The sequence below is a fragment of the Chitinophaga sp. 22620 genome, from assembly GCF_052044405.1.
Lineage (GTDB): Bacteria > Bacteroidota > Bacteroidia > Chitinophagales > Chitinophagaceae > Chitinophaga.
In genome coordinates this window covers 1-115343 of record NZ_JBQEMV010000005.1, presented here as the reverse complement: position 1 = coordinate 115343, position 115343 = coordinate 1, and the positions used below count along the sequence as shown (strand labels likewise).

The following is a 115343-nucleotide window of genomic DNA, read 5'->3' as shown; positions in this document are numbered from 1 at the left end:
GATCGCCATACAAAGCAACCAGGCCAGCATCCAGGTGGACCCGCTGCCCTGCATCCCCGTTATCCCCACCATGATCCGCCAGGTATTCAACAACCTCATCAGCAACGCCATCAAGTTCAGGAAAAAGAACGTGATGCCGGTGGTGCACATCTATGCGCGCAAAGCGCCGGAACTGAACCCCACGCCTTTCTACCAGATATTCGTGGCGGACAACGGCATCGGGATAGACAACCGTTACCTGGAAGATATTTTCGCGGTGTTCAAGCGGCTGCACAGCTACCATGAAATTGAAGGAACGGGCATAGGGCTTTCCATCTGCAAAAAGATCATGGAACATCACAACGGCACCATCACCGCCACCAGCGAGGTAGACCATGGCACTACCTTCATCATCGGTATTCCGGAAAAACAATCCTGATCATTTTACGGCAACAAAAAATCCCTACCGCCCGTGAGCGGTAAGGACCTTGTTTATTTTCATAAGCAGTATTAATGTTTCGCGATCCAGTCCGCCACATACTTCGCATCGCCTTCCCAGCCGGGCTGGCCGAGCACGAAGTGATTGCGGCCGGGGAATTCTTTGTATTCCAGCACTGAGCCGTTCTGCTTGTACCGCTTGAAGTTCCGCCGGTTGAGGTGCGCAGGAATAATAGTGTCTTCGCTGCCAGCGGTGAGCAGCAGCGGGGGATGCGGTTTATCGTAATCCACTTTGGCCGCGCTGGTGAGGCCGCCGCGGGCAACGGTTTTGGATTCGGGGATGGTGAACTGTTCCCAGGCTTTCTGCTGCTGGTCCAGCGGCATGCCGTTTACAAAAGCATACTGCCAGTCTTTGAAAGACATGAGGTAGGTCTTTTTCAGCGAGGTGAACAGCCCCAGGCTTTTCCAGCCTGCTTTCAGGAAAGAGAACTCGTAGGGGAACACGCCCAGCGTGGGCACGGAGTGGATAGCCACAGCCGCCCTTGCCAGCCCCCGGTTGGTGAGCACCTGCGTCATCATCCCGCCCAGCGAATGCCCGATGATGTAAGGCTTTTCAGGAAAACTGGCCGCGATCTTCGCGTAATGGTCTATCACTTCTGTAAGCGTAAGCGTTGCCAGATCGATATCGTGGGGCTGGCGGGCGCGCAGTTCCGCCGCATTACCGTCTTTAAACGGCCAGGCGGGGGCTACGGTTTTGTAACCGAGGTTTTCAAAATAGACCTTCCATTCGTCCCAGCAATGATGGGTCACGAAAGCGCCTGTCACGAACAGGATCGTTTTGTTATTGTTTGTTTCCATAGTCTGATTTTCAGTGATTTATAGCAAATAAAGCCGGTTAGGGGATCAGGGCCGGGGCTGAAGATTCAGTGTACTGTAAGTTACGGACATCAGCGGGGATTACTGTTGTTCCGTTCATGGTTTCTAATGCATGATTCGCGGAGCGGATAAACGCGAAAATTATTACTATTCAGGCGGGGCCGGTCTTTGAAAGTGGCTTGATTTGCGTTACTTTAGCATTTGAAAACGCCCGTATTGAGAATGATGATCAACCCAAAGAATTTTTTGTTGGCAGACGACGATCCGGAGGACCAGGAAATGCTGGAAGAGGCGATATTGGACGCTGATCCTTCGATAAAACTGCACATGGCAAGAAACGGGCAACAGGCTTTGGAGTACCTGCAAAGCTGTACTGACAGCGAATTGCCCTGTTTTATCATTCTTGATTACAAGATGCCGGTGTTCAATGCAGTGGAAGTCCTGGAACGCATATGCGTTCAGCCGAGACTGGTCGTTATCCCTAAAGTAGTGTGGAGCACATCCAACCAGCCGGAGCATGTGAAACAATGCCTTCAGAAAGGCGCCCTGGAATATTTTGTGAAACCCTCGCAGATCGGCGAGCTGAAAAGCATTGTAGACCGTATGCTCGATCTCTGTGAAAAGACGCTCGAAAAGCGGCGTCAGTAACCCGCGCCGGGAATGTACACCGCAAACTCCGCGCCCTGGTGAGGCAGGCTGCTGGCCCTGATAAATCCCTGGTGGTTCTGTACGATCTTTTTACAAATAGCCAGCCCGATGCCCGTTCCCGAATAATTCGGATCGTCGTGCAGGCGCTGGAACAGGTCGAATATCTTTCCCGAATACGAAGTATCGAACCCGATCCCGTTGTCTGTTACCGTGATCTTATGATAGGTTCCATCCACTTCCTTGATCTCCTTTAATTCCGAGCCAGGCACAAGGCTGGCGGCGATCCTGATACGCGGCTCACGGTCCGGGTGCTGGTATTTGAGCGAATTGCTGATCAGGTTTTCGAACAGCTGGTTGAACTGGTATGGCATGGCCTTGATCACGGGCAGCTGCCCGCATTCGATCACGGCGCCGGTTCTTTCAATGGAATCGTGATGCGTCAGCAGCACGGTGCTTACGATATCGTTCAGGTTCACCAGCGTCAGGTCCTGGGAGAAAGAGGATGCCTTTGAATAGGTAAGCAGGTCGTCTATCAGCCGCTGCATGCGGGCGGCGGCGGTGGTGGAGCGATACAGGAAGTCCCGCATCTTTTCAGGCAGCTGTGCTGTGTTTTCGGTGATATAATTGTTATAGAACTGGATCTTCCGCAGCGGCTCCTTCATATCGTGGGCGGCTGCGTAAGCGAACTGCTCCAGCTCCCTGTTCTGGAACTCCAGCTCCGCGGCGTATTTCCTGATCTTGTCCTCTGCCGCTTTTTTCTCTGTCAGGTCGCGCGTTACTTTCGAAAAACCGATAACGTCCCCGGCATCGTTATGCAGGGCGGTGATCACGATGCTGCCCCAGAAGCGGGTGCCGTTTTTCCTCACGCGCCAGCCTTCCTGCATGGCCTTGCCATAGTTTTCCGCGGCGGCCAGCAGCTTCCATGGCAGCCGCTGCTCTCGGTCTTCGGGAAGATAAAATATACTGAAGTGCTTGCCGATGATCTCGTCTTCGCGGTAACCCTTGATCTTTTCCGCGCCTTTGTTCCAGTTCTGGACAAACCCTTCCCTGCTCATCAGCAGGATGGCGTAATCCTCCACTTCCTCGATCATCTTATGATAGCGTTCTTCGCTTTTTTTCAATTCGATGTTCCTGCGGAGCAGCTCTTCGGCCTGCTGCTCAGCGTTTTTCTCCAGCGAGGCCACGAGCAGGCGGGAGTTTTCTTCCTTTTTCCGCAGCTCTGCCTCGGCTTCACGGAGGTCCGTTATATCCACCAGCATATTTACAGCGCCGGTCAAAATTCCAGTTTCGTCAAAAACGGGGCGTGGAAAAGGTGCCACATTCCGGCGGCTGCCGTCGGGGCGTTCCACAATGATCTCCACACCCTTCACCTCACGTCCTTCCCGGAGCGCGATGGCCATAGGGCAACTGTCCAGCGGCAACACCTCCCCTCTGGTATCGAATATTTTCCAGGAACCGCACCAGAGATCTTTCCCGATCTCGGGCTCGCGCCCCCAAAGCTCCGCTGCCGCCTTGTTGTAGTAGGTGATCAGTCCGTTGGCATCCGTGGAATAGACGGCTGCATATAATTTCTGGATAATTTCTCCGTATGCTGAATTTTCCGAAAACGGTTGATCTGTGTATTGGCTGTTCATGTTAGTTCCCATGGGCGAGAAATGGTCTATTGCTGAATTATCCTGTTTCGCCCAAATGCTGTGCCAGTTAATGTTGTTACGGTTGTTCCTAATCGTAATGCCCCATCGCCCGGAACACTTTTCCCTCCTCATTCAGCTCAAAAAACTCGGCCGCCTTTTTCCCGGCGATGCTGTTGTAATAAATGATAATGGTATGGATGCAGGACAATACTTCCTTCAGCTCAAAATGAAGATCGGGGTATTTGACCATGGCCCTGCTCCAGTAATCCGCCACGGCATCCTTCCCTTTGAGCGTGCCGGAAGCCGCTATGCCCATCTGTTTGATGAAAGGGCTGCTCATTTCAAAATCGTCTGTATAGTGCGAAAGCACCTCTTCCAGGTTGTGGCTGTTCCATGCGTTCACCCAGGCATGGGCAAATTCAAGCGCCTGTTCTCTTGTGATCATATTTTTCTTTTCCTGCAAAGATAGGCGCGGCACGGCGGCGGGAGTATGACAAAAAGCTCAATTCCTGAAGCTGCCCGGGGTAACGCCGAAGCGCTCCCTGAACTGCCGGATAAAATAAGAAACATCCTGGAACCCGCTCTCATGGCAGGCCTGCGACACGGGCAACCGTTTATGCTCCAGCAGGTAATACGCCCTTTCGAGCCTCCGCTGGATGATCCATTGGTGCAGGCTGCCGCCGGTATTGCGCAGCGCCCAGCGTTTGAGGGTGCTCAGGCTCATATGATGCAGCCGCGCCAGCAGGGCCAGCGGCTGCGGATGGTTTAGCGTAGCGGCAATGGCGCCGAGGATCGCAGCGGGATCATTGCCGGGCAGCGCTTCGTCGCGGATCACGGTGTTGAGGCTGAGGAAAGGCTGGTCCTTCACCCGGATGTCTGAATAAATAACGGCGTGTTTGGGAATGTACAGGATGTCCCCTTCTTTCATTTCATGTTTTTTCCCGTCCAGGTACACCGTTTTGCGGCCCTGCCTTACACAGGTAAGCGCGGCATGAGGCATGAAAAATTCATCTTCGGACGGGCGTTCATAGCCGCACAGGGCCATGTCCATCACAGGGTTGGTATACAACCGCTGCACACGGGCCTTCCGCTCGTTGAAATTTGAAAAGGGAGTGATCATGCGGGGGTAAATTACAAACTTTCGGGTTTACGTCGTAATGGCGGCCGGTTCCTTCGGCAGCAGGAAATAAAAAGTACTGCCCTGCCCGGGAATGCTGTTGATCCGCAGCTCTCCCCCGTTGTTGGCCACAAATTCCTTGCAGAGCCAGAGCCCCAGGCCGGTGCCTTTTTCGTTGGCGGTACCGTCTGTCGAATATAGTTTGCTGCCGTAAAGTATTTTATAAACGGATTCGCTGTTCAGGCCATTGCCGCTGTCCGTCACATACAGCTCTATCCTGCTGCCGGCATCGCGGCCGCCGAGGGCAATGGAACCGCTGCGTGGCGTGAATTTGATGGCATTGTCCAGCAGGTTGCGGATCACCAGCTCCAGCTGGTGGTCGTCCGCATACACCGTGGCGCCCGGCGGCACGGATATTTCCAGCCTGATGCTTTTCTGGGCGGCCGCAAAGCGGTAAGTATCGGCGATCAGCTGGAAAAGCGGCGCCAGCTCCACCTTTACCGCCCTCGTTTCGATCCGGTTCATCTGCGACAGCGACCAGTTGAGCATATTGTGCATGGTGGAATTGATGTGCTTGATATGCTGCCGCGCCACCTGTGCAAATTCTTTGATCTCCCGCGGCGAAAGGGCTTTCATCTCCAGCAGCTCCACCAGGCCGGAAAGGGTGCCCAGCGGCGTGCGCAGGTCGTGGGAAATAATACCCAGCAGCTTATCCTTTACGGTATTGCTTTCGCGCAGGTCCTGCATCATTTTGGCCAGCTCCTCCGTACGGAGCTTTACCTTTTTCTCCAGCACATCTTTCTGGCCTTCGATATAATTCAAATGCGCCTCCTGCACTTCGATCTTTTCTTTTTTCAGCAATGCATACCGGTGGCCTAAAGCGAGCGACAGCAGGATCATTTCAACCGCCGAGCCGATAGGCAGTATCTGGAACGACCAGGTGCCATAATGCAGTATCCCGAGATTGGTCATCACAAAAAGCACGATCGAAACCAGCAGAAAGATCCAGGCGACCAGGAAATACAAAGCGGGCTTATACCCTCTTACGTAGGCCCTTACCGCCATCCAGATGAACAGGATGGGAATGCAGAAGCTGCACAGCTCGTTGATCCTGATGGCGGGCTCGCGCCAGCCGGCCGCCACGGCAATGACGGGCAATATCAGCACCCAGAAGATGATGCGGAGGATGCGCGTTTGCAGCGGCGCATATAAGTGGCTCTGCAGGAACAAGGTGGAAAACCGGATGGTGAACATATAGCTCACCGCCGCCAGGCCAATGCCGTACTGGTTGAAGAACAATGCGGCGGAAGGGCCCAGGCTGTAGTGAAAGCCCCGCAGGTAAAGCAGGTTGAAGGCCGCCAGCGCAACGAGGTAACCAAGGTACCAGAAATAAGCCCGGTCTTTTATCCAGAAAAAAAGCAGCAGATTATAGCAGAACAGTGCGATCACAACGCCCAGGTACAGCAGTTCCACCACGTACATGCCGCTCAGCGCGGAAGGCAACCCTTCTCCCGTGGCCACAGCCAGCGGGATGATCAGCGCGTTGCCCGTGCGGGCGCGCAGCCAGAAGTCCACCGGCTGCCCGTCCGCCGCCGGCAGTTCGAAAGTGAACCCATGGTAATGGAAGTTGTTGGGCCGGTATTGCATGCTGCCGGACTGCACGGTATGTAATTCGCCCTGGTATTCGTAATAAAGCGTGAGACTGTCTATGTTGGAAAACTCCACCAGCAGGTGGGTAACATTTGTTTCCGGGTTACTCACCCGCCCGTGTATCCACACGGCCGCCTTCGTGATCCCGAAAGCCCCGATATCATGCTGGATGGGCTGAAACAATGCGCTGTAGGCCTGCTGCTTCACATCCTGGTAGGTAAGCCGGGCTGCCGGGTCCACCAGCCAGCCGGTGGTTTTGCCGATGCGCACATAGGGTTCGTCGCTGCTCAGTAAGTTCAGAGACTGGGCGGGCAGCAACCGTGGAGAAAGTAAAAGGATTAAACAAATAATAAATTTTCTCAATACACCGGGTTATACATAAGTAATCATCGTACATAATATATACATAAGTAATCATCGTACATAATATAGGACAAAATAAGAAGACAAAAGGGTGAAAGCCAGGTGAATAATTTCATATTTTGTTCACCCCGTACGGCAAAACCTCCCCTTTCAGCCCGGCAATAACATTCTCCGCCGCCATTCTCGCCATACCGTTGCGGGCCTCCACCGTGGCGGATCCGATATGCGGCAGCACGGCCACATTGGGCATTTCCAGCAGGGGATTGTTTTTATCCATCGGTTCGGGATTGGTAACGTCCAGCCCGGCGCCCCAGATAATGTTCTGCTGCAGGGCGGCCAGCAGGTCCTGCTCATTGTGCATCGCGCCCCTGGCGGTGTTGATGAAAATGGCACCGGGTTTCATTTGCGCGAATGCGGCGGCGTTGAACTGCCCGGCGGTTTCGGGGGTAAGGGCGGCGTGAAGGCTGAGCACATCGCTCTCCCGCAGCAGCGTCTCGAAACTTACATACCGGGCGCCCAGCAGCTGTTCCGCTTCTTCGTTGCGGCTGCGGTTGTGGTAGATCACCGGCATATCGAAAGCGCCGCGGCACTTTTTGGCCAGCGCCATGCCGATCTTCCCCAAGCCGAACACGCCCAGGGTTCTGCCATTCAGTTCCATGCCCAGGTTAGCGGTCGGTTCAAAAAAGCCCCATTGCCCGCGGGCGATAGTCTTGTGCATATGAAACGCCTTCCTTGCGGTGGCCAGCATTAAAAGAAAAGCGGTATCGGCCGTGGCATTGCTCAGTACCCCGGGCGTGTTGCCGATAGGGATCTTCAGCGCAGTGGCCGCCGCAACATCCACGTTATCGTAACCTACCGCCATGAGCGACACGACCTTCAGGTGTTTGCAGGCCTGCAAAAAAGCCGCGTCTATCTTGTTGCCGCCCACGCTCAGCAGCGCATCGTGCTCCCGGCAGGCGGCTATCAGCTCTTCGGGGCTGAGGTGCCGCTTCTCCCGGTGTTCTGTGTATTGAATGCCCGCTTCGCGCAGCAATTCCAGTCCTGTGTCAGGAATGATCCTTGTAATAAAAACTTTCATGATAATGACAATGCCGGTTACAGGAATAAAGATCAGGCTATTTTGTTAGATTAGTGCCCTTAAAATCATCACAATTATGGAAACCAGGACGCTTGGAAATACAGGATTCCGGATCGCGCCGCTCATGTTCGGCGGCAACGTATTCGGATGGACGGCCGACGAATCAACTTCATTCCGCCTGCTGGACGCTTTTACCGACGCGGGCTTCAATGCGGTGGATACTGCGGACACCTACACCCGCTGGGTGCCCGGCAATACGGGCGGAGACTCTGAAAGGGTGATCGGGAAGTGGCTTTCCAAAACAGGGAAACGCGATAAGATCATGCTCGCCACCAAAGTGGGCGGCGTGTTCAGCGAGGAAAAACGGGGACTGAAAAAGGATTACATCCTCCGGTCCATAGATGATTCCCTGCAAAGGCTGCAAACCGATCACATCGACCTTTACCAGACGCATTACGACGATGCAGAAACGCCCATCGAAGAAACGCTGGAAACATATGCTGAAATAGTGAAGTCCGGGAAAGTACGCGCCATCGGCACTTCCAACATGAGCCTGGAGCGTATCATCACCTCCGCCGCGATAAGCAGCGCCAAAGGATTTCCTTCCTACCAAACCCTTCAGCCGGAATACAACCTGTTCGACCGCGAAAAGTTCGAGACGGAATACGGCCCGTATGCCATTGAGCATAACCTTGGCGTGATCCCATATTTTGCGCTGGCCAGCGGCTTTCTTACGGGCAAATACAGGAAGGAAGAAGATCTTGCCAACAGCAGCCGCGCCAAGTATCTCGGCAAATACATGACGGAAAGGGGGTTCCGCATTCTCGCCGCGCTGGACGAAGTGGCGGCGCGCTACAATGCCAAACCCGGCATGGTGGCTATTGCCTGGCTCATGAACCGCCCGGGCATCACTGCGCCCATCGCCAGCGCCACCAGCCTGCAGCAGCTGGACGAACTGATCCGCGCCGTGAACCTTAAACTGGATACGGACGCCATGCAGTTGCTGAACGATGCAAGCAATTATGAGAAAGCCTGATCTTTGGAAAGGCCGTCATTGCGAGGAGCAGCGGGACTTTGTAAACATGTGGATCACGCTTTTATTTCCTCGTCTTCCCCGCTTCTTTCAGCTTCTCCAGCATCGCTGCCATTTCTTTCACTTTCTCCGGGTGCTCCGCCGCAATGTTCTGCTTTTCCCCCAGGTCGTTTTTTAGATCATACAGCTGCGGCGCGGGGTCGTTGCCGGTTTCGATATTCACTTCTTTGGCCAGCTTCTGCCCGTTGGAAGGTGAAATATATTTCAGGTCGCCCTGCACCAGCGAAAGCGCGCCGCCCTGTAAAATAAGCCAGTCGCGGCCTTTCTGGGTTTTGCCCAGCAGCGGGTTCAGCATATCGAAACTATCCGGCGCATCGGTTTCGCCCAGCGGCTGGCCGGTCATTTTTGCGAAGGAAGCAAACAGGTCCACCTGGCTGATGAGCGCCCCTGAAGTTTGGCCGCCTTTGATGTTGCCGGGCCAGCTCACGATCCAGGGTACGCGGGTGCCGCCCTCGAAGGCGCTGTATTTGCCGCCTCTCAGCGGCCCCAGCGGCTGGTGGCCGTTTTGCATGGTCACCGCCTCGTCGTGGTAACCATCATCCAGCACGGGACCGTTATCGCTGGAAAAGATCACCAGGGTGTTTTTCTCCAGGCCCAGCGCTTTCAGCTTATCCATGATGCGCCCTACCATCCAGTCCATTTCCAGGATGGCATCGCCACGGTACCCCAGCCCGCTTTTTCCTTTGAACACGGTGGCCGGCATGCGCGGCACGTGAATGTCGCTCAGTGCGAAAAACAGGAAGAACGGGCGCTGGCGGTTCTCTTCCAGGAATTGTTCAGCTTTGCCCGTAAACGCGTAAGCCAGCTCTTCGTCCGTCCAGCGGGCCTTCTGGCCGCCTTTCATATAACCGATGCGGCCGATGCCGTTCACAATGGTATTATTATGCCCGTGGGAAGCCTGCATTTTGAGCAGTTCGGGATGATCTTTGCCGGTGGGCTCATCCCCTACTTTTTCCTTGTAGTTCACTTCGATCGGATCATTTTTATCCAGCCCCTGTACCCTGCCGTTCTCCACGAAAACGGTCGGCACCCTGTCTGCCGTGGCGGGGAAAAAAAATGAATAATCGAATCCCACCTGGTTGGGCCCGGGCTTAATATCTTCATTCCAGTTTATCTCCTTTCCATCGCCCAGTCCAAGGTGCCATTTGCCGACCAGCGCGGTTTTGTATCCTGCTTTCTGCATCATGGAAGGAAGGGTGGGCTGGCCAACGGGAACGATCATGGCCGCGTTGCCCGGCAGCACGCCGGTGCCGGTCTTGCGCCAGGGATAACGCCCGGTGATCAGCGCAAAACGCGAAGGGGTACAGGTGGCAGAGGTGGCGTGCCCGTTGGTGAAACGGATGCCGCTTTTGGCCAGCCGGTCCAGGTGGGGCGTTCGCACCTTGGTGGCGCCGTAGCAGCTCAGGTCCCCATACCCCGCATCGTCCGCGTAAATAATGATCACATTGGGTTTCTGCTGGGCAAATACGCCGGGCGCCGCAAGGCCCGCCAACAACATAAAGAGTAACTTTTTCATTGGATGTGTGTTAATTAAACATCGGGTTACAATCTTACTCATTAAATACATTTTTTTTCAACTTAAATTCATTAAATTAACAGTAACACGTTTGCCCGTCCCTTAATGTATATGAATATTTTTCAATGTAAGACTGAGGCCAATTGATTGTTCGGAGTTTAAATATTTTAATCCCAGCACCGTATGACGACAAATATACCCACCATTCTACTGATCGATGATGATATTGATGACCAGGAGATGTTCCTGTCTGCCCTGGAGTTCATAGACGAATCCATTGTATGCAACACGGCGCCGAACGGCTACGAGGCGATTATGCAGCTGAACAGCGCGGATGCGCTACCCGATCTTATCTTTCTTGATCTCAACATGCCGGTGATGAACGGCGTGCAGTTCCTGCGGGAAGTGAAAGCTGCGCACAAAGCCAAGGACGTGCCTGTGATCATTTATTCCACTGCGTCGGATATACAGACCATCAACGAAGCGAAGCAGCTGGGCGCTTTCCAGTTCATTACCAAACCCGAGAAATTTTCCGAACTGGTAGGTCTGCTGCACGGGCTGCTTTATCCCGCTACCCGGTAAAACCCGGTTGCTTATATTTACAATATACCATTCCAACCTAACATTTGCAGGCACGAGCAACCGGTGCGTGAGCGTTTACGTATACCTGGTCAGATTAATTACATCTGCATGAAGCACATTCTGCTGCTCATTTTTCTGGGATATTCCCTACCCCTTAAAGCCGATCATATCACCGGCGGGGAGATGTATTACGTTCTTACCGGTTCTTCCGGCAGCTCCAATACCTACCACGTTACGCTGAAACAATTCAGAAGCTGCTTTACCCCGAACAGGAATTTTTACAATCCTATCTATATCGGTGTTTTTAACCGCATTACCGGAGAGCGCATCCGCGACGAACAGGTGCCGCTTTCGCGGGAAGAAGAGCTGAGCGCCACCAGCACCGATCCCTGCATCACGCGGCCGCCGCTGATCTGCTTTTATGTGGGTTACTGGGAATTTGATATCACCCTGCCGTTGTCTGCCGACGGCTACCTGCTTACTTCACAGGTAACGAACAGGGTGGATGCGATCAATAATCTCGAACCAGGTTACGGGCGCATTGGCGCTACCTACACCGCCGAGATCCCCGGTACGAGTCCCCTCCGCACCGCGGCCAACAACAGCAGCGCACATTTCACCGGCAGCGACCTGGTGACCATCTGCGCGGAAAACTCTTTCAACTACAGCTTCGCCGCGCAGGATCCCGACGGCGACGAATTGAGATATTATTTCTGCGAGGCCTACCAGACCGTCGGTTATGCCGGCGGCGGCGGTGGCGGCGGAGGAGGCGGTGGCGGAGGGCAGACAAGCCAGCCTGTTGCAGGCCCGCCTTATTATTCCGTGCCGTATGGTTCCAATTTCAGCGGCAGCAGCCCGCTTGGCGACCGCGTAACGATCAATCCGGCAACAGGCATGATCTCCGGCATTGCGCCCGGCGTGGGCATCTACGTGGTCACCGTTTGCGTGCAGGAGATCAGGAACGGCGTGGCTATTGCCGTGCAGCGGAAAGACCTCCAGCTGAACATCACCGGCTGCACCGTGGCCGCAGCATCGTTGCTGCCGGAGTACATGCTCTGCGGCAATACCCAGCGCCTTACCGTTGCCAACCAGAGCAACAGCCCGCTGATATCTTCCTGGCACTGGGAGTTTACAAACAGCGCGGGCGCCGTGGTATACAATTCCAACACGCAAACCGCGGATTATAACTTCACTACGCCCGGCACTTACACCGTAAAGCTCACTACCAACCGCGGCATGCAATGCCCCGATTCCACCGAAGCACAAGCTTTCGTATACCCCGGCTTCGAACCGCGCTTTTCATCTGCGGGCGCCTGCATCAGCAAACCCGTTCTTTTCCGCGACGAAACCACCACCCGGTTCGGAACGGTCAATTTCTGGGACTGGGATTTTGGCGACGTTGCCACACAAACCGATTTCTCCGTCCTCCAGCATCCTTCCTGGACCTACGCCTCCCAGGGCGCCAAAGGCGTAAGGCTCATCGTGCACAACACCGTTGGGTGTAAGGACACATTGTTCCAACAGGTCACGATACTGGACAAACCGCCTATCAACCTGGCTTTCCGCGACACCCTTATTTGCCCGCCCGATCCTTTGCAGCTGCAGGCTACCGGGCTGGGTGTTTACACCTGGAGCCCCAATATCAACATGACCGGCGCCAACACCCCCAATCCACGGGTGAATGTGACCAGCGATACCAAATATTATGTAGACCTCGATTACGATGGCTGCCTGAACCGCGATTCCGTGATGATACGCGCCGTGAACCAGGTCAGCCTTACCCTGCCGGCGGATACGGTGATCTGCCTGGGAGACGCCATCACGCTGCGCCCCGCCTCCGACGGCCTGCGTTACAACTGGGCGCCCGCAGCCAGCCTGGATGACGCTGGCACAAAGAACCCGCTTGCCACGCCAACCGGCAGCACACATTATACCGTAACCGCCAGCATCAGTAACTGCACCGCCACCGCAGACATCAACGTGAGCACCGTGCCCTATCCCCGCGCCAATGCCGGGCCAGATACCACTATCTGCTTCGGTACCGCCGCCGCCCTTCACGCCGCCACAGACGGCAGCGCCTTCACCTGGACGCCCCTGCTGCCCAATACCCTCCATCCCATAGTACAGCCGGCCGCCACTACCGCATACATACTAACGGCTACGGACACACGCGGATGCCCCAAGCCAACATTGGATACCGTGCTTGTGACCGTGCTGCCGAAAGTGAACGCAACAGCGGGCGGCGACACTGCCGTGGTGCTGGGCCAGCCATTGCAGCTGAATGCAGGCGGAGGGCTGAGCTACACATGGTTCCCCGCAGCGGGGCTGTCCAGCCCTTTTATCCAGAACCCGGTCATCACCTTCAACACCCCCACCCGCGCCATACGGTATAAAGTGCTCGTGCAGGACGAAGCCGGCTGCGCCGATTCCGCATTTATAACCGTGAAAGTGTATAACACGCTGCCGCAGGTATTTGTGCCTACGGCCTTTACGCCCAATGGCGACGGCGCCAACGATTACCTCAGGCCCATCGGCGCGGGCATTAAAGAGATCCGGTATTTTTCCGTGTACAACCGCTGGGGACAAATGGTGTTCACCGGAACGGCCAATGGTATTGGCTGGGACGGGCGCATCAACGGCGCGCCGCAATCCACCGGCGTGTATGTGTGGCAGGTAAAGGCGGTGGACTACCTGGGCTACGATTTCTTCCTGACCGGTACCGCCACCCTCCTCCGCTGAGTGCGCTGTGTATTCATGGCTGCGCATATTATTGATTAATACCCCGTTACATCGCTTACTCTCCACACTAACGTGTATGCATCCCCTGAGAAAATGATCCAATGGCTGTTTCTTATAGAGAACAAACAAATTGGTATAGAAATTCTCATTTTGCGAGCATTGTTGTTATCCGTATTTTTATAACCGTTACAACCTGAAATGAATTAAGATAGCCCCACGACCATTCCTTGACACAAGAGCAGAAACACCAAAACATGAAAATACTTTCATTGATATTTTCTTTCATTGCTCCTGTCATTGCTCCCGTTATTGCAACAGGCACCGAAGGTCTTACGAATGAGCAACAGCAAAGAATACGGATCAACAACGCGTTATGCCTCACCACGGGTGTACTGGCCATTCTTATGGGCTTCATCTTCTGGCTGATCACTGGTAAGCTGCAGATACTGATACCTGCCACACTCGAAGGATTGGGATTCTTTTTCATCATCTATCTCAATCATCTCAAAAAACATGAAACCGCAGGCATCTGCATGATCAGCTATCATTCCATCTGCGTCATGTACTTCGGGGCATTGCTGGGCACGAAGGCAGAAATAGCCCTGGCGCTGCTGTTCATGATCAGCGCTACCTACCTTGTGTTCGACAAGCGGAAGTCTATCCTGATATGTTTTTGCATTACGCTGGCCGCATTGTTCGTGACCGAGTTCTTTTATTACACCAACTACTTCAAACCGCTTGAGTTTTCCCGCAACGTCACCTTCCTCATCCGCTGGGTGGCCATTGGCTTTATTCTTACCATCAACACCGTGTGCATCCTTTTTTACAAGAGCACGGCCAACCGCCTGATGAAGGCGCTCAAAGAAAGAAGCGAAGAGCTCAAAGAAAGAAGTGAAGAGCTCGAAAAAAGAACTGAAGAGCTCGAAAAAAGAACTGAGGAGCTCGAAATATCCAACAGGTCGAGAAGGGTATTCCTGAAGGAAACGAACCACGAGATCCGGAATCCGCTGAACGCGATATGCGGCATCGCGCAACTCATGCGGCTGGACCTGAAGAATGGCAGAACCGGGGAATCCCTGTCCACCCTTGTAGACCACCTGAATATAGCCAGTTTCAACGCGAAAGATATTCTCAACAACGTACAGGAATTGTCCAAGATCGAAGCCGGCCAGCTGGATGCAGTGGCACGTAAGCATGTGAATATCCGCCACCTGTTACAGGGCACCGGCGTTTACGAACACATGGCCAGCAGCAAGAACGTGGATATCGAGCTCACCTTTACCAATATGCCTGACTTTGTGTTCACCGACGATACCAAGCTTTCACAGATCGTGAACAACCTGCTGCTGAACGCCATTAAGCACACGCGCAACCAGACCGTCATTGCCATTGATTGCGGCGTGCGGGCAGATAAATGGTATATCAGCGTCACCGACCAGGGCGGCGGGCTTGAATGCAATAAGCTCAGGGAGATCTATCATTCTTTTGAAGCCGACAGGGATTCTTTTACAGGCCTGGGGCTCCGCATTTCGAAACATTTTACGGAACTGCTGGGCGGCAGCATCATGGTGGATTCACTGGAAGGCATCAGCACCACTTTTACTGTTCTGTTCCCGGAAAAAGACGTGGTAAGACAGCACGTACCCGAGCCTCCGCGCGGAGTGCCCACGCCGCGGCAGTTTGCAGGAAAAACCGTCCTGGTGGTGGAAGACGATAGAATGAACCAGACCATCATGCGGAACTTCCTCCAAAACAACGGCGTGACGGTGCTGCTGGCAGGCAACGGCCTCGAAGGGCTCGAGCTCGCCCGGCAGGAAAACCCTGATCTTATCATTCTCGATTCAGACATGCCGAAGATGAACGGCCGTGAAATGCTTTATCATCTCAAACAGGACGAAGCGCTCAGGGACATCCCTGTCGTCATCGCCTCCGGCGACGCCTTCACAGAAACCGTTGAACGTTTCCTCAGCGAAGGCGCAGACGATTATGTGATCAAACCCATAGAATTTACCGCCCTCCGCCAGATACTTGAAAAACATTTCAACGGCGGCGGCATGCCGGTAATAATTCCTTTCCCATAACCCGGGCTTTTTACATAATTCCTGCCATTTGTTATACAATTCCGCCAAAACCCTTATTTGGTAAGGATTTTGAACATTTTTGCGCTGAAACCTGTTTCATTTTTTTACACCTGAAAGCAACGCAAAATGGATCACTCTCACGGCCATCACCACACGGAACCAACAACAGCGCATCAGCACGCAACTCATGCCGCACCTCCGGCTGCCGACGGTCATAACAGCCATGCCGCGCACGGCCACGATCATCATGCCATGGTCGGCGATTTCAAAAAACGGTTTTACGCCACCCTCGCGCTCACCATACCGGTGCTGCTCCTCAGCCCGATGATACAACATTGGCTGGGGGTGGACTGGAGTTTCCCCGGATCCAAATGGCTGCTCTTTGTTTTATCCTCCGTCATTTTTGTTTACGGCGGCTGGCCTTTCCTGAAAGGGCTGGCAGAGGAACTGAAAAACCGCAACCCCGGCATGATGACACTGATCGGTTTTGCCATTTCGGTAGCCTACATCTACAGCGCGGCCACTGTATTCGGTTTGGAAGGCATGGACTTTTTCTGGGAACTCGCTACATTGATCCTTATTATGCTGCTTGGCCACTGGATCGAGATGACCTCCGTGGCCGGGGCTTCCAGGGAACTGGAACTGCTGGTAAAGCTGATGCCTTCTACCGCCCACCTTGTACATGGCGATCATATCATGGAGGTGGGAACAGGTTCACTTAAAAAAGACGACGTCATTCTCATAAAGCCCGGCGAAAAGGTCGCGGCAGACGGCCTGGTGACCGAAGGGGAAAGCGCGGTGAACGAATCCATGCTCACCGGCGAATCGCGGCCGGTGGAAAAACACGGCGGCGATAAGGTGATCGCCGGTTCCATCAACGGCAACGGCGCATTGCATGTGCAGGTAACGCACAACAGCGCGGAGTCATATCTTTCGCAGGTGATACAGCTCGTGAACGACGCACAACGGTCCAAATCGCGCACACAGCTGCTGGCGGACAAAGCGGCGCGCTGGCTCACGCTCATTGCCATCGTGGCGGGGCTGGTCACTTTTGCAGCCTGGTATTTTTCCGGCAGCACGCTTGCCTTTGCCATCGAGCGGATGGTAACGGTGATCGTGATCTGCTGCCCGCATGCGCTGGGCCTCGCCATTCCGCTGGTTGTGGCCAAATCCACCGCGCTGGCGGCAAGGCATGGCCTGCTGATCAGGAACCGTACGGCTTTCGAAAACGCCCGCAAGATCACCACCCTGGTGTTCGACAAAACCGGCACGCTCACCGTTGGCCAGTTTACAGTGGCGCGGTACGGCGCTTTGGACAAAAATTTCAGCGACGACGATATTCTCCGCCTCGCATATTCGCTGGAGCAAAGCTCCGAGCACCCCATCGCCACCGGCATTGTGCAGAAAGTGAAAGAAATGGGGCTGACGGCGGAAAAGGCCGCGAACGTAACGGCCATCACCGGTAAAGGCATTACCGCCACCGTGAACGGCCAGGCCATTTCCGTGGTAAGTCCCAATGCGCTGCCATCGCAGCCGGTGGAGATCCGTGCCGGGGAAACGCTGGTGTATGTTCAGCAGAACGATGCGGTGATAGGCTACATCGCCCTGTCTGACCAGTTGCGTCCCGAATCCGCGGACGCGGTGCGCACCCTCCGCGAACAACATATCAAAACCGTGCTGCTCACCGGCGACAATAAGATCGTGGGTGAAAGCGTGAGTAAAACCCTGGGCATGGACCAGTATTTCGCTGAAGTGCTCCCCCATCAGAAACTCGAAAAAATAGCCGAACTGCAAAAGGCCGGGGAATACGTGGCCATGACCGGCGACGGCGTGAACGACGCCCCCGCGCTGGCCAAGGCAGACGTAGGCATAGCCGTAGGTTCCGGCAGCGATGTGGCGGCGGAAACGGCGGATATTGTGCTGGTGAACAGCAATCCAAAAGATGTGGTGAACCTGGTGCTGTTCGGCAAGGCCACTTACCGGAAAATGATACAGAACCTTGCCTGGGCCACCGGCTACAACATCGTGGCCCTGCCGCTGGCAGCGGGCGTTCTGAGCGGCATGGGCATACTGCTGAGCCCCGCCGCCGGCGCGGTGCTGATGAGCGTGAGCACCGTCGTAGTGGCCATTAATGCAGGCATGCTGAAGATCAGGGACTGATGCGGATCCCGCGAACAACATTAAAAGCCGGTCCTGCAAACCGGCTTTTCTTATTCATTAATCCCGGCGGGATTTATTAAATTTAAAACCTAATCTTAACCAGTTATGAAACTTAAAGCTGCTATCCTTTGTCTTTCATGCGCAGCCCTTCCACTGCTGCGTGTTTCAGCCCAAACGGCCACCCTGGAGAAAAAATGGACCTCCGACACCACGCTCCGCGTGCCTGAGTCCGTTTATCTCGACGCCAAAAGCAATGTATTGTATATCGCCAACATCGACGGTTCGCCCTGGGCCAACGACGGCAAAGGCTTCATTTCCAAAATGAGCCCTGACGGCAGGATCAGCAACCTCCACTGGGTGAACGGCCTGAATTCTCCCAAAGGCATGGGCATACACGGCAACCGCCTGTATGTGGCGGACATGAGCGAAGTGGTGGAAATAGACATCGCGAAAGGCTCCATCGTTACCAAACACGCCATTCCTGACGCGCTCAACCTGAACGATCTCAGCATAGATCCCAAAGGCGTGGTGTATGTAACAGACTCCAAAAAGAAAAAAGTGCATACCCTCATCAACGGCAAATCGGCCGTGCTGCTGGACAGTGCAAACAATGGCGTAAAAGGCCCCAACGGCGTTCTCTGGCGCCCTGACGGGCTGCTGCTGCTGGATGCGGGCGCCGTTTACCGCGCGGGTAAAGATGGCAAGCTCACCAAGCTGGTAGACGTAACCCGCGGCACAGACGGCATTGAGCATGTACAGGGCGACGAATACATCGTTTCCTGCTGGCAGGGCGAAGTGTTTTACGTGAACCTAAAAACCGGTACTGCCAGCAAGATACTGGACACGCAGGCAGACAAGCTGCAGACTGCGGACATCGGGTACGACGCGAAAAAGAAGATCGTATATGTGCCCACGTTCTTCGGAAACAATGTTTCCGCTTACCAGTTGAACGTAACAAAGTAACTTTATGCCTTCCGGGCGGGTAAATCCGCCTGCCTGGAAGATTCTTGTACCTGAATGAGAGTTATACATCTGCTGGCAGCCATATTTCTGGGATTAAGCGCCTACGCGCAGCAGCCCGGGCACGCCTATACCTTCTCCCATCTCAACATGGAAGACGGTTTGGCCGGCAACCACGTTTCCGCCATTCTCCAGGATAAAAAAGGTTTCATCTGGATCGCCGGCACCGCGCTTCAGCGCTTCGACGGCGAAAATTTCCTCACTGTTTCCAACTTCGACCGGCTGCCCGGTTCCATTTATTACGAAGACATCGCTTTGTTCGAAGACCGCCAGGGCCGCATCTGGATGGGCACCCCGGACAATATCCGTGTATACGACCCACTCACCTCCAAAGTATCCGCAGTACCGCTGGAGCCCGGCATCATGAACCCCGGCGACCTCCGCTGCCACGCATTTTTGCAGGACCGCAACGGCGTGCTCTGGCTCACCACCGGCGCCGGCCTGCTACAGCTGGACACTCAGCGTCGCCTCTTCCGCAAAGCCCCCGGCATACCGGACAGCCTCCGCGGCAAAATGCGGAGCGCCATCCTGGAAGACGCATCCGGCCGGCTGTGGGTGAGCGGCGTATTTGAGATGTACATGATCACAAAAGACCGGAAGGAAGTGTACTCCCAGTATAACAATCCCCTGAAACTGGAAGCGCTCAACATTCCCACCAGCGCGAAAAAAATATTCGAAGACCACCACAAGCGGCTGTGGATCGCAACCCGGGGCGCCAACGAGCTGTATCGCTGGCATCCGGATACCAATCGCCTGGAGACGTTCGTATTCCCTTACAAAAAAGGCGGGAACGACCAGGTGTACGATATCACGGAAGACATCCACAACGAAATATGGATCGCCATGGAACATGGCGGCCTGCACCGCTACAACGAAAAAGAAGGCTTCAACCTCCAACTGCCCGGCAATAACAACGACGCGCTTGGCCTTCATTACGATTATGAGACCAATTGCATGCTCATCGACCGCGACGGCCACCTTTGGGTAGGCACAGACCGCGGCGTGAACATCATGAGCCTGCACAACCAGTCCTTCACCCGGCTCGATCACCGCAATCATTCCCTTCCCCAATCGGAGGTAACGGGCATTTACTCCGCCCGCAACGGCGATGTGTTCATCGGTTACTGGGGGCAGGGGTTCGCCTGGCTGGGGCCCGACCTGCGGGTGAAAGGGTTTTACACCTACCGGCCCGATGGCACCGGTATTCCCGAAGAACGTGCGCAGGTATGGAGCTTTGCAGAGCTAGCCAGCGGCGCCATCCTGATCGGGCAGGAAAACGGGTACCTCTCCGAATTCGACCCGGAAACCAGGCGCTTCAAACACTATCGTCCCCCCGGTTTCCGCGATCAGACTGTGCTGTGCATGTTCCCGGAAAATGATTCCATCATCTGGGTAGGTTTATATAAACACGGCATTGCGCGCTGGAATAGGCGCTCCGGCGAAGTGACCAACTACCCCCAGATAACTGAATTCATTCACCGCAACACGTCCGTGTCCGGCATTATACCGTATAACGATCACTACCTCTGGCTGGCTACCAGCAGCGGCGGCGTGATCAGGTTCAACAAGCGCTCCGGGAAAGCTGACCAGCAGGTCATGTTCCGCCGGGGAACAGATACCGTCCGGAATGTCACGGCCCTACTGCCTTATTCGGACAGCGTGCTGCTGGCGGGTACAGACCATGGTATCTTTTTCTACAACCACCGCAGCAACACCTGGCAGGCCCAAACCATCAACGGCCAGCTGTTCGATGAATGGATACTGAGCATGCAGCATGCCGGCAAAGGCGACGCCTGGTTCACCACGCCGTTCGGGTTCTACCGCTTCAATGGCGAAACACGCACCCTCTCAGCCTTTGTACAGAACGATGATATTATCGACAACCCGCGCAAAGTGCGCCGTAACATCGCGGTGTTGCAGGACGGTCGGCTGCTGGTAGGCGCATCCGATCATGCGATGGCCTTTTCAGCATTCCGGCTGGAAGTAAAACCGCCCCCGCCGGACGTTACCATCCTGGATTTCAGGGTGCTCAACCACCCCGTTATCGCGGATTCGGCGATGAACCCGAAAACGCCGCTGAAGCTGAATCACGACCAGAATTACATCGGCATCGAATTCAAATCCCTGCAATACCATGCTGAAAAAACGCGGTATTACTACAAGCTGGAAGGGATGGACAAAGACTGGATACATGCGGAGAACCTGCTGGTGGCGCGTTACACCAACCTGCCGCCGGGTGATTATATTTTCAGGGTGAAGAGCATGAACATGGCGGGCGTATTTTCACGCAACGTCACTTCGCTGTACATCCAGGTGCAGCCAGCGTTCTGGCAAACCTGGTGGTTCCGGCTGCTGCTCGGCCTGCTGATCCTGTCGCTGGTATACGGGTACTTCAGGGTGAGGCTCTACCTGGTGAGAAAAGAAGCCAAGAGCCGCGCGGCTTTCCGGGAAGAGCTGGCGCAGCTTGAAATGAAAGCCCTGCGGGCGCAGATGAACCCGCATTTCATCTTCAACGCCCTCAATTCCATCCAGACGTTCATGATGAAAAATGAAACGGAACAGGCGCTGGCCTATCTCAGCCGCTTCGCAAGGCTCATCCGCAATGTGCTGGACCATTCGCAGCTCAACAGCATTACAATCGCCCGCGAAACGGATATGCTGGAAAATTACCTGGAGCTGGAACGCCTCCGCCTGTCTGAGCGCTTCGATTACCGCATTATGATAGATCCCAAGCTGGATAAGGATTTCCTGGAAATTCCCGCCATGGTGATCCAACCCTTTGTGGAAAATGCCATCTGGCACGGCCTCCAGCATAAAAGTGAAAAAGGTTTGCTCACCATAGAGTTCATCCGGCGGGGCAACCAGATACTTTGCGTCATAGAAGACAACGGCATTGGCCGCGACGCCGCCACCACGCTCAAACAGCAAAGCCACCCCACGCACATTTCGAGGGGTGTGCAGATAACAAAAGACCGGCTGCAGATCTACAACAGCCGGTTTAATATGGATGCTTCCTTTGATATCGAGGACATGAAGGATGCGAACGGGAATGCCTGTGGAACGAGGGTGAACCTGTGGTTCCCGTTGCTGGAAGATTAGCCGAGGCCTGCTTCAGAATGTCTTTCAGGGATCTCCACATCCGCAAATCCCTTCTTCACCAGCCAGTCTTTAAAAACAGTCTGCACTTCATATTCGCCGTGAACGAGGAACAGCTTCTTCACTTGCTGCGGATCCTGGCAGGCCAGCCACTGGCTCATATCTTCATAGTCGCCATGCGCGCTCATGGAGCGGATCACGCCCACTTCAGCCTTCACTTCATGGCGCTCCCCGTAAATGGACACTTCTTTGGCGCCGCGCATCAGCCGCCCGCCGAGGGATTGCGGCTCGCAATAGCCTACAATGAGAATGGTATTCCGCTGCTGGTCTATGTTATTGGCGATGTGATGCTTCACCCTGCCCGCTTCTGCCATGCCTGATGCGGAGATGATCACGCAGGGCTCCTTGCGGAAGTTCAGCATTTTGGATTCATCCACGGTCCTGATGTATTTCATGCCGGGGAAGCTGAACGGGTCATCGTCCACTTCGAGTATCTTCTGTACTTTTTTATTAAAACATTCGGGATGCGCGCGGGTCACTTCCGTAGCTTCCAGCGACAGCGGACTGTCTACAAACAGGTCCACATGCGGCAGCTTGCCCGCCAGCTGGGCGCGGTTGAGCGCGAACAGCAGCTCCTGCGTGCGGCCCACGCTGAACGCGGGGATGATCAGCTTTCCTTTTTTCCCGATGCAGGTGTCGTGGATGTATTTCAGCAGGATGTCATCCGTGGGCGCAATATCCTCATGCAGGCTGCTGCCGTAGGTGGATTCCATGATGATGTAATCGGCCTGCGGGAATACTTCCGGCGATTTGAGGATGGGGTCGCCATAACGCCCGATGTCCCCGCTGAAAGTGATCTGCCGCGATTTCCCGTCTTCCATGATACGGAGGTGCACGCAGGCGCTGCCGATGATGTGCCCCGCGTCTGTAAACATCACTTCCACGTCTTTATCTATCCTGTGCCAATTACCGTAAGGCACGGGAGTAAGCTGGTCCACGGCGCGTTTGGCGTCTTCGATCCGGTACAGCGGCTCGATGTAGGGCTTACCTTCGCGGGCGTTCTTTTTGTTCACGTACTTGATATCATCTTCCTGTATCTCGGCGGAATCCAGCAGCAATATTTCCGTAAGGTCACGGGAGGCGGGAGTGCAGTATATTTTCCCGCGGTAACCGAGTTTTGAAAGGCGCGGCACCAGGCCGGAATGGTCTATGTGCGCATGAGAGAGGATCATCAGGTCCACTTCATTCGGATCGAACCCGAAATCGAGGTTCAGCGGAACCGTATCCTTACCCATACCCTGGTACATACCGCAATCCAGTAAAATCTTCTTTCCGTTCTTCAGGGTGATCAGGTGCTTGGAACCCGTCACCGTACGCGCTGCGCCGTGAAATGTAATCTTCATGTTGTAATCTTTTTAAAGCTCCAGGTGATCATAAAACGGGCTATCTCGGTTCCGTCCGCGGCTTTGCCGGCCACTTTGATGGTCAGCGCCGAAGCCTCGCCGGTCTGCACCGTTTGATGGATCGCGTTCAGAATATCGTTGCCTGCATCGCAGGTGAAATAAGTTTTGTTTTTGGCCTTTTTGAGAAAGATCGCTTCCATGCCCGTTACCAGCATAGACACTTTGGCCGGCGCCGCATCCGTATGGGCCATGGCCAGTACGCCGCTGCTCATTTCCGCCGCCATGGCCAGGCAGGCAAAATAAGTGGAGCGGAACGGGTTCTGGGAAAGCCAGCGGTAAGGCACCACGGTGGTGCAGCTTTCGGCGGACATTGTATGCACGCGCACACCGGCCAGCCAGGCGCTGGGCAGTTTGTAGAGCAGGAACAGGGAAAATTTGAATCGGTTGTTCACCAGTGATACAAACCTCTCGGTAGAAGCAGGTGTTGCCATATGCAGACATTAACGTTGATGTACATACGCGTAAATACCTCTCTGCGCATTTACGGCCGTTTCCCCTTCTTTCCTTTCGATGGGAATATTCCGGATTTGCGCATCCAATATTACGGCATTTGTGTTATCCGCGAGCTGGATATCAATAATATCCTTCACCTGCTGCCGGTAAACGGGGTCGTATATGGGGAAACAGACCTCTATGCGCCGGTGCAGGTTCCGGTTCATCCAGTCCGCCGAGCCCATATATACTTCTTCTTCACCGTTGTTGTGGAAAATGAACACCCGCGCATGTTCCAGGTAACGGTCCACGATCCGGCGCAGCCTGAGGCCTTTCCGGGGCACAATGCAGCAGATGCTCCGCACGATCAGGTCTATCTCCACCCCGGCGTCCGCGGCGTCGTACAACGCTGCGATCATCTGCTTTTCCTGGAGGTTGTTCAGCTTGATCACGATCCGCGCGGGCAGGCCCTTACGGGCGTTTTCCGCCTCGCGGCGGATCATGGCGGTGAAACGGTCTACCAGGTTGAACTGCGCTACCAGCAGGTCCTCAAAATGCATGAAGTTGTACCGCGTGGGCGTGATGCCGGTCTGCATGTATACGAACAGCAGTTCCAGCTCCTGGGTGATCCCTTTATGGGCGGTCAGCAATATATGGTCTGTATAAAAACGGGCGGTGCTTTCGTTGAAGTTGCCGGTGGCCAGCAGGCCGATATGATCCCACTGGAAGCCGCGCTTGCGCTTTACCAGCGCTATTTTGGCGTGCACTTTCAGTCCGGGGATGCTGTACAGAATCTTCACCCCGGCTTCTTTCATGCGTTTGGCCCAGCGGATGTTATTCGCCTCGTCGAACCGGGCTTTCAGCTCCACCATTACCGTTACCTGCTTGCCGTTCCTGGCCGCGCTGATAAGCGCATGCACGATCTGCGAGCCCGATGCCACGCGGTACAGCGTTACATAGATCTCCTTCACATCAGGGTCTGTAGCGGCTTCGTTGAAGTAACGGAGGATGTAATCATATTTCTGGTAAGGCACATGCAGCAGCACGTCCTTTTCTTTAATCGTATCCAGCAGGCTGCCTTCTCCTTCCAGCGCGGCTACGGGCGCAGCGGGCATGGGCGGGTAAGCGCAGGCCGCATTGGCGGACTGCATGGGCAGATCCGCAAGGTCTTTGAGGTTGTGATACCTTCCGCCCGCCGCCAGCTCCACATTCGCGATGCGGAAATACCTGGCGAGGCCATCGCGCAGCCCGTCGGGCATGCGCGCATCGTAGAGGAAACGCGTGGGCACGCCCAGCTGCCGTTGCACGAGCATGCTCTCCACTTTTTCCAGCAGGTGGCCGCTGAATTCATCCACGTCGATCTCTGCGTCCCTGGTCAGTTTGATGCTGTAGCAGCCGGTAACTTTTTGATGCGGGAAAAGAAAACCCAGGTGCTCCCGGATCACATCGTCCAGGAAAATGATCTGTTTATCGGGCAGCCGCAGGAAGCGGGGGAGGTTGGAAGACGGGATGTTCACAATGCCGTGCCTGCCGTCTTCGAGGCATACAACGAGGTACAGCGCATTGTTCTCCAGGAACATTTCCTCGGGTTCGTCCAGCTTTATGATCACCGGCTGCAGGAAACCCAGCACGGTATTGAAGAAATAATCCTTTACCGGCTTGCAGTGCGCCGCGTCTATTGTTTCGCCGTAATAAAGATGAACGCCTTCAGCTTTCAGCGCCGGCAGTAATTGTTGGGTAAGCGTTTGCCCGAATTCCTGCAATTGCTTTTTGATGGCTTCCTGCACAGTGGGCAGCACGGCCGTGTCCGCCTCTTCAATATCATGCAGCGCCATCAGCGCGGGCATTCTCACCCTGAAAAATTCATCGAGGTTGGAGGAGAAGATGGACAGGAAACGCACGCGCTCGAAAAGCGGTACCTGGGGATCCGCCGCCATGCCCAGCACGCGGTGGTTAAAAGAAAGCCAGCTCAGGTCCCGGTCGTTCAGTGGTATATCATTCTTTTGCAAAGCCTATCCTTTTACCGGGAAAAATATGGCAGCTATAATAAAGGCCAGTACAGAGGCCACGATGCCGTACATAAAAGTATTGTAAGCCAGGCGCAGCAGGCGGTATTTACGGCCCAGCACCACGCCCAGGTTGTAAATGTCGTGGATCATATTGCTGTACAGGTATTCGCCGTTCTTCATAATGGTTTCCATGCCTTCCTCGTATTCCTGGTAGGTCATCTGGTGGAAGTTGCCGAAAAAGAGGAGGTTGGCTTTTTTGCTCCGGATGTCCAGGTCTGTAAACCGGCCGCTGGTAACGTTCGGGCGCGTGGCCAGCACTGAAAACACGATGGTGGTAACGCTCGTGGCCAGGAATATGATGGCGGGGAGAATGAAGTTGGGATAATCTTCCAGCTTGCGCAGCAGCACGGAGAGCAATACGGAAATGATGATGGCGTTCACGGAGATCATGATATTGGCCTTGCTGTCCGCCATCGAGCTGAGCCGGATGTGATTGGTGGAAGTGGTCCTGAACATGGTTTCCACGCCTCTCTCCGGTTTTTTTTCCTTTTCTTTTTCTTTCTTTTCTTCTGTTTTCACTTCTTTTTTTTCCTCTTTCTCTCCTTTACCTTTTTTTTCTTCCAGGGCCTCGGCCAGCTTCTGCTCCAGCTTGCTGCGGAGCTTTTCGAGGTTTTCTTCTTTCTGCTGCTTCAGCAGGGTGCGGCAGTAAGCGGTATGATAAGTATGCGATTCGAGGAACTGGATGCTGGATTTTGACCAGTCCGCCCCGGAGATCTTTTGTTCTGTCGCCAGCTCCATTTCCGTGCGCAGCAGTTTGTTCCGTTTGGAAAAGTCCTTGCTGCCCAGGTGAAACAGGTCCGCATCGCAAACGATCTGTTCCAGCAGGTTGCGGGGGTGTTGCGGGATGCGGGTGGCCATGATGCAGTCTTCCACGGCCTGCCCTACACTTTCCGGCAGCTGTTGCTGGGCCACGAAAGATTTTGCGGAGGCGGCGCCGGCGGATTCGTGCTGGGTGCGGTCGCCCAGTAAATAACCCATATCATGGAACCAGGCTGCCAGCAGCACTACCAGCTGGTCTGCCTCCGTAAGCCGGTAATATGCGGATATCTGCTCGGCGGCCTGAACCACCTGCAACGTATGTGCGAGATTGTGATACACCAGCACCGGGTCTGCATGTTGCTCGTACTGCCGGGTAACATAGGATTGTGCAGCTGAAATCACTGAACTTATTTCCATCTGATCTTGTATTTACTGAGAAAGAATTTCTATTTCCAAATTACGGCATTTTTTGCGTTAATTTTATTGTATAAAGACTGGCGTATGAAGATGTTATTGCAAGCCCTGATTGTCATGACCCTCATTTCCTGTGATGCCCTGGGGATAAAGCGGAAAAAAACGCAGACCTCCCCGGCAGGCTACAACCTTGCGCAGTACGAGCGTTTCAAGGTCAGGGAATCGTTGCAGGAGATATCCAGCCTCGTGTTCTACCGCGATGAAGACCACTTCATGGCCAATAACGACGAGCAGGGAAAAGTGTTCCAGGTGGGCCTTCGCACCAAAACCGCCTACCCGTCCTGGAAATTCGGCAAAGGCGGGGACTATGAAGAACTGGTGTATACCGGTAAAGACTGGCTGGTGCTCAAAAGCAACGGCACCATCTTCCGCATCGATTATCTTTTCACAGACACTACCGAATCCACACAATATGACTTCCCCCGTTCCGGCAAGCGGGATATGGAAGCCGCGTATTACGACATCCAGCGCAACCAGATGATGGTGATCTGCAAATCCTGCGAAGAAGACAAAGGGCAGGGCCTCACCAGCGTATACGCCTTCCGCCTCGATTCCATGGCTTACCTGCCCGACACCGCTTTCAGGATCAGGAGCAAAGATATTCCCGGCCTCGCGGAATCGCCTTCCAAACACTTCCGCCCTTCCGGCGCAGCTGTACATCCTATTGAAAAACGTGTATATATAGTGGCTTCCGTCAACGAGCTGCTGGTGATTACCGACCTTCAGGGCAACGTGCAGGAAGCGCACCACCTCCCGAGAAAACACTTTTCACAACCGGAAGGCATTAGTTTTGCCGCTAACGGCGATATGTACATCTCCAACGAAGGCGACGATGAATACACAGCAGACATTCTAAAATTTAAATACCACCCGAAAAATTGAAATACCTAGCTATCCTCCTCCTCAGCTGTTTCGCTACCGGCGCACTTGCGCAGGAAGACAGCGTGCAGCAACGCATCATCCTCATCGGCGACGCCGGCGAGATGCATAACGGCAAAAACGCCGTGGTAGACGCTGTACGCCGCAACATGAACCTCAACCAGGGAAAAAACACCGTGCTTTTCCTGGGCGACAACGTATATCCGCTCGGGTTACCCGACGCTCTCGCCAAAAACTACGACGAAGCCCGCTCCATCCTGGACTACCAGGTAAGCCTCGTGAAAGACACGAAGGCGGATGGCATATTTGTGCCCGGTAACCACGACTGGAGCAAGCACCGCCCGGACGGATGGCGGCAGATCCGCAACCAGCAGCGTTATATCGATTCGCTGCTGCTGCCGAATGTGAACTTCCTTCCGAAAGACGGCTGCCCCGGCCCGGAAACCGTGCCCCTCGGCAACGATGTGCTGCTCGTGATCATGGACACCGAATGGTGGCTGTATCCCGGCCTCAAGCCCGGCCTGGAATCCAGCTGCGATCAGAAAACCGAAGACGAAGTGCTGAGCGAGCTGGCGGACATTGCTGCCCGCAACCCCGGTAAGCTGCTGGTGTTCGCAGCCCACCATCCATTGCGGAGCCACGGTATCCATGGAGGATATTACAAGCTCAAACAGCATATTTTCCCTTTAACGGATGCGAGGCCCTATCTCTACCTGCCTTTGCCCGTGATCGGCTCCGTGTACCCGCTGGTGCGCGGCGTGTTCGGCACGCGCGAAGACCTGCCGCACCCGCTGTATAAAAGGATGATAGCCGGCATCGAAGAAGCCATGCCGCGGGATGCCGCCGTAGTATTCGTTTCCGGCCACGATCACAGCCTCCAGCTGATCCGCGAGCGCGACAGGAATTACATCGTCAGCGGTTCCGGCGCGAAAGACAACAGGGCGAAGAAAGGGAAGAACTCCCTTTTTGCCACCGATATGAACGGGTACAGCGTTATCAGCGTAATGAAGAACGGCGCCGTGCGCGTGGACTTCTATAATGATACCGATGCAGCGCCCGTCTACAGCCAGCCCCTGCTGAACCTGCAGGACTACAAGCAACGCCTGGCCGTGCAGGCCGCCCAGGAGCATCCCGCCACCGTTACCCTGCCTGCGGACCCGCAGTATGCAGATGTGAATGGCTTCCACAAATGGTTCCTCGGCGACAATTACCGCGAAGTATGGGCCACGCCCCTCACCTTCCCGGTGATCGACCTCGATACCGCCAAAGGCGGGCTGAAAATTCTGAAACGCGGTGGCGGCAAACAGACCCGTTCGCTCCGCCTCGAAGACAGTACCGGCCAGGAATGGGTGCTGCGCTCGCTGGAAAAATGGCCCGTTGCGGCCATGCCGGAGATCTTGAGAGAGACCTTCGCGAAAGAGATCGTGCAGGACCAGATATCCGCCGCAAACCCCTATGCCCCGCTGGCCGTTTCGCCGCTGGCAAAAGTCGCCGGCATTCCGCATACCACACCTGCTTTTGTTTATCTCCCTGATGATACCGCCCTTGGCATCTACCGGAAAGATTTTGCGAACAAACTTTATCTTTTTGAAGAGCGCGAGCCCGTAACCGCCAGTAAGACCTACAACACCATGAAGCTGCTGGAAGAACTGCTGGCAGATAATGACAATAGCGTTCATCAGCCATCTGTACTCTACGCGAGGCTTTTTGATACCTATATTTCAGACTGGGACCGCCACGATGACCAATGGCGCTGGTATGCAGAAAAAGAAAAAAAACAAAAGGTCTTTTACCCCATCCCGCGCGACAGGGATCAGGCGTTTTTTGTCAACCAGGGCGTTCTTCCTAGGATACTGAGCCAGCCATACCTGTTGCCATTTGCCCAGGGCTTCCGTAAAAAGATCCCGAATGTAAACGGCCTTGCCTGGAATAACCGCTATTTTGACCACACCTTCCTGACCGGCCTCGGCGAAGAAGTATGGAGGGAAAAAGTAAACGAACTGACAGGCAAAATGACGGACAGCGCAATTAAAGCCGCCGTTGCAAAGTTCCCGGATACTATCCGCAAACAGACGGAGGACATGATGGTGAGCACGCTGATAGCCAGAAGGGGGATCATGGAAAAAGAAGCCATGAAATATTACCGTTTCCTCGCCAAAGCCGTGGATGTGCCCGGCTCGCAAAAGAACGAGCTGTTCACCGTGAACCGCCTGCCGGGCGGCCATGTGCAGGTCACTTCGCAAAAGATCAGCAAAAAAGGCGAGCTGGAGCAAACGTTGTATGACCGCACTTTCAACCCGGCGCATACCAAAGAGGTGATCGTTTACGGCCTCGGCGGCGAAGACCGGTTCGTTATACGCGGGAACAATAGATCATCCATCCGCATACGCCTCGTTGGCGGCAGAAATAAGGATACTTATATAGACAGCAGCACATCCGGCGGCGGCAAACGCGCAGTTATTTACGATCTAAAAGCAAAAGACGACAGCTTCGCCATCACCCGCCGTGAGAAGCTGAAACTCTCCAGCAGCCCGGAAGTGATCCGTTACAACCGTTTCGCGTTTAAATACAATAAGCTCATGCCCCTGGTAGCAGGCGGCTACAACCTGGACGACGGCCTGCTGATCGGCCTGGGCCTGCAATACACCGGGCATGGATTCAGGAAAGATTCCTTTGCCGTGAAACATACGTTCACCGGCGTGCATGCCGTAGCCACGGAAGCTTACCAGTTCAAATATGAAGGGCAGTTCAACGATGTGATCGGGGAATCAGACATTCTGCTGTATGGCATTGCAAAAGCGCCGCATAATACGGCTAACTTCTTCGGCTTCGGCAACGAAACCGTGTACGACAAAAATATAACTGACCCGCCTATACGCTATTACCGCAGCCGGTTCAACCTCTATTCCGTGGAAGGGCTCCTGCGCACGAATCTCGCGCAGCAGATCAGCTTCGGCATCGGCCCTTCGCTGACGGCCGTTACGCTGGAACAGGAAGACAACGAAGGGCGCTTCCTCACCAACTACGACGCGCATAAGCTGGATTCCGCTGCATTGTTCAAGAACAAATATTTCGCCGGCCTTCGCGGTACATTCAATATAGACACCAGGGACAATTACATCGTAGCTACCCGCGGCCTGCTCTGGAATACGAGCCTCACCGGCAATAAAGGGCTGAACGGATTCAGCAACGATTTCCTGCAGCTGCGGTCGGATATGAGCATTTACGCTTCCCTGGGCCTGCCCCCCAGCGTTGTATTCGTAGCACGGGTAGGCGGCGGGTATACATGGGGCAAGCCGGAGTTCTTCCAGGCGCTGTCTCTCGGCGGAACGGCCAACCTGCGCGGCTTCCGGAACAACCGCTTTACCGGCACCGGCATCTTTTATAACAACCTGGAAGTGCGCGTGAAGCTGTTCGACTTCGCGTCGTATATCGTACCCGGCTCTGTAGGGATCTTCGCATTCAATGACCTGGGGAGGGTTTGGCAGGAAGGAGAAAACTCCGGCCAGTGGCACGACGGCTTCGGCGGAGGGCTCTACTTCTCTCCCGTGAACATGTTCGTGATCACGGCGGCAGTAGGCCACTCCACAGAAGATACTTTACCCTATGTAACGTTCGGGTTTAAGTTTTAGGAAGATTCACCGTCAGGCGGATGGCCTTCAGGCCGCTGATGCCCTGCACCTCTTCCAGGTCCAGCATTTCAATGTCCGGCAGCAGCACATCCTTGTTTTGCAGGAACTCGATGTATTTGCGGTATTCGTCCGCCTCGCGGGCGTACGAATACACGATCGCGATCTTCCCGGGCTGGGTAAGCCTTTCGTTCGTGTTCCGGATGCGCACCTTGTCTATCCGCTTTTTCATGATCTCGTAACGGATATTGTACGCGCCTTCCACATCAAACCGCCTTTCATCTTTCCGGAAACTGATAGCGATAGGGTTGCTGTGCGCCAGGATCAGCTGGGTGGTCTGCAAAGGCAGCTTCAGCCGCGGTTCCAGCTCATGCGTGATCTTCGCGATCGCCGCCATGGACGAGATCTGCCACAGGCGCAGGTTGCGCAGGTACAGCCTGTCGAACTTCCGTTCCGGCGCAATGCTTTGCCCGATGTAGATGTTATACTCCACCCCGTCCGTCCGGTACTTTTCGAAGTAACAGGGGTATGAGCGCTGCAGTTCGTCCTTTTCCTTTTCGAGGTATTGGTTGATGGCCATGTTGATGTCGCGCAGGCTTTCTTCATATTCCCTGCGGTGGTGGTAAACGTGGCCGCTGGCTTTGTCTATTTTCTCGAAATACTGGTTCAGCAAGGGTTTCAGTTCTTCCTCGCTTTCATAGAGATGCCTGAAGGTGGGGGCGATCTCGTGGTCCAGGAATTCGTTGATCTTCACTTCATCTTCCGCGAACAGCGTATCGTGCATGCTGTTCAGCATGCGGTTGTTCTTGAACTGCAATTCTTCCAGCAATGGAAGGTGCAGGTCGCCATTGATGCGCTTGAACGTTTGCTGGATGAGCTGCAATTGCTCCTTGAGGTCGTCGCGGATAGCGGAACCGCGCTCTACGGAAGAATTGCGGATATCTACCGCGCCATACAGCGGGTATACATCTTCGAAGAGGATGTTGCCGATATCTTTCTGCTGCGCTTTGGGCGTATGCAGGTATTCCCAGGCGGCATCGGTAAACTTCCATTCCACGGCGGGTTGCAGCGCGGTGAACTGTTCTTTGATCACTTCGTTGATACGTTCGTTCGCCAGTTCCACGCTCCTGCGCAGCAGCAGCGAACCCACGGCATAAGTGGGCTGCAGCTGGCCGAGTATTTCCCAATCCACCGCCTCATCGCCGGTGGAGGCTATTTCGAGCATACCGAGCAGGTTGTTTTCATGCTGGATGGGAAACAGCAGGAAACTTTTCACACCGTGCAATGGCAGGTATTTCAGGAAAGGGTACAGCTCCACGGTTTGCCGGTTCACTTCGGGCAGTACGAGCGGCTGTGGGTTGTTGGCCAGGAATTCCTGCAGCTGTTCGTTGATGGTTTGCCTTTCCACGTCGTTGCGGGCGCTCGAAAAAATGATGCTCTGGGTTATGTAAGTGGTTTCCAGCACGCTTTTGTTGTTCACCTTCAGGAACGGAACAAGATGGATGTTCAGGTCGCTGCGGCCGGTGAGCGTTTTCAGGTAATCCCTGGCCTGGGTGTATGTTTTCAGCTCATTGTCTTTCCGGATGTTGAGCACCAGGTTCTTCATGCCATTCACCACATGGTCTCTCGTCACGTCCTGGATGGTCCAGATCACGAAACCCTCCAGCTCGAAGTTCTTCAGCGGCACCAGTTTTTCCAGCTCGGTAATGTCCTGGAACTTGAAATCTCCCGCGCAGATCTCCCCGCACTCCAGCTTCGGCAGCTCGCCTACGAGCTTCACATCGGTAAAGCGCGGGTCTATATGCACCTTGATGTATTTGGAGAGGCCGGTTTCCGGGTTCACGATGTGATGGATCAGTTCCTGGTCGTAGTTGATGGTCATGTTGTACCAGCGTTCGAGGATCATCTTGTACAGCCAGTACAATTTGTCCCTCCGCACTTTATCCACGGAAATGCCCTTAGGCACGGCCATCAGCTCCTTCCCGTCTTCCGAGAATATCTGCCGGAACCGGTCTGAGTAATAGAATATCGCGAAGCGGAACGGCACGCCGATGCCGTAGATGTCCCGGTCGTCGTCCATGGTGATGGGGAACACGGTGGCGGTGATCAGGTCCAGGTATTCCTGGTATTTGGAAATGTCAGTGTCTTCGCGAAGCGGCTGCTGCAATTCGGGATTGCTCTCGAAGTGGCGGACAATCTCTTTAAAATAAGCGGCTCTTGCACCCTGGGCTTGTTCAGCCTTATCTTTCATAAACCGTACGAAAGGCACAAACGAGATGTGACTATCGATCAGGTGATTATCCTTAAATAAGCCGGGGTGCGCTGTGAGTATCTTCATATGCAATACATAAATCCTTTGTGCTTACAGTCACAGTGTGCAGGAAAACAGAATTGGTTGCGTGGGATAGTTCCTGCAAAGTTACGGGTTTTCCGATTCCAAACCGGGGAGGGCGTAAAAATAGGTGACGTTTTGATCTGCATCGTCGAAGCTGAGTGGCTGGCGGTGGCGGAGCCGGTAGAGGTAGGCGCAGAGCCCGAAATCGCCCACGCAGCAAAGCGTATGGAACACCAGGGCGCCCAGCAAAAGCGCCTTTGCCGGGGTGCCGCTTACCAACAGGAAAGTGGCTATCAAAAGCAGGGAAATGACCACGAACGGGGCCAGGGCAATGTAGCGGAACTGCTTGTAATTCACTGCAAAACCATGCGCTACGGCATAGAACATCAGCTTTTTCCAGACCACCCCGTACCGTACGTCCTTTGCGCCGTACCAGCGGAACAGCCAGCCGTGGATCAGCTCGTGCAGCGGCACCAGCAGCAGGGTGGCCGGTATGCTGCGCAGCAGCCAGTCCATGAGGCGGAGACCGCTCAGGCTATCCGTTAAAAGAACATGGGCTATGAAGGCGCCGATGCCTCCAAAGCCCAGTATTACAAAAATGAAGAAGGTGATGGCGTAGATATTGCCGGTTTTCAGCCCCTGCTGCAAAGGAACGAGCATGTCACTGAAACTGAAACGGGCATATTCGGTGTAGCCTTGCTCCCGGAGCGATTCAACCAGCTTGTCCATCATTACATCGGTATTTCCACCTGGTTCTTCAGCAGGTCGTCTATCGTATCTCGCTTGCGGATCAGGCTTGCTTTACCGTCCTTCACCAGCACCTCTGCGGGTTTCAGGCGGCTGTTGAAGTTGCTGGACATCTCGAAGCCGTAGGCGCCCGCGTTGTAGAACACGAGGTAATCGCCTTCGCGCACTTCGTTGATCTTGCGGTCCCAGCCGAAAGTGTCCGTTTCGCAGATATTCCCCACCACGGTGTAGATCCTGTCCGTTCCTTTCGGATTGGAAATATTCTTGATCAGGTGGAAAGAATCGTAGAACATGGGGCGGATAAGGTGGTTGAAACCGGAGTTGACCCCTACAAATACCGTTGCAGTTGTTTGTTTGATCACATTGGCTTTCACTACGAAGTAACCGCATTGGCTCACCAGGAATTTTCCCGGCTCGAACCACAGCTGTAAAGGCCTTGCGTATTGTTTGGCAAATTTGTTGAAAGCGTCCGTGAGCTTTTTGCCCAGCAGGTCGATGTCCGTTTCCGGATCACCTTGCTGGTAGGCTACTTTGAAGCCGCTGCCCAGGTCAATGAACTCCAGGTCGGGGAAGTGCTCGGTCATTTCGAACATGATCTCCACGCCGCGCAGGAACACGTCCACATCCTTGATCTCGGAGCCGGTGTGCATGTGCAGCCCGGTCACCTTCAGCTTGGTGGATTTCACGATGCGCTCGATGTGGCGCAGCTGGTGGATGGAAATGCCGAACTTGCTGTCCACATGCCCGGTGGATATTTTAAAGTTTCCCCCGGCCATGATGTGCGGGTTCAGGCGGATGCAGATGGGATAGCTGCCGCCGAACTGGTTGCCGAACTGTTCCAGGATGGAAATGTTGTCGATATTGATGTTCACGCCCAGTTCCTTGGCCGCGATGATCTCCTGGAGATCCACGCAGTTGGGGGTGAAGATGATGTTCTTCGGCTCGAAGCCCGCCTTGAGGCCCAGCTGTACTTCCTGGATGGAAACCGTATCCAGCCCGCAACCCAGGGAATTGATGTAGCGGAGCACATTGATATTGGTAAGGGCTTTACAGGCGTAAAAAAAGCGCGCATCCGCCTTGCTGAAGGCGGTCTTTAACTTCTCATACTGTGTTTTGATCTTTTCCGCATGGTAAATGTATACCGGGGTGCCGAATTCCTGCGCGGTTTTCACCAGGAACTCAGCGCTGAGAACATCGCTTTGTTTAGCCATTGTATCTAGTAAATTGAATGTGCGAAAATAATAAGAATATTAATCTTCCTGCATAAAATCGTCCAGGTCGCGGCGTTCCTTCTTGGTAGGCCGCCCGATCTTGCTCTGGCGTTTGCCGGTATCGAAGCTGGATGCGACGCGCTGGTTATACAGCTTGTCTTCTTCGGGCGTGATATCCAGGTAGTATTTAATGGCTTCGGAATATTGCAAACGGTTGGCCAGCAGCCCGGTCACTTCTATCTTCCAGCGTTTGGCTTCGGTGCGCACATCGTACTGATCGCCAATGGCCACGGCCCTGGCGGCTTTCACCGCTGTCCCGCGAAGCTTCACCTTCCCGCTGTCGCAGGCCGCTGCGGCCTGGGTGCGGGTCTTGAATATCCTGATAGCCCAGAGGTATTTATCCAGGCGTATTTTTTCCGCGTTCATGGGCGCAAAATTACGCAAAATGTCGTATCCGACCCTTAATATGTCAGGATCACAACCCCTGCAAACAAAACGCATCGGCTACTTTTGTTTCACTGTTTCACCCTGCAAAAACACACTTTTTATGAAAAAGACTAAAATCTTCTACTGGATCGTGACCGGCCTCATGGCCGCCCTACTGGGCCTCGGCGCTTTCTTCGACGCCATCTCCGCTCCTGAAGCCGTTGCTTCTGTAACCAAGCTGGGTTATCCCGCGTATATCATTCCTTTCCTTGGCGTGGCCAAACTGCTCGGCATCATCGCCATTCTCATCCCCGGTTATCCGCGTATAAAGGAATGGGCTTATGCCGGTCTTATATTCGACCTCACCGGCGCCACTTATTCCGGGATCGCCATCGGCGAAGAACCTCCCCTGATACTCTTCATGATCATTCCATTTGCGCTGGTGATCGGCTCTTACCTGCTGTACCATAAGCTGCGCAGGCAAAAAATGGCAGTAGCGGGCCTCCGGCCGGAGTTCATTTAATAATACGGAGTTCGTATATTTCGGTGGATTATACCTGTAAAAATGAAAAGGAGCCATCTGCTTTACCCCTTGATCATCGGTGCTTTCGCGCTGCTCACCTGGCTGATCATTGCCCGGGGCGAGAAGTTACCTGAACGTGCCGGCACCCCGCTTACCAATGCCGTAATACAACCCGCGCCCGCTGCGCCTGCCGCCGTGGATAGCAACGTGTTCACCGGCTTGCTGCAGCACGCCCGGCATCCGCTGAGCATCCTGCTCATGCAGATCATCGTGGTGCTTTGCGCCACCCGCGTTTTCGGGTTCCTCGCGCGAAAGATCAAACAGCCCGCCGTAGTAGGCGAGATCGCAGCGGGTATCATACTCGGCCCTTCGCTGCTCGGCTGGCTGTCTCCCGCCGCCATGCAGGCCATTTTCCCGGCGGGCTCCCTGCCTAACCTGCAGTTCCTCAGCCAGATCGGGCTGGCATTCTTCATGTTCATCGTAGGCATGGAACTGGATATCTCCAAAGTGCGCCAAAAAGCGCACGACGCGGTAATGATCAGCCATGCGAGCATTATCATACCGTTTTTTCTCGGCGTGTGCCTGGCGTATTTCACATACCAGCGATATGCGCCGCTGCATGTAAATTTCCTGTCGTTCGCATTGTTCATGGGCATTGCCATGAGCGTAACCGCCTTCCCCGTGCTGGCGCGCATTGTGCAGGAGCGCGGGCTTACCGGCACGCAGCTGGGCTCCATGGCTATCACCTGCGCCGCGGCAGACGATATCACTGCCTGGGGCATCCTGGCGGTAGTAGTGGCGATCGTAAAATCCACCGGGTTGCTGAGCGCCGTGGCGACCATCGGGCTGGCGCTGGTATTTGTACTGGCTATGCTGCTGGTGGTGCGTCCCTGGCTGCAGCGCAGGATGAGCAGGCTGACGGATACCAAAACCAAGGTGGCGCTGGGTTTCTTTGTATTGCTGATCGCAGGGTATCTTGCCGAAGTGATAGGCATCCACCTGCTGTTCGGCGCATTCCTGGCCGGGGTGATCATGCCCGCAGAGGCGAATATCAAACAAGTGCTGCAGGACAAGCTGGAAGACGTGAGCGTGGTGATCCTGCTTCCTATATTCTTTGCTTTCACCGGCCTGCGCACGCAGATCGGGCTGTTGAATGAAGGGCATCTCTGGCTGGTGTTCGCCGCTATTATGCTGGTGGCGGTTGCCGGGAAATTCGCCGGTTCTGCGCTCACCGCCCGCGTAGTGGGCCAGCCCTGGCCGGAAGCATTGTCTATCGGCGCGCTGATGAACACCCGCGGTTTAATGGAACTGGTGGTGCTGAACATCGGTTACGACCTCGGCATCCTTACTCCGCAGGTTTTCGCCATGCTGGTGCTGATGGCGCTGCTTACCACGTTTATGACCGGGCCGCTGCTGGATATTATCAATTTCAGCTACGCTGCGGGAAAACAGAAGGCTTTGCCTTGAAGCCGAAGTCCCCAGCGCGCCGTACGTAACATTCTGCAAATACGAAAGGCCTGTTGCCAGGCCGGTATCCAATAAAAAAAGGCCGCTGATGAAGCGGCCTTTTTGTGTATGTCTGAACTGACTATTTTCTTCTGCTGGTAGTTTTTTTACGGGTAGTGGTCTTTTTAGCCACAACTTTCTTTTTCGGGTTGGAATTCACTTCCGGCCTCTTAACGGGCGCCGGGAAGCGGGATTTATCAACCGTTGATGCTTTATCGTCCAGGGTGAGCTGGAGGGATTCTTTCAGGATCTCCTCTTTTTCTGCCTGGAAGAGCTTCATTTTTTCTTTCGGGATACGCAGGTCGTAGCTGTTGGTTTCGCTGGCCAGGGCTTGCGTGAAGCCGGGGTTCAGACGTTCCAGTTCAGCGGGTTCCATGGCCAGTTTTTTGGCGATGGCTTCGAGCCTGTATTTGCCGGAGATATTGAACTCTACGGTGTTAAACATATCGTCTTCGGTGAGCGGCGCCGCTTTGCGGAACTCCGCGGCGGTGGTCATACGGGCTGCGGGAGCAGCGGCGTAGTTGTCGCCCACACCGAAGAAGGTGTTGAAACGGTCCAGGATGTAGCCGGTGGCGATGAATTTGTATACATGCCCGCGGGACTCAGCCGGGAGGAAGTACTGGATGCCCCAGAAATCGCTCCTGCCACTGATCCTTTGCGCGCGCTGCACACCACCTGCGCCGCAGTTGTAAGCGGCTACCACCAGCAACCAGTCGTCGAACTGCTCGTACAGTTCGTTCAGGTATTTGGCGGCGGCTACGGTGGATTTATAGAAATCTTTCCTTTCGTCCACTTTTTTACCAACGCTCAGTCCGAAGATGCGGGCCGTACCGCTCATGAACTGCCACATGCCTACTGCGCCAACGCGTGAACGGGCATTGTAGGACATCCCGGATTCTATCACCGCGAGGTATTTCATTTCCGCGGGAATGCCGTGGTCTGAGAATACTTTTTCTATCATGGTGAAATACGGGGCCGAGCGCTCTACCATCACTGCAAGGTGACGGCTGTAGCGGGTCGCGTAGTCGTTGATATAACCTTTTACGAAGTGATTACCCAATTGTTCATACACCTTGGGGGTGCGAACCACCACGGGCATCGATTGTGCAGCCTGCTTCACCGCCTGGGAGGCGGGAGCGCCGCGCACGATCGTGTCTTTCGGCAGATGGGCGGATTTTTTTAAGGTAACGGAGGTATCGGCGTGTGCGTCCTGAACCGGAAGCACCATCTCCTTAGGGCTCCCATTGCTGGCGGCTACCGCACTGGTACTCCCCGCTAATGCCGGCAATAAGAGTAATAAAAAGACTTTCGTCATACGCTGTTGTTTGTTTTTAAATGTGTACTTGCTGCTCTTGCAATATGTTATGCGCTATCTGTAACAAGTTCCTTTCGTCAAACTCCTTCGTGATGATCTGCAGGCCGTAAGGCATTCCGTTTGAATGCCGGTGCAAAGGTACGGAAATCGCCGGAACCCCGGTCAGATTGGCCAATACCGTGTAAATGTCAGCCAGGTACATGGCTATGGGATCGTCCATTTTTTCGCCGATCTTAAAGGCCGTGCTGGGTACGGTAGGCAGCAGGATGGCGTCGTATTCTGACAAAATCTGCTGCATTTTCTCCATCACCAGTCTTCTTACCTGCTGTGCCTTCGTGAAATAAGCGTCGTAGTAACCGGCGCTCAGCACAAAGGTGCCCAGTAAGATACGGCGTTTCACCTCTTTTCCAAACCCTTCAGACCGGCTTTTCTTGTAGAAATCCGCCAGGTCCAGGTTCGTTCCGGGCGTACGGTAACCGTACTTTACCCCGTCGAACCGGCTGAGGTTGCTGGAGGCTTCCGCGGTGGTGAGCACATAATATGCGGCCACTACGTAATCCAGGTAATCGAAGTTCACCCCTTCTACGGTGTGCCCTTCTGCCTTTAATTGTTCAAAGAAACTTTCAAATCCCCCCCGCATTTCGGTATCCAGACCTTCATGGTGCAGGGCATCTTTCAAATACGCAAATTTCCGGCTTTTATTGTGCCGGAGATCAGCCTGGTAATCAGGAACTTCACTTTGAGAGGCTGTGCTATCATAGGCATCAGGCCCGGAAATGACTTGCAGAACCACAGCCACGTCTGCAATATTCGAGCCAAAAATGCCTATCTGGTCAAAGGAAGAGGCGTATGCAATCAGTCCGTGCCGCGATATTCTGCCATAAGTGGGCTTTAACCCCACGATACCACAGAAATCCGCCGGCTGGCGTACGGAACCGCCGGTATCGCTGCCCAGGCTTACCTGGCAGAGACGGGCCTGTACAGCTACTGCGGAACCGCCGGATGAGCCGCCCGGAACCCGGGTTTCGTCCAGCGCATTCAGCACTTTGCCATAGGCGGAGTTTTCGTTGGTACTGCCCATGGCAAACTCATCGCAGTTCAGGCGCCCGATGATAATGGCGCCTTCAGCCAGCAGCCTTTCGACCGCCGTTGCGGAATAAAGGGAGGTAAAGCCCTCCAATATCCTGGATGCGGCGGAAACCTTATGGCCTTTGTAGCAGATCACATCCTTGATGCCGACCACTACACCCGCCAAAAGGCCCGGGCGCTCTCCCTTCCGGATCTTCTCATCCAGGGAACGCGCCTGCGCCAATGCATCTTCTGTAAATACTTCTAAATAAGCATTGAGGTGCCGGGCCTGCTCAATCCTGTCAAGGTACATGCGCACCATGGACTCGCAGGTCGTTTTTCCGGCATACAACGCCTCGTGAAAAGACGATATACTGCTGAATTCAGTCAAACCCAAACCAGTTTAAATCTTACAATGGAGATTTCAAATGAAACGGGAAACCGCTGTGGCAGCCGCTCCCGGAGTTGGATTAGGCGTTTTTCTTAACTTCGCTTTCTTTCATGCCTTCTTCCATTTCACGACGCACATTGTCTTTGGCATCTTTGAATTCGCGGATACCTTTACCAAGACCACGCATGAGCTCAGGGATTTTTTTACCGCCGAAAAGGAGCAATACAACGGCAGCAATAAGGATAAGTTCGGTCATGCCTAATTCTTGAAAAAGTAATAATGGTGATTTAGCGAAAATAGCAGTCATTTCTCAGTTTTTAAAAGTTCAGCTAACAAAGGTAGGGTTTATTTCGGGCTTTTTCAATGTGCCAGGGCGTACTTTAATGAACTTTTAAGGTCCGCTAAAACAGCCATGGCGCGGTTCCGCAACGTCCTCCTCTTCCCTTGCCGGCACACACATATACCACAGGTAAGATACACTAATTTCCGGCCCGGCGGGCGCATTGCTGCAAAAAAATGACATTTCCCGGTGGAACCGGCTTCCCATTGCTGTTTCCGCCCCGTCATGTATTCTTTGGGGCATAAAAAAAGCGGAAGCCCGTCCGGACTCCCGCATACTAATTTCCCTGTATAAATACTAAACCCTTTTCTCTTTAATACGTGCAGCTTTACCCTGGCGTTCGCGCAGGTAATACAGCCTGGCCCTTCTCACTTTACCAACCTTGTTCACCACAATGGAATCAATGTTAGGAGAATACAGGGGGAACAGCCTTTCAACGCCCACACCGTCAGATATCTTACGAACGGTGAAAGAAGCGGTGAAACCATTGCCCTGGAGCTTCACTACGTCGCCTTTGAAGGATTGGATACGCTCCTTGTTCCCTTCTACGATCTTATAGTTAACGGTAACATTGTCACCGGCTTTGAATTTCGGAATTTGCTTGTTAGCAGTCAACTGCTCGTGAACAAAAGAAATCGCGTTCATCTTTCAATTATTTATAGGACGGCAAAGGTAAGGAACTATCTCCAAATACCAACACCTTTTCCCGGTTTTTATAAAAATAATGTTCTAATCGTGTTTCAGCAGGTCAGGCCGGCGCTCTTTTGTGCGTTTTACCGCCTCATCGTGCCGCCATTCCTCAATTTTCCGGTGATCGCCGCTCATCAGCACCGCAGGCACCTTCCAGTCGCGGAAGGTTTCCGGGCGGGTATATACCGGGGGCGCCAGCAGGTTATCCTGGAAGGAGTCGAACAGTGCCGAGGTCTCATCGTTCAGCACCCCGGGCAGCAGCCGCCCGATGGCGTCCACCACTACGGCCGCGGCCAGCTCCCCGCCGGACAAAACGAAGTCGCCGATAGAGATCTCCATGGTCACGAAATGCTCCCTCACCCGCTCGTCTATCCCCTTGTAATGACCGCAGATCAGCAGCAGGTTACCCTTGAGGCTCAGGCGGTTGGCCATTTTCTGGTTAAAGGTCTGTCCGTCCGGTGTAAGGTAGATGATCTCGTCGTAGACCGTTTCCTTCTGCAGGGCCTCGATCGCGTTCACCAGCGGCTCTATCATCATCACCATACCGGCGCCGCCGCCAAATTGGTAATCGTCCACCTGGTTCTGGCGGAAGTTAGAGTATTTACGCAGGTGATGCACATTTACTTCCAGTAAACCCTTGTCCCTGGCCCGTTTCATGATAGAATGGGCAAAAGGGCTTTCCAGCAGCTCTGGCAATACCGTGATGATGTCTATCCGCATGCTATGTTGATTGATCAGCCTAAATATATATCCAGCAAGCCTTCCGGCAGCTCAAGCCGTACCAGCTGCTGCTTTTTGTCCACTTTCAGCAGCGTTTGCTCATTCAGCGGCAGCAGCATTTCCTTTTCGCGGTAGGTAACCTTGGCCAGCACCTGGTGGGGCATTTCGATGATCTCTTCTATCTGTCCCAACGGGCCGTGCACGCTGTCTTCCACCTGGTAGCCCAGCAGCGACAGCGGGGCGGAGCCCGAAGCCTGCGCCTTGAAGTCCGCCTCTTCCAGGTATACGCCCTTTTGCAGCATGTTCCTGGCGGCTTCGCGGGTATCGATGCCTTCCAGCTTGACGTATACGTGCTCGGCGTCCTTGGCTTTGGCTTTCTGGAGGAAATACGGCAGGAAGCTGTCTTTCCGCTCTTCGATAAAAACAGCGGTAACGTCTTTCAGGGCGGTGCGTTTGCCGAGGCTGTGGCGGAGAATGAATTCCCCTTCCGTGCCGTAGGTGGCGCTCAGCTTGCCGATATTGAAATAATTAGCCATTGAACAGGTACCTTGTAAAAGCAGAAAGGGAATCTTTGCGAACAAATATTCCCTTTCTGAATGATGTTATGTTCCGGATTATGCTTCAGGTGCTTCGCCTTCAGCAGCAGGAGCGCTGGGAGCTACGTCCTCAACTTTCCTTACAACCGGTGTAACAGCGCGTACAGCCCTTTTCTGGCTTTCGCGGCGTGCAGATACTTTCTCTTCGTGGTCAGCCTGCCATTGCTCAAACTTGGTGTAAGCGGTAGGCTCGTCGAACAGACCGAGTTTAACCCCTCTGAGAAGGTGTTTCAAATACAGTACGCCTTTGAAGGACAGGATACGCCTAACAGTATCGGTCGGCTGTGCGCCTTTCTGCAGCCAGCGGAGCGCTTTCTGCGTATCGATATTGATAGATGCGGGTACTGTCAAAGGATTGTAAGTACCGATTTTCTGGATGAATTTACCATCCCTGGGCGCGCGGGCATCAGCCACAACAATAAAGTAAAAAGGTCTCTTTTTCGCGCCGTGTCTCTGTAATCTGATCTTTACTGGCATAAATAAGTCGAATTATTTTTTGCGAGTTGTTAAAAAATATTGTTTCTAATTCGGGCAGCAAATGTAGCGCTAAAAATGAAATTCTCAAAACAAAAATTAACTACATAATTTACTGCCATATCTTATTATCTCATCTTTAGTCCTTTAGCCCCACCTGGCATCTTATTCATCATTTTCATCATCTGGCGCATCTGCTCAAATTGTTTCATGAACTGGTTCACGTCCTGGATCTCCTTCCCGGCCCCTTTTGCGATCCTCCTGCGGCGGCTGCCGTCTATCAGGTCGGGGTTCCCGCGCTCGGCGGGGGTCATGGAATTGATCATCGCTTCAATGCCTTTGAAGGAATCGTCGCTGATGTCCAGGTCCTTCACGGCTTTGCCCACGCCGGGGATCATGCCCAGCAGGTCCTTGATGCTGCCCATCTTTTTGATCTGCTGCAGCTGCTCCTTGAAGTCGTCGAAGTCGAACTGGTTCTGGCGGATCTTCTTTTCCAGCTTTTTGGCCTGTTCTTCGTTGAACTGCTCCTGCGCTCTTTCCACGAGGGTGGTGATGTCTCCCATCCCCAGGATACGCTGGGCCATACGCTCGGGGTAAAATACGTCCAGCGTGTCCAGCTTTTCGCCCATGCTCACGAACTTGATGGGCTTCTGTACCGTGTAGGTGATGGTGAGGGCCGCACCGCCGCGGGTATCGCCGTCCAGCTTGGTGAGCACGATGCCGGAGAAGTCCAGCCGCTCGTTGAACGCCTTGGCGGTGTTCACGGCGTCCTGGCCGGTCATGGAATCCACCACGAACAGGATCTCGTGCGGGTTCACCGCTTTTTTCACATTGGTCACCTCGGTCATCATCACTTCGTCTACCGCCAGGCGGCCGGCGGTATCGATGATCACGACGTTGCTCCCCTGGGCTTTCGCGTGTTTGATGGCGTTTTCGGCGATCTGCACGGCGTTTTTGTTCTCAGGTTCGCTGTATACTTCCACCCCTATCTGCCCGCCCAGCACTTTCAGCTGGTCGATCGCCGCGGGACGGTAAATATCCGCCGCCACCAGCAAGGGTTTCTTGTTTTTCTTCGTTTTGAGGAAATTGGCCAGTTTGCCGGAGAAGGTGGTCTTACCCGAACCCTGCAGGCCTGCAATGAGGATCACGACGGGATTGGCCTTGAGGTCCAGCTCGGATTCCGTGCTGCCCATCAGTTCCACCAGCTCGTCTTTCACGATCTTCACCATCAGCTGGCCGGGAGAAATGGCGGTGAGTACCTTTTCGCCCATGGCCTTGTCTTTCACCTTATCGGTAAAATCCTTGGCTATTTTATAGTTCACGTCCGCATCCACGAGGGCCCGGCGGATCTCTTTCACCGTGGTGGCAATGTTGATCTCCGAGATGCGGCCTTCCCCTTTTAGTTGTTTGAAGGCCCCTTCGAGCCGCTCTGATAATGATTCAAACATAAATTATGCTGGTAAAAATTTTGGACTGCAAAAATACGGTTTCTATAAACTAAAAAAGTAAAAAAGATGGCTGGCATTGCGTCCGAACCTTCTTTTTTACTTTTTCAGCTTGTTTTCTTTATCAACCGGCTCAGCCTCCCAGGTAGTTGCGCAGCAGTTTGCTGCGGCTGGTGGTGCGGAGCTTGGTGATGGCTTTATCTTTGATCTGGCGCACCCTTTCGCGGGTAAGGCCGAATTTTTCGCCGATGTCTTCGAGGCTCATGGGATGTTCCACGCCGATGCCGAAATACAGCATGATCACGTCTTTCTGCCGGTCGGTGAGGGTGCTGAGGGAACGTTCGATCTCGCGGCGGAGGGAATCGTGGTGATCCAGCTCTTCGTCTGCGCTAACGGCGTTCGGGTTTTCGAGCACATCCAGCAGGGAGTTGTCTTCCCCGTCTATAAAAGGCGCGTCCATGGACACGTGGCGGGCGGCAACGCCCAGGGTGGCTTCTACCTCTTCCGTATTGATCTCGAGGATGGTGGCCAGCTCGTCGGGAGAGGGCTCACGCTCGAATTCCTGTTCCAGTTGTGAATATGCCTTGCTGATCTTGTTGGACAGGCCCACTTTGTTCAGCGGGAGGCGAACGATGCGGGATTGTTCGGCCAGGGCCTGGAGGATGGATTGACGGATCCACCATACAGCATAGGAAATGAACTTAAAACCGCGGGTTTCATCGAAGCGCTGTGCGGCTTTGATGAGGCCGAGGTTGCCTTCATTGATAAGATCAGAAAGGGATAAGCCCTGGTTCTGGTACTGCTTTGCAACAGATACCACGAAACGCAGATTGGCTTTGGTCAGCTTCTCTAAAGCCCTTTGGTCCCCTTGTTTAATGCGGATTGCCAGATTCACTTCTTCTTCCGGCGTAATGAGATCCACTTTGCCGATCTCCTGCAAATACTTTTCTAGCGACTGTGATTCACGATTCGTGATGGACTTCGTGATTTTTAGTTGGCGCATTGACATAGCATGGGAACAGTTACAGGTTATTAATAAGTTAATTTAGAAGAATGCTAGACAAAAATAACTTTTTTTAGATACCACCCAAAAAAAATTAGGCCCCGTTGAATCATGTTCAAGCTAAATCGATTGTTGGCTGTAGATATTCGTGTTATATGGAATTACCATATATTGATGCAGAATTCACCCTGAGTCTTAAAAAACGGGCCGGAAAGCCTGAATAATAAGGTAAAGGACTGTCCCATACATAATCGGAAAACTACATATTTCAAATTATGCTCAGGTTTGAGAATGAAATAGTTAATATATCGAAAATTTTCTAAAATTTATTTTGATAGGATGAAAAAATTTCTATAATTGCAGGCAGATGATTTTGATTTATTAATAATACTGTGCGATGTCAAAGAAAGTGCAATATGAGTTAGAATATCCGGTTCGGTGCTCTCCAAGTATCCTATATGAATTTCTTTCCACCCCGGCAGGCTTGCAGGAATGGTTTGCAGATAAAGTAGATTTCCGTGATAATGTTTTTTCTTTTTCCTGGAATGGATCAACAGAAGAGGCAGAAGTAATGGAACAGGAGGAAGATGAGTTCATCCGTTTACACTGGCTACACGCTCCCAAAAATGAATTCTTCGAATTCAGGATCCAGATTTCCGAAGTTACCAATATGACCATACTGGTGATCAGAGATTTCGCCGAAAAGAAAGAAGTGGCAGATCAGAGCCAGCTGTGGGATTACCAGATCAAAGACCTTTTCCACCGCATCGGCAATTAGCCCCTTTCCCCGTTCAATAATTCCAGCAGGGCTGCATATTCATCCGCTGCAGCGGGTACTATCCTACCCCACTCCTCTAAGTCATACTGTTTTGCGAGCTTCACGAAAGGCTTTTGCACCAGCGATCCCCATTGCGCAGGTGTGAACGAACCCGCCGTGCGGAAATTATCCTGGCCGAAATGATGCTGCCACGGATCGTCCTGCACGCAGGCGTACCAGCCCGCATCCGCCAGCCGGTCCTGTAAAACGTGCAGCCGTTCCCGGTACCCGCCCAGCGCTTCGCCGGCCAGGTGCAGCGTGATGCTGAAGAACCGGCCCCACCAGAAAAAGGTGCGGCAGGCGAAAATGCTTTCACGGCTGAACGCCCGCGGGTAGTCCAGCATCACATAAGGCAGCCCCTGGTACTGCTCTCCCCTGCTGATCTTCGGCGGCTGCAAGGTTTCCTCCGCCACCGCGCGGATCACCGGCGCCGCGGCCATCGTTTCCTGCAGCGCCCCGAAAAGCCCGTACACCTTGTCGATGATCCGGTTCTTCGTAAGAAGCCAGTCCGCATCCCGGACCATCTCCATTTCCCTGTTGTTCAGCTCAAATGTGCCCATGGAAATAAATTAACGGTTTTTTGATTTACCGCCGCATCCAGCTTCAGGGAATCGTGTTAACTTTGTGCGGCTGGTTTACAAAAGTATATTGAAACCCAGCCAGTTTCACATTTTTCAATTTTAATTTCCGTTGAGCGGTTGTGAAGAAACTCGATAAACTCATCATCAAGACCTTTGTGGGGCCGTTTGTGGCCACCTTTTTCGTGACGCTCTTTGTGCTCATCATGCAATTTGTATGGAAGTACATAGACGACCTGGTGGGCAAAGGACTGGATACGCCGGTGATCGTGGAGCTGCTGGTCTACACCAGCGCCAGCCTGGTGCCGCTCGCCATGCCGCTGGCCGTGCTGCTTTCTTCCATCATGACCTTCGGCAACCTCGGTGAAAGTTTCGAGCTGGTAGCCATCAAATCCGCCGGCATTTCGCTGCTGCGCTTCATCAGGCCGCTGTTTTTCCTTTCCGCCGTCATCGGCACGGGCGCGTTCCTCTTTGCCAATTACGTGATACCCGTTGCCAACCTGCGCGCCAAATCACTGCTGTACGACATCACACAGTCCAAACCCGCCTTCAACATCAAGCAGGGCGTGTTCTACAACGATATTCCCGGCTATTCCATCAAAGTGGCCAAAAAAGACCCGGACAACAAGACCATCCACCAGGTGATGATCTACGACCGTAGCCCTTCCGGCGGCAACAGCGGCGACGAGCGGCTGATACTCGCAGAGAAAGGCACCATGGAGCTCACGCCGGACAAACGGTATCTCAACTTCACCCTGGAAAACGGCTGGCGCTTCGAAGAAAGGAGCAGCAACCGCGGCTCCGGCAGCAACAACGAGCTGATCCGCCTCGGCTTCAAAACATATAAAAAACCCTTCGACCTGAAAGTGCTCGCGTTCGACCGCCTGCCACTGGATGCCTTCGCTTCCAACCAACAGATGCTGAACGTGCGCCAGCTGAACGAGGGCATCGATTCCCTCCGCCGCATCGATTCTTCGTATATCCGTACCGTTCATGCCTACGTAACCACCCGTTACCCTTTCTACAAATGGAAAGATACCGGCTGGCTGGCTTCTGCGCCGCCACTGAAAACGGATAACTTCTACGAAGTGATCCCCGAAAAATCGCGGCGCCTGGTGCTGGAGCGCGTGGAATCCAATCTCCGCGAAACGGAAACCTCGCTTACCGTCAGCGCAAAAGATTATACGGACAACAGGAGCAAGATCGCGCTCTTTAAAGTGGAATGGCAGCGGAAATTCTCCCTCGCCGCGGCATGCATCGTGATGTTCCTCATCGGCGCGCCGCTGGGCTCCATTATCCGGAAAGGCGGTTTGGGCACCCCGCTGGTATTTGCAGTGATATTCTTCGTGATATTCAACATATTCTTCATGACGGGCGAAAAGATGGCGAGGAAAGACGTAATGACGTCCTGGAGCGGCATGTGGCTGGCCAACATCGTCCTTTTACCGATAGCGGGCTTCCTCGTGTATAAAGCGATGAACGATTCGAACCTGTTTAACAAAGAAGCCTACTACAGAGCATTTCAGACACTGAAAAAATACATACAGCGGCGGCGTAGCCAGCATGAGATAAGCGCTTAGCCGTTACTGACCACATTGCGGACCTACAACTATTACTATGTTCTACACCCTGGTAACACTGGTGCAGAAGAACCGTTATTTTTTTATTCCATTCCTGCTATGGATAATCTTTGGCGGTATCCTGCTATCCCTGTGCTCTAAAGAAGCCTTATTTCTCGCGGTCAATGGCCTGCACAATCCCGTTTCAGACGTTCTTGCCACTATCGCCACTTACCTCGGCGACGGCCAGACCTACGCCGTTCTCCTCCTCATCCTGCTGATCAGGCGCCAGTGGCGGCCTTTCCTGATCAGCGCTTCCATCCTTGCTTTGGTGACCCTGCTGGTTTGCACGGCCAAAAATGTTTTCGACGAGCCCCGCCCTATCACCTATTTTGCCGACACTTCGATACTGCATACCGTGGCCTGGATGCCGCCCCATGCATGGAACAGCTTCCCTTCCGGCCATACTTCCACCGCCTTCGGGCTGTGCTGCTTCCTGGCCATCTGGTGGGAAAAGAAAGAGATGGGCCTCCTGCTTTTCGCCCTGGGCCTGGCTGCGGCACATTCGCGGATGTACCTCTGCCAGCATTTTTTCGAGGATGTGTATACCGGCAGCATGATCGGCGCTTTCAGCGGTATTTTCATCTATGGACTGTTTGAGCTCAGAAAGACGGGCACGCCGGGTACTACATGTCCCCGCGGAACCGTTATTACACCGACTGCAGGCGTAGCCTGAAACAGCCGGTTCATTATTCCATTTCTTACGAACCAAACGCTTACCTGCCCGGCACGCAGTGAAGCAACAAACCGTACATCCTGATGAAATATCTGTTGATAGCTCTTGCAGCCGCCCTGTTATTTATTCCTTTCCTCGGCGCCGTTCACCTTTTCGACTGGGACGAGATCAATTTCGCGGAAGCCGCGCGGGAGATGATCGTGACCGGTAATTATTCACAGGTGCAGATAGACTTCTCCCCTTTCTGGGAAAAGCCGCCGCTGTTCATCTGGTTCCAGGCGCTGAGCATGAAACTCTTTGGCATCAACGATTTTGCCGCGCGTTTCCCCAATGCCGTTATCGGCATCGCCACGCTGCTCACCTTTTATCATATCGGGAAAAAACAGGTGGATGAAAAGTTCGGCCTGTGGTGGGCTTTGGTGTACGCGGGCAGCTGGCTGCCGCATTTTTATTTCAAGTCCGGCATCATCGATCCCGCTTTCAACTATTTTATATTCCTCGCCGTTTATTTCGCCTACCGCGTTGGTTTTGCCGAAAAAGCCCTCAGAATGGCGGCTTTCAGCGGTATATTCCTTGGCCTGGCGGTGCTCACAAAAGGGCCGGCGGCCATTCTGATCTCAGGGCTCACGCTCGTGGCGTATTGGGTTTACAACAAGTTCCGCATCCACCTCCGCTGGACGCACCTGCTGGTCATTGCCGGCTGCGCAATGGCTACCACCCTGCTGTGGTTCGGTTACGAGATAGCCAGCCATGGCATGTGGTTCGTGGAAGAGTTCGTAAAATACCAGTGGCGCCTGTTCTCCACCCCGGATGCGGGGCACGACCAGCCATTCTTTTATCACCCGCTGGTGCTGCTGATCGGCTGCTTCCCGGCGAGCCTGTTCCTTTTCAGCTATTTCACCACGGCGCGCACACGGTCCATTTACCTGTCGCAACCCGCCGAAGATAAGGATCTGCGGGTATGGATGTGGGTGCTGTTCTGGGTGGTGCTGATACTATTCAGCATTGTAAAAACCAAGATCGTGCATTATTCCTCCCTTTGTTATTTCCCGCTCAGCTACCTCGCGGCCTTGCAGGTGTACCGTTTGCTGGAAGGGAAGTTCACCCTCAAAGCCTGGAACATTTCCCTGATCCTGGTTATCGGCCTCGTGCTGGGGCTGGCCATAGGGCTGCTGCCGCTGGTGGGTATTTACCGGCAGGAGCTGATCCCGCACATCGGCGACCGCTTTGCCAGGGCGAACCTCCAGGCGGATATTCCTTTCAGTTTCGGCGAAATGGCTTACGGCCTTATATATATGGTGTTGGTGATCGTGAGCTGCGTGCTGCTGTTCCGTAAAAAGATGCAGCAGGGCCTGCTGTGCCTTTTCATCAGCAGCGTGGTGATGATCCAGGTGACCGTGCTGCATTTCGTGCCGAAGGTGGAAGGCTTCAGCCAGCGCGCCGCCATTGAATATTATCAATCCTTTATCGGGAAGGACGTGTATGTGAAGCCGTTGAGCTATCACAGCTATGCACACCTCTATTATACAAGGAAGCAACCCAGTACGAACAAAGCGTATTACACCGATAAACAAAGCCGTGAAAAATGGCTGCTGGAGGGAGATATAGACAAACCCGCCTATTTCATCTGCCGCATCACCGATGCGGAACCCTGGCGGCAGCATCCCAACCTGGAAGTGACCGGCGAAAAGAACGGGTTCGTGTTCTTCAAAAGAAAGTAAGCTTACTTGTTGACCCGGGAAAGCCCGCTAACGCTAAAAGCCCGTCATTGCGAGAAGCAGCGGAGCCAGAATGGGTGGGGCGACGAAGCAATCTCTTGCATTGAATTNAATATATGGAGGAGATTGCTTCGTCGCGCTCCCGCACAAATCCTCCGCTGCTTCTCGCAATGACGGTGCGCTATTTTTTCAGTGCTTCCGTATACAGCTCATTCACCGTATTCCAGTTCACCACTTTCCAGAAGGCCGCGATGTAATCCGGGCGCTTGTTCTGGTGTTTCAGGTAATAGGCGTGCTCCCATACGTCGAGGCCGAGGATGGGGGTGCCGGGCTCTTTGGCCAGGTTGGTCATCAGCGGATTGTCCTGGTTGGGGGTGGAAGTAATGGCGAGCTTGCCGCCGTTCTGCACAGTGAGCCATGCCCAGCCGCTGCCGAAAACGCCTTTGGCGGCGTCGGCGAATTTGGTCTGGAAAGCGTCCTGTGAGCCGAAAGCGCTGTTGATAGCCTGCTGGAGCTCCGCTGAAGGGGATGATTTTCCCGGGGCCAGCAGCGTCCAGAAGAGGCTGTGGTTGTAGTGGCCGCCGGCGTTGTTGCGCACGGCTGCGTCCGCAGCGGTCACCTTGCCGAAGATCTCGCCCAGGCTGAGGCCGGCGAAAGCGCCTTCTTTCACTGCGTTGTTCAGATTGGTAACGTAGGTAGCATGATGTTTTCCGTGGTGGATCTCCATGGTGAGCTTGTCGATATTAGGCTCCAGGGCATCCGTGGCGTATGGCAGCGGCGGCAGTACGAAGGGGGGCTTGAGGGCGAGGAGACTTTTATTGTCTGCGGGCCCTCCGGCGGCCCAGGTGGCGGAGGGGTTTGCAAGAGCGGCAATCCCTGCCATTCCGGCCAGTTTTATGAATTCTCTTTTATTCATATGAAAATATTAATGTTACAAATCTATAATTTAACAGAACAAAGGGAAGCAAATTTTACACCAATGTGAAGGTGGTTGAAAGGAAAACTGACATAATATTATCGTTATTTTTGCTAACTGATTAAAATAAAGTAGGAGATTATAGTTTAATTTGAAATTAATTGCTATTTTACTTTTATATTCATGTGTTGTTGTAGTAGTATTTTAATCATTTTCGAAAGATGAAGCTATTTATCCCTGGAATAAGGCTTTACCCTTCCCCGGACCGGATTTCGACGAAGGGAAACCTGTACTTCCTTGACCGGCGGCAGCCGTCACTCGTCCATCCCCCGCAAATGTTGAATGTAGTTCTTGATTTTTCTTCAGTTCATTATTTATAATTATAACCGCTTTTCCTGCAAGGGGAAAGTTTTGACACAGATATTTACATAACCCGGCCAAAGGGTCCGGAAGCCATTTGTATTTTAGACTTTAATCTAATATTCACTTATTGCTTGTTTATAAGCCTGGGAGAGGATGTGAATTTGAAATATCCCCTTCCCCGGAAGAAAAAGATTTTTGGTGAATGATCCTTATACCTTTGAAGTAAAAAAATAACCTAACGAAGCTAGAAGGAGCACCAGGCAAAGCAGAATTGATCACCAGTTAAATGAGAGTGGAGGCAGCATGACAATCCAGGAACGAATACAGCAGACACAACAGCATGAGCGCTTAACCTATACGCCAGTATTTTTTGAGACCATCCGGAAAGAGGATAAGGAGGCACTGCTGCGTTTACTGCGGGACAATCCGCAGATCAGCGTGTTTGACGAGCTTCACAGCCAGCTGAAGGAGCTGGTCAAGATCAGCCATCCTACCCGCAGCCTCACAGCGGCTGAAACAGCCGGGGCCATTGAGGCGCATCTCGGCGGGGTTCAGCCGGAAGATTATGGCGTTTGGGTATATTATCCCTGGTCCGGCAAGGTCGTTCACCTGCTGGGCAGGGAAGAGTTCATCGCGCTGCGTACGTCCCGCAACATGCATAAGATCACCGCCGAAGAAAGGGATCAGCTGGCTCAGAAGAAGATCGGCGTTATAGGCCTGAGCGTGGGGCAGACCATTGCGCTTACGCTGGCCATGGAAAGGGTTTGCGGCGAACTGAGGTTGGCGGATTTTGACGCGGTGGAGCTGACCAATATGAACCGCCTGCGCACGGATGTTTCCAGCCTGGGTATGCCCAAAGTGATCGTGGCCGCCCGCGAAATTGCCCAAATGGATCCTTTCCTCACCGTGAAATGTTACACAGACGGTGCTACCGAAAATAACCTGGACAGCTTCCTGACCGAAGGCGGCAAGCTGGATATACTCGTGGAAGAATGCGACGGCATAGACGTGAAGATACTCAGCCGCCAGAAGGCCAAAGCCCTGCAGATACCCGTGGTGATGGACACCAATGACCGCGGGATGCTGGATATTGAGCGGTACGACCTGGACCCGGATTACCCGATGCTCCATGGCCTTATCCCGAAAATAGACGACCTTGGTTCGCTCCGCCACCTCACCAACGAGGAAAAAGTGCCCATTCTTGGCCCTATGGCGGGCTTCGCCGATATGAGCCAGCGGATGAAATATTCCGTGGGGCAGATCGGCAAAACAATTACGACCTGGCCGCAGCTGGCATCGTCTGTGATGCTTGGAGGTGCAATGGTAACTGATACATGCAGGCGCATACTGCTGGATCAGCTGAGGGTCTCGGGCCGGTATTATGTGGATTTTGATCAACTTATTCAATAATGCCCCTGTAAATAAAAGAAGCAACCAATGAGCGCACCGATTAACGTAAGGGCTTTTTTCGCACCGGATGATCCGGAGGCGGCTATGCGGTTCTACGAAGGCCACAGTAAATTGTTGCAGATATACTTTGGTATTACCAAGATCACGTCCGGCAATGTGGACTGGATCAACCATAGAAATACCGTAGTAGTGATCGTGGAAGACGATACCGGCACCAAAACCTACGGCGGGGCGCGGGTGCAGATGGCAGACGGCGTGCTGCCCCTGCCCATCGAAACGGCAATCGGGAAATACGATCCTAAAATATATTCAGATGTAAAGATCGGCAGTGCGGAGATCTGCGGCTTGTGGAACTCGAAGGAAGTGGCCGGCATGGGCATCGGGAGCCTCATCCTCAGCAGGGTGTGCGTAGCGCTGATGACCCAGCTGCCTGTGGACAATGTGCACGTACTCTGCGCCCCCGTTACCACCCGCGGGGCCAAGCGCGTGGGCGCCGTGATAGATACCTCCCTCGGCAACGAAGGCGTGTTCTATTACCCGAAAGACGACCTGGTGGCTACCGCGATGATCATCAGGGACATTCACGAAGTGTCCAGCGCCGACCCCGGCGAGCGGGAGCTGATCCGGAACCTGCGCAGCAACCCCAACCAGGTGAGAACCGAAACAGGGCCCAAGGGAACTTTTGAAGTGAATTACCTGCTCGGCCTGCCGCAAATGGTGCAATAATCTGTTATGTTTGCATAATACAATCCCGTTTTGAGATGCCTATACGTTTTTTTGTTCTGTTTTTCCTGGCCCTCCTCGGGCATGGGAGCATTTTTGCATCGGAACCGGTAGTATTCAGAGACAGCTCTAAGCTCATGCAGATCGGGCAATCTCTGGACCTTTACCGGGACAGTACCAACCTGCTTACCATCGATCAAATCCGTAAACAGCATTTCGCCCCCACCGGCCAGGAGGTGCCCAACCTCCAGATCTCCCCGTTTTCCAACTGGGCCCGTTTTTATATCAAAAATGAAACAACCCTTGCCCGGCTGCTGCTGGAAGTGGAATACCCGACCATAGACGAGGTAACCCTTTACGAGGTGCTGCCCTCGGGCGGCTACCGCATCCTGAGCCTGGGCCAGTTCCAGCCCTACCACAACCGCCCGTACGATCACCAGAACTACATCTACCCGCTGGATATCCCGCATGGCGAAACCCGCGAATTTTACCTGAAAGTACGCGCCGGCGAACAGGCCCAGCTGCCCGTTTACCTCGGCGCCGAAACCACTCTCAACGTAAAGAACACGGAAAGGAACTTCATATTCGGGTTGTACATCGGCATTATTCTCGTAATGGCCCTTTACAACTTCTTCATATTCCTGACCACCAAAGACAGGAGCTACCTTATCTACGTAACCTACATCATCTGCGTTGGCCTCACCCAGGCTTCCCAGCAGGGTTATACCTTCCGGTTCCTCTGGCCGGAAAGCACCTGGCTGGCACAGCACGATACACTGATCATCCCCGTGCTGAACGGTATTACCGCGGCGCTCTTTATACAATCGTTCCTCCATACCAAAGAACGGTACAAGCTGGGCCATAAAATACTTACCGGCGTCGTGATCGCCTATTCGCTCGTATTCATACCCACCTTCCTGGATATGCAGTTCGTGGCCAATATGATGACGCAGATCACAGCCATGACCGCTTCGCTCGCCGCCATGTTCATCGGCGTGGTGGTGGCCCGTACAGGTTTTATCCCCGCGCGTTATTTCCTGCTGGCCTGGGGCATCTTCCTCACCAGCGTGTGTATCTTCGTGATGCGGAACTTCAATATCCTGCCATACAACGACTTTACCTATTACGCGCTCCAGGTGGGCTCCGCCGCAGAAGTGACCCTGCTGTCGTTCGCGCTGGCCAACAAGATCAACATCTACCGCAAGGAAAAAGAAGAATCGCAGGCCATGGCCCTCCGCATATCGCAGGAAAACGAGCAGCTCGTACGCGAACAGAACGTTGTGCTGGAAAACAAGGTGGCGGAACGGACCGAAGCCCTCCAGCAATCCAATAAAGAGCTCAACCGCGTGCTCAACAACCTCAAAGAAGCGCAGACGCAGCTGGTGGAATCTGAAAAAATGGCTTCCCTCGGTCAGCTTACCGCAGGTATCGCCCACGAGATCAACAATCCCATCAACTTCGTGACCAGCAATATCAAGCCGCTGAAGCTCGATTTCGAGGACCTCAAAGCCCTGCTGCGCAAATATGAGTCCATCAGCCCCGAAAATAACGTGCAGCAGCAGCTTAGCGAGATAGAGCAGTTCAAGCAGCAGATAGATATCGATTATGTGCACACCGAGATAGAAACGCTCATCAAAGGCATCGAAGACGGGGCCAACCGTACCGCTGAGATCGTGAAAGGATTGCGCACCTTCAGCCGGCTGGACGAGAGCGACCTGAAGTTCGTGGACATCCACGAAGGCCTCAACTCCACCATGGTACTGCTGCGCAACAACATTCCCAAGAACGTGACCGTGTATTACAACTACGGGGAACTGCCCAAGATCGAGTGTTTCGCCGGCAAGCTGAACCAGGTGTTCCTCAACATCATCAACAATGCCCTGAACGCCATCAAAATGAAACCCGTGCAGGGCGAGGAGAGCCTTACCATCAGCACCAGGCTGGAAGACAACAAGATGGTGAGCATCAGCATCAGGGATTCCGGCATCGGCATGACCGAAAAGGTGAAAGAGAAGATATTCGAGCCGTTCTTCACCACCAAAGACGTTGGGGAAGGAACCGGCCTTGGATTATCCATCGTATTTAGTATCATTGAGAAGCATCATGGAAAGATAGTGGTTGAATCGGAGCCGGGTAAAGGAGCGGAATTTATTATATATTTACCCCAGAATGTGCCGATTGCCCAAAGTCAAGCGTCCTAATACAAGACCCTCATGAAAAATAACCGTATCAGAATTCTGTACATCGACGACGAAGTGCATAACCTCAATGCGTTCCGCGCCAATTTCCGGCGGAGCTACGAGATATATACTGCCAACTCGGCTGCTGAAGGCCTGCAGGTACTAAAGGGGATTGAAGTACACATCATCATAGCGGACCAGAAGATGCCCACCACCACGGGCGTGGAGTTTTTTCACCAGATCAAGGAAGTGCTGCCGGACCCCATCAGGATACTGCTGACCGGTTATACCGATGTGGAAGACATCATAGACGCCATCAACAAAGGGCACATCTTCTCGTACATCAAAAAACCCTGGGACGAACACGAGCTTTTCAAAACCATCAATAACGCCTACGAGATCTATTCCGCCCGCAAGCAGCTGAAAGAAAAGGTACTGGAGCTGGAAAAGACCAACGACGAGCTGAACCGCTTTATCTATTCCACCTCCCACGACCTCCGCGCGCCGCTTATGAGCGTGCAGGGGATCATCAACCTCAGCCGGCTGGATAATACGATGACGGACCCGCAGGGATATATGGGCATGATCGAAGTGTGCATCACCCGGCTGGACAGCTTCATCCAGAAGATCATCGAATACTACCGCAATTCCCGCCTCGACCTTGAATACGAGAAGATCGACTTCAACCTGTTGATCAACGACTGCATCGACACGTTCAAGCACCAGAACACCTCGATCAATTTCAATGTAAAAGTGGACCAGCTGGTGCCTTTTAAAGGTGATTTTTTCAGGATCAGCGTTATTTTGAACAATCTCATTTCCAATGCCGTTAAATATCAGAAGCCTGACGAATCAAGTCCGCAGGTAAATCTGTCTGTCAAAGTGGAGCCGCATAAAGCCACCATCCGCATCGAGGACAATGGTATCGGCATTTTAAGCGAGCATTTAAGCAATATTTTCAAGATGTTCTTCCGCTCCAAGAACAATAACAAGCCGGGCAGCGGCATAGGTCTGTATATTGTAAAAGAAGCCCTGAGCAAGATCGGCGGCACCATTGGTGTTGATTCCCGCTATGGTGAAGGCACCCAATTTGAAATTTCGATTCCAAACAGAAATGAATTCGATACCTGATCTTCGCGTAATATTGATAGACGATAACGACATCGATCTGCTGTTGCATGAGCGGCTGATATCTATTCAGCAGCTCAGCCATACCATTCTTTCGTTCAGCAATGCCAACAAAGCGCTGGAGTTCCTTTCCAGCAACATCACCCTGCCGCACATCCCGCCCACGGTCATTCTCCTGGACATACAAATGCCCGAGATGGACGGCTTCGAATTCCTCCGCTCCTTCGATTCGTACCCGCAAAAGATCAAGAACCAGTGCTACATTATTATGGTGTCTTCTTCGCTGGATTTCGGGGATATTTCCCGCACCAACGCCAACCCGATGGTGATCAGGCTGCTTAAAAAGCCGCTCCAGCCCAAGGAGCTGAAAGAAGTGATCGAGAATATCTTCAGGGAACAATAAACCTTCTTGCATAAAAAAGGCTTCTTCATAAAGATGAAGAAGCCCTCCCATTTATATATAGTTAACCCCCAGTTATAAAAGATGCGTTTATCAGTAGTCGTTGATACCGTAGAAATAAATTCTGCCGCTGCCCGGGTAGGTGCCTTCCAGCTGGAAGTTGCCGCTTTGCCTGCTCAGCGCCGCTTTCAGCTCTTCCACCGTTCTCACGGGAATGCCGCCTGCTTTGGTGATCACGAAGCCGGGTTTCATATTCGTCTGGTCGCCCAGCACGCCGTCTTCGCTGATGTCCGTCACTTTCACACCGCCGGCAATGCCCATGCGGGTTGCTTCCTGCCTGGAAAGATCTTCGAACTGGCCGCCCAGTGATTCGATGATGGCGCTGCCGGAGCGGGTGCCTGCAATGGCGCCCATCTTGCCTTTCAGCGTGGCGTTCACCGTGCTTTCGCTGCCGTTCCTGCTATAGGTCAGGCTTACTTTATCGCCGGGTTTCAGCGTGGCGATCTTCTCGGAGAGCTGTGAGCCGGAGCTTACCACCGCATTGTTCACCCTGGTGATCACATCGCCCTGCTTGATGCCTGCCGCTGCGGCTGCGCCGCTGGGATCGGTGCCGGCTACGAATACGCCGTCCACATCGTCTTTAATGCCCAGTTCTTTTTTCTGCGCATCGTCCAGGTTCTCAGGCGCCATGCTGATGCCGAGATAACCGCGCTGCACGCTGCCGAACTGCTTGATGTCGTTGATCACTTTTTTCATCAGGTTGGCGGGAATGGAATAGGCATACCCTGCGTAAGAACCTGTGGGTGAGGCGATCGCCGCGTTGATGCCGATCAGCTCGCCATTGGTGTTCACCAGTGCGCCGCCGCTGCTGCCGGGGTTCACCGCGGCGTCCGTTTGCAGGAAAGCCTCCACGGGAGCCGTTCCCTGGCGGTTGATCCCGATGTTGCGGGATTTGGCGGAAATGATGCCCTGGGTCACGGTCACATCCAGGTTCAGCGGGAAGCCGATGGCCAGCACCCACTGCCCCAGCTTTACATCGTCTGAGTTGCCGATGGCAACGGCGGGGAGGTTCCTGCCGTCTATCTTGATCAGCGCCAGATCTGTATTCGGATCTGTGCCGATCACTTTGGCCTTGTAATTCTTGTGGTCGCTCAGGGTCACGGTGATGTCCGTCGCATTGTCTACCACGTGGTTATTGGTAACGATGTACCCGTCTTCGCTGATGATCACGCCGGAACCGGAGGCCCGCTGTTCAGGGCGGCTGAACTGCCGGCGGCCGCCGCCGTCGCCAAAGAAGTGGCGGAAAATATCGTCTTCCCCGTCGCCGAAGGGGTTTTGATTCCCCGCGGTCTGTTTGTATTGAACGAGGGTTTTAATATGTACAACAGAAGGCACTGCCGCGCCTGCCGCTCTTTCAAAATCTACTGGCTGGGCCGCCGGCGCGCCGGTGTAGGCCGTTTTGATCAGGGGCTGGGTGGAGTCTTGTGCGATACTGTCGTAAAGATCACCGGTCTTTCCGCTGAAAGCGAAAGCGCCGGCTGTAAAAGCCGCGGCCATGAGGCCGCCTGCAAGAAGATTTCTTTTATTCATAGTATCCAGTTTAGATGGTGTAAAAATCACCGCCCATTCTGAATACATTCTGAATACCGGCAGGCTGCCGGGAAGAATTAACTTTTCATTTGCACTGTGAAGGAATGGTATTGATTTTCATAGGCGTAACGGATGCTGAAGCCGTAGAGGGCGCATATTTTGTTCACGATCTCCAGCCCAAGGCCCATGCTGTCCGCATCCGCGCTGCTTTTCGCGAAGCGTTCGAATATCCGGTCTTCCGGCAGGGCGTAGGGCTGCCCGGTATTGCGCACGCTGAAGGCGCCGTTGGCGGTCTTCACGATGATCCTGCCGCCGGGGATATTGTGACGGATGGCATTAGAGAGCAGGTTGCCCAGCAATACTTCCAGCAGGGTGGGGTTAATGGTTACGGTGATGTCGTCGAGCCAGTCTTTTTCCAGCCGCAGGTCTTTTTGTTCAATCTGGGGCTGGTATTGGCGGAGCAGGTGTCCGGCGGTCTTTTTCACGGCGATCTCTTCTGTTTCGGGGAACTGCCCGTTCTGGATGCGGGTAAGGAGGATGAGCCCTTTGTTCAGCCGGGCCATGCGCTGGCTGGCGGTGGCGAGGTCCGTGATCAGTTCAGCCTGTTCTTCCGTGAGCGGGTCCGTTTGCATGAGCAGTTCCAGCTTCCCCTGGAAAATGGCCAGGGGCGTACGCATTTCGTGAGAAGCGTTCTCCGCGAATTCCTTTTGCGCCACGTATGCTTTGCGGCTGCGCTCCGCCAGCTGTTCCACGGCGGTGTTCAGCTCCCTGAATTCAGCCACGGCGGAACCACCAAGGTGCAGGGGGGCCGCGTCGTCCACTTTATAGGCCCGCAGCTTGCGGAGGGTTTGGTAGAAAGGTTTCCAGATGCGCCGGGAAAGCCCCTGGTTCACCAGCAGCAAGCCTGCCAGCAATAATATGAGCAGCACGCACTGCAGCACAATGATGCTGCCGATCAGTTTCTGGTGGTTGGCCAGGGAGGATTTGATCTGCAGGCGATAAGTTTCCTGGTTGATCACCAGGTGGGAGGAAAGCAGGCGGTGCGATTCGGAGGTATAAAGGGAATCCGGCGCCTTTCCGCCCTGTGATTTTTCCAGCGTCACATCGTTGTTGAGCAGGGGATTGGGGGCGCCCGGCTTTATTTCCATCACCTGTAGCCGCGGTATCAGCTGGGTTTTGGTGGCCACGAGGCTTGCGTCGATATTGGCGATCACGATCCTTCGCAGCACCAGGTAAAATACAGGTACAGCCACCAGCAGCAGCACCATGCTGAGGATGAAATAATACTGTATGGTTTTGTTTAATAGTTTCATCAGTAATTATTTGTCTTTTTCAGCAACCTGATGGACCTCCGGTTCATTACACCTCCATTTTATAGCCCATGCCGTATACCGCTTTGATACGGTCCTGCCAGCCGGCGCCGGCCAGCTTGCGGCGGAGGTTTTTCATATGGGCGTAAATGAAATCGTAGTTATCGAACAGCCCCTCCCCGTCCGCACTGAGGTGCTCTGCGATCGCATGTTTGCTCACCACGCGGTTGCGGTTGGTGAGCAGGTACAACAGCAGGTCATATTCCGTGCGGGTAAGCTCCACGGGCTGGCCGTTCACCTGCACGGTGCGGGCCTGTGTGTTGAGGGTAAGTTCTTCCGCTTCCAGCAGGCTGTTGCCGGAAAAGCGGCGGCGGCGGATCACCGCGGCTATGCGCGCGCTCAGCTCCGAAAGGTGGAAGGGTTTGACGAGATAATCGTCCGCCCCCAGCTGCAGCCCTTTGATACGGTCGTCTATGGAATCGCGGGCGGAAATGATGATCACACCGTCTGTTTTATGATTTTCCTTGAGAGCCTGCAGAACATACAGGCCATTGCCGTCCGGCAGGGAGATATCCAGCAGGATGCAGTCGTAGTCGAAACTCTCGATCTTGTCCAGCGCCGTTTTACGGTCGGGCGCCAGCTCGCAGGTGTAATTTTCCGCCTGGAGATAAGCGGCAATGCTCTTGCCCAGGGCCAGTTCGTCTTCGATGATCAGGATCTTCATTTTTTCCCGTTGGATGATGAATATACTAAAAAAAACAGTCCGCGGAATTGCTTCTGCGGACTGTAAGGATCCATCATTATTAACAAATTGGCAGGCCTTGTGTTTGCGGGAAGGCCGGAGCGGCGCCATAGCTTCAATTATGGCGCCGTGGCCTTTAAAAACTGAAAATGGTTGGTTTTGGATTTTACAGGATAGTGTCAGGCGGTTGCGGGATCGGCGGCGCCGGATAATTTACCACCAAGTAATACAAGGCGCTACTTCCCCCGCAGCCTGACAAAGGCTTTATGATTAGGTTCAATGATGTTTCCGGGTTTTACATTCGCGTGCAACACGAACAGGAGCGGGAGCACACCACAAAACGCAAATGACTATTCATGAGCTGATGCATTTAAGAGTTAAAAGCTGCCGCCGTTGCCGGCAGAGCTTGTGAATGTTTGTGGTGGTAAATTATATACTCTATTATTTCTGTAGAATATGTAGGCAAATATACAACTTGAATGAATACTTCCAAATTTTGCAGGGGGAAAATTTCGGGGGAAAGGATAAGTAGGGTTTGTCACCCGCGGAATGCGGCCCCGCTGGCCGAAAGGGCCTGCTGCGGCCGAAACGGCTGTGTTTCAATATTTTTTTTTGTTTATTCGAAAAAGCGGCTAAATTTGCACTCCGTTCCGGGGGGTTAGCTCAGTTGGTAGAGCGCTTGCATGGCATGCAAGAGGTCAGGGGTTCGACTCCCCTATCCTCCACCAGAATAAAAAGCCTTTGAGATTCAAAGGCTTTTTTACCTAAAGTATTTAGAGCTTTGGAAGAGCGTCCCGAAAACAAATTTTCCCGGCCTTGCTGCCCGGCTGTCAGTCCCGCCCGTGTAACATCCTCCGCCCGTTCACCGTTTAATAAAAAAACTTTCCCCGATGCGGTCCCTCGTCTGCCTGATCTTACTCATTCTCCTGCTGCCGGCCTGTAAAAAAGAAAAAAGCGATCACCCGGTTTTCAGCGGCTACTACAGCGGCGTGCTGTATACCGAACAATCCGGCATCCGGGTAGACATCTACGAAGTGTCCTTCTGGTTCCACGGGAATAAATTTGACGGCACTTTTAAAAAAGCAGGCCTGGATGACGAAGATAAGTTTGATAACGAGGAATATATTATCCGCGGGTCAGACAGTGTCATCCTCCGCGGTGTGTTTCCTTATTCCTCCCAGTATCCCACGCCCTACGGCTACAAGTTCGACGGCGACTCGCTGGTCCTGAAAAAAGCGATCCCGACGGACCGTTTTCATGTGATCAGGCTGAAGCGTAGCTGAGCGGGAGTTCCCTGATGATAACCTTAAATACAACGGCCCGTGGTTTAAGCACCGCGGGCCGCCATATTCAACAGAGCTTTATTGTATTGCCGGGTAATGTATTACGGCATAGCCGTCCGCAACGATGCCCATTCTCCCCCCTCCCTTAAACCGCAGGCCTTCCATCATTTTCATTACCTGGTTATAGGGATAAGGCCCGCATACCGAAGGATCTTTAAGTATCATAACGGGCACAGTAACCCACAATGCTGTACCGTATTTGATCCCGGGATAGGCCTGCCAGTTGAACCGCATATCCCGCAAAGGTCTGAGAAATCCTTCGTGAACAGGTCCCATGTTGGTTGAATACTCCACGGAATCCATTTTGCCAATATCATTTATATGAAACCGGACGCTGAACAGCATAGGTTCACATGTATTCCTGAATTCCTCAGGCAGTGCCGAAAAGTCCAGGGAACGGTAGACCTTTTCACCCAACCCGCTGCCGGCCAGTTGGGCGAAACCCTGGCAGGAAATTATAACCAGGAAGGCTATAGCGCCGAATATTCTCATAATAATCCGGTTTATCAATTAGCGCATGGTTCTCCGGCAACGCCGGTCTTGTGTAAATGATTGGTGTTCTGAATCTCGGTTGCACGTGCGGGCTCAGCTGCTGCTTTTAAGGTCCAGGGCGTTGTTCCAAACAATCCGCCCCATGCTAGCGCTTCCGCTTGAAGCGGGGTGAGAGTCGGGTACATTTCCAGCATGGCATTCTGCATCTTGGTGATATAGGTTGCAGCCATGGTCGTATGGTCAAAGGAGCCGGAAGTGCCGTTCAACCTGAGTATGGCATGGACCGCTTCATGAAATATAGTGGCGGAAGTATACTCTTTGCTGGCATATGGCAAAACATTTGCATTGAGCCTTATCACAACAGTAGTGACCGTACCGGACTTAAATCCGGAAGCATCGCCTGCCACGTCATTTGACATGGTGTAGCTTTGCGTAAATTCCAGGTTGATCGCATCGGTGGAGCCGAACAGTTGGTTAATGGTTTTGGAGATAGTATTGTTCATATCGTGACCAATGGCAAACTGGATATTGCTGCTGAGACAGGGGTTCATGCTCTCATCCAGCGCGATGGTATCCACCTGTTGCTGCTGGCTGGTCTCTTCACGGGGGTAATCCGGAGGAAATCCACCACCGGTTCCAGCACCGCCGCCGCCGCCAGTGCCACCGGTACCATCGTCAATCCAGTCGATCTCCTCATCTTCACCAGGCACTTCCGTACAGGTGGTCCAGCTTCTTGAATACAGGTACTTCCAATCACTGCAATAAACGCCTACACAGGTCTTCTGATAATAATCAATGGTGAAGGTAACACATTCGAGGCGTGCCAGGCTGCTGTTGCTCACCGGCCGCAACCGTTGCAAACGGCGCCCGTTTTTATAATGATAACCACTTATAAAAGCGCCATCCCAGTTTTGGAAGAGGACCATACCCGAGAAACCCTGATCCACTTTCAGGAAATTGTTGTGCTTTTGTTTCCGGAGGGCATAATCGTCGTCCGCGATAATACTCATTACACGGTATGAAAAATTGCCCTTGTTATCGCGATGTATTACCAGGGTTGAATACCTGTAAATATCAGCTTGTTTGTCCGGGGCAAGCCTTGCACTTTTCCCCGGCCGTGCGATACCCGCCAATGGTTGCGCGGTATTGATCGGTATTTCGACTGCTGATCCGTTTTCCAATAGATATTCCTTCGCGCCCGCCCAATCCAGCTTTCGTGAAGGATCTGTCATATGAAGAGGTACTTTCTCTGTAAGCCAGGCTCTTGCTGCTTCTTTCAAGGGTAGGTCATTTGCAAGGGGGCCGTCTTTTGTGTCTTTACGACAGGCTATTAAACAAACGAGGCATAAAAAAAACAATGAACTGATTCTTTTCATAATGAAGAGGGTTTAGGGCATGGACAATAATGTATCCTTTAAATATAGTTTTTTTTGATGATAAACGAAAAGGGTGGCATTTCAGCTCCTCCCCGATTTTTCCTATTTTTAAATTTTGGCCAACCACCAACAAAATCTGAACGATGAGGGTAAAAAATATTTCCAGGAACCTGATATTTGCCATTAGTATGACTACAGCCAGTGCCCTGCCTGCCCAGACGCCGGCAGACAACAACCCGTTATTGCAGCCTTACGGCACCGCTTTCAAAGTGCCGCCGTTTGCAGATATCAAACCCGCTCACTTCATGCCCGCATTCGAAGCAGGCATGCAGCTGCAGCAGGAAAAAATAAAAGCGCTTACCATGCAGAAAAGCGCGCCGGCCTTCGGGAATACCATTGAGGCGCTTGAACAGAGCGGCAAGCAGCTGCAACAGGTAAGCACAGTATTCTTCAACCTCACCTCCGCCAATACCAATCCGGAGCTGGAAGCGCTCAGCCGCCAGATAGCGCCGCGTATGGCCCAGCACGCCGACGATATTTACCTGAACCCGCAGCTGTTCAACCGCGTGAAAAGCGTATACAACCAGCGCGCTTCACTGAAGCTCACACCGGAACAACAGCGCCTGCTGGAAAAAACCTACAAAGCCTTCGTGCGGAGCGGCGCCCAATTGAACGAAGCGCAGCAGTCGCAGATGCGCGGGATCAATAAAGAACTGTCGCTCCTCACCGTGAAATTCGGGCAGAACCTGCTGGCTGAAACAAATGGTTTCGAAATGATCGTGGACAAACAGGAAGACCTGGCGGGGCTCCCCGCCTCCGTGGTGGCGGCCGCGGCAGCGTCTGCCAAAGAAGCCGGCAACGAAGGCAAATGGCGCTTCACCCTGCACAACGCCAGCGTAATGCCCTTCCTTCAATATGCGCAAAACCGCGCCCTCCGCGAAAAAATGTATAAAGCCTACACCAACCGCTGCAATAACAACGACGAGCGCGACAACAAAGCCATCGTGGCCCAGCTGGCGGCCCTGCGCGCAGAAAAAGCCGCACTACTCGGGTACGCTTCGCATGCGGATTTTGTGCTGGAAGAAAACATGGCCAAAACGCCCGCCCAGGCCAACGAACTGCTGAACAAGCTCTGGGCCGCCGCCCTGCCCGTTGCAAAGAACGAAGCGGCGGAAATGCAGAAAGTAATGGACCGCGAAGGAAAAAATGAACAGCTCGAAGCCTGGGACTGGTTCTATTACGCGGACAAAGTGAGAAAAGAAAAATACAATTACGACGCCGAAGAGCTGCGCCCCTATTTCAAGCTGGAGAATGTGCGTGAAGGCATTTTCGCCACCGCCCAAAAATTGTATGGCATCACCTTCACGCAGCTGAAAGACATTCCTGTGTACCAGGAAGACGTGACGGCTTACGAAGTAAAAGAAGCTAACGGCCAGCATATCGGCGTGATCTATATGGATTTTTTCCCGCGCAGCTCCAAGCGCGGCGGCGCGTGGATGACCTCCTACCGCAAGCAGTCCACCGAAAAAGGCGTGCGCACCGCGCCCGTCGTATCCATCGTATGCAACTTCACCAAGCCCAACGGCAACCAGCCCGCGCTGCTTACGCCCGATGAAGTGGAAACCTTCTTCCACGAGTTCGGCCATGCGCTGCACGGCCTGCTGTCTGACGTACGCTACGAAACGCTCTCCGGCACCTCCGTTCCCCGCGACTTCGTGGAGCTGCCTTCCCAGATCATGGAGCACTGGGCGTTTGAGCCGGAAGTGCTGAAGATGTATGCCAGGCACTATGAAACCGGCGAACTGGCGCCCGACACGCTGGTGGCCAAAATGAAGGAGGCTTCCAAATTCAACCAGGGTTTCGCTACGGTGGAATACCTGGCGGCTTCCCTGCTGGATATGAATTACCATACCCTGCCCGCCGGTACGAAGGTGGACGCGCCCGCTTTTGAGAAGCAGCAGATGGACAAGCTGGGTCTCATCCCGCAGATCGCGCCGCGTTACAGGAGCACTTATTTCCAGCATATTTTCTCCGGCGGTTATTCCGCGGGGTATTACAGCTACATCTGGTCTGAAGTGCTGGACAACGATGCTTTTGCCGCATTCAAGGAAACCGGTAACATTTTCGATCCGGCAACCGCCGGATCCTTCCGCACGAATGTGCTCGAAAAAGGCGGCACCGTAGAACCCATGGACCTCTATAAAGCATTCCGCCGGCGCGCGCCGGAAGTGAAGTTCCTGCTGAAGAGCAGGGGATTGGAGAATTAAAAGCTCACCTCGCCGTGAACGGCTCCATCAATTCCACCCTTGTGCCATCCGCATCAAAGAGGTTCAGCAGCCAGCGGTTGTTGCGGCCGATGCGGGGCGAAGGCACATTGCCGGCTCGGAAACGCAGGGCGTCCACTGCTTTCTGCATATCGGGCACCATCAGGGCAATGTGGTGTGCGGAGCCAAGCTGGCGGCGGCTGGCAGGCGGTTTCACCAGCATGTATTCTATGTAATCGGTGCTTTCGGGCAGGCGCATGTTGATCCAGCTGGTAACACTGTCTGTAGCGCCGCCGCGCCAGGTTTCGGAAAACCCCAGGATGGCGGCGTAGAACGAGTCCGCCCGCACCGGGTCCGCAATGGTAATGCCTGCGTGCAGGATGCGGTCTGAAATGGCTGGAGTGCTTACCGGTTTGCCTGCCGGGAACTGCACGAACAATATCCGGTGGCCGTCAGGGTCTTTTACGGCGATGGCAGACTGATCCGGCCCGGGTTGAACATCAATGCCTTTCCGGGTGAGATATGCCTTCATGGCGCTTATATCGGCGGTTTGAAAGGCCAGCCCCAGCAGGCGGTCGTCCTGCGAAGGCGGCAGGCCGTCCTTTACGTGTATCCATTGCCGTGCGTTTACCTGCGCGGTAACACGGTGCGCCGCCCGCTGGAGCGGGTAACCCAGGTAATCCCCATAAAATTTTACAGCTGAATCCAGGTGGCTCACCTGTATCTCCACGTAAGCGATACCGGTGATCTCCGGTCGTTGTACCTGCTGCGCGCCCGCCTTCCCCGCGGCGAAACCCATCAACAGGCAAAGGAAAAGTTGTTTCATAACAAATGGAATTCCTCCTAAAATACAAATTTCAACCCTGTATTTTCCATACTTCCAGCCCTTTATCCTCCGGGCCCCTACCCGTCCCGAAAGCCGCCCGGAAACAAAAAATATAGCCGGTATTGTGCGCCGGTCTATATTATTATTTTTTTCTTTTCGTTATCTTTACATACCTAAAAAAGACTGTTCTATCCAAATGAAGCACAAACTCAGCTGCCTGTTGATTGATGATGATAGGGACGACCAGGAGATATTCAGACTCGCTTTACAGGATGTAAACGAGGAGGTATTTTGCCTGACTGCAGATGACGGTATCAAAGGTTTGCAAATGCTGAAACCGGAAGAGAACTTCGTTCCCACCTATATTTTCCTGGACCTGAACATGCCGCGCATGACCGGCAGGGATTGCCTGAACGCCCTCAAGTCCGATCCTTTGCTGGCGGATATCCCGGTGGTGATCTACTCCACTTCTTCGGACCCGAAAGACATACAGGATACCAAAGAACTGGGCGCCGCGGGTTACGTGGTGAAACAATACAGCCTCGCTTCGCTGAAAGACATCCTCAGGCGTTATTTCAACTAAAAAACATAAGGGGAACAACACCTATCACCGTGCTGTTCCCCGTCACATATCCAGTCTCTGATTCGTTACTTTTTAGGCGTCACTGCTGATCCGTTCCGTACTTCATCATTGGCCTTTTCCATAAGCATATCTCCGGGCTGTAAATCCCCGAATATTTCCGTTTTTCCGTCTGCTTCGCGTCCTTTCCGTACATCTACCCATTCCGCTTTGCCGTTCTTCACCCGGATGACGAATATTTTTTCCGTGCTGTTGGCCACGGCGGTGGTGGGCACTACAAACACGCTGTCTGCCGTATTGAGCGGGATGCTCACTTCCGCCACCATGCCTGGCAGCAGTCTTTTATCGTTGTTGGTCACGTCCATTTCCACGCGCTGGCTTCTCAGCCTGCTGTCCAGCGTACCGGAGAGGCGGTTCACGATCGCTTTGAATTCCTGGCCGGGCAGCGACTTCACGGTGAATTTCACTTCGCTCTTCCCGCTCAGGTAAGCGGTATACGCTTCCGGTATGGCCAGCACCAGGCGCAGCTTCTTTTGTTCCTGTAAAGTGAACAGCGGCATTTCCGAGCCTTTGCCGGAAGGGCCCACATAGGCGCCGGCGCTCACGTTGCGGCTGCTGATCACGCCTGCAAAGGGAGCGCGGATCTCCAGGTAATTGCGGGTATCTGACACTTCGCGGTAAGCGGCGCGGGCTGCTTCCTGCTGCGCGAAATCTGATTTCTGTTTGGCCAGCGCCAGGTCCAGGTCGTTTTGCGACACGGTGCCGGGCGTAAGGCTGGTTTGATACAGGCGGTCGTAATTGGCCTTGCTGGCCAGGTATACGGCCTCCTGGCTGCGCAGCCGCGATTCCGCGCCTGCCAGCTGGCTGCTCAGCTCGGGCGCTTCCATAGTGGCCAGCACCTGGCCCGCGCTTACATTAGAGCCCACATCCACGTAGAGTTTTTTTACAAAGCTGTTCACCTTCGCGTAAAGGTCTACCTGCTGAAATGCCACCAGCTCGCCGGGCATTCTGAGGGAAGCGGAGAATATCTGTTTTTCCAGCGCAAAGGTGCTCACTGCCGCAGGCAGCGCCTCTTCGGATTTTTTATTATCCGGTTTGCTTTGCGAAACGCCGCATCCGGCCAGCAGCACTGCCGCCATCAGTACGCGCGCCGGCGTTCTATTGATGATTGTGATCATACAGGGAGGGTATATAATGTTTACTGTCTTTGTTTTCAGGATTGAGGGAAACGGAAGCAATGGACGCTTTTTTCTGCACCATGGCAAACACCAGCGGCAGTATGAGCAACGCTGCCGCAGTGGAGGCCACCAGCCCGCCGATCACCGCGCGGCCGAGGGGAGACACCTGGTCGCCGCCTTCTCCGTGGCCGATCGCCATCGGTATCATACCGGCCACCATCGCGAGGCTCGTCATCAGGATAGGCCTGAGCCTCAGCGCAGCCGCTTCCCTGGCGCTCGCGATCGAATCGCCGTTATGCCTCCGCAGGTGCTCCGCATTCGTGATCAGCAGCACCGCGTTGGAAATGGATACGCCTACGGACATGATAATGCCCATATACGATTGCAGGTTGAGCGTGCTGCCCGTGATGTTCAGCAATACCAGCGAACCGAGTATTACCGCGGGCACAGTGGTAAGCACCACGAAAGACACGCTGAAGCTCTGGAAGTTCGCGGCCAGCATAAGGAAGATCACTACTACCGCCACCAGCAGCCCGCTTTGCAGGTTGTCCAGTGTTTCGGTGAGGGTGTTGGTCATGCCCACCGGCTCCACGCTCAGGCCGCGGGGCAGCTCGCCCAGCGATGCGATCGCTTTCCGCACATCTGTTGAGGCAGTGCCAAGGTCTTTATCGTTCAGGTTGGCGGTAACAGATAGCATGGGCATGGCGCCAAGGTTGTCGTTCTCGCCGTAAGTGGTTTCCTGCCGGATGGTGGCTACATCGCCCAGCACGGGGCGTGCGGAATTCTTCTGCAAAGGTATCTCCGCAATTTCATCCAGGCTGTTCATCTTGTTTTCCGGTATCTGCACCTGCACGCTGTACATCAGGCCCGCCTTTTCATCCACCCACACATTCTTTTCCGTAAGGCGCGAGGAGGAAGTGGAGGCTATCAGGGAGCGGGTTACGTCCGTCATATCCACGTTCAGCTGCGCGAGGCGCGTACGGTCCACTTCAATGTTGATAGACGGATATTTGGTGCTCTGCATCAGCTGCACATCGCGCATGTAGGGCACCTGCTTCAGTTTATCGATTATTTTATTCGCATATTCTTCATTCACTTTTTTGTTCCTGCCAGAAATGCGCACCTCTACCGGCGTGGGCGAGCCCTGGCTGAGGATCTTGTCCGTCAGCTCTATCGGCTCGAAAGACAGCTGCAGGTCCGGCGCGGTTTCTTTCAGCTTCGCGCGGATCTGTTCTTTTACTTCGTCCAGCTCAAAATGTTTTTCTTTATTCAGGCTCACCTGTATCACCGCTTCGTGCGGGCCGGGCATGAAGAGGTAGATCGGGCTCACGGAGAACAGCGAGGGGTGCTGGCCTACATAGGCGGAGGTGATGGCAATATTTTCTTTCCCCACCACCTCTTCGATGGCCTTCAGCGCGGTGAGCGTTTTGGCTTCGGTGCGTTCCATACGCGTGCCTTCTTCGGCCCTGATCCTTACCTGGAACTGGCCGCCGTTGGTGCGGGGCAATACGTCGCGCCCGATGCCGGAGAGCATCCATACGGCCAGCCCGCTGATGATCACGAGGTACGCGATCACGATGGGCACGCGGTAGGGCATCATCCTGTCAATAAAGCGCATGAAACGGGCGCGGAACTTTTCGAAGCGGGAAACTTTCCCGTCCGAATTGCTGTCCGCACGTTCCACCAGCATTTTTTTCTGCTCCCAGGTATCGTTCTCATTCGCGGGCACATGGGTTTTCTTATGGCCTTTCATGATCCAGTTGGCCATTACGGGCACAAAGGTCTGTGAAAGGAAATAAGACGTGACCATGGAGAAGCCGATCGCCAGAGCAAGCGGCAGGAAGAGGGAGCCGGGAATGCCGCTCATGGTGAACGCGGGCGCAAACACGGCGAGGATACAAAAGAGGATCAGCAGCTTGGGGAACGCGATCTCCTTACACGCATCCCAGATAGCCAGTGCTTTTGGCTTGCCCATGTCCAAGTGCTGGTGGATATTTTCTATCGTTACCGTACTCTCATCCACCAGGATGCCGATGGCCAGCGCAAGGCCGCTCAGCGTCATGATATTGATGGTTTGCCCGAAGAGGCTGAGGAACAGCACGCCGGAGATGATGGATACGGGAATGGTCATGATCACGATGAGCGCGCCGCGGAGGTCGCCCAGGAAAAGCACCACCATGAGGCCGGTGAGTATAGCGCCGATAACGCCTTCGGTGATGAGGCTTTTTACGGCGTTCATCACATAAGTGCTCTGGTCGAACTCATAGGTGAGCGACACGTCTTCCGGCAGCTGCGCCTGCAGCTTGGGGATGGCCTTCTTCAGGTTCTGCACCACTTCCCAGGTGGAAGCGTCCGCGGACTTGGCCACGTTGAGGTATACAGAACGTTTACCGTTCACCAGGGCATATCCGGCGGCAATGTCCGCACCATCCTCAACCGTGGCCACATCACGCAGGTAAAGGTTTTGCACGCCGCCTTTGAAAAGCGGGATGTTCTCAAAATCCTTGATATTACGGATGATCGTATTCGTAGGTGTGATATAGTTCTTGTCGCCGATGCGCACGTTGCCGGAAGGGGCTGTCTGGTTGTTCAGGCGCAGGGCTTCCACCAGCTGGTCCGGCGTAAGCTGGTGCGCGCGCAGCAGCTCAGGGTCGGCCTTGATCACCACGGTGCGGATGTTGCCGCCGAAAGGAGGCGGCGCCACCAGGCCGGGAATGGAGGTGAAGGAAGCGCGCACGTATACGTTCGCCAGGTCCATCAGCTCGTTGTTCGTACGTTTTTCGCTGCTCAGCACCAGCTCACCCACGGGAAGCGTGGACACGTCGAAGCGGACGATGAACGGAGGCTGGGAGCCCGGCGGGAAAATGGCCTGGGCGCGGTTGGAAAATGCGGACACTTCCGCCGCGGCCTGGCTCATATTGGTACCCGGGTAGAAGCTGAGCTTCATGAGCATCAACCCCTGCACGTTCTTGGTCTCTATGGATTTCAGGCCGTTCACGAACAACAGGATGTTCACGTAGTTCTTCGCGAAAAACGCTTCCATCTGGTTGGGCGTATAACCGCCGAAAGGGTGGGCAATGTAAAGCACCGGCAGCTCCAGCTTGGGGAAGATGTCCACCTTCACGTCCCGCACTGCCTTGATGCCGAAGAAAAACAGCCCCGCCACCAGTACGAGTACGGTGATCGGTTTTTCCAGTGCGCTTCTGATAAGTCCCATTATATTGTATAATTAGAATTCATTGATAAATAACCCGAAATTACCTACAGCCGCGGCTTTCAGCAGCAGCGCCTGCCAAACGTTGCTGTACGCCACCTCGCGGTCGGTCTCGGCGCGGTTGAGGGTGTACAGCGCCTGCGTTACGTCTACCAGCGTGCTGAGCCCGTTGCGGTACATCACTGTTTTTTGCAGGTAAGCCTGCGATGCGCTGTTGATCTGGATGCCGGCTTCGCGGTAGTTGTCCAGCGCGTTCTTCATCTTCGCATCCGCCAGCACCATTTGCGCTTTCAGCTGCTGGTCCACCACGGTCATTTCGTCTTCCAGCGCTTGCGAGGTAAATCGTTGCGCGGCGCTTTGTTGCTTCACGCGCAGCGGGCTGGTCAGGTTCCAGGTTACGCCCACGCCCAGCAAATAGTTGCTGCGGTTGGGCTTGATGCCTTCCCAATAGTCGTGGGTAAAGGCCGTCTGGTCCTGCGCATAAGCGGAGCTAAAGCCCGAGGCCCTGGTTTGCATCACGCTGAAAAAGCTAAAGGCCGGGAAGTTGAGCGTGCGGATATATTTTTCCTGCTCGCGGCTGAGCGCGATGCGGCTTTGGTAGAATTGCAGCACGGGATGTGTTTCGCCACGGAAGCTGAGGGTATCTGTGATCACTGCGGGCAGGCGGGTGAGGAACAGGCTGTCCAGCGAAAACTCCTGCGGGGCCACGCCCATCAGCTGTGCCAGCTGGTTGCCCTGTTCCTGCTCCAGGTCTATGGCGCGGGTAAGGGCGATGCGGGCGCTGGCCACTTCGGCATTGGCAAGCGATGAATCCACCCCGGCAATGAGGCCGTTGCTGGCGCGGCGGGTCACTACGGAGCGGAAGGTATCGGCCCTTTCGAGGTTCCTCCTCCAGCTCTGGGTGAGGCGTTGCGCGGCCAGCAGGTTCAGGTAGGCGGCGGCCACTTTCACTTCATGGCGGAACTGTTCCTGCTGCCAGTCGGATTCGTCGCGGCGGGCAAGTGTTTCGGCCGTTTTCACCCTTTCCTTCATGCGCCCGAAAGCGAAGAATTCCCAGTTGATGTTGGCAAGGTAAAGTGCGCCGAAAGCGGCGTTCCAGTTCTGTTCGGGCAGGGGAAGACCGGAGGATGCAACCCCCAGGCCGCCGAAGCCGTACAAAGGCCCGTTCTGTCCGTTCACTGTACCATAGTCCTGCTGGGCTGAGATATTCAGGTTGGGAAGATAGTCCCGTTTCACTTGTTGTACGGTTGCCCTGGAGGCGTTCACATAGTTAGCTTTGGCCTTGATCGTGCCATAATTGTTCAACGCTGTTTGTACCGCATCTTTCATGGTCAGCACCTGTGCTTTTGCGCTCCAGGTACTACTGAGAAGGATAACAGACAACAGCAGGCGAACAGCGGAGCGTTGTGTCATCTTGATTAAATGAGCGATTTAAAAAGCATGGGCAGCTTTAAAGCTGGATTTTCTCATGCAAATAGCGCTCATCATTTTGAAGCAATTTTGAAGAATTGGAAACGCCGGGGAAGGCGATGGTGATCACATGCAGGCCAGCGGCAAACTGGTAGCGGATCTGGAAGGAATTTATGTCGCAGATCTGTTTCACGATCGACAGACCTATGCCGATGGAATGGTTGCATTGCGTGCCCTTTTTGAAGCGCTGGAACATTTCCTCCGGGTTGCCCGTAGGGGGCAGGCCGGTGTTCGTGATACGCAGGCAATCCCTGTCCAGCACCACTTCTATGCGGCCGTTGGGGATGTTGTGGCGGATGGCGTTGCTGATGAGGTTGTTCAGCAAAATGTCCACCAGCGCGGCATGCAGCTTCACGTCCACATCGTCCGCGATCCGGCAGTCCAGCCGCAGGCCTTTCAGCGTGATCAGGTCTTCGAAGGTGCCCATGGCCTCTTTGGCGTATTTACTGAAGGATACTTCTTCTTTGGATTCGTATTCGTTGTTCTCCAGGCGAGACAGCAGTACGAGCGAACGGTTGATGTGCGTGAGCTTGTCCACCGAGTTCTGCATGTCCGAGATCAGCACGGCCTGCTCGCCCCGGATATCCGACTCGGAAAGCAGTTCCAGCTTGCTGCGGATGATGGCCAGCGGCGTTTGCAGCTCATGGCTGGCGTTCTCGGCGAATTCTTTGAGGGAAATATAATCGTCCACCGCTTTGTCCGTCATTTTGCCGACGTAGTTGTTCAGCTCGCTGAATTCCTTGGTGCGGGTGGGGCGGAGCACAAGTTTCTTTTTGGCTTTGAGGTTGAAGTGCTGGAGCTTTTTGAGCGTGTTGTAAAACGGGGCCAGCACGATGCGCGAAGCCAGGCGCGCGGTAAGCACCACCAGCGCAATGAGGATGATCAGCTTGGCGCCGATGCTGATGCGCAGGCCGGCCAGGATCTGCTCGGAGCGCGTCACGTAATCGCCCGAGGTGATCTTGAAATGCTGCCCGTTCACGGTATGCCAGCTGGTTACGGTTATCTTGCGGTCGTTGTCTTTCAGGTCGGGGTCATGGGTCACGTCGCGGTCGGTGATCTCGTAGTAGTCCGCAGGTTTGGTGTCTGCCACGGGCACCACTTTGATGCGGCAGCCCTGGGTGTATTCACCGGGTTCTTCTCCCCTTTCCAGCACTTCGCCCACACGCTGGTTCACATGCTTCAGCCTCTCCACCGCAGCTTTGTCTATCTCACTTTTGATGCTCATGTAAGTGATGAAGCTGTTGATGGGGATGATCAGGAGCGTGACGCCCAGGAACCATAAGGTGAATCTGTCTACAAGTTTCATTCGTTATTGTTCGTCTTTTTTAGAGGTCGAATGGAATTACATTTCATTCGTTATTGTTCGTCTTTTTTAGAGGTCGAATGGAATTACATTTCATTCGTTATTGTTCGTCTTTTTTAGAGGTCGAATGGAATTACATTTCATTTACCCGTCATTGCGAGGAGCAGCCGGGCTTTTCCATGTACCGCTATAACAAATCTATTGTTTAGAGGTATTGAATTTATATCCCAGCCCATATACTGTCCCGATGTAGTCCGTTCCGTTGGCTGCGCTGATCTTCTTCCTGATATTCTTTACATGCTGGTATACGAAGTCAAAATTAGCGAGATTATCTGTATAATCACCCCAAAGATGCGCGGCAATGCTCTGGCGGGAGAGCACCCGGTTCTTGTTCACGATGAAATAAAGCAGGAGGTCGAACTCCTTGCGGGTCATATCCAGCAGTACGTCGTTCACCCTGGCCTCCAGGGTGTCTATATTGAGGCTGATCTCGTTGAAAGCGATGATGTTGCTGCCGTTGAGCTTTTTGCGCCGGTAAATGGCCCGCAGGCGGGCGTGCAGCTCGGGCAGGTGGAAAGGTTTGGTGAGATAGTCGTCCGCCCCTTCTTCCAGCCCGATCACTTTATCGTCCAGGGAATTTTTGGCGGAGAGAATGAGAATGCTGCTCTGGATGCGCTCGGTGCGCATAAATGAAAGTATCCCCAGGCCATTGCCGTCAGGCAGCATGATGTCCAGCAGCACACAGTCGTACTGGAAGGATATCAGCCGGTCCTGCGCGTCCCGGATGTTGTAGCTTACCTCACAGATATAGCCCTCCCTGGCCAGGAATTCGGAGATACTGCTGGCCAGCTCCACGTTATCTTCAATCAGCAACACTTTCATATGACCATGCAAATTACACAGAAATTTGAAGCAATCTTGAAGCCACGCAACCTTCCGGCTCCTTTTTGCGTTATTGAAATGAACCCAACTCATTGAAATACAGCTGTTCCGCATTCTGGCAGGCGATTTGCATAACAACAGCCGTAAAACCTATAATATGAAACCATATTCTATTCTGATCCTGTTGGCCATGTGCTTCGCAGCGTGCGCAGGGCCATCGTCCGAGAAAAAAGCAGAGGAGAGCGAAGCTGCCACCGATGAACTGTCCGGCGCCATTTCCACCATCAGCAACTACGCTACCAGTATAGACGTAAAAGGTTCCAGCGGCAATAAGATCATGGTCGTGCATAATTTTAACCGGGGCGACAATACCTCCGGCGTTACCGGCGTGTTCTCAGAAAAGGATACGCCCATCCGCCTCTACATCTATCCGGAAGGCCCGCAGCCGGACACTTCCGCCGAAACCTGGTTCTACCTCGATACCGTAACCGTGAAAGTGAAGCTGATGCGCGAGGTGATCACCACGGCCTCCGGTGTGATAGAGAACAGTTTTTATTTCAACGACGATACGCTGCTGCAGTCCGAAACCCGTAAAGCGGCCGACCTGGCTTCGCTGGAAAACGCGGAGATCGTTCCTTATAAATCACCCTACGGCGAAAAAGATTTCCGCTTCAGCCCGCAGGAAGTGAACGACCTGGCGCAGCGCGCTTCCATCGCGCTCACCGTTACCCGACGCGACCTGAGCCCTGCCGCCAACGAGGCCCGCAAGCAGGGCGCCTCCCACTGGGCTACGGGCAACGAACCCGGCTGGTCGCTGGCCATCATTCCCTACAAAAAGATACTCTACACCGGCAACTACGGCGAGCAGAAAATAGAATTCCCGGCGGCGCAGGCGCAGAAAGGCGACAACGACGCTACCGAATTCAAAACCTCTGCAGACGGCCATACGCTGGAAATAAAATTCGAGAATAAAGTATGTACAGACGATGCGGGCAAAAAAAATCCCAGCACCGTTACCCTGAAGCTCGACGGGAAGGTGCTTCACGGCTGCGGGCAGTCGCTGTTCTAAAACGATTTTATAAACGGAAACCTCCGTTCTGAATACGCTTACCTGAAAAAAGAAAGGCCACCGCAATGGTGGCCTTTCGCATTATCTGGAACCGCTTATTTCTTTTTCACTTTCTCCCAGCCTTCCAGCCCGGCTTTCAGCCAGTCCGCATACTTCTGTATGTTCGGCTCGTAGGCCACGGGGAAGGTGAGCAGCTGCTCGTCCGGCGTGATGAGCGCGTACAGCGGCTGGCTCTGGTTGATGAAGTTCACCGTTTGCATGGTGGCGAACTTGTCGCCGATGGTCACGATGTTCTTGGATTTGCCTTCGGGAGATACATATTTGAACTGCTGGTCTTCCGGCAATTTCTTGCGGTCGTCCGTATACAGCGATACCAGCAGGTAATTTTTCTTGATCAGGTCGTGCACCTCGGGGTCCGTCCATACGTTCTCTTCCATGTTGCGGCAGTTCACGCAGGCCCAGCCGGTAAAGTCGATCAGGATGGGCTTGTTCTGCGCTTTGGCGAGCTGAAGCGCCTTTTCGTAATCGTTGATCACGTCCGGCTCCACGGAGCCTCTTTCATGGGCGGTGTTGCCGTACCAGCTGTAGCTCATCGGGGGCGCAAAGCCGCTCATCAGCTTCAGGCGGGCGTATTTGGTGTTGGTCACGCCGGGCAGCAGGTACAGGGTGAACAGGCCGAAAAGCAGGCCGAAAATGATGCGCACGGGGCCGAGCTTTTTCACGGGGCTGTCGTGCGGGAAACGGATCAGGCCAAACAGGTACAGCGTGGTGAGTATGCCGATGATGATCCAGATGAGGAAGAAGGTTTCCCTGTGCAGGATACCCCAGTGCGTCACGAGGTCCGCATTCGAAAGGAATTTCACCGCCAGCGCCAGCTCCACGAAGCCCAGCACTACTTTCACGGAAGTGAGCCAGCCGCCTGATTTCGGGAGGGAACTGAGCCAGTTGGGGAACATGGCGAACAATGCGAACGGCAATGCCAGCGATACGCCGAAGCCGGCCATACCGGCCGTGAGCAGCCATGCGCCTCCGTCGGAGTTCAGTGAACCCGCCAGCAGCGAACCCAGGATGGGGCCGGTGCAGGAGAACGACACCACTACCAGCGTGAGCGCCATAAAGAAGATGCCCACCAGCGTGCCTTTATTGGCCTTGGAATCCGCTTTGCTGGCCAGGCCGCTCGGCAGGGTGATGTCGAACAGGCCAAAGAAAGACAAAGCGAATACGAGGAATATGGTGAAGAAGATGACGTTCAGCCAGACGTTGGTGGAAATGTTGTTGAAGATCTCCGGCTCTGCAAGCCCCGCCACGTGGAAGGGCACGCTGAACAGCACGTAGATCAGGAAGATGAAGAAGCCGTACATCGTGGCGTTGAAGATGCCTTTCTTTTTATCCTGCGAAGATTTGGTGAAGAAGGAAACCGTGAGCGGGATCATCGGGAACACGCAGGGCGTAACCAGGGCCACCAGGCCGCCGAGGAAGCCCAGCAGGAAGATGAACCAGGGATTGGTCTGCCCTTCCGTGCCAATACCGCCTACTTTCATCACCGGGTTGTTCAGGTCGATGGCTGGGCGCTTGAGGCCGGCAGCCGCGTCCGCATTCACTTTCAGGCCGCCCTGCTCGCCGGTGAGATTACCGGAAGCGTCCGCGGAGAAAGTGAACAATGCTTCTTCAGGCAGCACTTCTTCGCCTTTGAGAATGAAATAGGTAACGGTACCGCGCAGGTCTTTCACGGAGTCGCTGAACTGCACGGTGGCCAGCACTTCGGCGCCATTCTCGTGGTATTTGATCTCCATATCGTCCAGCAGCGGCTCCTTCGCCGTTTTGGGCGCGGCGGCCTCTGCAAGGGCGGTTATTTTTGCGCGGGTGTCGCTCAGGCTGTCGAACACGATGCGCGTATTCGGATCATCGTTGCCCATAGCGGCGGAAAACAGCTTCCACCCCGCGTCTATTTTGGCTGTAAAATGTAAAACAAATTCCTTCTCTCCTTTTTTCTCCGCTTTAAACTCCCATTTCACATGCTTCGGGATGGAATCCGCCTCCTGGGCCTGGGCCTTTGGCTGGAACAGCAGGACCATGGCGGCTATCAACGTTAAAAGATTCTTCATATGTATGATAGACTTAACAGATTGAATTAAAGATAAATGCAAAAACGAGTTCTTCCGGGTGAAAGAACTCGTTCCGATATGCTGAAAAATATTGGAATTATTTCAGGTCGAAGGCAAATTCCACTTCAGTTGGCGGCAGGCACTGGTGGTCGTCGCAGACCATGAACTCTACGGAGCCTTTGAGTTTGGTAGCGGCTTTACCTTTCACGGTCACGCGCTGAACGAAATTAACGGTGTTCTCGTAGTATTTCAGTTCGGAGTCGAAGTTCTTGTCGAAGGCTTTTTTCAGTTTGCCGTCTTCCTTTACTTTACCGGTAGTGGCTACCAGCGGGTTTTTGGCAAATTTGAAGGAGGTAGGGATCGGGCCTTCGCCTGCGTCCTGCGCGTACAGGTGCCAGCCTTTTTCGATGGTGGCGGTGGCGATTACATCATAATTTTTGGCGTCGATCTTCTTGGTCTTGAATGTCCATTTAACCGGGTCGGCCAGCTGTGCGCTTGCCAGCGCGGGCAGTGCGAAGAGGCACAATGCAACGAGTAATTTCTTCATAGCTTCTTTTTTTCTGGTTGGTTGGTGGTTTTGACTGAACCAGGTACTTTCTCCCTAGTTATTATTGATCAGGCTCTGGAATATCAGCTGCCCGTCGCGGTTACCGAGCACTTCGCTGGTAGCCCTTTCAGGGTGCGGCATCATTCCAAATACGTTCCTTTCTTTATTACAAATGCCGGCGATATTCCGGATAGCGCCGTTCGGGTTAGCAGAATCAACAATGTTGCCAAATTCGTCGCAATAGCGGAAAAGAACCTGGTTGTTGGCAAACAGCCCGTCCAGCGTAGCTTCGTCTGCATAATACCTGCCTTCGCCATGGGCTACAGGGATCATCAGCGGGCGGCCGGTCACTTCTTTGGTGATGGAAGTATGGGTGTTTTCGCTTTTCATGAAGATGTTCTTGCACACGAACTGCTGGTTTTCATTCTTCAGCAGCGCGCCGGGCAGCAGGCCCGCTTCGCACAGGATCTGGAAGCCGTTGCAAACGCCGATCACGCGGCCGCCTTTTTTGGCGAATTCCACCACGCTCTGCATCATGGGGCTGAACTTGGCAATCGCCCCGCAACGCAGGTAATCGCCGTAGGAAAATCCGCCCGGCAACAGGATGCAGTCCTCAGTGGAAAACATGCTCAGGTCTTTATCCTTATGCCAAAGGTCAATCACATCCTGGTTCAGGTCGTAACGCAGTGCATCGATCATATCCTGGTCGCAGTTTGAACCGGGAAAAGTAACAACTCCAAATTTCATCAGTTATTATTAATTTTTTTAAAGGTCTGATGGGATTTCCATCTCATTTGATCTATATAGTTTTTTCGAGGCTACTTCCATGGCTGTTGGGCCATTTTCATATTAACACCTCTGTTAATTTATCTCGGAAAAGAACAAAATTACTGCGCATTGGCCAATATACAATAACCGCTCATAGATTTATGATTCCGCTAACACCATCGGCTTAGTGGGAAAAGTACTGCATCACAATCACATAAGCCAAAATAATAACGTGTATTACATTCGCTATCGTGTTGTTGGTTACCGTCCAGAACACATTCCCTGCAAAAAGGGAAATGGGCAGCACCGCCAGCACCCAGTAATTAGGACTGAAATGGCCGCTGAAAAGCGGGATCAGCATGGCTACCAGCACATAGATCACTACCGTGGCCCAGATCTTCCGCCCCTGTATCAGCATCTTTTTAAAGGTCCGCTGCAGCATCAGCCAGCCGATCACGAAAAACAGCACGCTGGTGATGAGGGCGCCCCAGACCTTGTAATCGGTGATCATCGGCAGGTGAAAGCTGATGCGGGGCATGGCCAGTATCAGTTCCGTGCGGTCGGTGAGGAACAGCCAGGTGCCCAGCAGGTAAAACGGGCAGACGATGCCCAGCAGGCCGATGATCCACTCCGCCGGCCTGAAGGCCCGCATAATGAGCAGGCTCAGCAGCAGCAGGGCCAGGAACAGTACGGAAGGGAAATAGACCAGCCCGCAGAGCCCCAGGGCAAAACCCATGTTGAAGGCCACATCGCGGGCGGAAGTACGCATATAGAGGTCGGAAATGCTGGAAAATATCCAGAGCATCACAGTATTAACGATCAGGGCGGGAGAAAACACGTTCCAGCCTTCCAGCAGCGAGGTGAACAGCAGGAAACACATGGCAGGCAGGTAGGTGTCCCTGGAAAAAAGCCGGTGGTTGTTGATGATGCGGGTGAACAGCAGGGCTTGCAGGAACTGCAGCAGCAGCGCCAGGCAGGTGAAAAATACGGCGCTTTTGCCGGCTATACCTTCCAGCCAGCCGGTTATTTCCGTGTACAGCAGGCCTTCAGAACCGTCTGCCTGGTAAACGGCGGGATGGATAAGGTAGTAGAACTTGACAAACAGCAAATAGATAAACAGCAACAATACCGTCAGCGGATTGCCTGATCTGAAAAATTTTATCACGATGCAAAGATGTGATTAAAAGTCAATTTTAGCAAAGCAGATGTAATTCCGGTAAATGCAGGGTATCAGCACGCTCCGGGAGCTGATCTGTTTGCCGTAGCGGGGCATCCAGGTGAAACCTTTGTCCAGGTTGCGGAGGGTGGGGCTGCGGTCCACCTTGCCGTCCGGCCCGATCGTGTTTTCGGTGAGCACATACTGCCGGCGGTCCAGCGTGTTGAACAGGAAGCGCAGCTCGCTGCCCACGTTCACCAGCATATAGCTCAGGTAAAGGTCCGCCCCGTCGTCGAACTGGCTTTTGTGCACGAAGTTGCTGTATTGCAGGTCGCCCTTGTCGTCGTAGCTGAGGATGGCCACATTGTCGTAGTGGTAACGGGTGCCCTGGCCGTCGTTCCAGCCGTAGGGATTGTAGTAATAGGGCGAATAAGGTGAATAGTAGTAAGGATTATACCCGCCGAAGCCGCCGTACATATAGTTCCAGCGGTTCCAGGGCTGGCTGCGCGAAGTGGTGTAATAAGACTCCGCGGTAAGCAGGAAGCCGCCGTTGGCGGTATTCACGATCTTGCGTATGAAGTAGTCGTTGAAGGCGGCGGAGGTGGACGCGTCGCCGCGGGCGCTCTGTTTCAGCTCGGGACTAAAGGGGGATATTTTTTCAAACATGCGTTCCCGTTTGTCATAATCCAGCCTCAGCAGGTAGAGCCCTTCTACGTTGCCGCGCTTCTGTTTGTAAAAGAACGCGGTTACCAGCAGCTGCTTGTCCTGGTTGTCCAGCTTCAGCTTCACCTCGTCCAGCAGCAGGTTCTTGGTTTCGAAACGCGCGGTCTCGAAAGAATCCACCACCGCCCGTTTGATCACCACTTCGCCATTCACGATGTAATCTCGGTTGGAGGTACGTTCCAGCCGGGTGAACATCAGGTCGCCATCGTTGTTCAGCTGGAAATTGCTGAGGAACTGGCGTTTCCCTTCCATGGGCAGGGATACGCGGCTGTTGTTCAGCAGGTTGAAGGAGCTGTCGTACAGGAAGGTGTAGAACACATTGTCGTTCTCCTTGTCCTGGTTGATCTTGTATACCAGGATGCGGCTCTTGTCTTCAGACACTTCCACGGAATATATCTTGTTCTCTTTCGAAAAGTTGCCGATGCGGGTGGAATCCACCATCACGGCGGTGGTAGTGAAAACCCCGTCAGGGTTTACCTGTGCGGCAAAGCTGTACACCGCGTCTTTCCGCTGGAACTGGTAGATCATAAAAGCCTTATCCGCATACGCCACGAAATCCACGCTGATGAGCTTTTTCGGGAGGAATTCCAGCTTCACGCGGTCTTTCAGCTGCATGGCATTGTCGTATATGGAAATGTGATATTCCCCGCGGTCCGCCTTATAAACCAGGATGTTCCCTCCCATTCTGCCGATGATCTCGAATTCGGTGGTTTTATAATCGTCCCGTTCCGGTTCTGAATAGGTGATCTTCTGGGCGTTGGCTACCGTACTGCACAGGGCGAGCACACAAATTTGCACGATGTAACGAATGCGCATGGACAAGTAATATTTAAGGTTAGATACAGGATAAACGTTGAATGTACCAGTTTTATGCATGTTCTGCTTTCAAACCTACACGAAAATTACGTTATTGCAAAGCGCTAAGAACAGCGCGGGATTTATTGCGTAATTTTACAGGCAAAACGTTGGTGTTATCATGATGGACACGGTATTAATTACGGGCGGCACCGGGCTGGTGGGACAGGCTTTAACGGCTTTACTGCTGGAACGGGGCTACCGGGTAACGGTGCTCACCCGGGGGAAGAAGGTTTCCGAAACCCCTAACCTCCGCTATGCGCATTGGGACCCCGCCCGCAAAACCCTGGATATCACTGCGCTGCAGGAGGCCGACCATATCGTGCACCTGGCCGGCGCCAACGTGGCCGAAGGCCGCTGGACCAAACAGCGCAAGCAGGAGATCGTGGACAGCCGGGTGGAAAGCGGCAATTTCCTGTTCCATAGCCTGCGCCAGCACCCCAACAAGATCAAAAAAGTGATCAGCGCCTCCGCCACCGGCTTCTACGGCGCCTATACCGGCAAACCCTTTACGGAGAACGATCCCCCGGCGGGCGACTTCCTGGGCACCACCTGCAAGGCCTGGGAAGACAGTGTGCGCCAGATGGAAACACTCGGCAAAAAAGTGATCATCCTGCGCACGGGCATTGTGCTCAGCCTGAAAGGCGGCGCCCTGAAGGAGTTCTACCGGCCGGTAAAGCTCGGCTTCGCCACCGTGATGGGCAGCGGCGAGCAGTTCATCAGCTGGATCCATTTGCAGGACCTCGTGCGCCTGTACCACAACGCCATCGTGAACGACCTGCTGCACGGCACCTACAACGCAGTGGCGCCCCGCCCCGTTACCAACCAGGAGCTGGTGCAGTCGCTGGCCCGCGCCGTGAAAGGCAACAGCTTCATCACCATCCATGTGCCGGCCTTTGCGCTGAAAGTGGCGCTGGGTGAAATGAGCATCGAAGTGTTGAAAAGCGTGAAGGTCTCTTCTGAAAAAATACAGCAGACGGGTTTTGTATTCTCCTACCCTGATGTGGACAGCGCCGTGAAACAGATCGTTTCGAATTCCTGATTAAGCTCCCAGTGCGGCTTGCAGGGCTTTCGCCTTCAGCAGGCATTCTTCCCATTCCTTTTCCGGGTCGCTGTAGAAGGTGATGGCGGAGCCCGTCTGGAAAGAGATGTAAGGGCTTTTGGCGTTGTAGAGTATGCTGCGAATCACCACGTTAAAATCAAAATCCCCTTCGGGCGTAATGTAGCCCACCGCGCCGGAAAACAGTCCCCGCCTGGATCTTTCATATTGTTCGATCAGTTCCATCACCCGCAGCTTGGGCGCGCCCGTCATGGAGCCCATGGGAAAGGCGTGTTTGATGGCGTCGGTGAAATGGTGTTCCGGGCTGAGTGTAGCCGTTATCGTGGAGATCATGTGGTGCACCTGCGGGAAGGTGTAGATGCCGAACAGCTCTTCTACCTTCACCGAGCCCTGCACGGCGGTTTTGGAGAGATCGTTGCGCACGAGGTCCACGATCATCACGTTCTCCGACCGTTCTTTCGGGCTGTTGCGGAGCGCCTGCAACAATGCCGCGTCGGCATGTGCATCTGCCGCGCGGCGGGCGGTGCCTTTGATGGGCTGGCTGATGATGGTGTCCCCTTTTTTCCGCAGGAAACGTTCCGGGCTGGAGCAGGCCAGGTAACGGTGGCCGTTGCGGTAATAAGCGGCGAAGGGTGAAGGGGAAAGGGCGTTGAGGCGGAGGAACAGCGCCAGCGGGTCGGGAATGGCCTCGTGGGCGAACTGTTCCCGGCAGAAATTCACTTCATAACAATCGCCTTTGCGGATATGCTCCTGGAGCGCCTTTACAGCGCCCAGGTAAGACGCACGGTCAAGATGCGCGCCGAAAGCCGTAACAGGACTGGCATTGGCCAGGGAAGGCATGTTTTGCGCCAGGCAGTCTTCATATATTTCGCGGGCTTCTTTTTCGGTGAGGGTGATGCCGCTGATGATAAGCTCGTGTTGGCGGAGGGTAAGCAGGTAGCGGGGGCGGAAGAACGCCATGTCCGGAAATCCGACGCCGTCAGGATGGGCGGAGCTGAGTTTTTCGGTTTCGTTCTTGAGATCGTAGCTGAGATACCCGAAGAGCCAGCCCGGGTTGGCGGAGTGGAATGCTTTAAGCTGCCGGAACGCAGTACCGGCGCCGCATTGCAGCACTTCCACCGCATCAGCGGCGAGCAATGCTTCAGCGCCGGAACCGGCCAGCCGGTAGTCGTTATTGTCTAAAAAACAACAAATGTTGAACCGGTTACCCCAGCTCAACATTTGCTGTTTGAATGCGCTTATATTTTCAACAGGAAAACTGTATGATAGCACGTTTATAGCTTAGAAATCATCATCATCGTCATCATCAAAGCGGTCGTTGAACATACCCATGTCCTTGAAATCGTCATCCAGGTCCAGGTCGTCGTCGTCAGCGCCTTTTTTGGTGCTGGGGCGGCCGCGTTTGTTCTTTGGCTTGGGCATATCAAATTCCTCGAAGTCGGGATCGTAGTCTTCGTCTTCTCCTTTTTCCCAGGCATCATCATCATCGTCCGCATCATCATCTTCGTCTATATCGTCCTCATCGTCGTCGTCTTTTTTCTTTTTGGTGGCGGCTTTGGCGGGACGGCCTCTTTTGGGAGCGTCATTGTCCGCATCCTCATCGTCATCATCATCGTCGTCGTCGTCCTTTTTGGATTTGGCCGCAAGCTTATCTGATTTTTTAGAAGCAGCAGACTTACGGGGAGATTCCTCCTCATCTTCATCCTCATCCTCGTCTACTTCTTTCTTAGGCTTGGCACTGGTTTTCTTTTCAGAAGCTTTGTCAGTCTTAGGCGAAGTAGGTTTTTTAGTCTCTTTTTCTTTATCAGATTTCGATTTCATAATGGTACGTTACTATTAGATTCTAAGGTAAAGTTTTAACAGTTTTTTTGATTCGCCAAATTTTTTTTTGACTGTTTTTTTAGTATTTTTTTGACTTTACTTTTCGAGTATCTGATCTCTGCCAGGGCCGTTGGACACATATTGTACAGGCACGCCCAGATAGCTTTCCACAAAAGATAAGAAATTTTTCATTTCCACGGGTAATGTACTGTAGCTGTCACTTTTTGCAGTGGGTTCAGACCAGCCGGGGAAACTTTCGAGTATCGGTTTGATAGGTACGCCGCAGATGTTGAAAGGCATTTCCCTAGTCTGCTGGCCTTCAATCTCATACGCGGTGCAGGCCTGCACGGTGGGGAATTCGTCCAGCACGTCGCTTTTGGTCATTACCAGCTGGGTAACGCCGCTGAGCATGCAGGTATAATCCAGCGCCACGAGGTCTATCCATCCGCAGCGGCGCGGGCGGCCTGTGGTAGCGCCAAATTCATGGCCTGCCTGGCGCAGCTTCTCGCCGGTTTCGTCTTCCAGTTCGGTCGGGAACGGGCCGCCGCCTACGCGGGTGCAATAGGCTTTGGTAACGCCGATCACTTCGCGGATCCATTTAGGCGCAAGGCCCAGGCCAGTGCAAACGCCGGCGGAAATGGTGTTGGAAGAGGTCACGAAGGGATAGGTGCCGAAATCCACGTCCAGCATGCTGCCCTGCGCGCCTTCCGCCAGCACTTTCTTCCCGGCTTTGAGGTGATCGTTCAGCCAGTATTCGCCGCGCACGATATTCATCTTGCGCAGGAATTCCACGGCATCCCAGAATTCAGCTTCCCATTCGGCTATGTCTTCACTGAAATTATAATTGGCCAGCAGCTGCAGGTGCTTGGCTTTGAGCTTTTCGTAAGAGGCCTGGAAATCCGGGTTCATCACGTCTCCCACGCGGAGGCCGTTGCGGCCGGTTTTGTCCATGTATGCAGGCCCGATGCCCTTGAGCGTGGAGCCGATCTTCTCCAGGCCTTTAGACAACTCGGATGCCTTGTCCAGCGCGCGGTGGCTGGGAACAATGATATGCGTCTTTTCAGCGATAAAGAGGTTCTTGCCGAGATCTATGCCCAGCGCGCTCACTTTTTCGCATTCTTTTTTGAAAGTAACGGGGTCCAGCACCACGCCGTTGCCGATGAGGTTCAGGGTGTTGGTGTGAAAAACGCCGGAAGGAATGGTATGCAATACCACTTTCTGGCCATTGACATACAAGGTATGCCCCGCGTTGGGGCCTCCCTGGAAACGGGCGATAATGTCATATTTACCCGCGAAGTAATCCACGATCTTGCCTTTCCCTTCATCGCCCCATTGCAGCCCCAGCAGAACATCTACCATTGTTGATATGTGATTTTATGTTTAAAAGAAGAGGCAAAAATAAGGCGATTGAATGAAATGTTGGAGAATATTTAATCTTCCAGCCTGCTGATGCTCTGGATGCCGTCCAGGCCCTTCAGGCGCTCCACCAGTTCGTCCAGCTCGTCTTTATCGTGCACAAACACCTTGATGAGCCCTTCGAAGAGCCCTTCCCTGGATTCGATCGTAAGCCCGGCGATATTGATCCTCAGCTCGCCGGAGATAATATTGGTGATCTTGTGGATAACTCCCACATCGTCCATCCCTACTATCTTCAGCCCGGTGAGGAAGGAGATCTCGCGGTTTTTCACCCATTTGGTCTTTACCACGCGGTGGCCGTAGTGGGCCAGCAGCTGCGCGGCATTGGGGCAGTTGGTACGGTGTATCTTAAGGCCTTCGCTGGCGGTGATGAAGCCGAACACATCGTCGCCCGGGATGGGGCGGCAGCAGTTGGCCAGCTTGTAGGCGATCTTGTCTGAGCTTTCGCCGAAAATGATCAGTTCCGCGTCCTTTTTGGAAGGCTGCTTGTGATGATGCTCTTCCACGGCGGGTTCGGGCGCTTTCACCGGCTTGGGCGGCTCCAGCTTGTCTCCCAGCACATGGAACTGCTTCAGCTCCTTCAGGTCTATGTTCTTCACGGCCACCTGGTAATACAGGTCCAGCGGGCTGGGCTGCTTGTAGAACTGCACCAGCTCGTTGATGTTGTGCTGGCTGGCGGACACTTTCATGTTCTCCAGCTTGCGCTCCAGCAGCTCTTTCCCGTCCATGGCCACTTTGCGCTTTTCTTCCTTCAGCGCGTCCTTGATCTTGCTTTTGGCTTTGGCCGTCAACACGATGTTCAGCCAGTCTTCGGAAGGTTTCTGCTTGTTGGAGGTGATGATCTCCACCTGGTCGCCACTGCGCAGCTTATGGCTGAGGGGCACCAGCTTGTAGTTCACCTTCGCGCCGATGCATTTGTTGCCCACGGCGCTATGGATGGAGTAGGCGAAATCCAGCGCGGTGGAGCCTACGGGCAATATCTTGAGGTCCCCTTTGGGGGTGTATACGTAAATTTCTTCGGTGAAAAGATTGCTCTTGAAATCGGCCAGGAAGTCCAGCGTATTGGAATCCGGGCTGTTCAGTATCTCCCTGATCTGGCTGAACCACTGCTCGAACTTGGATTCCTGCACGGTGGAATTCCCTTCTTTGTAGCGCCAGTGGGCGGCCACGCCTTTTTCGGCATAGTCGTTCATGCGTTTGGAGCGGATCTGCACTTCCACCCATTTCCCGTTCGGACCCATTACGGTCACGTGCAGGGCTTCATAGCCGTTGCTTTTCGGGTTGCTCAGCCAGTCGCGCGTGCGCTCGGGGCTGGGGTGGTAAAAGTCGGTGATGATGGAATACACCTTCCAGCAGTCCGCTTTTTCTTTTTCCTGGGCGGAATCCAGGATGATGCGGATGGCGAAGAGGTCGTACACTTCCTCGAACTGCACGCCTTTGGTCTTGATCTTGTTCCAGATGGAGTGGATGGACTTCGGGCGGCCGTATATCTCGAACTGGAAGCCCTCTTCCTGGAGCACTTCCTTGATCGGTTTGATGAATTCGTTGATGTAGCGGGTGCGCTCGCGTTTGGTCTCTTTCAGGCGGCGGGCGATCTCGCGGTATTTATCCTGCTCGGTGTACTTCATGGCCAGGTCTTCCAGCTCGCTCTTGATGGTGTAAAGACCGAGGCGGTGGGCCAGCGGGGCGTAGATGAACACGGTTTCGGAGGATATTTTGAGCTGTTTTTCGCGGCTCATGCTGTCCAGCGTGCGCATGTTATGCAGCCTGTCCGCCAGCTTGATGAGGATCACGCGGGGGTCGTCTGCCAGGGTAAGGAGGATCTTTTTGAAGTTTTCCGCCTGCATGGTGCTGGTGTTCGAATCGATCACGGTGGAGATCTTGGTGAGGCCGTCCACGATATGGGCGATCTCGGAGCCGAATTCGCGTTCCACGTCTTCGAGGGTCACTTCGGTGTCTTCCACGGTATCGTGCAGCAGGGCGCAGATGGCGGAGCGCACGCCGAGGCCTATTTCTTCCACGGTGATCTGGGCAACGGCCAGGGGATGGAGGATATACGGTTCGCCGGATTTGCGGCGCATATCGCGGTGGGCTTCAGCAGCCATTTCGAAGGCGGTGCGTACCAGCTCGCGGTCGCCTTTTTTCAAACGGGGTTTGAGCGCGCGCAAAAGGGCGCGGTAGTGGCGGACGATCTCTTTTTTCTCCTGCTCTTCGTCGAGGTTATATTTTTGAACGGTCACAGTTTCCATGCAGTATCAAAAATACAAAAAGAGGACCAGTAAATGGAATACTGCCGTTGTGGCGGTTTTTGGGCGCCAGAGGGGCTATAATGGCGTTTTTTTAAGGCTGCGGCTGATTGGTTGGGAATGGTTGCGGCCGGGCACCTCCGATCCGGCACCCGGGAGCGTTCAAATACAGTCCGGTGGGCTATTTCCGGAAAATATAGGCCGGAAGCCGGGGCCAATTTTTATAATTATAAAAAAACGATACCTTTGCAGACCTTAAAAACGCGGATGTGGTGAAATTGGTAGACACGCCAGACTTAGGATCTGGTGCCGCGAGGCATGTAGGTTCGAGTCCTATCATCCGCACGAATTGATTTTCAATTTACAGAAAGGCTGCTTCGGCGGCCTTTTTTTGCTTTAATTAGCAATTTGCAAACATTGCAAGCAATTGCGAGCCAGGAAGCAACTAAAGACCTTGGATAAGGATATGATTTATCGTAAATTCTACTTCTTACAGTTCAAACGAAAGCCCGTACGGATTCGACTCCCTTCCGCGCTACAAAAGGGATTTTTCTCCCAAATCATTAGAGTTCTATTCGACGAGGTGCGGTACATTTCAATGAGCTGCATCGCCCGGGAGCAAGCGCCAGATTGATCGAAGGTGCTGAAATTTGCCTTCCTGATATGCGAGGCCATGTTTGAAAACCCTCAAAGGACATCGTATTTTGTGTAACAGTTGCTTTTCTATAGATACTTTTTCTGGATGTGAGGCTGGGGGCAACCTGATACAGTTTATCCCATTTTCAAATGAGCGATCCCTAATTCCGTGATAGCAAGTGGCTAATTATTCATACAACATAAATTTTACTTTACAGTTCTTGTCGCTTAAATAGCCTGTTAGTATATTATCATGTATAATGCCTGATGGCCATTCCAGATTAGACAACAGTTCGATTAGAATTTCATTGGTTAGTTGGGATATTATTACCGTGTCTTTTACTTTTGCTTTTAAAAAACTGATGTTACAAAAAAAAAGTAGTTGTAATTCTGAACTATCATAAACCAAATGGCATTTTATAAAATTTCTCTGCTGGCTAACCTCTAGAATAGATACTTTAATTTTCTTCGAAAATTGTTCAAAAAAGAATGTAAGATTATGTGTAAGGATTGAATAATCAGACTTTTTATCCAGTACCCATCGAAGCTCGTAGAAAAAATCCCGAATTAATTGAAGATTGTTTTCGATGAGTTGTACGTTTTTTATAAATACAGTTGATGATTCAATTAGACAAATCGCGCTTTCATTATAAATAATTTCTTTTGAAAATTTTTCACGTTCTTCTTCGGGTATTACTCCGCCGTTGTGCATTATTTTGTTTCGAATGAATTGTAGCCTCCGAAATTTGGTTATGTACGACTCTAGGGTATAAGTTTCTACTTCTATAACTAGTTCCAGATACGTAACAATCGCTGTTAAATAATCTTTGTCGTTTAAATTCTGTAAAGAGATTTTCTTGTTATAAGACAATTTCAGTATGCCGCATAAAGCCCTTAGTTCGCTTTCTAAAAGTGCATATAACGAAGAAAGCGAAGATTTGTAGAAGTAGTCTTTCATTGTGTTAAAGCGGTCAAAGAGAGCTTCATCTTCGTCTTGAAAATAGGAATCTACGGAACTACCACCAGACGCATGCCATGCAAATTGCAAATCTTCGTCCGTGTTATAACCTCCTCCAGCAACCAATTTATCAAATTCGGCATTGGCTTCAAAAAGTGAACGTTTGTATTGTTCTTCGTTTTCAGACTTTAATTCTTTGTATTCTTTTTCATATAAATTATTAGTATTATCTGTGTGTTTCTTAAATAGAGTTAATTTTCTATCTATCTCATTAAGAAATTTATCGAGTGGAGTCCTTTTTCGATCACCGATGAAGTGAAAACTATATATCATGTGACAAGAGTTAGCTCAATATAACAAAATAGAATATGCACTTATATTTTACAGTTATGATTTGAATCAAATTATCGGCTCCAAAGCTCCACCAGTTCCATTAAGTGTTCAAACAATCTCCCGTCCAAGCTCATTTTGAGTTAGAAATACCACTATTAAGAAGTTATTCAAGATTAATAGCAGATTGTTCAGCCGCTCTTTTGAAAAGATCCATTCCTGGTATATCGTCGTACCGTTCATTGAGTTTATCTCTTAAGCCAAATAATCTTTTTTCCGCGGTATCCACCAACTGAGAAAATGTAGATAGTCGAATTTTCCCTATTTCAACATCATTCCCATTTTTTACTGTCGCAATGGGTTGAAGTTTCTTTTCGAATGACTTCCCTATAACAAACGCCTCTATATATGGAGAGCCTATCAAACTGCCACAGTTCATAAAATCTTCGACATATCCCTGAGCCTGATTCCTTTCGTCACGGGTTAAATTGAATCCTCCCCTTTTTAGTTCAATAATTAAAACTTTATTCACAGTTGCTAAACCGGAATCAATATCAAAAGTTTCAGTTCCGGTAATGGATGCAGTTGAATCTTGTAACATTACAATATCAGGCCTCTTTTTATTATTCAGAAATACTGAAGAATCTATTTTCTTTTTGAATACCTGTTCAACCGCCGTTTGCAACTGCCTGTTTGATGAATATTCAGCAGATTCAAATTCGGGCCCGAATAGCCAACGGGCACCCGACACAAGAGGATGTAAAACATGTAATTCGTCAACATCGGGATCTGATGATAGCTTACGAATTGCTTCAATCAGTGAAATGCGATTATCTATCTCGTTTAAAACTACGAGTGCATCTTTAACTGACCATTTCCGCAAAAGTTCACCTAGTCCTGTGAAATCGTCTTCTGATAGACTAGCAAGCCTTATCAACAGTTCCTTTCCCGACCGCGTCTTTTCTAAGTTAATGATTGCTTGAACCGCTATTGAAATTGTTTCGGGTCGCGCCGTCGGATGCGCCGCAGTGATAGACTCAATTGCTTCGAGAACTTCGTACTTCCCCAATGGTGGCAATTGAGTTATTTCATCATAAAACGTATTTTTTACTTGCTGCTTGGCTTCTTCTACAAACTCGGAGGCAACAGTAGTGAGCATCCTATTGACATACTCCATAACTACCTTATTGACATTGTCCATATGAGGATGAGGCTTGAAGCCTGTCCAATCTTCTGTTATAAAATCAGCAAGATCGTTTGTTTCAACAACTACTGTATATCTTTTAGCAAATTTCGTTCTACCATCGATGACAACCTCTCCACCCAACGACCACGACGGCTCACCTACGAGCTTATTGCTTTGCCAAAAGGCAATACCCTGATAAATAGTTGACTTTGCACTCTTTATTGAATCCAGGAAATGTGCGGTCAGGATTGTATTATCGTCTACCTTTAATACGGAAGTATTTAATAACCCCGTATGCTGGCTTAGCGGAACGGATTCTCTGTTTATCGAAACCAGAAAATTAGGATCATGGAGAAAACGAGCCGAAATTATTTGCAGAATTCTTTCCGGCTTGGGTAAATTCTTAGTTACTAGAACTTCTAACCGTGTACCAAAGGAGTTAGATTGCTCAACTTTTTTCTCCTTTATAACAAATGGCTGCTCTTCACTTTCTGTAGTTATAACAAACGTTGATTTTTTTCCGCCGGAATTGGTAATAACTGTGTATTCATTATTAAAACAAAGCAATCCATGTCTGCCAACTCCATTGCGGCCATATGCAAGCCTGTTTCCCACAACACCTGGAGGGAATATAACATTTTTTCCTTGATGCCTTAATCTATTATACCCAAGCTTCATCCAACGACTTTCAAATTCCTCCGGTGTTAGTCCAGTTCCATTATCTTCCACTATCAAATAATCCTCACTGTGTTCTGGGATAAAAATGTTAACATTTGTGGCACCAGCATCCCAAGCATTAGATACCAGTTCAGTCAATGCAACTTCTGACGAATGGCCAAGCGGCCCAAGTGTTCTAATTAGGTAATCTTCTTCAAACAATGATCCCTTTACAAATGAATTTTTATTTTTCATAGATTACAATTTCGTCGGCAATTTAAGCAAAATAACAAATGGGGCTATGGGGCTTGTTTAGCATATCCAGAATTAAGAGAATAAAATTCATCTAAAATACATGTTCTTACATTGTTCCCCAAATTTATGCCAACCTTCCAAGAAAAACTAAACCTAGAGTCCGGCGTTACAAGGCATATAGGTTCCAATCCTATTATTCCGACAAAAAACTGTAATGCCCGCCAAGTGCTCCCACTGTCTTTATGACCAGGCGATGATTATCATATTGGATTTGACACCCCAGACCTAGGATTGGCACGGGAAAAAAGTATGTTTGTTCAGACGGGATCGTCAATGCGAAAGTAAACAAATTTGAGCCGCAAAAATTAGTGTTTATGCAGCTTTTGTGTTTATAGCGTGTCGCGGATGTTCTGCTTTGATGATCCCGGGTTGAAATCAACAGCGGGGTAACACATAACGCTATGGGGCAGGGACTGCTTTCCAGACGTGATTTTATTCATCTTGCATAAGATGCTTACGCATGCGACAACAAATTTGAACGTAAGGAGGAACTGGAGGAGCCTATTGGAAATAGATTCACGAGTAGGATGAGGGGAATTTTTAACCTGACTAGTTTTAATGTGGTCTCAGATGACAAGAGATGTGATTATCATACAGTACCTAGATCATTCGAAACGGTCACAAAAGTTAAGATGTTTCTGTTATTCTCCGATGAACGTTTATTTGTTTCACGTAACGAACACTTAATTGCTTTGATTTAGATCTTACCTTTACAGTTGCAGATTTTTTACTCAACACCTCATCTAAATTAGTTACATAGAGATCCAATGGCTCCATAATTTGAAAGCCTAAAATTATACTCTGATTTAAAATTGTTAAGATTTCTGGATGTTGCGATTCGGATATGAAACTTGATCCTTTCCCAATATTCAATAGTATTTCTGGAGAAATACTGTTCTCAATATTAAACAGCAATTCTTCATCCCAGGTATATATCTGGGGCTCTTCATTTGCAAATTCAAGAACTTTATAAGCAGAATCGAAGTCTGCCCTTGAATAATTTTTAACATTTGTGAATTTAACTCCGTAAATGCGCTCTATTTTTTTTAATGATAGAAAGAAATCTAAGCTGCTATTCAGTGGTTCAACTGGTAGATTAAATTTACCAAGATTCAAATTGAAGTTTGCTGATTCACCGTCTAAATAAATCTTCCCGTTTTTTCCCGACGCTAAGTTAATGTTCAATTTTAAAACAGCGATCGCGTCATTCACATTGGCGAAATCATCCAGTTGCTTGAACGAAAATATTCCCGAGACATTACTTAAGGCTGGATTTGAAATTTTATAATTAAATTCGGCGCCCTTATAATTTGCAATTATTTCTATTAACCTTTTGGAAGCAAACACTCTGTAACGAATGTCTTCATATTCTGAACCATCATCAAATGAAATTGAAGCCAATCCTTCTTTTTTAGGAACCGGAATCAGTCGTACCTGATAATTTTCTGGATCGTCGCCAACAATATTCACATCATTCAAAAATAATTTGAATGTCTGCAGTTCTTTGCCCTCAATTCTAAGTTCTTCAAAACTTTCACCGCGAGCAAAACTTTGAAATGACTCTGTAAAGTTCTTGTTATTTTTAAATTCAAAAACATATCTGCTTTTACCCTGTTGGGTTAAGAAGTTAACCGACTTAATTTCAAATCTATCTTCCAAGCTCTTAAGTTCGACTCCGAGATTATTTTTCTTGAAAAATATGCGCATTGTATCTGTAGACAAATAACCATTATTATAATCTGTTACGATATTTTGCTTTATGCTTTCATGAAGTTTTTTGACGAACGGTTCTCCTTTAAAATTAAGATATTGAATCCCCTGTTTTCTTAGATAGTCTATCTTATGTGCTTTTAGATCAGGGGCAATTAAAAACATTTCTTTCCGGTTAGGACCTAGAGTCTCATCAATTCCTCTAAAGACGTTAGAAATGTTCCCGTCTTCAAGATCATAACCTATAAAAACAACAGCTTTATTCGAAATCCTCTCTTTTATCGTCGCCCACATCAGATCCTCATTCTTTTTCTGATAATAGAAATTATTGTAATCACTGGCTGTCAGCAAAATTGTTTCGGAGTGATTAATATCACCATGCACTTTAAACAACTCAATCTTCTTGCTAATTTGGGAAACTTCGTAAGGAAAGATAATAGACTGTATTTCGTCCTTATATGCAAGCTCAAATAACTTGTCATAATTAGTTGTAATAATAGTTTTTATATGTGGAATATTAGAGAGAATTTCATGAAAAATCTTTGAGCCAGGTGGCCTAAGGAATTCGTTTTTTAACAGAGTTATTAAAGGTGCCCTGTTTCCTGATTTTAATCTAACAAATTCTTCCGATATCTGTGCCAAGGGTAAACCCGGGGAAACTTCTGATTTTTCTGATGAAGTAAGAGAATTATAAATTATCTCAGCTAATTTTCTCCCGTTAGGATAACCGGCATACAAGGAGAAGCCCGAACCAATCCACAATACAACTTCTTCTTTTCTAACAAGCTCAAAAATTCTTTCGATTTTCATTTATTGATGAGTAAAATTTTGCATGTCGAAATTATGTGCGAAAAAAGCGTGAAATATCTTTTTTAAGAACGTATCTAACTAAATTAACAAAAAAGCCTGTATTGGCCCCAATTCCCCAATAATTTTATCTGGGAAGTAATATGACTTTCTTTGTGAATTCGGTACTTGTCACTCGCCAAAGGGAAAGGGTAAACGGGTTGAGCCCAGCGGCAAAGTTTTCAATTAGGCCGCCGTTGCGTCGCACTCTTCAACTTTTGGTTTGGCTATTGGGCGGTGGATGTTTTGTTGGCAACCGGCAGTTCTTCTCTTTTACTCTCGTCGCGCAGGTTGCGAGCTTATTAAAAAACGGCAGCAATAACCATCTTTGAGCTTCCGTGCACCCGAATAGCTCAACGTCAGAATATGTCCTGCCGCGAACAGCGGCGATGGATATGCTGCCCAGCAGTAGAATGATCTTGGCGCATACTTGTGGGCGAGGGTGGCAGCTTTTCCTTCTTTCGGGTTGATAAGGGGGCCACCCTCACCCACAAGTATGTGTTTCTTTTCCCCTCCAGCAGACGATCAGCGGCAGACTTGCGGCCTATGGCGGCTGTTCAGGTGTGTGCGGGCAGGGTTAGCCGCCTGGGCTTTCCCTGTCTCCCAACGTCCTCCAACGCTCCCGCCCTCAATCGGGCTTCTTCGTCTTTGTCGCGGGGGGCAGTTTTTCCCGGGCGGCCTTCAATGCTTTATCAAATTCTTCAGGGTGGTCGTGATGGTATTCGCTAAACCGGTCACGGATGTCACGTACTTCCTGCACCGCATCGTATTTCTTTTTATCCTTTTTCATGGTTGCGTATATTTAAAATTTCCCGGGGTGTGCGTATTTCTATAAGGCTGTAACCCATCCGCAGGTTTATGGAATTATAAAGCCGTATTCGGTTAAGGTTCACAATATGTTTAAAGTTCCAGCTGGCCAGCACATCCGCATGGTTTAAAGTAGCCAGTGCAATATGTACGGCATCGTGATAGCTTTTATTCGTCAGCGCACCTTCCTGTATATACATATCGGCCAGCTTTTTCGCTTCAGCAGTTGTCACCAAGTCCGTCCTGTACTGCAAAGGTACTTCGTTTAACTTATTTTGGATGGCACTATGGGCGTTAGTTAATTCCCAGTGTACCAGGTCAGAAACAATAAGATTTTTAGTGCCGGTCTTAAATTCTTCGAAGAGCGCCTCGCTCCATTCTTTAAATTCCACGTCAAAACAGCCTCCGATTACAGAGGTGTCAACATACACTTTTTCCATAGTAAATTACATGGTTTTAGGTTAACAAATCAATTTTGAGAGTGAGATTCTCAACGCGCATTGCCTTTCACGGGCAGCGTCATTTCTATGCGCTTCGCAATGGCGCGCAGCTGGTCTTTGCCGGTAGGGCCGGTTTTGTTTTTGTGGGTATTTGTCAGTAGCTGTAGGCCGTCCATCCTTCTAATAAGCAGGCCGTTTTCCTGGGGTTCAACAGAGATAAGGTCACCCACTTTAAAGCCGGCCGCTTCCAGCCATTTGCCGCTTAGACGAATAAAGGGCACTTTTACCTGATCAAATTCAAGCTCATAACAGGTAGAGCCTACGGTTAACAAACGTTCTTTTTTCATACTTAACAATGTTTTGGTTTAAATTGTCAGCCAGGAGCCGAGTTTATTCAGGGTTGGCAATTGAGGCTGGTGCCTCAATATGTATCAGATTTTTTCTGATTTTTGTGGTTACCTTCCGGCATTTACAATGAGCTTTGCTTATTGTAAGAATGTTATCGGTAATTTCTATCTGAAGAATATCACCAGATCTAAACCCCGCGCTAAATAGCCATTTTGCGCTGAGGCGGAAATACGGGATAATGATGCTTTCGCCATTGTATTTCCTTAAGCAGGTAAAGCTTACTGTAAGAAGGCGCTTTTGTTTTTTATCTTTCATTTATCACCTTTTTAGTATACAAATATACTAAAAAGGGTACTTAAAACCAAATATTTGTATACTTATTTGTGCCCAATTATATTTTTCTAGGCAATAATCACATGATAAGTATACATTTGTGTACTTATAAGTTGAAATTAAATTGTAATTCATGAGCTTCGCTGAACGAATGCAAGAAAAACGTCAGGAAAAGGAACTTAGTCAACAGGACTTGGCAACCTTGGTAGAGACGAGCAAAAATATGATAAGTAGATATGAGACTGGAAAGATGGTACCGTCCATCGAGATGGGCGCAAAAATTGCCACCGCTTTAGGTACTACTTTGGATTATTTAGTGCTGGGTTTTGTTCCGCAGATTACCCCTAACGAGGCCAAGACAATCCTGGTTGAAGTCGAGAGCCTTCCGGAAGAGGACTTAAAGCACATTATGGCAGTGATAGATGCATTTAAAACAAAAGCTAAAGTTCGTCGGCTTTTAAAAGATTAGCGGAGCTTGGGCTTCAACATCTACCGAAATCATAACGTCTCTCAAGCCAACGCCCCCACCAACCCATTAACATTTCACAAAGTTGTTGGCGTATCCAACAAATTGCATTTCAATGTATTATACTGTTGTTATTGTCAATCCCAACTGTTATTGATTTTGTAATACTAAAATTATTAGCTAAAATTGCGCTAATAAATTTAGTAGACATGAGAGCGTTAGGTCAGCATAACGGCAATATTATATACTCCGTTACCGAGCCGGAATTACCGGCAATTATGTTAGACACTGCCATATCAGCCGGTTTCCCTTCACCAGCTCAGGATTATCAGGAGGAAGAAATTGATCTCGTTAAGATATTCAACCTAACGTCCCCTACTGTTTTTATAATCCGGGTAGCCGGGGATTCGATGCGTGACGCCCATATCTTGAATAAATCACTCATTGCCGTAGACCGAAAAATAAAACCACAGCATCGGCACCTTATAGTAGCAACGATCAACGGCGAGTTTACAATTAAGCGATTTTTGAAAACAGACGCAGGATACATGCTGCATCCCGAGAACCCTACTTACACACCTATTTTGATTCAGGAAGAGGACGATTTTAGAGTTTGGGGCGTTATAACCCGCATTTTTATTGATCCAAATCTTTATTTATGATTGCCTTGGTAGATTGTAACAACTTCTATGTCAGCTGCGAGCGGGCATTCCAGCCAAAGCTGGAAAAGAGACCTGTGGTGGTGTTATCTAACAATGACGGATGTGTCATCGCCCGATCAGAGGAAGCAAAGGAATTGGGTATCCAGATGGGTGCGCCAGCCTTCTTTATGGAGGATATGCTTACAAGCAATAATGTAGCTGTATGCTCCAGCAATTATGCCCTCTATGGCAGCATGTCCAACCGCGTCATGAAAGTATTGCACACACACTGCCCCACGGTTGAAGTTTACAGTATTGACGAAGCATTTCTTTACCTGGGCGATGTCTTCGGCATGAAGCTTCCTGAATACGCTGAAGAATTGCAAGCGGCTGTAAAAGCGACGGGCATACCGGTTTCAGTAGGGATAGCACCCACAAAGACTTTAGCGAAAATGGCCAACAGATATGCAAAAAAGAATAAAAAGCATATCGGCATCCATATCCTGGACACAAAGGAAAAAACCGAGGAAGTGTTGCGTGACACTTTGGTAGGCGATATTTGGGGGATAGGCCCACAATATGCCAGTTTATTGGAACTGAAGGGGTTTAAGACCGCAAAGGATTTCTCCCGCGCTCCCGAAGAGTGGGTACGAAAAAAAATGACGGTGATGGGGCAACGGATCTGGAAAGAACTTCAAGGCATCCCCTGCATAGAAATTGAGGAAGTTCCTCCTGCAAAAAAAAACATCTGTGTGGCCCGGTCTTTCGGCCATCTCCTTTCAAAAAAAAATGAAGTCGAAGAAGCCCTGGCCAATTACACAGCGATTGCGGCTGCCAAGCTTCGGAAGCAATCCAGCTGCTGCAGCACGATACAGGTATTGCTTCAGACAAACGCATTCCGTACGCAGGACAGGCAGTACTATCGGTCATTAACCGTTAATATGCCCGTGCCCACTTCCAGCACCTCTGAGCTTCTGCAACATGCTACGCAGGCGCTGGAATATATTTGGAGGGACGGGTATAATTTTAAAAAGGTGGGAATTCTTCTCTTAGACCTGGTTCCTTCCAGCCAGGTACAGGCCGGTATTTTCGATTCTGTTGACAGGGAGAAAGATGAGCGCCTTATGAATGTCATGGATAGTATTAATAAAGCGTTCGGAGGAAAGGAACTGGTTAAATTTGCAGTTCAGGGTTACAATAATAAATGGAAACTTAGGCAAGAGAAGCTTTCCTCACGTTACACTACGCGGCTATCGGAAGTACTGACCATAAAAATATAATTCAATGAAAGGGCTCCTGCTACTACAAGAGCCCTAATTCCGATTTAATTAGATCCGGCTTCTTCCCCGGTTTCCTCCTTCGCGTTATTCAAATGAATCAAATAAGATGCTTCGATGATTTTTTTTAAGTATCTGGTAATCCGAATAGCGTTGAACCGCCCGTCAATACTGTGCATATTCCCCCGTCCCAATGCATGATAAAAAAGCTCCCCTAAAATTTCTTTCCATTCCTTGATTTTATGTTCGGTGAAAAAACTTGAAAATGCTTTCAGGGGTTTTTTGAGTTCTTTTTTGGAAAGTTCCCTTGGCAATTCTCCTGAAGAAACAAACTCAAATTTTCGATCAGCAGGAAAGAATTTAGAAATGCCTTTTCCCGGGTTAAACGCGGGTCCATTTGTTTTTTGACGCCTTCGTAATATAAACGCGGCATTTATCAGGGCCTCCAGGTGAGCGATAACAATAATCAAAGTATTGGGGCTTCCTTTTCTCCAGATACGATTGGAATATGCGGTTTCGCAAATTTCCCCGATAAATTTCCGGTGGCCTGCCATGCTATCAGTCGAAAAAAAGTTTTCAAGAAAATGCAATGGGTCGGTAACCTTTTCCTGTTTCCAGATGCTTGTTCGCAAATAAAATGGTACTTTCTTCATAACACATGATTTAGGGTTAATTAATAAATAAAGTTAACACAAGCATTTGTTAACCATTTGATAATTAGACCGTTGTGTTATTGCCCAACAATATTAGGCGGAATCAGGTACCGGCTTCTTTTCTTTACTTAGCCGCCGTTGTGTCACTCACTTCGGCGGCTGGTTCTTTTTTCATCACAGGGAATGCACTGGTAATGCCAAACATCCACTGCTACCGCTTTAGACTTCAGCCAAGGTATTTCATTAGTTAAGAAGCAGGAAGGTTTTATCCTGGAATAAAACAAACCCTTCAATTTGTCCATCTTTAAGCAAAAAGTACCGGGTGAATTTACCCGAAGTATCGGTAACCACATATGACCTTTCCAGGTATTCAGGCGCCATTAACATCTTCCGGAACTTTTCTTCAGCTTCATTGTATGGAACAATTTTTAAGTCGTCCAGCTTCACGTTCTTTATCTTCTCGGCCAATTCAGAAACTGCCATTCCAAGATAGAACTTTCTTGTAACACGCGATGCTACCTTCGATTCTTTTTGGTAAAAAAGTACATATTTTGAGGTTACCGTATCAATATTCCACTTAGGAGCGGAAATGTAGTTCAGGAAATCTCTTATGACAATTTCGTCATTCGATTTTTGTTGCCCGAAAGCAGGTTGCAAAGATGAAATGAGAATGATAGAAATAAAATGGATAATGGGCTTCATAAACAATATTTTAGTTGCAAACACCTGAGTTTTCATGGGAGCTTCCCTCTCCAACAACGGCACCTGGGATTTTCTTTAAATCCTCGCCGAAACTTGCCGGGTTCAGACCGGAGCCAACAAGCCACCAACCCTTTGTGCGTGGGATATGTAGGCCGCAGGCATCGGATATGTCCAAAACGAAATTAGTGCAATTATAATTCTCAAGATGATAATGTGGATTGTAATTTTCAACTAACGCTAAAACGGTCTGGAGTTGAGACGATGTAATAGGGACGCTCAGCCGCACATCATACTCCGAGTTGGAATCATCGCCAAGCTGGCTTCTTCCTTCTATTGTAAAAAATGGAGCAATCGGCTCAAATGGATGATAGCCGACAGTTCTGCGAACAATCCTCCCTCCTGAATATTGTTCTATTGAAATGTAAGCGTGCCCGACTTTTTCTTTAGTTGTAAAAAGCTGGCTTGATCCTGCTTCCGGCTGGTCGGCATAAAAGGTAATTTTCGCGTTTGTCCTTGGATCGAAGCACGAGAGATATTGCTGGACGTTACTGATCGGTTTTGCCGGGGGGAGAACCGCAAGCGGACCTTCATTTTCCTGGGGAGGAGTACCTGCGCCGCATGGATCAGGCGGAGCTGACCCATTACCGGTAGAACTGCCGCCCCCACCGCTTACCCCTCCACCTGTATACCCGCTACCTGTGCCTGATCCATACCCTCCATCGATCCAAATGTAGTTGTATATACAATCGGTGTGGTAGGTAATATTTCCGACACAGTTACCCCGGCCATCGCCGGTACAGGCCATTGTTGTGTAGCAGGTAATCGATAGTGCATAACCTGCAGCTCGCACGATCGGTGTAAAAGATCCTTCCGCTCTCCTGGCATTCTCAAAAAATTGGCGCTCCTTTCTGGTCATCATGCATTCGCCAATCGGTGCGGCTCCTGCATCGGGAAAGGCCCTTTGGTTAAAAAGGTCCGACGCAATAAAAATCGTTCGGGCATTGGCGACGTTTTTGCCATTGTTGTAACCGTATTTTTCTGGCCGGCGGGAATCTATGATCCGATACTGGAAATTCGGGCCATTTACCATTACCAAAAGCCCGGTTACTTTACGGAGGGAGTGGTCAATCAGCGGCACCATGGCCGAGGGAGAACCGGTTTGGATACCGAATGCGGCATATTCCCAGCCGGGAGCGCCAGTATGGTTTAAAACGCTGTCCATCCATGGGTGTTCCTCTTCTTTTACTAACAGGGAATCCGCAAAAACGCGAAGCCTGCCGTCCGCTGATGGCGGTAACTTCGCAAAAATATGTTCGGGCTTTAATTTCTCATTTTGAGCATCCCTTTTTGAGCAGCCGGGCAGCAATAAAATGAATGCGGCTGCAAAAAGCAAGTTTTGCATGTTCAAGGGGTTTAGTTGAAGTAATTTCATATGTATTCAGTTTAATTATAAAAAAATTATGGTTCGCTAGAGTCCCGGGCTTATGCCGGGATTTTCTTCTGGTATCCTATTTGTTTCCTGCCAGCCGTATCACTATTGTACCGCTTGTTACCCCTAAGTACCTTAAGAGTACTACTAAACACGCCTTATCCACGCTTTATCCTCCTCTTTGAGTACTGCCTGCCACGTAGCAGCTACCGTTTAATACACTCTTTGACTTCATCCACCGAAATCCCGGTGAAATAGCAGAACTCTGCCAGCGTCACGAACTGGCGGTCGCTTTTTTTCAGGGCCCGTTTAATCATGCGCAAAAAATTCCTGGCGGAGCGTTCACTCTTGCCCAATATCACTTCCACATCCTTGGTGTAGATCACAATTCTTTCAGGAAAATATGGTTCCATGCGCGACCAAAAACGGCTAATTCCGGCAAAAACCGGCAAAATCGGAAACGTTGTTTTGTGGGGTTTCGGCCTGCCGGTAGTTTCGCTTTTGTAATTACAAACAAACGCATCTGATCAGTGCAAACGCCTGATGGGCATGGCGTAGCGAATTGCCCCAGTATTAATTCTAAACAATTTTTTTATGCCAAAACAAAAGGGATTATTTCCCATTACAGGCACCATGGGCGGCTATACGTTCTATAAAATGAAGGACGGCACCTATGGTGTAAGAACAGCGGGCGGCGTAGATCCCAAACGCATGGCTACCGACCCCGCATTTGAGCGCGTTCGTGAGAACGGCAGGGAGTTCGCCAGGGCCGGAAAGGCCGGCAGATTGCTTCGCAACGCTCTGCGCACCATCCTGGAAAAAGTAGCGGATGGCACCGTTGTGCAACGTGTATTTTCCCAGTTCATGAAGGTGCTGAAGGCGGACCAGGTAAGCAACCGTGGCGAGCGCAACGTGTTGGACGGTGAAACGGAACTGTTCCGCGGTTTCGAGTTCAACGCGGCCAGCACCCTCGCTTCCACCCTGCATGCGCCGTACACGGTAAAAATAGACCGCACCACCGGCGCCGCCACGGCGGACATTCCGCCTTTTGTACCCAAACAGGGCATTGCGTCTCCGGTAAACAGCACTCACTACATGATCTCCGCGGCGGCCGCCGAGATCGATTTTGAGACGGAGGTAACCAACAGCGCCCTCGTAAGCTCCGCGGAGCTGCCGCTGGACGATGTTGCCACCCAACCGCTGGCACTGGCTCTCAACCTGCCCGCCAACAGCGAGAAACCGCTGTTCCTGGCGCTCTGCATTGAGTTCCTTCAGTCCGTGAACGGAAAGTTCTACAAGCTGAACAACGGCGGCTTCAATGCCATGGCCATGGTTGCCGTAGACGGCGGCGCATGACCGGTAATCCATTTTTTCACTTTTAAATTGTTTCATCATGAATCTTTTAGATCGTTTCAATTCCCCCACCCCGGTTTTCTTCCAGAAAACCCGCAACTGGGGGCTGGTGCTGACAGCGATCAGCGCCGCTGTAATAGGGCTTCCTTTCGCCCTGCCGGCAATCATTACAGAAATAGCCAGCTACGTTGCAGTAGCAGGCGCTGTACTGTCCGGCGTAAGCCAGGCAACCGTTAACAACGAGTAGCCTGCCGCGGCAGCAGGTGCCTTTCCCGGCTGCCAGTTGAAGGCCTTCGCATTAAGCGGAGGCCTTTTTTAGTGCCTTTTATCGGGAGAAACAGCATCAAAAGCGATCAGGTTCAACATTTCCCGCAAACGGCTGCGCAGGCGGTTGCCGTAGCATTCTTCCAGCTCTTTGATACTGAGGTTAGTGGTGATGTGAGTCAACACCCCTTCATGCACAAAGGCCTCGTACCGGTTAAAAAGTATCTCTGCCACCACATTGCATTCATTTTTGTAGAAATTGCCCGTCATCTCAAGGCCCAGGTCATCGAAACAATAGGCGCGTTTGAGGAGGACGCCCTGCCGGGGAAGGGCGGAATACCGGTCTATGATAGCGAAGCCTTCCTGGTTGAAATGGGTAGCGACATTGCGGCAGGATACGATGCCAAAGGCCTCCCCAGCAGGCATCAGGGTGCGGATGATGTGCAGGATGGACGTTTTGCCGCAGCCGATGGGCCCGCAAAGCATCAGGCCTTTTTCCAGGTTTACATTTTCCGCCGCGGCCACTGCTTCGTCGCGCAGGAAATAGCAGAGCAGCTTCAGCATCACCGGCCTGTCCAACTCGTGAACGGCATACCTGGCTCCGTAAAGTTGTTTGCCGCGCTCTTCCACGATGGAGAACAATTGCGGGTAGTCATAAGGGCTCTGAATAGCTGCCGCCCTGGTTTGCGTTGAGGTTTCCGGGTTTGGTTCCATTGGATTTTGTTTTAAAGTTTCCGGCATTCAATATCCATTTTTCCGCTGCGGCTTTCCAATCCTGGATGGCTACTTTGCCGGATTGGTACCAGCCGTTGGCCTGGTAGTGCAGGTAAAACCGGACGGCTTCAGCCTCCGGCATACGCCAGCTGCGGAAACAGGCTATTACTTCATCCCTTGCTGGCGGTTTAAACTTCTTTTTTTTCCTCTTGCCCGTTGGGGGTGTGCTGCCTATCTCATTGTTTGTCAAGTTTGTTTGTTTATTAATGGGTATCGCTACTGATACAGGTGCCGTATCATTTCTGTTACGACCCGGTAACAGTTGTGATATCTGCCCGCTTTCAGGCGGTATCACTTCTGAACGGTTCTCCGTATCATTTTCGTTATCGCCCTGTATCGCTTTTGTACGCCGCTGCTGGTTCATGGGAATAATGCTTACCATGGAAGCAGTGCCTTTGCTTCCCGGAGGGAAATAATTGATATACCCGAAGTTTTCCAGCTCCTTGATGCAGCGGGCGTAGGTGTTGGGAGAGCCGATGTGCCCCACCTGCATTAGGTCAGCCCTGGATACGTAAAATGGATTTCTGAAATATGTACGGTTCCAGCACCGGAACAAAGCGAGGTATAACCCGATATGGCAGAGGGTTAACCGTTTGTCCTGCTCTATCCGATCCAGGAAAGCATTCATGTGCCGGAGGTAATTGGCCGGGGTATGCTGCGGTAAAGGCAGAATGTCGGTTTTCATGTTTCTTCCTGGTGATTGGATGAAGCCGCTGTTAATTTTAATTCAACCTTTTCTGCATTCGCCGTCTGCTCAAACGCATTGGCCAGAGCTGAAGCGGTTATGGGCACAGGAGACAGCGTGGTAAAAAACGTACAGGCAAAGGAAAAGAGGTCGTCCATCCTGTCTACCTGAATAAATCCTTCCTCCACCAGGTAATGCAGGTAAAAAGCCATCTTTTCCACGGTGAGCGGGGTGCTGATCCGGAAAGATTCCCAGGAGGCGGGAATTTCCCGGGAAAGAATACGGGTGGTGGTGATCTTCAGCTCAATGCTTTTGTATTCATCCTGCAACAGGGTTATCAGCTGGGTTTTCAGGCAGTGATGGTCAAAATCAAAAACGGGGGACTCCACTTTTTTCTGCCTGCGGATCTTCCCGATCATCAGGCTGAGATAATTGAACCTGTCCTCCAACTGCATATCCCGGGAGTTTTGCATGATCTCATTAAACAGCGAATACGCGTAGGGTGGGTAATTAAAATTCAATTCCCAGTAATGCGCATGAATGAGATTGATCAGCTCGCTACGATCCGGACAGTTTTCAAGGCTTTTGTTGATATTCCTGGCAAGATCCGTGATTGTTTCAAATTCCGCATAAGTAGCCAGATATTTTCTCCCACTATGCTCAAAATCCACCATTGCCTTCTTCAGCCAGTATACACAACGGAATATCGCTTTATTACTGGCGGTCTTTCTTAAAAGCTCATCCACCTCGCGCTTCAGTGTTCGGGAGTGGGTTAGGAAACGGTAAAGCGGCATATAACAAGCCATGTCGAAATAGACGCTGAAATGAAGATACATGTAGTCTAGGGCTTCATCGAGGATGTCCAGAATATTATTCAGCAGGTTTTGCAGGCTGTGTTTTTGGTATGACAGTAATACATCGTGATCTTCCGTTTCCTGATACAGGATGAAATACATCGCATTCATGTTTACTTCGAAATGACGCTGGCAACTGACGATCTTCCGTAACAATTTCTCCGCAGGAGTGGCTGAAATGACGACCTTTTCCAGATGGGCCTGGAGACGTTTCATTTCATGGGAGGCCGTGCCGGACAACTCCGAATATTCTTCGGCATCGACAAAGTCGTCTTTAGCTTTTAAGTGGTCGTTACATTTGCCTACGATTTTTTCGATTTGTACAAAAAACTTTCCATGCATGTTTTGTAAATTTTCAGGGTGATTAATTATAAATCCCCGGCCCGCATGGCATGAGAATGCCCGCAGGAAAGAAGTTTCCAGTTTTTCCGGGTATGATGTTACATGAAGAAGTATTTAACCGTAAAACAGGTTAAGATTGTTGGGTATTTTTCATATGGAGTGGTTTGAAGTCAAATTTAAAGTGCCCCACTCATACTGAAGATTGCATTTGCAACTATTTTTTCCGGCTTTGGGCCTTTTTGATCCTGTATAGGGTGGATTTATCCACCCCGAGGTAGGTAGCCATATCCGCATTACCAACATGTTGGAAAAGCCGGGGATATTGTTCCAGCAGGAGCTTGTAGCGTTCGCGGGCGGAAAAACTCACCCATTTGTTCCGCTCCATTGATTTGATGTAATATTCTTCCGTCAGCCTCCGGCCAACGATGTTGAATTCAGGAAATTCATGATATATCTTCTGCAATGCCTCATTGGGCAGGCTGATACAGATCACGTCCATCAAGGCCACCAGCTTTTCCGTGCTGGGTGTCTGCCGGTAAAAGCTGTCCACGGCAATGATCACATCCCCCGCTCCCATGAACCAGCTGACCTTTTCATTGCCGTCATGCATAAAACGGGCTACTACCAGCCCCTGCAACGCAAAGAAACATGACTTGCAGACCTGACCGTATTCCAGTATCGTACTGTTCTTATGATAACTTTGTATCTCGCAGTGCCGCCTGATTGTTTCCTGTAAGCCGGTGCAAAAGCCGGCATAATAGCTTTTCAGGGAATTGAACATGTTCTGGAAGAGGATTTCAGGGTCGAATTGCATGGCCGCATATTTAAGGGTTAGGAATATGGTTCTCCGCTTAATAGACAAAAAATTCATGGTTTAGGGTGAAGCGGTTGAAGAAAAGTGCGGCTTAGCCTAGCGGGAAATAGGTGCAAGGACAACTATATATCAATTAATTTTAATGCAAACGAGACGGCATTAGGCACCATAGGCATTCATGTCCTTCGTTCTCTAAAAACCTTATCGACATGACCATCTTATATAACAAAATCCTAGAAGTCATGCAAGATACCCAAAGAGCCCGCGCGATCTGCGTGGGCTCTTTGTTTTATTTACATTTTTATTGGATAATCCAATACCGCGGTATTTAAGGTTTCATCAAACCTCTTTTTCACTTTAATTATTTGATTTCTTTAAATTCTCTTCCTTTGATAATACTTGTTGATTAGAACTGATATTGGAGCCTCCTTTTGATCTGGGAGTCATGTGATCTACTTCTGCTGAGTTCGGATCCGCTTTTTCTCCCTTTTTAGGTTATTTACAGCACCGAACACCAAACCACGGCGGGCCAGGTTAATAAGACCTGCGGGGACTAAAATTAATTACGCTTCGCGCTTTAGTTCTTCAATTTCGTTTACAAACTCTATTGCCTTTCGCACCCGTGTACCCGATGTTTTTTGAATGAACAGCTTTACCCAACGCTTATGAATATTTTTGTATGATGTTTCGCGATAAAACCAGATGCAAAGCGGAATGAGAATAATAGTGATCTTCAACTGAACCGACCACCAGTCGCCCGCATAGCCGTTTTGAATGTCCATAAATTGCAGCCCGGTAAGATGAAAATCCCTGATCGCCTTAGACACTACCATGGGAAATGCAAGGAAAGCAGGAATACATAGTGCGGCCACACGCGCATGATTAAGCAAATGAGTCTGCAGCATCACCAGCAAACTTTGAATGGTCACGATGTCTTTACTGTAATCGATCTTTCTTATCGCCTTAATTTGTTTGAAGCACATAACGATTGCCGCTGTATAAAATATCAGCAACATACCTGCCGACATAACATAAAGCGCACCGGATAAATTTTTGATGATAAATATGAGTAGCAGCGCCGCTACGGATATATGCAATGCAACTTCTATTATCCGATGCCAAAGCAAGGGGGTAAGTTGTGACCGCAGTCTTTGGGCCAGCATGAATTCGAGGCAATGCCGGTTAAGCTTTAGCGCGCTTTGGAGCTTATTTTCATAAGACAGCCACATTGATTTGATTTCATTTAGTTCCATAATCTTTGTTTTGAGCAGATTGAAAATCAGATTTTAGCCGCCCTTTGATCCGGCCTATCCTGGTGGCGACGTTTGTTTCCGAGATGCCGACAATAGAAGCTATTTCTTTGTAAGTCTTGTCTTCGAGGTACAGCAAAATGATCGATTTGTCCATATCTTTAAGCGTGCTGATGAAATTGAACAACAGCGTGAAATCCTCCGTTTCTTCAAAACCATTGTCTGCCTCGAACTGGATGAGCTGTTCATCATAAACAACTTTACTTCTCAGCCGTTTTCCTTTCCGGTAAAATGAAATGGCAACATTTAACGCAACCCGGTACATCCATGTGCTGAACTTTAAATCAGGGTTATAGCTGTTAAACGACTTCCATAAATTATAAACGATGTCCTGCGAGAGATCATTGATATCATCCCTGGTCTTGCAATAGGAGTTACAGATCGTGAAAATGATCCCTTTATTTTGCTCCATGAGCTCCATGAACTTCTTCTTATCGGGCTTTGTGTCCATTTATTGCGGGTTGACTGTTTTACTCATGATTCGCCGCGAGATCCCAAAAATCACAGATTTAGCTGTTTTTTCTGAAAAAAGAGGACAGATAAAGTTAACTGACTGTTTTTTCTCATGAAATCCCGGAAGAGCTTAGTTTAAGCCGATCTACCTTTTTTCTTATCTGTTGAATGTATTCCTATAGGGACGAAATCCCGTTGTTGAGCCTCAAGGATAGAGGGACACAGTATTTGGCCGCGGTTGCATCGCCCTCTTCCACTTTGGTTTGGCTCCTAGGGCTAGATATAGCGAGGATGTTTTCCCAAGATCACTTCCACAATTATCAATTTATGACAAAGTAATGAAAACAGAAAAGGCGGTAAAAACCGCCCAATTTCTTTAACCATATCCTATGAAAAACCGATGCAAAGATAGTAACACAGGGTTACGCAGACCGTATGTATTGGTAAACCCATGGTTTTTCTTAGCCACCGTCTGTATTTTGCCAGTGTTAACAACCATTTAACACAGAAGGCTGTATTTCAAGCCATTAACTTTTATAACACATCAGGACTTTTTTGACCAGGAAACTCTTTTTATCGGGCGATTCAGAAACACTAAAAAAAATACCAGCCATGAATGGCTGGTACGTACGTTCCGGTTTTGATACAATAACCTGTCCTTTGTATTTATACCTAAAATTTCACTTTCATTTCCGAGCGCCTGTTCTGCCGGTATTCTTCCTCGCTGCATGGCACGCCGTCCTTACACCTGTTCACCGGTTCCAGCTCGCCTTTGTTCGCGTAATAGAGGCGTTTCGGGTCGATGCCTTTATTCACGAGATAATCGATCACGGAGAAGCAACGCAGGGCAGACAGATCGGTGTTATACTGATCCGCGCCGCGGTTGTCCGCAAACGAAGCGATCACGATCTTCCAGTCCGGCCTGCGTTTCAGCACGTCGGCCACCCTGTCCAGCACCTGCCGCGATTCGGTGAGCAGGCGGGCGCTGTTGTAGTCGTAGAGGAACTTCAGCTGCTCCAGCGTACGCCGGTCTTCTTCCTCTTCAGCGGTCAGCTGCCTGCGCACAGGCGGCTGGCCGGTGGTGCCCGTAGTGCCGGTCGTACCGGTGGAAGGCGTCACAGGCGGTTGTTTGCTGTGATCGATCACGCCTGGAGGAGCAATATGGTTCACCCGGTTGGTGTAATCCAGGTCCGCGAAATAATAAATATCATCACGGCCCATGCCGCCTGGTTTATTGGAGGACATATACCCTTCATAGCCATTGTGTTTGAGCACCAGGCCGATATCGTCCGCACCGGAGTTGAAAGGCGCTTTCATATTTTCCGGCGTTTCCCAGCTGGTTTTCCCGCCTTTCACGCGATAGATGTCATAACCGCCCAGCCCGGCGTAGCCTTTGCTGGAAAAGTAAAGGATGCCGTCTTCGTTCACGGTGGGGAATGTTTCCGCCGCGATGGTATTGATCTTATCCCCGCAGTTCACCGGCGAGCCCCAGTTGCCGTCAGCCTGTTTTTCAGCGTACCACAGGTCCGTTTGCCCGAAACCGCCGGGGCGGTCCGACACGAAATACAGGATGCTGCCGTCCGTATTGAGCACCGCATGGCTGGAGGAATGGCCCGCCACGTTAATGCCCGGCAGCAGCACCATCTCGCCCCATTTGCCGCCGGTTTTAACGGACTGGTAGATCTGCAGCTGGCGCACCCCGTTCACCGGGCCTTTGCCGGTAAAGGGCACTTTCTTTCCCTGTATGTTGATGGTAGCATAGAGCGTATCTTCCGTGCGGTTCATGTTGACCGGGCCGATGTGGTAATCATATTTACCGAGCAGCTTCGGCACCAGCTCTTCCAGGTACATCGTGGCATTGCCTTGTGTGTATTGCTGGTATACGTAGGCTTTGTAAAAAGGCTGCTTCGTGCGCAGGTCCGTTTGCGGGTTGGATTCCGCATTGCCGTTGAGCACCAGTTCGCGGTAGCCGTTAGACATCAGCAGCAGTCCCTGTTTGATCACGCCGCTCACCAGGTCGGAGCCGGGTGTGTTCAGTTCTTTGAGCGGTTGGAGCTGCACCGGCGCGGGTTTCCACACGGCGGCGCTGTCGCAGCCGCGCAGCGCTATTTCTTTCAGCTTTATACTGTCTGCATTCGCAGTGGTGAACAGGGCGTATTGCTGCCGGGCGGAATCGTATTGTTCCAGCTGCCGCAGCGCTTCGCCGTAAGCGAAATAAGCCGCCGCAGGGTGATCCGGCCGTGCGATGATCTGCTGGTAAAAGCCCGCCGCTTCTTTAAAGTAGCCGATCTCCTGGTAGCTGCGCGCCATTTTCATGAGCAGGGCCACCGGCGTTCTGTCGCCTTTGCTGCGGGCCTGCCGTTTGTACAGCGCCCCTGCCACCGCATACTCTTCGCGTGCATAGGCTTCTTCAGCCAGTTGCAGCACGCTTTTCTGCTCCTGTGCATACAGGCTGCCGGCAAGCGTCATGGTCAGGATAAAGGTTAAACTGCGTCGTATCATACGTCCTTAAGTAATGGGTTTAAAAATACCGGGGATTCTGTACCGTGAATTTTTTGGAAGGGAATAAAAAGCCGAGGGAGATCTCATGCGATCCGCCCTGGTATCCCGCCATTTTATTCACGTTCAGATCGTAGGAATAACCGATGCGCAGCTGCTGGGTGGCATAGAATTCCACCATGGCGCTGGCCGCGTTCGTCTCCTGGAGGTCGCGCTGAAGGGCCGTCTTTTTCCAGATGCTCACATTGGTGCGGTAAGATCCGCCCACCCATATCCGGTCCCCGATCAGCAGGAAGGCGTTCAGGTCCAGGCTGGTAGGCCCTTTGAAGTCTTCCTTCACCAGGAACGACGGCTTCAGCTGGAGCTTTTCCCCCAGCGGGAACACCGTACCCGCCGTTACATACAGGTGCTGCGTTTTGCGGATGGTGGAATAATTGTTGCCTTTCCAGTTATAGCGCGAAGCGTCGGAGTAAAGGGAAAAAAGATCCATGACAGACACACCGGCGTAGAACTTAGACGTGTAATAATACACGCCGAAACGCGCATCAGGTACCCAGGTGCTGGTTTTGCCGGTGGGAATGGCCACGTCGTCGTTGTCCACGTACTGCAGCGCCGCCCCGTCTATGGAATACTGGCTCACACCGCCGCCGATGCCGATGCACAGGCGTTTAGTGTTTTCCTCGTCCAGCGGGATGCGGTAGGAATAGGAACCGTAGAAAGACAATGCTTCCTGCGGCCCCAGCTGATCGAACAATACCTGTCCGCCCAGGCCCACCCTGCCTTCGCTGGCGGGCGTCACCCCGTCCAGGGATACGCCGCCGGTTCGCGGCGC

97 protein-coding genes, 2 tRNA genes and 1 pseudogene (1 of these 100 running past the window's edge) are annotated in these 115343 nt (G+C 51.8%); 34 read left to right on the top strand and 66 right to left on the bottom strand.

Going from position 1 to position 115343, the window contains the following annotated elements; genetic code table 11:
* Positions 1–418: the end of a sensor histidine kinase gene (locus ACTJIK_RS23160; RefSeq protein WP_440649920.1), read on the top strand. It extends 803 nt beyond the left edge of the window; the window shows 418 of its 1221 coding nt (coding positions 804–1221); its start codon lies off the left edge, out of view; the stop codon is at positions 416–418.
* A 71-nt stretch (positions 419–489) separates the two neighbouring features.
* On the opposite strand, the gene ACTJIK_RS23155 is transcribed toward ACTJIK_RS23160, so the two are convergent.
* Positions 490–1275 (bottom strand): alpha/beta hydrolase, encoded by a 786-nt coding sequence (locus ACTJIK_RS23155; protein WP_440649919.1) that lies wholly within the window; start codon positions 1273–1275, stop codon positions 490–492.
* A gap of 240 nt (positions 1276–1515) precedes the next feature.
* Here ACTJIK_RS23155 and ACTJIK_RS23150 point away from each other — a divergent pair, with 240 nt between their 5' ends.
* The gene (locus ACTJIK_RS23150) at positions 1516–1941 is read left to right on the top strand and encodes a response regulator (protein WP_440649918.1); all 426 of its coding nucleotides are present in this window, start codon (positions 1516–1518) and stop codon (positions 1939–1941) included.
* Here the strand turns inward: ACTJIK_RS23150 and ACTJIK_RS23145 are convergent.
* The 5 genes from ACTJIK_RS23145 to ACTJIK_RS23125 form a co-directional block, all read right to left on the bottom strand.
* Positions 1935–3587 (bottom strand): PAS domain S-box protein, encoded by a 1653-nt coding sequence (locus ACTJIK_RS23145; RefSeq protein ID WP_440649917.1) that lies wholly within the window; start codon positions 3585–3587, stop codon positions 1935–1937. The genes ACTJIK_RS23150 and ACTJIK_RS23145 overlap by 7 nt on opposite strands.
* A 76-nt stretch (positions 3588–3663) precedes the next feature.
* The gene (locus tag ACTJIK_RS23140; RefSeq protein ID WP_440649916.1) at positions 3664–4020 is read right to left on the bottom strand and encodes a nuclear transport factor 2 family protein; all 357 of its coding nucleotides are present in this window, start codon (positions 4018–4020) and stop codon (positions 3664–3666) included.
* 57 nt (positions 4021–4077) lie between these two features.
* The gene (locus tag ACTJIK_RS23135) at positions 4078–4695 is read right to left on the bottom strand and encodes a helix-turn-helix domain-containing protein (protein WP_440649915.1); all 618 of its coding nucleotides are present in this window, start codon (positions 4693–4695) and stop codon (positions 4078–4080) included.
* A 27-nt stretch (positions 4696–4722) separates the two neighbouring features.
* Positions 4723–6705: a sensor histidine kinase gene (locus tag ACTJIK_RS23130; RefSeq protein WP_440649914.1), complete on the bottom strand. Its 1983-nt coding sequence runs from the start codon at positions 6703–6705 to the stop codon at positions 4723–4725.
* A 112-nt stretch (positions 6706–6817) separates the two neighbouring features.
* Positions 6818–7783 carry a 2-hydroxyacid dehydrogenase gene (locus tag ACTJIK_RS23125; protein ID WP_440649913.1) on the bottom strand — a complete coding sequence of 322 codons (966 nt, stop codon included), beginning with the start codon at positions 7781–7783 and terminating at the stop codon, positions 6818–6820.
* Between the two features lie 76 nt (positions 7784–7859).
* On the opposite strand from ACTJIK_RS23125, the gene ACTJIK_RS23120 reads away from it, so the two are divergent.
* On the top strand, positions 7860–8819 hold the full coding sequence (locus tag ACTJIK_RS23120; RefSeq protein WP_440649912.1) for an aldo/keto reductase: 960 nt from the start codon (positions 7860–7862) through the stop codon (positions 8817–8819).
* A 61-nt stretch (positions 8820–8880) separates the two neighbouring features.
* On the opposite strand, the gene ACTJIK_RS23115 is transcribed toward ACTJIK_RS23120, so the two are convergent.
* Positions 8881–10392 carry a sulfatase family protein gene (locus tag ACTJIK_RS23115; protein WP_440649911.1) on the bottom strand — a complete coding sequence of 504 codons (1512 nt, stop codon included), beginning with the start codon at positions 10390–10392 and terminating at the stop codon, positions 8881–8883.
* 183 nt (positions 10393–10575) lie between these two features.
* On the opposite strand from ACTJIK_RS23115, the gene ACTJIK_RS23110 reads away from it, so the two are divergent.
* The 6 genes from ACTJIK_RS23110 (at position 10576) to ACTJIK_RS23085 (ending at position 22073) form a co-directional block, all read left to right on the top strand.
* Positions 10576–10974 carry a response regulator gene (locus ACTJIK_RS23110; RefSeq protein ID WP_440649910.1) on the top strand — a complete coding sequence of 133 codons (399 nt, stop codon included), beginning with the start codon at positions 10576–10578 and terminating at the stop codon, positions 10972–10974.
* Positions 10975–11082: 108 nt separating this feature from the next.
* Positions 11083–13713, top strand: coding sequence for a T9SS type B sorting domain-containing protein (locus tag ACTJIK_RS23105; protein ID WP_440649909.1), 2631 nt, complete (start codon positions 11083–11085; stop codon positions 13711–13713).
* A gap of 254 nt (positions 13714–13967) precedes the next feature.
* Positions 13968–15794: a response regulator gene (locus ACTJIK_RS23100; RefSeq protein WP_440649908.1), complete on the top strand. Its 1827-nt coding sequence runs from the start codon at positions 13968–13970 to the stop codon at positions 15792–15794.
* Between the two features lie 126 nt (positions 15795–15920).
* Entirely contained in the window at positions 15921–17954 is a 2034-nt protein-coding gene (locus ACTJIK_RS23095) for a copper-translocating P-type ATPase (protein WP_440649907.1), read from the top strand.
* A 105-nt stretch (positions 17955–18059) separates the two neighbouring features.
* Positions 18060–18917, top strand: coding sequence for an SMP-30/gluconolactonase/LRE family protein (locus ACTJIK_RS23090; RefSeq protein ID WP_440649906.1), 858 nt, complete (start codon positions 18060–18062; stop codon positions 18915–18917).
* 54 nt (positions 18918–18971) lie between these two features.
* On the top strand, positions 18972–22073 hold the full coding sequence (locus tag ACTJIK_RS23085) for a two-component regulator propeller domain-containing protein (RefSeq protein ID WP_440649905.1): 3102 nt from the start codon (positions 18972–18974) through the stop codon (positions 22071–22073).
* Here the strand turns inward: ACTJIK_RS23085 and ACTJIK_RS23080 are convergent.
* Genes ACTJIK_RS23080 through ACTJIK_RS23065 form a run of 4 tightly spaced genes read right to left on the bottom strand, consistent with a single transcriptional unit; the run spans position 22070 to position 27210 of the window.
* Positions 22070–23473 (bottom strand): MBL fold metallo-hydrolase RNA specificity domain-containing protein, encoded by a 1404-nt coding sequence (locus ACTJIK_RS23080; RefSeq protein WP_440649904.1) that lies wholly within the window; start codon positions 23471–23473, stop codon positions 22070–22072. The two genes, ACTJIK_RS23085 and ACTJIK_RS23080, sit on opposite strands and share 4 nt — an antisense overlap.
* On the bottom strand, positions 23470–23964 hold the full coding sequence (locus ACTJIK_RS23075; protein ID WP_440649903.1) for a DUF4442 domain-containing protein: 495 nt from the start codon (positions 23962–23964) through the stop codon (positions 23470–23472). Before ACTJIK_RS23075 ends, ACTJIK_RS23080 begins: the two co-directional genes overlap by 4 nt.
* A gap of 9 nt (positions 23965–23973) precedes the next feature.
* Positions 23974–25974 (bottom strand): polyphosphate kinase 1, encoded by a 2001-nt coding sequence (gene ppk1, locus ACTJIK_RS23070; protein ID WP_440649902.1) that lies wholly within the window; start codon positions 25972–25974, stop codon positions 23974–23976.
* 3 nt (positions 25975–25977) lie between these two features.
* Positions 25978–27210, bottom strand: a complete 1233-nt coding sequence (locus ACTJIK_RS23065) for a Pycsar system effector family protein (RefSeq protein ID WP_440649901.1) — start codon at positions 27208–27210, stop codon at positions 25978–25980.
* Between the two features lie 84 nt (positions 27211–27294).
* Between ACTJIK_RS23065 and ACTJIK_RS23060 the strand changes: the two genes are divergently transcribed.
* Together ACTJIK_RS23060 and ACTJIK_RS23055 are read left to right on the top strand one after the other, a co-directional pair.
* Complete coding sequence (locus ACTJIK_RS23060) at positions 27295–28149, top strand: hypothetical protein (RefSeq protein WP_440649900.1); 855 nt, start codon at positions 27295–27297, stop codon at positions 28147–28149.
* Positions 28146–31778: a BamA/TamA family outer membrane protein gene (locus ACTJIK_RS23055; protein ID WP_440649899.1), complete on the top strand. Its 3633-nt coding sequence runs from the start codon at positions 28146–28148 to the stop codon at positions 31776–31778. Before ACTJIK_RS23060 ends, ACTJIK_RS23055 begins: the two co-directional genes overlap by 4 nt.
* On the opposite strand, the gene ACTJIK_RS23050 is transcribed toward ACTJIK_RS23055, so the two are convergent.
* The 4 genes from ACTJIK_RS23050 to ACTJIK_RS23035 form a co-directional block, all read right to left on the bottom strand.
* Complete coding sequence (locus tag ACTJIK_RS23050) at positions 31768–34113, bottom strand: hypothetical protein (protein ID WP_440649897.1); 2346 nt, start codon at positions 34111–34113, stop codon at positions 31768–31770. The genes ACTJIK_RS23055 and ACTJIK_RS23050 overlap by 11 nt on opposite strands.
* A gap of 81 nt (positions 34114–34194) precedes the next feature.
* Positions 34195–34842 (bottom strand): DUF3267 domain-containing protein, encoded by a 648-nt coding sequence (locus tag ACTJIK_RS23045; RefSeq protein ID WP_440649896.1) that lies wholly within the window; start codon positions 34840–34842, stop codon positions 34195–34197.
* The gene (gene lysA / locus ACTJIK_RS23040; RefSeq protein ID WP_440649895.1) at positions 34842–36068 is read right to left on the bottom strand and encodes a diaminopimelate decarboxylase; all 1227 of its coding nucleotides are present in this window, start codon (positions 36066–36068) and stop codon (positions 34842–34844) included. Before lysA ends, ACTJIK_RS23045 begins: the two co-directional genes overlap by 1 nt.
* Before the next feature lie 39 nt (positions 36069–36107).
* Positions 36108–36494 (bottom strand): RNA-binding S4 domain-containing protein, encoded by a 387-nt coding sequence (locus ACTJIK_RS23035; protein WP_440649893.1) that lies wholly within the window; start codon positions 36492–36494, stop codon positions 36108–36110.
* Between the two features lie 121 nt (positions 36495–36615).
* Between ACTJIK_RS23035 and ACTJIK_RS23030 the strand changes: the two genes are divergently transcribed.
* Both ACTJIK_RS23030 and ACTJIK_RS23025 read left to right on the top strand, forming a co-directional pair.
* Positions 36616–37017: a DoxX family protein gene (locus tag ACTJIK_RS23030; protein WP_440649892.1), complete on the top strand. Its 402-nt coding sequence runs from the start codon at positions 36616–36618 to the stop codon at positions 37015–37017.
* Positions 37018–37059: 42 nt separating this feature from the next.
* Complete coding sequence (locus tag ACTJIK_RS23025) at positions 37060–38484, top strand: cation:proton antiporter domain-containing protein (RefSeq protein ID WP_440649891.1); 1425 nt, start codon at positions 37060–37062, stop codon at positions 38482–38484.
* A gap of 121 nt (positions 38485–38605) precedes the next feature.
* Here ACTJIK_RS23025 and ACTJIK_RS23020 read toward each other — a convergent pair whose 3' ends face one another.
* From ACTJIK_RS23020 to ACTJIK_RS22980, 9 genes are all read right to left on the bottom strand, one after another.
* A complete protein-coding gene (locus tag ACTJIK_RS23020) occupies positions 38606–39838 on the bottom strand; it encodes a lytic transglycosylase domain-containing protein (protein ID WP_440649890.1) in 1233 nt (410 codons plus the stop codon).
* Between the two features lie 16 nt (positions 39839–39854).
* Positions 39855–41297 (bottom strand): Asp-tRNA(Asn)/Glu-tRNA(Gln) amidotransferase subunit GatA, encoded by a 1443-nt coding sequence (gene gatA, locus ACTJIK_RS23015; protein ID WP_440649889.1) that lies wholly within the window; start codon positions 41295–41297, stop codon positions 39855–39857.
* Between the two features lie 79 nt (positions 41298–41376).
* The gene (locus ACTJIK_RS23010) at positions 41377–41604 is read right to left on the bottom strand and encodes a Sec-independent protein translocase subunit TatA/TatB (RefSeq protein WP_440649888.1); all 228 of its coding nucleotides are present in this window, start codon (positions 41602–41604) and stop codon (positions 41377–41379) included.
* A gap of 330 nt (positions 41605–41934) precedes the next feature.
* A complete protein-coding gene (gene rplS / locus ACTJIK_RS23005) occupies positions 41935–42282 on the bottom strand; it encodes a 50S ribosomal protein L19 (RefSeq protein WP_440649887.1) in 348 nt (115 codons plus the stop codon).
* An 84-nt stretch (positions 42283–42366) separates the two neighbouring features.
* Positions 42367–43047, bottom strand: a complete 681-nt coding sequence (gene trmD / locus ACTJIK_RS23000; RefSeq protein ID WP_440649886.1) for a tRNA (guanosine(37)-N1)-methyltransferase TrmD — start codon at positions 43045–43047, stop codon at positions 42367–42369.
* A 14-nt stretch (positions 43048–43061) separates the two neighbouring features.
* Positions 43062–43583, bottom strand: a complete 522-nt coding sequence (gene rimM, locus ACTJIK_RS22995; protein WP_440649885.1) for a ribosome maturation factor RimM — start codon at positions 43581–43583, stop codon at positions 43062–43064.
* A 78-nt stretch (positions 43584–43661) separates the two neighbouring features.
* A complete protein-coding gene (gene rpsP, locus ACTJIK_RS22990) occupies positions 43662–44120 on the bottom strand; it encodes a 30S ribosomal protein S16 (RefSeq protein WP_120518808.1) in 459 nt (152 codons plus the stop codon).
* A gap of 125 nt (positions 44121–44245) precedes the next feature.
* Positions 44246–45565, bottom strand: coding sequence for a signal recognition particle protein (gene ffh / locus ACTJIK_RS22985; protein ID WP_440649884.1), 1320 nt, complete (start codon positions 45563–45565; stop codon positions 44246–44248).
* 130 nt (positions 45566–45695) lie between these two features.
* Positions 45696–46565, bottom strand: a complete 870-nt coding sequence (locus ACTJIK_RS22980; RefSeq protein ID WP_074240841.1) for a sigma-70 family RNA polymerase sigma factor — start codon at positions 46563–46565, stop codon at positions 45696–45698.
* A gap of 397 nt (positions 46566–46962) precedes the next feature.
* On the opposite strand from ACTJIK_RS22980, the gene ACTJIK_RS22975 reads away from it, so the two are divergent.
* Positions 46963–47343: an START-like domain-containing protein gene (locus ACTJIK_RS22975; RefSeq protein ID WP_346317569.1), complete on the top strand. Its 381-nt coding sequence runs from the start codon at positions 46963–46965 to the stop codon at positions 47341–47343.
* On the opposite strand, the gene ACTJIK_RS22970 is transcribed toward ACTJIK_RS22975, so the two are convergent.
* A complete protein-coding gene (locus ACTJIK_RS22970) occupies positions 47340–47942 on the bottom strand; it encodes a hypothetical protein (protein ID WP_440649883.1) in 603 nt (200 codons plus the stop codon). The two genes, ACTJIK_RS22975 and ACTJIK_RS22970, sit on opposite strands and share 4 nt — an antisense overlap.
* Before the next feature lie 140 nt (positions 47943–48082).
* Here ACTJIK_RS22970 and ACTJIK_RS22965 point away from each other — a divergent pair, with 140 nt between their 5' ends.
* The 3 genes from ACTJIK_RS22965 to ACTJIK_RS22955 all read left to right on the top strand — a co-directional run bounded on the left by ACTJIK_RS22965 (position 48083) and on the right by ACTJIK_RS22955 (position 51976).
* Positions 48083–49540 (top strand): LptF/LptG family permease, encoded by a 1458-nt coding sequence (locus ACTJIK_RS22965; protein ID WP_440649882.1) that lies wholly within the window; start codon positions 48083–48085, stop codon positions 49538–49540.
* A 37-nt stretch (positions 49541–49577) separates the two neighbouring features.
* Positions 49578–50255 (top strand): phosphatase PAP2 family protein, encoded by a 678-nt coding sequence (locus ACTJIK_RS22960; protein WP_440649881.1) that lies wholly within the window; start codon positions 49578–49580, stop codon positions 50253–50255.
* Positions 50256–50338: 83 nt separating this feature from the next.
* Positions 50339–51976 (top strand): ArnT family glycosyltransferase, encoded by a 1638-nt coding sequence (locus ACTJIK_RS22955; RefSeq protein ID WP_440649880.1) that lies wholly within the window; start codon positions 50339–50341, stop codon positions 51974–51976.
* A gap of 178 nt (positions 51977–52154) precedes the next feature.
* Here ACTJIK_RS22955 and ACTJIK_RS22950 read toward each other — a convergent pair whose 3' ends face one another.
* Positions 52155–52889: a superoxide dismutase gene (locus ACTJIK_RS22950; protein WP_440649879.1), complete on the bottom strand. Its 735-nt coding sequence runs from the start codon at positions 52887–52889 to the stop codon at positions 52155–52157.
* A 666-nt stretch (positions 52890–53555) separates the two neighbouring features.
* Between ACTJIK_RS22950 and ACTJIK_RS22945 the strand changes: the two genes are divergently transcribed.
* The 5 genes from ACTJIK_RS22945 to ACTJIK_RS22925 are packed head-to-tail and all read left to right on the top strand — an operon-like array spanning position 53556 to position 59096.
* Positions 53556–54662, top strand: a complete 1107-nt coding sequence (locus tag ACTJIK_RS22945) for a ThiF family adenylyltransferase (RefSeq protein WP_440649878.1) — start codon at positions 53556–53558, stop codon at positions 54660–54662.
* A gap of 27 nt (positions 54663–54689) precedes the next feature.
* The gene (locus ACTJIK_RS22940; RefSeq protein WP_440649877.1) at positions 54690–55388 is read left to right on the top strand and encodes a hypothetical protein; all 699 of its coding nucleotides are present in this window, start codon (positions 54690–54692) and stop codon (positions 55386–55388) included.
* 35 nt (positions 55389–55423) lie between these two features.
* Positions 55424–57586 (top strand): sensor histidine kinase, encoded by a 2163-nt coding sequence (locus ACTJIK_RS22935; protein WP_440649876.1) that lies wholly within the window; start codon positions 55424–55426, stop codon positions 57584–57586.
* A gap of 12 nt (positions 57587–57598) precedes the next feature.
* Positions 57599–58696 (top strand): sensor histidine kinase, encoded by a 1098-nt coding sequence (locus tag ACTJIK_RS22930; protein WP_440649875.1) that lies wholly within the window; start codon positions 57599–57601, stop codon positions 58694–58696.
* Positions 58680–59096: a response regulator gene (locus tag ACTJIK_RS22925; RefSeq protein WP_346317559.1), complete on the top strand. Its 417-nt coding sequence runs from the start codon at positions 58680–58682 to the stop codon at positions 59094–59096. The genes ACTJIK_RS22930 and ACTJIK_RS22925 overlap by 17 nt, the downstream gene beginning before the upstream one ends.
* 90 nt (positions 59097–59186) lie before the next feature.
* Here the strand turns inward: ACTJIK_RS22925 and ACTJIK_RS22920 are convergent, their stop codons facing one another.
* From ACTJIK_RS22920 to ACTJIK_RS22910, 3 genes are all read right to left on the bottom strand, one after another.
* Positions 59187–60683, bottom strand: a complete 1497-nt coding sequence (locus ACTJIK_RS22920) for a trypsin-like peptidase domain-containing protein (protein WP_440649874.1) — start codon at positions 60681–60683, stop codon at positions 59187–59189.
* A gap of 77 nt (positions 60684–60760) precedes the next feature.
* Positions 60761–61996 carry a sensor histidine kinase gene (locus ACTJIK_RS22915; protein WP_440649873.1) on the bottom strand — a complete coding sequence of 412 codons (1236 nt, stop codon included), beginning with the start codon at positions 61994–61996 and terminating at the stop codon, positions 60761–60763.
* 46 nt (positions 61997–62042) lie between these two features.
* Complete coding sequence (locus ACTJIK_RS22910; protein WP_440649872.1) at positions 62043–62717, bottom strand: response regulator transcription factor; 675 nt, start codon at positions 62715–62717, stop codon at positions 62043–62045.
* 670 nt (positions 62718–63387) lie between these two features.
* On the opposite strand from ACTJIK_RS22910, the gene ACTJIK_RS22905 reads away from it, so the two are divergent.
* Positions 63388–63463: transfer RNA gene (locus ACTJIK_RS22905), tRNA-Ala, on the top strand.
* 162 nt (positions 63464–63625) lie between these two features.
* The gene (locus tag ACTJIK_RS22900; RefSeq protein WP_440649871.1) at positions 63626–64018 is read left to right on the top strand and encodes a hypothetical protein; all 393 of its coding nucleotides are present in this window, start codon (positions 63626–63628) and stop codon (positions 64016–64018) included.
* Positions 64019–64096: 78 nt separating this feature from the next.
* Here ACTJIK_RS22900 and ACTJIK_RS22895 read toward each other — a convergent pair whose 3' ends face one another.
* Together ACTJIK_RS22895 and ACTJIK_RS22890 are read right to left on the bottom strand one after the other, a co-directional pair.
* Entirely contained in the window at positions 64097–64570 is a 474-nt protein-coding gene (locus tag ACTJIK_RS22895) for a hypothetical protein (protein ID WP_440649870.1), read from the bottom strand.
* 14 nt (positions 64571–64584) lie between these two features.
* Positions 64585–65946: a hypothetical protein gene (locus ACTJIK_RS22890; protein ID WP_440649869.1), complete on the bottom strand. Its 1362-nt coding sequence runs from the start codon at positions 65944–65946 to the stop codon at positions 64585–64587.
* 188 nt (positions 65947–66134) lie between these two features.
* On the opposite strand from ACTJIK_RS22890, the gene ACTJIK_RS22885 reads away from it, so the two are divergent.
* Entirely contained in the window at positions 66135–68213 is a 2079-nt protein-coding gene (locus ACTJIK_RS22885; RefSeq protein ID WP_440649868.1) for a M3 family metallopeptidase, read from the top strand.
* 4 nt (positions 68214–68217) lie between these two features.
* On the opposite strand, the gene ACTJIK_RS22880 is transcribed toward ACTJIK_RS22885, so the two are convergent.
* Positions 68218–69036, bottom strand: coding sequence for a VOC family protein (locus tag ACTJIK_RS22880; protein ID WP_440649867.1), 819 nt, complete (start codon positions 69034–69036; stop codon positions 68218–68220).
* Between the two features lie 196 nt (positions 69037–69232).
* On the opposite strand from ACTJIK_RS22880, the gene ACTJIK_RS22875 reads away from it, so the two are divergent.
* Complete coding sequence (locus ACTJIK_RS22875) at positions 69233–69619, top strand: response regulator (protein WP_440649866.1); 387 nt, start codon at positions 69233–69235, stop codon at positions 69617–69619.
* A 65-nt stretch (positions 69620–69684) separates the two neighbouring features.
* Here the strand turns inward: ACTJIK_RS22875 and ACTJIK_RS22870 are convergent, their stop codons facing one another.
* From ACTJIK_RS22870 to ACTJIK_RS22850, 5 genes are all read right to left on the bottom strand, one after another.
* A complete protein-coding gene (locus ACTJIK_RS22870; protein ID WP_440649865.1) occupies positions 69685–70794 on the bottom strand; it encodes an efflux RND transporter periplasmic adaptor subunit in 1110 nt (369 codons plus the stop codon).
* Positions 70775–74011 (bottom strand): efflux RND transporter permease subunit, encoded by a 3237-nt coding sequence (locus ACTJIK_RS22865; RefSeq protein WP_440649864.1) that lies wholly within the window; start codon positions 74009–74011, stop codon positions 70775–70777. The genes ACTJIK_RS22870 and ACTJIK_RS22865 overlap by 20 nt, the downstream gene beginning before the upstream one ends.
* Before the next feature lie 12 nt (positions 74012–74023).
* Positions 74024–75421, bottom strand: coding sequence for a TolC family protein (locus tag ACTJIK_RS22860; RefSeq protein ID WP_440649863.1), 1398 nt, complete (start codon positions 75419–75421; stop codon positions 74024–74026).
* Positions 75422–75458: 37 nt separating this feature from the next.
* Positions 75459–76784, bottom strand: coding sequence for a sensor histidine kinase (locus ACTJIK_RS22855; RefSeq protein ID WP_440649862.1), 1326 nt, complete (start codon positions 76782–76784; stop codon positions 75459–75461).
* Between the two features lie 195 nt (positions 76785–76979).
* The gene (locus ACTJIK_RS22850; RefSeq protein ID WP_440649861.1) at positions 76980–77663 is read right to left on the bottom strand and encodes a response regulator transcription factor; all 684 of its coding nucleotides are present in this window, start codon (positions 77661–77663) and stop codon (positions 76980–76982) included.
* A 157-nt stretch (positions 77664–77820) separates the two neighbouring features.
* Here ACTJIK_RS22850 and ACTJIK_RS22845 point away from each other — a divergent pair, with 157 nt between their 5' ends.
* Positions 77821–78732, top strand: coding sequence for a hypothetical protein (locus ACTJIK_RS22845; protein ID WP_440649860.1), 912 nt, complete (start codon positions 77821–77823; stop codon positions 78730–78732).
* A 95-nt stretch (positions 78733–78827) separates the two neighbouring features.
* On the opposite strand, the gene ACTJIK_RS22840 is transcribed toward ACTJIK_RS22845, so the two are convergent.
* The 5 genes from ACTJIK_RS22840 to ACTJIK_RS22820 all read right to left on the bottom strand — a co-directional run bounded on the left by ACTJIK_RS22840 (position 78828) and on the right by ACTJIK_RS22820 (position 84847).
* Positions 78828–80837 carry a protein-disulfide reductase DsbD family protein gene (locus ACTJIK_RS22840; RefSeq protein ID WP_440649859.1) on the bottom strand — a complete coding sequence of 670 codons (2010 nt, stop codon included), beginning with the start codon at positions 80835–80837 and terminating at the stop codon, positions 78828–78830.
* Positions 80838–80934: 97 nt separating this feature from the next.
* Positions 80935–81384, bottom strand: a complete 450-nt coding sequence (locus tag ACTJIK_RS22835) for a protein-disulfide reductase DsbD domain-containing protein (protein ID WP_440649858.1) — start codon at positions 81382–81384, stop codon at positions 80935–80937.
* A 54-nt stretch (positions 81385–81438) separates the two neighbouring features.
* A complete protein-coding gene (purQ, locus tag ACTJIK_RS22830; protein ID WP_440649857.1) occupies positions 81439–82131 on the bottom strand; it encodes a phosphoribosylformylglycinamidine synthase subunit PurQ in 693 nt (230 codons plus the stop codon).
* A gap of 205 nt (positions 82132–82336) precedes the next feature.
* Positions 82337–83317, bottom strand: a complete 981-nt coding sequence (locus ACTJIK_RS22825) for a DUF6427 family protein (protein WP_440649856.1) — start codon at positions 83315–83317, stop codon at positions 82337–82339.
* A gap of 15 nt (positions 83318–83332) precedes the next feature.
* Positions 83333–84847, bottom strand: coding sequence for a hypothetical protein (locus tag ACTJIK_RS22820; RefSeq protein WP_440649855.1), 1515 nt, complete (start codon positions 84845–84847; stop codon positions 83333–83335).
* 160 nt (positions 84848–85007) lie between these two features.
* Between ACTJIK_RS22820 and ACTJIK_RS22815 the strand changes: the two genes are divergently transcribed.
* Positions 85008–85928: a TIGR01777 family oxidoreductase gene (locus ACTJIK_RS22815; RefSeq protein WP_440649854.1), complete on the top strand. Its 921-nt coding sequence runs from the start codon at positions 85008–85010 to the stop codon at positions 85926–85928.
* Here ACTJIK_RS22815 and ACTJIK_RS22810 read toward each other — a convergent pair whose 3' ends face one another.
* The 4 genes from ACTJIK_RS22810 to ACTJIK_RS22795 form a co-directional block, all read right to left on the bottom strand.
* Positions 85929–87167, bottom strand: coding sequence for an anthranilate synthase component I family protein (locus ACTJIK_RS22810; RefSeq protein WP_440649853.1), 1239 nt, complete (start codon positions 87165–87167; stop codon positions 85929–85931).
* A 60-nt stretch (positions 87168–87227) separates the two neighbouring features.
* Entirely contained in the window at positions 87228–87767 is a 540-nt protein-coding gene (locus ACTJIK_RS22805) for a hypothetical protein (protein WP_440649852.1), read from the bottom strand.
* Positions 87768–87863: 96 nt separating this feature from the next.
* Complete coding sequence (locus ACTJIK_RS22800) at positions 87864–89126, bottom strand: adenylosuccinate synthase (RefSeq protein ID WP_440649851.1); 1263 nt, start codon at positions 89124–89126, stop codon at positions 87864–87866.
* 71 nt (positions 89127–89197) lie between these two features.
* Complete coding sequence (locus ACTJIK_RS22795) at positions 89198–91432, bottom strand: RelA/SpoT family protein (RefSeq protein ID WP_440649850.1); 2235 nt, start codon at positions 91430–91432, stop codon at positions 89198–89200.
* A 260-nt stretch (positions 91433–91692) separates the two neighbouring features.
* On the opposite strand from ACTJIK_RS22795, the gene ACTJIK_RS22790 reads away from it, so the two are divergent.
* A tRNA-Leu gene (locus ACTJIK_RS22790) sits at positions 91693–91774 on the top strand.
* 478 nt (positions 91775–92252) lie between these two features.
* Here ACTJIK_RS22790 and ACTJIK_RS22785 read toward each other — a convergent pair.
* From ACTJIK_RS22785 to ACTJIK_RS22755, 7 genes are all read right to left on the bottom strand, one after another.
* On the bottom strand, positions 92253–93356 hold the full coding sequence (locus ACTJIK_RS22785) for a hypothetical protein (RefSeq protein WP_440649849.1): 1104 nt from the start codon (positions 93354–93356) through the stop codon (positions 92253–92255).
* Between the two features lie 163 nt (positions 93357–93519).
* Complete coding sequence (locus tag ACTJIK_RS22780) at positions 93520–95451, bottom strand: ATP-binding protein (RefSeq protein ID WP_440649848.1); 1932 nt, start codon at positions 95449–95451, stop codon at positions 93520–93522.
* A gap of 687 nt (positions 95452–96138) precedes the next feature.
* A complete protein-coding gene (locus ACTJIK_RS22775; protein WP_440649847.1) occupies positions 96139–98031 on the bottom strand; it encodes an SIR2 family NAD-dependent protein deacylase in 1893 nt (630 codons plus the stop codon).
* A gap of 664 nt (positions 98032–98695) precedes the next feature.
* Positions 98696–98857, bottom strand: a complete 162-nt coding sequence (locus ACTJIK_RS22770) for a hypothetical protein (RefSeq protein WP_440649846.1) — start codon at positions 98855–98857, stop codon at positions 98696–98698.
* Entirely contained in the window at positions 98844–99314 is a 471-nt protein-coding gene (locus ACTJIK_RS22765) for a hypothetical protein (protein ID WP_440649845.1), read from the bottom strand. Before ACTJIK_RS22765 ends, ACTJIK_RS22770 begins: the two co-directional genes overlap by 14 nt.
* A 50-nt stretch (positions 99315–99364) precedes the next feature.
* Entirely contained in the window at positions 99365–99661 is a 297-nt protein-coding gene (locus ACTJIK_RS22760; protein ID WP_440649844.1) for a SymE family type I addiction module toxin, read from the bottom strand.
* Between the two features lie 43 nt (positions 99662–99704).
* Positions 99705–99977 carry a hypothetical protein gene (locus ACTJIK_RS22755; RefSeq protein WP_440649843.1) on the bottom strand — a complete coding sequence of 91 codons (273 nt, stop codon included), beginning with the start codon at positions 99975–99977 and terminating at the stop codon, positions 99705–99707.
* 151 nt (positions 99978–100128) lie between these two features.
* Here ACTJIK_RS22755 and ACTJIK_RS22750 point away from each other — a divergent pair, with 151 nt between their 5' ends.
* The 3 genes from ACTJIK_RS22750 (at position 100129) to ACTJIK_RS22740 (ending at position 102382) form a co-directional block, all read left to right on the top strand.
* Positions 100129–100464 (top strand): helix-turn-helix domain-containing protein, encoded by a 336-nt coding sequence (locus tag ACTJIK_RS22750; protein WP_440649842.1) that lies wholly within the window; start codon positions 100129–100131, stop codon positions 100462–100464.
* 206 nt (positions 100465–100670) lie between these two features.
* Positions 100671–101123: a LexA family protein gene (locus ACTJIK_RS22745; protein ID WP_440649841.1), complete on the top strand. Its 453-nt coding sequence runs from the start codon at positions 100671–100673 to the stop codon at positions 101121–101123.
* A complete protein-coding gene (locus ACTJIK_RS22740) occupies positions 101120–102382 on the top strand; it encodes a Y-family DNA polymerase (protein ID WP_440649840.1) in 1263 nt (420 codons plus the stop codon). Before ACTJIK_RS22745 ends, ACTJIK_RS22740 begins: the two co-directional genes overlap by 4 nt.
* A gap of 44 nt (positions 102383–102426) precedes the next feature.
* Here ACTJIK_RS22740 and ACTJIK_RS22735 read toward each other — a convergent pair whose 3' ends face one another.
* The 4 genes from ACTJIK_RS22735 to ACTJIK_RS22720 all read right to left on the bottom strand — a co-directional run bounded on the left by ACTJIK_RS22735 (position 102427) and on the right by ACTJIK_RS22720 (position 105576).
* Positions 102427–103032 (bottom strand): hypothetical protein, encoded by a 606-nt coding sequence (locus ACTJIK_RS22735; protein WP_440649839.1) that lies wholly within the window; start codon positions 103030–103032, stop codon positions 102427–102429.
* Between the two features lie 243 nt (positions 103033–103275).
* Positions 103276–103734, bottom strand: a complete 459-nt coding sequence (locus tag ACTJIK_RS22730; RefSeq protein ID WP_440649838.1) for a hypothetical protein — start codon at positions 103732–103734, stop codon at positions 103276–103278.
* Positions 103735–103744: 10 nt separating this feature from the next.
* Positions 103745–105166 (bottom strand): hypothetical protein, encoded by a 1422-nt coding sequence (locus ACTJIK_RS22725; protein ID WP_440649837.1) that lies wholly within the window; start codon positions 105164–105166, stop codon positions 103745–103747.
* A 203-nt stretch (positions 105167–105369) separates the two neighbouring features.
* Positions 105370–105576: a hypothetical protein gene (locus tag ACTJIK_RS22720; protein WP_440649836.1), complete on the bottom strand. Its 207-nt coding sequence runs from the start codon at positions 105574–105576 to the stop codon at positions 105370–105372.
* 181 nt (positions 105577–105757) lie between these two features.
* Here ACTJIK_RS22720 and ACTJIK_RS22715 point away from each other — a divergent pair, with 181 nt between their 5' ends.
* Together ACTJIK_RS22715 and ACTJIK_RS22710 are read left to right on the top strand one after the other, a co-directional pair.
* Positions 105758–106519, top strand: coding sequence for a hypothetical protein (locus tag ACTJIK_RS22715; protein WP_440649835.1), 762 nt, complete (start codon positions 105758–105760; stop codon positions 106517–106519).
* 37 nt (positions 106520–106556) lie between these two features.
* The gene (locus ACTJIK_RS22710) at positions 106557–106763 is read left to right on the top strand and encodes a hypothetical protein (protein WP_440649834.1); all 207 of its coding nucleotides are present in this window, start codon (positions 106557–106559) and stop codon (positions 106761–106763) included.
* Between the two features lie 68 nt (positions 106764–106831).
* On the opposite strand, the gene ACTJIK_RS22705 is transcribed toward ACTJIK_RS22710, so the two are convergent.
* The 9 genes and pseudogenes from ACTJIK_RS22705 to ACTJIK_RS22665 all read right to left on the bottom strand — a co-directional run.
* Positions 106832–107494 carry a hypothetical protein gene (locus tag ACTJIK_RS22705; protein WP_440649833.1) on the bottom strand — a complete coding sequence of 221 codons (663 nt, stop codon included), beginning with the start codon at positions 107492–107494 and terminating at the stop codon, positions 106832–106834.
* Positions 107433–108239, bottom strand: a complete 807-nt coding sequence (locus ACTJIK_RS22700) for a hypothetical protein (protein ID WP_440649832.1) — start codon at positions 108237–108239, stop codon at positions 107433–107435. Before ACTJIK_RS22700 ends, ACTJIK_RS22705 begins: the two co-directional genes overlap by 62 nt.
* Positions 108236–109435, bottom strand: coding sequence for a hypothetical protein (locus ACTJIK_RS22695; protein WP_440649831.1), 1200 nt, complete (start codon positions 109433–109435; stop codon positions 108236–108238). Before ACTJIK_RS22695 ends, ACTJIK_RS22700 begins: the two co-directional genes overlap by 4 nt.
* Positions 109436–109649: 214 nt before the next feature.
* Positions 109650–110249 (bottom strand): Crp/Fnr family transcriptional regulator, encoded by a 600-nt coding sequence (locus ACTJIK_RS22690; protein ID WP_440649830.1) that lies wholly within the window; start codon positions 110247–110249, stop codon positions 109650–109652.
* Positions 110250–110606: 357 nt separating this feature from the next.
* Positions 110607–110717 (bottom strand): annotated as a pseudogene (locus ACTJIK_RS22685) (HNH endonuclease domain-containing protein); the annotation flags it as partial.
* Positions 110718–110812: 95 nt separating this feature from the next.
* Entirely contained in the window at positions 110813–111502 is a 690-nt protein-coding gene (locus tag ACTJIK_RS22680; RefSeq protein WP_440649829.1) for a hypothetical protein, read from the bottom strand.
* Positions 111489–112010, bottom strand: coding sequence for an RNA polymerase sigma factor (locus tag ACTJIK_RS22675; RefSeq protein ID WP_440649828.1), 522 nt, complete (start codon positions 112008–112010; stop codon positions 111489–111491). Before ACTJIK_RS22675 ends, ACTJIK_RS22680 begins: the two co-directional genes overlap by 14 nt.
* 674 nt (positions 112011–112684) lie before the next feature.
* The gene (locus ACTJIK_RS22670; RefSeq protein ID WP_440649827.1) at positions 112685–114514 is read right to left on the bottom strand and encodes an OmpA family protein; all 1830 of its coding nucleotides are present in this window, start codon (positions 114512–114514) and stop codon (positions 112685–112687) included.
* Between the two features lie 19 nt (positions 114515–114533).
* On the bottom strand, positions 114534–115343 hold an 810-nt coding region (locus ACTJIK_RS22665; RefSeq protein WP_440649218.1), incomplete at its 5' end, for a PorP/SprF family type IX secretion system membrane protein.

Bases quoted from the DNA above. Each gene is read 5' to 3' on its own strand.
- ACTJIK_RS23155 (WP_440649919.1), bottom strand. From the start codon at position 1,275: ATGGAAACAAACAATAACAAAACGATCCTGTTCGTGACAGGCGCTTTC.
- ACTJIK_RS23150 (WP_440649918.1), top strand. From the start codon at position 1,516: ATGATGATCAACCCAAAGAATTTTTTGTTGGCAGACGACGATCCGGAG.
- ACTJIK_RS23145 (WP_440649917.1), bottom strand. From the start codon at position 3,587: ATGGGAACTAACATGAACAGCCAATACACAGATCAACCGTTTTCGGAA.
- ACTJIK_RS23140 (WP_440649916.1), bottom strand. From the start codon at position 4,020: ATGATCACAAGAGAACAGGCGCTTGAATTTGCCCATGCCTGGGTGAAC.
- ACTJIK_RS23135 (WP_440649915.1), bottom strand. From the start codon at position 4,695: ATGATCACTCCCTTTTCAAATTTCAACGAGCGGAAGGCCCGTGTGCAG.
- ACTJIK_RS23125 (WP_440649913.1), bottom strand. From the start codon at position 7,783: ATGAAAGTTTTTATTACAAGGATCATTCCTGACACAGGACTGGAATTG.
- ACTJIK_RS23120 (WP_440649912.1), top strand. From the start codon at position 7,860: ATGGAAACCAGGACGCTTGGAAATACAGGATTCCGGATCGCGCCGCTC.
- ACTJIK_RS23115 (WP_440649911.1), bottom strand. From the start codon at position 10,392: ATGAAAAAGTTACTCTTTATGTTGTTGGCGGGCCTTGCGGCGCCCGGC.
- ACTJIK_RS23110 (WP_440649910.1), top strand. From the start codon at position 10,576: ATGACGACAAATATACCCACCATTCTACTGATCGATGATGATATTGAT.
- ACTJIK_RS23105 (WP_440649909.1), top strand. From the start codon at position 11,083: ATGAAGCACATTCTGCTGCTCATTTTTCTGGGATATTCCCTACCCCTT.
- ACTJIK_RS23100 (WP_440649908.1), top strand. From the start codon at position 13,968: ATGAAAATACTTTCATTGATATTTTCTTTCATTGCTCCTGTCATTGCT.
- ACTJIK_RS23095 (WP_440649907.1), top strand. From the start codon at position 15,921: ATGGATCACTCTCACGGCCATCACCACACGGAACCAACAACAGCGCAT.
- ACTJIK_RS23090 (WP_440649906.1), top strand. From the start codon at position 18,060: ATGAAACTTAAAGCTGCTATCCTTTGTCTTTCATGCGCAGCCCTTCCA.
- ACTJIK_RS23085 (WP_440649905.1), top strand. From the start codon at position 18,972: ATGAGAGTTATACATCTGCTGGCAGCCATATTTCTGGGATTAAGCGCC.
- ACTJIK_RS23080 (WP_440649904.1), bottom strand. From the start codon at position 23,473: ATGAAGATTACATTTCACGGCGCAGCGCGTACGGTGACGGGTTCCAAG.
- ACTJIK_RS23075 (WP_440649903.1), bottom strand. From the start codon at position 23,964: ATGGCAACACCTGCTTCTACCGAGAGGTTTGTATCACTGGTGAACAAC.
- ACTJIK_RS23065 (WP_440649901.1), bottom strand. From the start codon at position 27,210: ATGGAAATAAGTTCAGTGATTTCAGCTGCACAATCCTATGTTACCCGG.
- ACTJIK_RS23060 (WP_440649900.1), top strand. From the start codon at position 27,295: ATGAAGATGTTATTGCAAGCCCTGATTGTCATGACCCTCATTTCCTGT.
- ACTJIK_RS23050 (WP_440649897.1), bottom strand. From the start codon at position 34,113: ATGAAGATACTCACAGCGCACCCCGGCTTATTTAAGGATAATCACCTG.
- ACTJIK_RS23045 (WP_440649896.1), bottom strand. From the start codon at position 34,842: ATGATGGACAAGCTGGTTGAATCGCTCCGGGAGCAAGGCTACACCGAA.
- lysA (WP_440649895.1), bottom strand. From the start codon at position 36,068: ATGGCTAAACAAAGCGATGTTCTCAGCGCTGAGTTCCTGGTGAAAACC.
- ACTJIK_RS23035 (WP_440649893.1), bottom strand. From the start codon at position 36,494: ATGAACGCGGAAAAAATACGCCTGGATAAATACCTCTGGGCTATCAGG.
- ACTJIK_RS23030 (WP_440649892.1), top strand. From the start codon at position 36,616: ATGAAAAAGACTAAAATCTTCTACTGGATCGTGACCGGCCTCATGGCC.
- ACTJIK_RS23025 (WP_440649891.1), top strand. From the start codon at position 37,060: ATGAAAAGGAGCCATCTGCTTTACCCCTTGATCATCGGTGCTTTCGCG.
- ACTJIK_RS23020 (WP_440649890.1), bottom strand. From the start codon at position 39,838: ATGACGAAAGTCTTTTTATTACTCTTATTGCCGGCATTAGCGGGGAGT.
- ACTJIK_RS23010 (WP_440649888.1), bottom strand. From the start codon at position 41,604: ATGACTGCTATTTTCGCTAAATCACCATTATTACTTTTTCAAGAATTA.
- rplS (WP_440649887.1), bottom strand. From the start codon at position 42,282: ATGAACGCGATTTCTTTTGTTCACGAGCAGTTGACTGCTAACAAGCAA.
- trmD (WP_440649886.1), bottom strand. From the start codon at position 43,047: ATGCGGATAGACATCATCACGGTATTGCCAGAGCTGCTGGAAAGCCCT.
- rimM (WP_440649885.1), bottom strand. From the start codon at position 43,583: ATGGCTAATTATTTCAATATCGGCAAGCTGAGCGCCACCTACGGCACG.
- rpsP (WP_120518808.1), bottom strand. From the start codon at position 44,120: ATGCCAGTAAAGATCAGATTACAGAGACACGGCGCGAAAAAGAGACCT.
- ffh (WP_440649884.1), bottom strand. From the start codon at position 45,565: ATGTTTGAATCATTATCAGAGCGGCTCGAAGGGGCCTTCAAACAACTA.
- ACTJIK_RS22980 (WP_074240841.1), bottom strand. From the start codon at position 46,565: ATGCGCCAACTAAAAATCACGAAGTCCATCACGAATCGTGAATCACAG.
- ACTJIK_RS22975 (WP_346317569.1), top strand. From the start codon at position 46,963: ATGTCAAAGAAAGTGCAATATGAGTTAGAATATCCGGTTCGGTGCTCT.
- ACTJIK_RS22970 (WP_440649883.1), bottom strand. From the start codon at position 47,942: ATGGGCACATTTGAGCTGAACAACAGGGAAATGGAGATGGTCCGGGAT.
- ACTJIK_RS22960 (WP_440649881.1), top strand. From the start codon at position 49,578: ATGTTCTACACCCTGGTAACACTGGTGCAGAAGAACCGTTATTTTTTT.
- ACTJIK_RS22955 (WP_440649880.1), top strand. From the start codon at position 50,339: ATGAAATATCTGTTGATAGCTCTTGCAGCCGCCCTGTTATTTATTCCT.
- ACTJIK_RS22950 (WP_440649879.1), bottom strand. From the start codon at position 52,889: ATGAATAAAAGAGAATTCATAAAACTGGCCGGAATGGCAGGGATTGCC.
- ACTJIK_RS22945 (WP_440649878.1), top strand. From the start codon at position 53,556: ATGACAATCCAGGAACGAATACAGCAGACACAACAGCATGAGCGCTTA.
- ACTJIK_RS22940 (WP_440649877.1), top strand. From the start codon at position 54,690: ATGAGCGCACCGATTAACGTAAGGGCTTTTTTCGCACCGGATGATCCG.
- ACTJIK_RS22935 (WP_440649876.1), top strand. From the start codon at position 55,424: ATGCCTATACGTTTTTTTGTTCTGTTTTTCCTGGCCCTCCTCGGGCAT.
- ACTJIK_RS22930 (WP_440649875.1), top strand. From the start codon at position 57,599: ATGAAAAATAACCGTATCAGAATTCTGTACATCGACGACGAAGTGCAT.
- ACTJIK_RS22925 (WP_346317559.1), top strand. From the start codon at position 58,680: ATGAATTCGATACCTGATCTTCGCGTAATATTGATAGACGATAACGAC.
- ACTJIK_RS22920 (WP_440649874.1), bottom strand. From the start codon at position 60,683: ATGAATAAAAGAAATCTTCTTGCAGGCGGCCTCATGGCCGCGGCTTTT.
- ACTJIK_RS22915 (WP_440649873.1), bottom strand. From the start codon at position 61,996: ATGAAACTATTAAACAAAACCATACAGTATTATTTCATCCTCAGCATG.
- ACTJIK_RS22910 (WP_440649872.1), bottom strand. From the start codon at position 62,717: ATGAAGATCCTGATCATCGAAGACGAACTGGCCCTGGGCAAGAGCATT.
- ACTJIK_RS22900 (WP_440649871.1), top strand. From the start codon at position 63,626: ATGCGGTCCCTCGTCTGCCTGATCTTACTCATTCTCCTGCTGCCGGCC.
- ACTJIK_RS22895 (WP_440649870.1), bottom strand. From the start codon at position 64,570: ATGAGAATATTCGGCGCTATAGCCTTCCTGGTTATAATTTCCTGCCAG.
- ACTJIK_RS22890 (WP_440649869.1), bottom strand. From the start codon at position 65,946: ATGAAAAGAATCAGTTCATTGTTTTTTTTATGCCTCGTTTGTTTAATA.
- ACTJIK_RS22885 (WP_440649868.1), top strand. From the start codon at position 66,135: ATGACTACAGCCAGTGCCCTGCCTGCCCAGACGCCGGCAGACAACAAC.
- ACTJIK_RS22880 (WP_440649867.1), bottom strand. From the start codon at position 69,036: ATGAAACAACTTTTCCTTTGCCTGTTGATGGGTTTCGCCGCGGGGAAG.
- ACTJIK_RS22875 (WP_440649866.1), top strand. From the start codon at position 69,233: ATGAAGCACAAACTCAGCTGCCTGTTGATTGATGATGATAGGGACGAC.
- ACTJIK_RS22870 (WP_440649865.1), bottom strand. From the start codon at position 70,794: ATGATCACAATCATCAATAGAACGCCGGCGCGCGTACTGATGGCGGCA.
- ACTJIK_RS22865 (WP_440649864.1), bottom strand. From the start codon at position 74,011: ATGGGACTTATCAGAAGCGCACTGGAAAAACCGATCACCGTACTCGTA.
- ACTJIK_RS22860 (WP_440649863.1), bottom strand. From the start codon at position 75,421: ATGACACAACGCTCCGCTGTTCGCCTGCTGTTGTCTGTTATCCTTCTC.
- ACTJIK_RS22855 (WP_440649862.1), bottom strand. From the start codon at position 76,784: ATGAAACTTGTAGACAGATTCACCTTATGGTTCCTGGGCGTCACGCTC.
- ACTJIK_RS22850 (WP_440649861.1), bottom strand. From the start codon at position 77,663: ATGAAAGTGTTGCTGATTGAAGATAACGTGGAGCTGGCCAGCAGTATC.
- ACTJIK_RS22845 (WP_440649860.1), top strand. From the start codon at position 77,821: ATGAAACCATATTCTATTCTGATCCTGTTGGCCATGTGCTTCGCAGCG.
- ACTJIK_RS22840 (WP_440649859.1), bottom strand. From the start codon at position 80,837: ATGAAGAATCTTTTAACGTTGATAGCCGCCATGGTCCTGCTGTTCCAG.
- ACTJIK_RS22835 (WP_440649858.1), bottom strand. From the start codon at position 81,384: ATGAAGAAATTACTCGTTGCATTGTGCCTCTTCGCACTGCCCGCGCTG.
- purQ (WP_440649857.1), bottom strand. From the start codon at position 82,131: ATGAAATTTGGAGTTGTTACTTTTCCCGGTTCAAACTGCGACCAGGAT.
- ACTJIK_RS22820 (WP_440649855.1), bottom strand. From the start codon at position 84,847: ATGCGCATTCGTTACATCGTGCAAATTTGTGTGCTCGCCCTGTGCAGT.
- ACTJIK_RS22815 (WP_440649854.1), top strand. From the start codon at position 85,008: ATGATGGACACGGTATTAATTACGGGCGGCACCGGGCTGGTGGGACAG.
- ACTJIK_RS22810 (WP_440649853.1), bottom strand. From the start codon at position 87,167: ATGTTGAGCTGGGGTAACCGGTTCAACATTTGTTGTTTTTTAGACAAT.
- ACTJIK_RS22805 (WP_440649852.1), bottom strand. From the start codon at position 87,767: ATGAAATCGAAATCTGATAAAGAAAAAGAGACTAAAAAACCTACTTCG.
- ACTJIK_RS22800 (WP_440649851.1), bottom strand. From the start codon at position 89,126: ATGGTAGATGTTCTGCTGGGGCTGCAATGGGGCGATGAAGGGAAAGGC.
- ACTJIK_RS22795 (WP_440649850.1), bottom strand. From the start codon at position 91,432: ATGGAAACTGTGACCGTTCAAAAATATAACCTCGACGAAGAGCAGGAG.
- ACTJIK_RS22785 (WP_440649849.1), bottom strand. From the start codon at position 93,356: ATGATATATAGTTTTCACTTCATCGGTGATCGAAAAAGGACTCCACTC.
- ACTJIK_RS22780 (WP_440649848.1), bottom strand. From the start codon at position 95,451: ATGAAAAATAAAAATTCATTTGTAAAGGGATCATTGTTTGAAGAAGAT.
- ACTJIK_RS22775 (WP_440649847.1), bottom strand. From the start codon at position 98,031: ATGAAAATCGAAAGAATTTTTGAGCTTGTTAGAAAAGAAGAAGTTGTA.
- ACTJIK_RS22770 (WP_440649846.1), bottom strand. From the start codon at position 98,857: ATGAAAAAGGATAAAAAGAAATACGATGCGGTGCAGGAAGTACGTGAC.
- ACTJIK_RS22765 (WP_440649845.1), bottom strand. From the start codon at position 99,314: ATGGAAAAAGTGTATGTTGACACCTCTGTAATCGGAGGCTGTTTTGAC.
- ACTJIK_RS22760 (WP_440649844.1), bottom strand. From the start codon at position 99,661: ATGAAAAAAGAACGTTTGTTAACCGTAGGCTCTACCTGTTATGAGCTT.
- ACTJIK_RS22755 (WP_440649843.1), bottom strand. From the start codon at position 99,977: ATGAAAGATAAAAAACAAAAGCGCCTTCTTACAGTAAGCTTTACCTGC.
- ACTJIK_RS22750 (WP_440649842.1), top strand. From the start codon at position 100,129: ATGAGCTTCGCTGAACGAATGCAAGAAAAACGTCAGGAAAAGGAACTT.
- ACTJIK_RS22745 (WP_440649841.1), top strand. From the start codon at position 100,671: ATGAGAGCGTTAGGTCAGCATAACGGCAATATTATATACTCCGTTACC.
- ACTJIK_RS22740 (WP_440649840.1), top strand. From the start codon at position 101,120: ATGATTGCCTTGGTAGATTGTAACAACTTCTATGTCAGCTGCGAGCGG.
- ACTJIK_RS22735 (WP_440649839.1), bottom strand. From the start codon at position 103,032: ATGAAGAAAGTACCATTTTATTTGCGAACAAGCATCTGGAAACAGGAA.
- ACTJIK_RS22730 (WP_440649838.1), bottom strand. From the start codon at position 103,734: ATGAAGCCCATTATCCATTTTATTTCTATCATTCTCATTTCATCTTTG.
- ACTJIK_RS22725 (WP_440649837.1), bottom strand. From the start codon at position 105,166: ATGAAATTACTTCAACTAAACCCCTTGAACATGCAAAACTTGCTTTTT.
- ACTJIK_RS22720 (WP_440649836.1), bottom strand. From the start codon at position 105,576: ATGGAACCATATTTTCCTGAAAGAATTGTGATCTACACCAAGGATGTG.
- ACTJIK_RS22715 (WP_440649835.1), top strand. From the start codon at position 105,758: ATGCCAAAACAAAAGGGATTATTTCCCATTACAGGCACCATGGGCGGC.
- ACTJIK_RS22710 (WP_440649834.1), top strand. From the start codon at position 106,557: ATGAATCTTTTAGATCGTTTCAATTCCCCCACCCCGGTTTTCTTCCAG.
- ACTJIK_RS22705 (WP_440649833.1), bottom strand. From the start codon at position 107,494: ATGGAACCAAACCCGGAAACCTCAACGCAAACCAGGGCGGCAGCTATT.
- ACTJIK_RS22700 (WP_440649832.1), bottom strand. From the start codon at position 108,239: ATGAAAACCGACATTCTGCCTTTACCGCAGCATACCCCGGCCAATTAC.
- ACTJIK_RS22695 (WP_440649831.1), bottom strand. From the start codon at position 109,435: ATGCATGGAAAGTTTTTTGTACAAATCGAAAAAATCGTAGGCAAATGT.
- ACTJIK_RS22690 (WP_440649830.1), bottom strand. From the start codon at position 110,249: ATGCAATTCGACCCTGAAATCCTCTTCCAGAACATGTTCAATTCCCTG.
- ACTJIK_RS22680 (WP_440649829.1), bottom strand. From the start codon at position 111,502: ATGGAACTAAATGAAATCAAATCAATGTGGCTGTCTTATGAAAATAAG.
- ACTJIK_RS22675 (WP_440649828.1), bottom strand. From the start codon at position 112,010: ATGGACACAAAGCCCGATAAGAAGAAGTTCATGGAGCTCATGGAGCAA.
- ACTJIK_RS22670 (WP_440649827.1), bottom strand. From the start codon at position 114,514: ATGATACGACGCAGTTTAACCTTTATCCTGACCATGACGCTTGCCGGC.